This window comes from Paenibacillus sp. 01T424 (assembly GCF_056398745.1).
In genome coordinates this window covers 1-115,343 of the sequence record NZ_JBFTPZ010000009.1, presented here as the reverse complement: position 1 = coordinate 115,343, position 115,343 = coordinate 1, and the positions used below count along the sequence as shown (strand labels likewise).

Here is a 115,343-nt window from a genome sequence, read left to right as displayed (position 1 = left end):
ATAAGTTGGAATCGCACCTACACTTAATGCCAAAATTAGATTGACCGTGCTTGCGCCAAATGCCGCAATAATCGCAATGGCAAGCAGAATGCCAGGAATCGCATAGAGGATATCTAATATCCTCATAATAATATTGTCCGTATGCCGCCCATAATAGCCAGAGACTGCACCTAGAACGCCCCCAATCAAGACGGGGATGAGCGTTGACAACAAGCCAACTGCCAAAGAGATTCGTGCGCCGAAGACGATACGCGAGAACAGGTCTCTTCCGAAGTTATCCGTTCCTAGCGGGTAAGCCAGCTCAGGAGATTGAAGAATTAAGCTGTAGTTGTTCTCAACCGCAAGGCCGTAATCAAAGGTCAGGTAACTAGTTATAGATAACGTGAGCAGGAACAGGATAAAGAGCAGTCCCAGCATGGAAGTCGAGCTTCTCGACAGACGCTCCACAACTTCTCCAAGCTTAGAGCCGGACGAATACCCCTTGTCCCGCAGCTTCGCAATCAATAATAACCCTAGAAATAATGCGAACAAGTTGCCGGATACCGAAGTTAAAATAAGGATCCCAGCAACGATTCCCATCCAGCGCGGCATCGCTGCTTGATCTGCATATTTAGCGACCAGCAGCAATGCTGCGAGCTGCAGGAGCGCGGCAACGATCAATAGAAACATACCGATCATAAACCCGTTAGCCACATAAGGCTTAAACAAGTTAAGGGCTGATACTGCAAATACGAGCAGAGTCGTAAGGAGCGAATAAACAGCCAACGTATACGCCGCGCTTTTTTTCTGCTTGATGAGCTGGAACGCCGTGGTTGCCACGAATACATTCGCGGTTAGAAGGCTTAACAGCAGTACATAACCAAGCATCCTTGTGGAACGTCTGATCGCGCCAAAACGGATAAGATCGCTTCGAATGAGCGCCCATACCGCCAGCTCGAGCAGAGCGAAGGCAAAATATGCAATGCTTGCAATGAGTACTGCAGGCTTAAATGACCCGTCACCGGGAACATAACTGTTTAGCAGAAGAACAAGACCAAGCGCCAGGGATACGATGCCAGCGAAGCTTGCCTGACTGTATTCTTGGCTCGATTTCAGCCTGAACTTGACTTCTTGCTTGCTGATAGTAGGATTCGTCAAGAGTAGCACCTGCTTTAGTATTGTTTCATTTTCGAGCGGATTCTAGGATCAAAAAACGCATACATCAAATCGACGATAACATTCACGATCGAGATGGTAATGGCTGTATAGACGACCCCGCCCATCACGCTAGGAATGTCGGGAATGAACTGCTTATCAACGATATAACTGCCGATACCGCTAATATTGAATACTTTCTCTGTAACCGCCGCTCCCCCGAGCATACCGCCGAACTGTAAGCCAATGACAGTAATAATTGGGATAAGCGCATTGCCAACGGCATGCTTCCAAATAACACTTTTGCGGGCAAGCCCTTTGGCCCTTGCGGTCGTAATGTAATCCTCATGAATAACTTCAAGCGTCGATGAGCGGGTCATTCGGGCTACGGCAGCCGTTAGCCCTGTTCCTAGAACGACAATCGGCATAATCGCAGACAGCCAGTTCTCAGGGTTATACGTTGCAGGCAGCCATGGAAGCTTAATTGAGAAATTCAAAATAAAAATAAGCGCCTGCCAGAAGTTCGGAATCGACAATCCGAGCAAAGCAATGAACATAAAGGTATAATCAAAAAAGGAATTCGGTCTCGTAGCCGAAATAATGCCGATTGGCAAAGCGATCAATACAGCGATCAGCGTCGAGATAACCGTTAACGTGAGCGTCACCGGAAATTTATTCGCGATAGCTGCCGTAACATTCTCGTTGCCTGCAAATGACTTGCCGAGATCGAATGTAAATATACCTCTAATTGTGTCCCATAACTGGACAAGATAAGGTTGATCCAATCCGTACAGATGGTTGAAGGCTGCAATCTGCTCGGCAGTCGCTGTCTCTCCTAATAAGTTAGCCGCTGGATTCATCGGCGATATATACAGGATTGTAAAAACGAGAAAAGCGACGCCCAAAATAACGAATACTGACATCACGATTCGTTCCGCAACGTATTTCAAGTAAGGCATCGAGTAAATGGCCATCAACACATACATTGGAAAACCGATAATGAGTGATAAGATGAAGAAAGCCGGATTTAAGGCTAACGCATGATACGTATCGCCAAATGAAAACTTCAGCCCGTTCTCGCTGGCAAGCCGTTTGTCCAGCTCATGGTTGAACGATTCATTAAATTTGATCTCAGCCAACCGGTTCGCTTCCAGCTCGGTTTGCTCTGCGCTGACGGTTTGCCCGAAGAAACGATGCTTGCGGACAAGCTGTTCCTTAGCCTCGATAAGCAGCTTATCCCGGCGCCCCGTTGCAAGCAGCTTGCTCCTTGTCTCCTCGGCGATTGCTTTGTAGCCGTACTTCGTTTTACGATATTGATGAACGCCATACACGATGGCAGATACAGGAGCTCCTAACAGCAATATAAGCAGACTGTAGGCTGGATGTAATAACATTTTGCGGTAGATGGCGGCGATATGATCAACAAAGCCATTACCCGTAGCAGTTGCGTGCCCTTTCAAGCTAGTCCGCTTCCTTTCCATCTAGTAATTTTAAATTGCATTATTCCGATCAATATAGTAGATTTTATTTTATGGACTGGAATATGTCAATAACTTATAACTTTGTTACTTACTTTTTTTCATTATACATGATATAAGGAATATCAGGTATAAATAAGAATCTCTCTTTAAATTACCCTATTCTCAATTGGAAAACCACAGAATTGCAGGTGCTTATATGGATACATTATTACAAGTTAACGATTTATCGGTTTCTTTTTTCGCCCGTAACAAAGAAATAGAAGCGGTACGTCACGTCAGCTTTGAGGTCCGTAAAGGCGAAACGCTCGGCATTGTAGGCGAATCCGGCAGCGGAAAGAGCGTTACCGCGCGTACAATTATGAGGCTGCTGCCCTCTCCCCCTTCCATGGTGAAGAATGGTGAGGTGCTTTTTCAAGGACAAAATCTAGCCTTTAAAACCGATAAAGAAATGGAAGCCATACGCGGAAGAGATATCGGGATGATCTTTCAAGATCCCATGTCATCGCTCAATCCGACCATGCGGATCGGCAACCAAATTGAAGAAAGCTTGATCAAGCATCAAAAGCTGGACAAGAAGCAAGCCCGTACTGAAGCGATCGAGATGTTGAAGCTCGTAGGCATTCCGAACAGCGAAGCCCGCTATCATCAGTACCCTCATGAATTCTCTGGCGGGATGCGTCAGCGGGTCATGATCGCCATTGCGCTGGCATGCCGTCCTTCGCTGCTAATCGCAGATGAGCCGACAACCTCGCTTGACGTTACCATACAGGCACAGATCCTTAACCAGATGAAGGATATACAGAAGCAGCTAGGAACCTCCATTATTTTAATTACGCATGACCTAGGTGTCGTAGCCGGCATGTGTGATCGCGTCGTCGTCATGAAGGACGGAGAAATCGTCGAGACAGGAACAACGGAGCAAATCTTTGCCAATCCGCAGCATCCTTACACTGTTAAGCTTCTCCATGCATTGCCTCGTTTAGACGAGAAGAAAAAACCGAAGCCCATCCCTGCGATTATTCAGCGGGAAGAAGGCGTGCCTTTGCTGCAGGTCCGTTCATTGAAGCAATATTTTGATATGGGCAAAGGGCAGATTGTTAAGGCCGTTAATGATATCAGCTTCGATATACAGGCAGGTGAAACTCTCGGAGTTGTCGGTGAATCGGGCAGCGGAAAGTCAACGACCGGCCGCACAATTCTTCGCTTAAATGAGGCGACGGGCGGCGAAGTACTTTTCAAAGGGATACCGCTTCAGCAATTAAATCGCTCGGAGATGAAGACGATGAGACGTCATATGGGCATGATCTTCCAAGACCCGTACGCCTCCCTGAATCCAAGACTTCGCATCATTGATATTATCGGCGAGGCGCTTGACGTTCACGAATTAACAACCAGCAAGAAAGATCGGCAGAAACGTGTCGAGGAGCTGCTTGAGATGGTTGGGCTAGATCCTTCTCATGCTATGCGCTACCCGCATGAGTTTTCCGGCGGCCAACGGCAGCGGATCGGCATTGCGCGGACGCTCGCTGTAGAGCCTGAATTTATCGTCTGCGACGAGCCATTGTCCGCACTTGACGTTTCCATTCAAGCACAGATTGTGAAGCTGCTCGAGGAGCTTCAGCAAAGGCTTGGTCTGACATACCTGTTCATCGCCCATGATTTATCGATGGTGAAGCATATTAGCGACCGCGTCGCGGTCATGTATAAAGGGAAGATCGTTGAGCTTGCCGAAAGCGAGGAGCTTTACGCGAATCCGATCCATGCTTATACGAAGTCACTTTTGGCGGCAATCCCAGTACCCGATCCGAAGGTTGAATCACAGAAGAAGCTGGTGGTGCATGAGGAAGCTGCCAAAGCTGATCCCTACGAGCTCGAACACTCCGAATTCGTGGAAGTGAAAAAAGGCCACTGGGTGGCCGTTGCAACCAGCTAAGCTGGCGATATTAAAGAACCGAAACCCGTTAGATGAACGGGTTTCGGTTCTTTTTATTTGGGCTATTGATACGTTGGACTTCCTTCAAGTGCAACCTAACGACGGATATACATCCCTATCGTTTACCCTTGTTTATCCGTCCATAATGTCCGCCGCCACACGGAAACCACAGTTGCCGGTAGAGCTGTCCGGTGTGTTTCCGCTTCTGGCTGCGACGCGGTAACGGTTGCAGTAGGAACGGTGGCATAGATAAGAGCCGCCGCGCATGGCACGTATTCCGGTCGGTTCCATGAACCTCGGATTTCTCTCGGATGTCACTTGGTGGTATTCAGGGCTGAACCAGTCAGAGCACCACTCCCATACATTACCGGACAAATTGAACAGTCCATACCCATTAGGCTCATAAGCATCAACGGGCGCGGTGCTTACATAACCGTCGCTGGCATTATTCTTCACGGGGAATTTGCCTTGCCAAATGTTGCACATGTGCTTTCCTTCTGGTTTCAGCAAATCCCCCCAAGGGTAGGTTCTGCCTGCGAGTCCGCCTCTAGCGGCGTATTCCCATTCGGATTCCGTCGGCAAACGAGTCCCGGCCCAGGCGCAATATGCCATCGCATCGTGCCAAGTGATATGAACAACCGGGTGGTCAAGCCTTTCGTCAATAGTTGAATCCGGCCCCTCCGGCTTCGCCCAAAAGGCACCATCCACAGCAAGCCACCATGGCGCTTGCTGTGGGACCTGTCTGACCCGCTCTCGTGTCGGCTCGGAGGCCAGCAAATGGAACACAAATGACCAACCAAACCGTTCGGCTTCTGTAACGTAGCCCGTCTCTTCAACAAAGGAGCGAAATTTACCGTTTGTTACGGCATACGGAGAGATAAGGAAGGAATCGACATGCACATCACGAGCCGGTCCCTCTCCGTCCGACGCGACCCCGCCCGCTTCACTCGTCCCCATCCTGAAAGTGCCCCCATCAATTCTTACCAACTGACTGATTCCTCGTGCGTGAGTGGATCGTGTGGGAAGCAATGGATAATCTATTCGTTTTATTTTGGCGGCTGCTACCTGTTCTCTGCCTGCCGTACAACAAGATTTTCCTCGTATCATATCATTATTTGCCCCTCTTCCAGCCTATTAAGCATAGAATGCTGCCCCGCTAATCCCCGAGAATAAGAGAATCGTAAATGGATGCAATCGTAAACGAAATAACATGTATAAACATGCAGCTACAATAAGGAAAGCAGGCAGCAGCTCGTTGATAGACAAGCTAGCGGATAAATGGACCACGCAGAGTTGATAAGCGGCAAAAAGTATAAGAGCTGTAACAACAGGCTGCACGCCATACATGCAGCGCCCCAGATAATTTTTATGATCACGGGTAATGAAGTAAATCATTCCTGCAGTCATCAGTATGGAAGGCAGAAGTAAGCCTAGCACACCAGCAATGGCGCCAATCACCCCATAGGCTTGATAGCCGACAAGCAAACCCAAATTAACGGCGATGGGACCAGGAGACATTCCTGCGACTGCGATAACGTCTACAAGCATATCGCTGCTCATCCAGGCTTGGCGTTCCGTCTCCCTCTCAATTAATGGGATCAAAGCATACCCTCCGCCAAACGACACGAATCCCATTTGCAGAAAAAACCAAAATAACTGCGCCATGACTTCAGCTCCCAGATGAATGACTTAAATAAAATACATATATGAATTGTCGGCACCATCCTTGAATTGGCGTGCCTGCGAGCTTTCTGCACTCCGACCGCCATGTGTTGCAACGACACTGGCAGCAGCACCTCCGGTTATAAGCCAAATCGGATGTGTCTCCAAAAAAAGAAGTACAAGGCTTATAATCGCAATTGCTAACGAAAGTGTATCCTTAATTGATATCCTCCCCAGCCTAAAAACGGTATAGAGGATCATTGCAACAATTCCCCAGCCGATTCCTCTTAACGCTCCAATTACCTTCAAGCTGTCACTGAACTTGTAATAGAGTAGAAAAAGGCCGATAACGATGAGACAGGTCGGTAAGATGGCACCAATTGCTGCTGCGACCGCCCCCTTCACCCCGTCTAGACGATACCCGATCAATAAAGAAGCATTGATTGCCACGCCTCCTGGGGCCGCTGCCGCAAGCGAAAGYGTTTCTTGTAATTCCTCTTCATTCATCCATTTCCTGCTCGCAACAATCTCCCGTTCCAACGCAGGAAAAGTGGCGTATCCACCGCCAAAAGAAATAGGCGCAAGTTTTAGAAAGCTCCAAAATAGGGATGTTAATCGAGGAGAACTCGATTCAGAACGATTCACTTCGCAACACTACCTTCCTAATAATTAACCTTCTATTCGCAGCTTTGTTTATTCCAATCTGAAATAAGCATAAACTAAATCCGAAATGAGAGAGTGATTTCAAAGCATCTCTCACGCTTTAATCTTACACCTTAATCCCAATATGATAAAAACAATCCTTTCTATCCACCTCACAAAATAACAAATAGTAAGGACACATTAGAGCATCCTTCTTATTACCATTATTGTCTATAATGAAAAGCAGAAAGGAGATGAATCTATGAAAAAGACAAATATTCTATTGATTACGAGCGACCAGCAGCATTGGAATACGATAGGCGCATTTAACAATGAAGTGCATACTCCCAATCTGGATCGGCTAGTTCGTGAAGGTACAACCTTCAGCCGAGCTTATTGTCCCAATCCTACTTGTACACCTAGCCGTGCATCCATTATTACTGGCATGTATCCAAGCCAACACGGAGCTTGGACGCTTGGCACGAAGCTGCTCGAAGATCGTCATACGATTGGCGAGGACTTCCAACAGGCAGGTTATAAAACTGCGCTGGTCGGTAAGGCACATTTTCAACCTTTGCGTTCAACAGAACAATATCCATCACTCGAATCGTATCCCATACTGCAGGATTTGGATTACTGGAGAACAAACAAGGACTCTTTTTACGGTTTCTCTCATGTTGAGCTAGCACGAAACCATACCAATGAAGCGCATGTTGGGCAGCACTATGCAGCATGGCTGGAGGATAAAGGATGCACCAATTGGCGAGATTATTTTTTGCCGCCGACAGGCACCATGGATCCTAACCAGACTTACACCTGGCCAATTCCTGAGAAGTACCACTATAATACCTGGATCGCCGAACGAACGAATCTGTTATTGGAACAATATAAACAAAATGATGACAGCTTTTTCTTGTGGTCCAGCTTTTTTGACCCGCACCCTGAATACTTGGTTCCTGAGCCATGGGACAGAATGTATGATCCCGATAAGCTAACCATTCCTGCCATGGTACCAGGTGAACACGATAATAATCCGCCGCATTTTCGAATGACTCAAGAAGAGGCGCCAGACTTCTCTTTCTTGCGAGAGAGCGAATTCGACATTCACGGTTACCGCTCCCATCACTATTATGAGTACGGCAGCAAATTCAGGCTGACGGAAAAAGACAAGAAAAAGCTGGTCGCTGTGTATTATGGCATGGTCAGTATGATGGATAAATATATTGGCGCTATTCTTGATAAATTAGACCAACTCGGATTAGCTGATAATACTCTAGTCGTATTCACAAGCGACCATGGCCATTTCTTTGGACAGCACGGCTTGCAAGCTAAGGGCGGCTTCCATTATGAGGATTTGATAAAGCTGCCGTTCATCGTGAGGTACCCAGGGCACGTTGCAGCTGGCAAAACCTCTACTGCATTTCAATCACTTGTTGATCTAGCCCCTACCTTCCTTTCGTTCTCAAATCTGCCTATCCCTCATGCAATGACAGGAGTAGACCAGAAGGAAGTGTGGCTTGGCAGGTCCGATCGAGCAAGAGACCATGCTATTTGTGAATTCCGGCACGAGGCAACTACCATCCATCAGAAAACATTCGTAAATGAACGATATAAAATTACGGTTTATTATAACCAGATATATGGTGAAATTTTTGACCTGCAAGAGGATCCCAACGAACTTCGCAACTTGTGGGATAACCCTAATTACTCCAGCTTAAAGACAGAGCTCCTGCTGAAATATGTATGGGCTGAGCTTGGTAAAGAACCTATGCCGATGCCTAGAATTTGTCACGCTTAACCTGTCCATCACGAAGCCTCAAATCTGCAGCCAAGCGGGTACTATTTGCATCATCGTACTTGGCCGCAGGCAGACTTGAGGCCCTTCTCATGAATGACGGTTACTATCCACCTATGTCCGACGATGTTAAAATGATAGTGACTTTCATCAACTTTAACTTCGGAAGAGGTCGTCTGCATGATAGAGTTCACCCATGAATATGCGGAACATTTGTACCACACCCCCAATGCCTTGGAGAAGTATAACGGAGTTATACCCATCCGTATTGGCTATAACGAGGCAAAGCCAAATTATCATATAGGACCGCGCTTTATTGCTTACTATAGCTTGCATTTCGTTCTTGCAGGCCAGGTTACACTGTGCATGAATCAGGAAGAGACAACACTTACGCGAGGCGATCTTTTTGTTCTATTCCCTCACAGCATTCATGAATATTACATTACTTCCTGTGAAGAACCCGCTCTAAAGATGTTTTGGGTTGCTGCCGAAGGTAAACAAATGCCTCTGGTCACCCGCCGCCTTGGGCTTACGCTCAAACACCCCTATATTAAAAATTTTTTCAACCAGGATCTTGAGCGATCCTTTTTTCAATTCGCCTCCGAATGGAAGCATCTCGTGAGACAGGATGACCTCTCGTTAACGCAAGGGTTCTACTCTTTACTGAATCAGATCATTCAATTATCCAAACCGATGAAAGCAGCCTCACCCACCGATGACTGGGTAGCAACAAGCATCGACTACATTCATTTGTATTATAAGGAAGGGATAACCGTTGCAGACATTGCTGAACATGTCGGGATCCATCGCTCGCATTTTTCGAATGTCTTTCACCAGAAAGTCGGCATCCGGCCGCATCGGTACCTGACGAATCTAATCATGACGGAAGCTATGAAAATAGTGCAAACGACGGCACTGCCGATTTCTCATATCGCCCTATCCCTCGGGTATTCAGACGTGTACTCCTTTACACATTCTTTTAAAAGATACCACGGACACTCGCCAAGCTCTTACCGGAAATCATAATAACCTAACTTACAGCCTAAAAAGAGAAACCCGATGTCCTCCATAAGACTCGGGTTTCTCGACAATCTAACTGACTGCAGCAAATATTCATTGGTTTATATATTAATGAAAGAAATATTTGATAATGACTGAGCTTTATAGGTTCATTCAGGCTAAATTAATAGCTTTAATTGTATCCAAAGGTATTTTCGGCTTTCGATCCTCAGTCAGAAGCCCGTTAATCTCCTGCTGAACGTCGGCAAGCTGCGTATAGCAGTAACCACTAATATACTTAACGTCCTTAATCGCTTGGGTAATGCCGCGGAAACGCTTAACGAATTCCTCCTCCGACACCACTTGATCGCCGTAGCCCCAGCCTTTGTCCGACTGGAACGCGATTCCTCCGAATTCGCTGATGATGATCGGCTGACCTTGATATTCGTATCCTTCGGCTAACGCGTACTTCCATTGATTGCAAGTCGTTTCATTGGCCAAAATCGCATCCTTGTCCGCATAACGCTTCAGGAAACCATCACCTGTAGCTACATAGTCATGCAGCGTTAAAATGTCGGATACCGTATGCTCCCAGCCGTCGTTCGTGATGACTGGACGGTAAGGATCAATGGATTTAGTCAAATGATAGATGCCCTCGGTAAACTTCTGCTGCCGTTTATCTCGCAGAATAGCAGAGATGCCCCATGATTCATTAAATGGCACCCAAGTAATAATACTTGGATGATTATATTGCTGCCTCACAATCTCCAGCCATTCCTTTGTAAACGCATCGACCGCCCGGTCATGAAACTCGAAAGTAGCCGCCATCTCCGACCACACAAGCAAACCTTTCACATCGCACCAATAGAGAAAGCGGGCATCCTCGATCTTCATATGCTTGCGCACGCCGTTGTAGCCCATTGCTAGAATGTGATCGATATCTTCAATTAAGGCTTCCTCGCTTGGTGGAGTCAGATGGCTTTCTGTCCAATAGCCCTGATCCAGAATCATTCTCTGGTAGATGGGAACATTGTTCAGCAGCACCTTGCCGTTCTTAATAGAGACTTTTCGCATGCCAAAATAGGAGAACACCTTGTCTACAGCCTGATCCTTCGCATACAGCACAAATTCCACGTCGTATAAGTTCGGATGCTGAGGAGACCAGAAGCTTCTTTTCCAAGGCCCGTTTGCCTCATGCAGCAGATCAACCTCAACAGTTAGGCAAGGGCGGTCGATCGCTAGACTAACCCGTTTCACAAGCTTGCCTTTGAACGTAACGATAGCTTCCAGCCTTAAATCGCCGGCTCCCGCTTCCTCCACCCCATGCACCTCATAATCGAAACGGACGATGGAACGGTCGAAATCCGGCGTGATTTTGACGGCGTCAAGTCTCTGTTCCTCCACGTATTCCATCCATACCGTCTGCCATATCCCGGTCGTCTGGACATAGAAGCATTCGAAATTGTCTTTGGTCCAGCGCTGTTTGCCTCGAGGCTGATAGCAGCTATTGCTGTCTACCACCTTCACTGTAATTAGATTATCAGCTCCGAATGCGAGATAATCAGTAATATCGAACGAGAAAGCCGCGTAGCCGCCTATGTGCYGGCCTGCTAACGTTCCATTCACCCACACCTTAGCTTCGTAATCCACCGCTTGGAAATGAAGGATAACCCGTTTCCCTTCAGCTTCCATCGGGATGTGAACAGCTTTGTTGTACCATACTTGCGGATGGAATTCTTCGTCTCCAATCCCACTCGCTTTGGTTTCGTACGTGAAAGGCACGTTTATTTTGTGGGTCTCTTCGAATTTCTCGTGCCACTTTTCTTTCTCTCCCAAACCGCGGTCATCGAAGCGGAAGTTCCATTCGCCATTTAAGCTTAGCCAATTGTCGCGTACAAATTGTGGTCTGGGATAGTCTTTGATATATGCCTTTGTTGTCATGCCGTACCTCCTAATTCTTGTGCTTCGCCAAAATTTCCAGTACATAAACAGATGTAGGGCGCAGCGGATAGCCGAGCTTCCATTCTTCGGCAGGGACGACTCTTTTCTTGCCTGTAATCCGTTCCGGCTCAAACACGGAATTGATATCGTCGTAGGAATCTCCCGTAATTTCATATAAAATCGTTTCTTCCGAAGCCTCGAAGTTTTGCAGTTCAAGCGTCGCTTTCACCTCATTTAAGCTGCGGTTTACGATAAACACGGTGACGGAGGTGCGACCGCTGTTCGTGCCTGCCACAACATCGAGATCAGGCAGCGACTCCAGAGAGATAGGCGTCTCCCTGAGTGACGGAACAGCAAAATTTCCGCACTCGGCTGTGGCGTGAACAAGATGCCGAACATCACGATTTGCGTACAGCTTCATCACTTCATACGTTGGCGTTCCGTATACGGTAAGGGGCAAGCCGCTCCAGCCGGGTTCCTTGCCGCAATATTGATCGGCATAATAATCGCCAACGCGAATACATCCGCCGAGCCAGCCGTTTACCAGATCGGAGAAGCTGCCGATATGAACCATATCGCTGCAGCGTATCATTTCGTTCAGGTTAGCAGCATTGGCTACTGCCGCACCTAATGTATGCTCATTCGGCAGCCCTTTACGAATCGTGTTCGGGTAATACATCGTGTTGTATTCGGTAATTGCCAGCTTCACATGGCTATGCTTCGCATTCGCAAGAATATGCTCTGTCGTCTTTGTTATGTGGTGACGGGTAAACTCGGGATAAGCAGCAATCGCTTTATATCGATCCTCCGACGGCGTATTCTGGTTCATGCCGAATGGTCCATAGCCGTGATACAAATGTAAGGTAAGATAATCAAAATGTTCACCAGCGAGATCAAGGACGGTCTTGTTCCACTCCTGCTCGTAGTGTCCGCAAGCCAGCAGGACGATGGAGGGATCTGTGGCCTTCATAGCTTCGGCGAAGGAAACCGTACGCTTTGCAAACTGATCCGCAGAACACGTACCTACCTGCCACTGTCCCCATACCTCGTTGCCAATCTCCCAATAGCGGACATTGTAAGGCTCGGGGTTTCCGTTCGCCGCACGCCTCGCACCCATTGGCGTATCGACGCCGCCATTACAGTATTCAATCCACTGAGCGGCTTCCTCGGGCGTACCCGATCCGTCATTTACGCAGATGAGCGGCTCCACTTGAAGTTCCCGGCAAAACCGAATAAATTCGTCCGTGCCAAAATATTTACTGGTCCAGCCACCCCATGCTTCGTTGTACATGACTGGTCTTTCGAGAACAGGACCTATACCGTGCTCCCAATGGTAGGCACTGATGTAGTTGCCGGCAAGCCTCATCATCCCCGCGTTCAAATCACGCGTCATGTCGATGACTTCACGCTTCACCATGGCGATGCAATCTATCGGCAATACAGATACATGGTCAATCCAAAGCATACCGGTGGACACGTGATCGCACCATCTCTGGTGGTCATCCGGAATGTATACCCTGAGTTCGGCGTCGACGCATTCGCGAGCAATAGACAGCTGCGCTTCGTACTCACGCCAATTGTGACTTTCGAGCTCGATCCGGACTTGTCCAAGGAGCTCTTCCGAGCGCCGATCGACAGCTTCAATGATAATAGTCTTCAACTCGACGGAGGAACGGGCCACAAGCTTGACCGCATAATTGGCTGGCCCCTTAAGCGCCGTCTTTTGCGCGATTCCCGCATAGGCCTCATCATCGCTCAGAAGGCGAATGCGCTGGGCGCGCCCCGAATGCTTCGGTGCAGGCGCCTCCAACGCGTACTTGGTATTTCGTCCATTCGTATAGGCGTACCAGCTACCGGAAATCTCTTTCTTCGACACGGCCTCGCTCTCGAAGTCCATATCCTTAAGCGGGAATGCGAGCATCGCTTCCATGTGATCCCGAATGTCTTCAACGAAATGACCGAACAGGTAAGGGTTAACTGCATGCTCGCTCGCATGACTGCAATCAATCGTAATCTTTGCGTTAGTTTTCAAAATAAACCTCCAACTGATTTGTCATAATGGTTACGATGTTAACCTTTAAGCGATCCGATCATAACGCCCTTGACGAAATGCCGCTGCACGAATGGATACATGATCAATACCGGCAAAGTAGAGACGATAATGACCGCGAACTTAATGCTCTCGGCAAGCAGAATTTGATCCTCCAGCCCGACACTTCCGCCCTCGATGCCTGCGGATTGGCTGATCATGAGAATTTCACGCAGCACAAGCTGGAGCGGATGCAGAGCCTCGTCGCGGATATAGATCAGCGCGGCGAAGTACGAATTCCAATGACCCACCGCATAGAATAGAACCATAACAGCCAATATCGGTTTGGATAGAGGCAATATAATGCTAAACAGCAATCGCCAGTTGGAGCAGCCGTCCATGTGAGCTGCCTCCTGCAGCTCCCATGGAATGCTTGATTGAAAGTAAGTCCGCATAACGATTAGATTGTACGTGGCGATCGCCCCCGGGACGATCAGCGCCCACATGGTATTCACCATTCCCAGTTCCTTAACCAGCATATAGGTTGGAATCAATCCGCCGCCGAAAAACATAGTGAGCGTGATCAAGACCATAATTTTGCCGCGCCCGGGAAGATCTGGCCTGGACAATGGATACGCCGCCAATATCGTCATGATGATATTGATGAGCGTACCGACCACGGTATAAACGATCGTATTGCGGTACCCTGTCCAAATTTTATCGTTGTGCAAAATGCTCTTGTACGCTCCCAAGGTCACGCCCTTCGGAAGCAGCCATACATCTCCATTCAGCACCTTGGACGGATCGCTGAACGAAGCGCTGACAATAAAGAGCAGCGGATACAGCACAATAATAATGATGATTGCGGCGATCACGTATATAACGAAGTCGAACGCCCGTTCATCCGATGGTTTTCTTATGGCTTGTTGCTTCGACATGACTGGGTTCCCTCCTTTACCATAAGCTCGTCTCTGACGTCTTGCGCGCGAACCGGTTGACCATCAGCAGCAGGATGAGATTGATGACCGAGTTGAACAGTCCGATAGCCGCCGTGTAGCTGTATTCTCCCTTCAATATGCCTGTCGTATAGACAAACGTGGAGATGACGTCGCTTGATTCCAAATTCAAGTTGTTTTGCATGAGCAAAATTTTCTCAAAGCCGACGTTCATGAAATGGCCGATATCCAGAATGAGCAGGATCACGATGACCGGAGCTATGCCTGGAAGCGAGACATGCCATATGCGCCTCAGCCTCGATGCCCCGTCCATCTTGGCCGCTTCGTATAGCTGCGGATTCACTCCGCTGAGCGCCGCAATGTAGATAATCGATTGCCACCCCATGTTTTGCCATATGTTTGAGCTGATGAAGATCGTCTTGAACCAGCCGGCTGCCTCCATGAATCGGACTGAAGTGCCGCCGAATGCCTCGATCATCATATTGATCGGTCCTGTCGGTGATAGGAATACGTTCAATATGCCTACGATAACGACAACCGAAATGAAATGAGGGATATACGTAATATTTTGCAGCCATTTGCTAAAGGTTTTGCTTCGGATTTCGTTAACAATTAGAGCGAGCATAATCGGAACCGGGAATGCGATGAGCAGAGAGAACAAGTTGATGGACACCGTGTTCCATAACAGCCTCCAGAAATAATACGAGTCAAAAAACCGTTCGAAATGCCCAAAGCCTTCCCAAGGGCTTCCGAAAATGCCCTTTGCCGGATTGAAATTTTTGAATGCGATTTGCAGGCCGTACAGTGGACCGTAGTTAAAGATTAAGTACCAGGCTATCGGCAGAAGCAGCATAAGATACAGATCATACCGTTTGGCTATATTCCTGATCAGGCTGGATCCGCGCCTCGGCTGGATATGGGACAGAGCGGCTGCACCTTCTTGCGCGCTCTTCATGAGCATTCACTCCTTATTCATACGGTCTCGGTCTTATTTCTCCATCTTGTCGTAAGCTTCTTGATAGAGCTGTTCCAGCTCGTCGATCTTCATTTTTTTCAAAGTAGCCTGGAATTCCTCCCACTTATCGAAGCTGATCGCGCCAACGATAAACTTCGTGCTTTGCTCGTCGATATATTTGTCGATGTCGTTGCGCAGAATGTTAACTTTCTGAGCGTTCTCTTCATTGAACATCGGAGCAGCATAACGAATCTTCGGCATGTACGGCTCCAGCTTCGCGTATGCCTCTTGAACTTGCGGTGGATTGATGAAAGACGCTACCTTGTCGCTGATCAAGTGAGGCGCGCCGCCGCCTGCGTACGGTGTCATTTTTCCCTGCGCACCTGTTATTGCCAGAAAATCCTCTTTGTAATACGGCATGCCATCCTTCAGCTCGTAATGCTCGCCCTCTCTGCCAAAGCGTAGCAGGGTGGAGCCCTCGTCACTGTAGAAATAGTCGATCCAGCGTATAGTCGCTTCCGGATATTTGTTCACAGATGTAATAGCGAACGCTCCAAAGTCGCGTGGCACCGGCGCTACCGGGCTTTGCATCTGGTCGCCATGCGGACCAACTGGAGGAGCGGTGCCGACATATTGATCCTGGATCGGCAAGAAGTTGTTGTTCGTCTGGTCGAAGAAAAGACCCGTATTGCCTGAGCCTTGCTTAGCAAGATATTGTGCTTCCGTATGCGTGAAGATTTCCTGGTCCAGAAGCTTCTCCTTATACAACTTGTTCAAGTACATAAGCAACTCTTTGTGCTTCTCGTCGCTGCTCCAAATATTGATCTTGCCGTCTTCGATGTTGATGTTATAGCCGAGCTGCAAATCCAAGCCAAACGATCCTGCCATCATATTTACGATAGGTATCCCCGCTGCCGCCTTACGCGCAGTCATAGGAATTTCGTCCGATTTGCCGTCGCCGTTCGGATCTCCATCCCGGAAAGCAAGGAGCACTTTATATAGATCATCCGTCGTTTTGGGCTCTTCCAAGTTCAGCTTCTCGAGCCACGCTTTATTGATCCAGCGTTTGTCCGTACGCGCCGAGCCGGTCGTTACGATACCGGGAATCGAGTAAATGTGTCCTTCCGGAGTCGTAATGCCCGAGCGGATCTCTGGATATTGCTCCATTAGGCTTTTCAAATTTGGTGCATACTGCTCAATTAAATTCTCCAGCGGAATAAGCTGTCCGGCCGTCCCGTAGCGAATAGTCTCAAGCGGATTGAGTTCCGAACGGTACAATACATCGGGAAGCTCGTTGGAAGCGAACAATAGATTTTTTTTCTCCGCGAAGCCGTCTGTAGGAGCTTCGGTAAATGCTACCTGAATGTTGCTTAATTTCTCATAGTCTTGGAACACCGGCATATCTTTGAACGGCCCGTTAGCAGGCGCGATTCGTGTGAACATCTTGAGCTTGATCGGTTGCTCCACGATCGGGAATCCTTCCGCTTTAACAGCGCTTTCAGAAGCAGGCGAAGGCTGATTCTCTGTCTTTGAGCCTCCGTTGTTGTTGCTGCAGCCGGTCAGGATCAGACCGGAAACGATCATCGTAGTAAGTGCGTTTCTTCCCCAGTGTCTACGCATAAATCTGTGACCTCCAATGTTCTATTCACCGAATGGTGTAACCGTTTGCCAGCGGTGTCCACTCATTATAATTCACCCGTTTCGCCACAAAGTTATAATAATATGACTATTTACTCCACATATTTTACAACTTCGCTTCAGCTCCCCCGCCTCCCAAACCGTTCAAATACGTTTGGGGCGTCACGCCGGTCATTTCCTTAAACACTCTAAAAAAATAGTTGTAGGAAGAAAAGCCCGCTTGACTGCTGATTTGCTTGAGCGAGTATTGACCGTTCTCTAGCAGTTTGCGCGCAGCATCGATTCGGATCCGGTTTAAATATTCTGAGAACGTCGACTTCGTCTCTTCTTTGAATATTCTGCTTAAATACGATGGATTCAGGCTGATGGCGTCCGCTGCCAGCTCCAGGGTGACGCTGCCTGAATATCTTTCCAGAATGAATCCTATCGCTTGCGATACATGCCGTGAATACGGTCCCACTGAATGGGTCTCCTTGAGCAGGCTCAACAGGCTGGCATAGAAGGCTTGCAGCCATTGCTCCATCTCTCCGACGCTGTCTAATCTGCCCAGTTCGCTCCTTGCAGGAAGCTTGTCCATCGCAGAGCCATGCTGAGGCAGCCATTTCTTCAACACTTTATCCGCGATATGCAGAAGCTCGCTGATGATCATTTGCACGGAATGAGAGTGAATGGGCTGCCCCTTAATCGAATCGAATACGGATAAAATCAGCCGCTGCATGCCGTCCTTATCCAGCATCTCGATTGAGAGCAGCAGCTGTTTCTGCTCCTCGATGGTTAAAGAGACGCGCTGTCCGTATATGCCATTTCCCCCTCCATTCACTTGGCCAGTCAGTTCCTCATTGGGTGAAAAGTCAAGCAATCGCTCTGCGGAACCGTAACTCGTTCTAAGAAGTGACAGGCTGCTGCATAAATGTCCGACAGCATAGACGCACTTTAAATTCAGGAATAGCTCCAGCGCGTGGCGAAGCTTGCTCATCATTCGGTCAGCCTCGCTTGCGGCTGCATGCTCGCTTCGTTCCTTGAACGAAAAAACGACAACCATACGTCCGTTCTCAAGGTAGGCAGCTGTACGTTCTTGTATATCACCCAGACTCTGCTGCATGATCTCAACAGCCTGCTGGACGAGCCGATTGGTCTGTACGTCGCTGCAGGATTGCGTCAGCAGCAGGAAAGGGACAATCTGAAGAGACGCTGCAGCGTAGCTCACCGTTTGAGGATATAGCCCATTCTTCCGTGCAAAGACTTCAAGCTCCTGGGCGGACTGCGGTTTCCTTCTTACCAAATCGGCAATATAACCACGGATGAGCACGGGATTCATTCGTTCTGCCATCGCTTTCTGATCATTGCGGTCCTCCAACAGCCGATCCTCCTGCCGCAGTGCAAGAACCGCTTTGTTCAACATGTCAATCAGCGTTGCTCCGTCGAGACGATGCTTCAGCAAATAATCAATGGAGCCATTTTTCAAGCAATCACGCACATAATCGTAGTCGTCAAAGCTGCTAAGCATAATCGTCTTAATGGCAGGATATCTTTCTTTGATCGTTCGATTTAGCTCCACACCATTCATTTCAGGCATATTTACGTCTATAATGGCGATATGCGGCGGAGACTGCTCGATCAATGCCAGGGCCATGACTCCGTTGTGCGCTTCACCACATATTTCAAAGCCGTGTTTCCGGAAATTGATTAGCGTCGATAAGTTGTTGCGGACCAGCGGCTCGTCATCAACCAACAGCACTTGAAACATAACCTATATCACCTCATGATCTAATTTTTCCGTGTCCCGTAGAACGGGAAGTGTAATTACGACCTTCGTATATAGTCCCAGCTCGCTGTACAGCTTTACACCGTAAGGTTCTCCATTTATGCGAACAATTCGTTCATGCACATTACGCACTCCCATGCCACTGAAACGTGATGGAGCCTCTCCTTTGCTATGCTCGCCCAGCAGCAAACCCATCTGCTCCAGGGTCATACCTTTGCCATTGTCCGTCACTTCTATTTTTAGGTTGTGATTCTCTTCGCAAACGCGAATCATGACCGCTCCCCCTTCCTCCAGCGAGCCGATCCCATGAATGATGGCGTTCTCCACAATAGGCTGCAGCATAAGCTTGGGCACCCGGCATTCCAGCAGGGCTTCATCCTCAATCTCCTCATACACCGGAATTGGCTGCATGTATTTATATTTCACGATGGAGATATAACTTCTTACATAGTCCAGTTCCTCTCGAACCGTAAGATATTCATTGGAATTACCTAAAACCCCGCGCATCAGCTCGATTAAAGAGCCGGATACCTCCTCGATATTGGGCACACCGTTCAGCTTAGCCAAGTATTTGATTGTATTTAGGGAATTGTATAGGAAATGTGGACGTATCTGCGCCTGAAGAGCCGTCAACTCCGCTTCGCGCTTCTCCTTCTCACTGATTCGAATTCCTTCCAGCAGCCGTTTCAATTCCTCCACCATACCGATAAAGACGTGGTACAGCTGGCCTACCTCGTCTTTCGTTTTGATTTCCTTCATTGGAAATTCCAAATTCCCGTCCTTCACCCGCATCATCATGGACTTCAGACGCCGAATATTTATGGTGATCCGGGAGGACACCTGCAGTGAGCAGATTAACACGATGGCCAAAACAAATACCGATACTTCAGCCATCAGCTTGCGAAGATTCGCAGATTCACTAAGCAGTGAATCCATCGGTATTAGCGCCAGTGTAGTCCAGCCCGTATATTCCGATGAACGTCTAACAACGGTGTAGGTTCTTCCATCTATGATCATTTCCGCCGCATCGCCAGGGCCTTTGAATTCCTGCTTAATGCTTACAATCTTCTCAATAGGAGGAGCAAAAGACGGCGCCGATTCGGACTGATACACGAATCCGCCTTCTTTATCGAGCACATACAGCATGCTATCGGCGGTCGGCTTCACTCCATACGTTTTTTTAATGAAATCATAGTTTAAATCGACCATGACTACGCCGATTGTCTCGCGGTCATAACGGATTTCTCTGCCTACGGTAATGGCATCCGACACGCCGGTCTGCTTCAAATAGGCATGGCGCGATCCGTTTCCAAGCGTATAATCCATCATCTGTGACCCAAGGACCGTCCGGTCCAGCCAAGGACCACCGGAGAAAAAAACCTTTCCATTCAACCCAACAACGGCAATCCTAGAAATGTAAGGCTTATAATCGATCAGCACCGATAGAAATTCTTCAATCCGCTTCTGTTCTAAAAACCATTCGTAGCTGATCTCTTCCGATGGACTGAGCAGCGTATCGATCACCGTGTTTTTGTTAGTCACTACTACCGTGTTCAGCCGGTCGATCTCCTCCAGCATAATATTTAGGGATTCATCCGCCTGGCGAATACTATCCGATACCGAAGTAACTGCGTTATCCTTTATCGTCTCGCGCATATTCAAATAGACAATGCCAGATACGGATAATATGGAAAGCAGGGCGACTAGACTGAATGCGATGAATATCTTCCCTTGGATGCTTAAACGGGGCGAAATCCATCGTTGAAGGGTGGATAACTTCATATCGCGAAATCTCCTTTTTGAACATAAGGAAGTGTTTATCTTGTAATCGTTTTCAAATATATTGTACCTACTTGAGCTTATCCAAATGTCTTTCTCAGAGTTAAGGGGGATTCCTTAAAATAAGTCTTGAAAGCTCTGGTGAACGTATATAGATTCGGATACCCAAGGGATAGAGCAATCTCCGTTATCGTCGCGTCTGTATCCATTAGCAGCTGCCTCGCCTTGTCCATGCGGATCTTCTGCATGTACTTCATTGGCGGCATACCCGCTTGGCTTGTAAACACTTGGGTAAAGTAGGAACGATGAACACCCGCGAAATCTGCTACCTGTTGGACGGATATTCCCTCTGAGGCGTGCAGCTCTATGTATTTCATGCATTCATGAATCCAACCGGCAAGCTCGGCCTCTTGAGCAGGTACCGACTCCGGAATCAACCCGGCGAATAAGGCACAAATATGGCTTTGCAGCTCAAGCGCACCTGCCGGATTCCACCGCTGAGCCCCCTCAAGCGTATGAATGACTTGGTCTGCCGATGCTCTGACTCGTGAGGTCAGCGCCTTCTTGCGAAACGGATACTCATGCGTTAAGCCCGCAAGCTCTAGCAACGCCATTGCCCTATCGCCATCCACCGCCAACCAGCTCATTTGAAGCGGCCGATCAGAGGGAAGCATGTCGTAGAAATATTTACGATAAGGAAATAAACAAAACACGTCGCCCTTCTCCAGCTCCACCTGCTTGCCTTCGTACTGCAGCCGAACCATTCCCTCCTGCACGAAGTGAAGGCTGTAGCACTCGATCCTCTTGGGTCCCACTTTATAGTTAGGCTTGGCCAAACAGCGACCCGCTCGAACCGGCCATATACGACATTCCTTTTCCAGTTGCCCAGGCGTATAGTAAATGAAATCAGCAAACTCATACTCGTATTCCTGCATCGCAGCCATCACTCCCATCCCATAATCATTTCCACATACATATAACATAATGACAACTATATCATTTCTCACAATTCAAAATAAATCGTATTATTATAAGAATTATAATAATAGTAGTGATTGTTCTTGTCTAGTTCACCTAACATAATGCTAATTTTATTAGAAGTGAAAAAAAGCCACTGGGTGGCCGCTGCATCCCGCTAAGCTGGCGATATTAAAGAACCGAAACCCGTTGGATGAATGATCTTAATGGTTATGATTCTTTTTATTTTAGCTATTTTACTTTTAAGAAAGATACTCTGAAAATTGCCCCCCTCTTGTGGGTTTTCGTACTATAAAAAGAGTTTGGCTATAGAATTGGACTTATTCTATAAGATAATGGTTTAATATAAGCTGGTTAGGTAATATGAGGATGAACAATTCGAGGAGGAATGGCAAATGCCAACGGTTCAAGTAGAAGGAAGAAACGCCATTCAGGCAGTTGAAGGCACAAAGCTTGTGCTAATGTTAGAGGATAATGGAGTCGACGTCCTGCACCGATGCGGCGGGAACGTTAGGTGTACGACATGCGCTGTAGAAGTTCTCTCTGGAGATGCAGGCGAGATGAGCGAGGCAGAAGCGACAGTTCTTCGCAACAAAGGAATCGAGGATGCAGCTATTCGACTATCCTGCCAAATTCGGCTGCATAGCGACCTATCGGTCCGGCTTATTAAGACAGCGACTTCTACTGGCCTGGAGCCCGGCACTCGTCCCCAAGATTAATCATTTTCCCGTGTTATATGGTGATGGAAAAGCAAGCTTCGATCATAACAATAAGTGAGCTAGCTCCATCTGGGTCATATCTACGGCAATAAGGGCTTCTAGCCCTTTTTTTGTTTGTATAGATAGGAATAATGAATAGACCGTGCCACCCAAACAAGGAAATGAACACGGCCTTCTTGCTAACAGTACGGTTGTTATATCCAGTGAGTACACACATTTAGCTTATGTTTTTCTGCATTTCCACGACTGTTTTCTCTTACACTTTCTATTGACTTTAACACCTAACTCTACAGCCGTTATAGAAGTAATTTTAATATATGCTACGACACCTCTTACATTAAGAATGACGCTGCCATCTGAAATGCCCAAATAAACGCCTACATGCGATGTTCCATCAAAATGAATCCGAACATTAGGTGTTCCTACACCAATTCGCAAAAGAATTTTTAAAATATTGCTGTTGCTTCCACTGCTTTTACCGCAGCAGCATTTATGGCCTTCGCTTTTGTGACCTTCATTTTTGTGACCTTCATTTTTGTGGCCTTCGCTTTTATGTCCTTCGTTTTTGTGGCCTCCACTCTTGTGGCCTTCACTTTTATCGCCATGGCTCCTGTTCTTTGAGCATGTGCAACCTGAACTTCGGTCTCCTCCGCTCTTGCTTCCCCCTGTTCTCATCATTCCTATCATCTCCTTAATATTAGTAGAATTACTACTATCATATGGAGATTAATAGATTTTGGTGTGTATACGGCAGTTCAATGGGTTGGGAAGGCATACTCCTGATAGATAACCTGAAAATCTTGTGACATTCACAGACATGCTGAATAGTTTAAATTGGAAGGCATATAAACTGCTCATGAGGAGAATAAGACACGGGGAATAATATTAAGCTTTGGAAACCATCATTCAACAATAACACTAAGATAAACAACTCCAAACGTCTAATTGCCCCCAATCGGTTCGTTCCTCCCGGAGCACATATCGATACCCAAGCAAAGGCCAACAAGCTGCGTAGAGTTCCAAGGGATAGCAGAGAGTTTGCGAGGTTCGCCGTGTAAATCGCGAGTTCCCTCCATCCTATAACTCGCTTTTCGGTACTCATCGCTGTTCATGTGGGATCTCCTACGATCGCAAGCGCTTTTGGATCAGGTGTCAGGCGACACTTGTTCTCGATCCAATTTGATTCACAATTATCAAGTTCGTATTCTTAATCACAGAGGGATGTTCTAAGGCTTAGCGGCCGCCGCTCCAACATTCTCGACCTTCTGTACACTTGAAGCAATCAACAATTGAGCTGCGAAGTAAGTAGACATAATAAGGAGACCTGAATAAGGCACTTCTGCGACAAACTTATTCCAAGCCAGTATCGAGTCCGATGCAACGAATAGGATCGCACCAACAATCGCAAACGCATTGCGGCTCATAATTGCCGTAAAGCACATCGCTCCAATAACGGTAATGTAGACAACGACGGGAATCCATAACCCGCTTAAGCTTTCCTCCCCCGAAATATGCTCATAAAAGCGACTGCCCAGCAGCACCGAGTAAATGACGATAATCAAGCCCGCAAGCACACCGTACCAGCTCATAAGCGATTGCTGCTTAAACCAACGAGCAACCATTGCAGCCACATAAAACAAATGCCCCGTTAGAAACGCACCCAACCCGAACACAAACCACGGATCATCAGGAAGCAGTAGAAACGCATCTCCCAATAGGCTAAACAGCAGCCCTGTCAGAATCAGCTTCCTATAAACCGCTTGGCCGCGTCCATCTGGTACACTGCAAACAACGAGCGTAATAATGAGCGCAATTGGCAGAAGCTTGAATATCCAATGCAGCACCGTACTTTCCACTGATAACGTCGCAAGATGAATTACACCTGTACACACAATAAGTCCCAGCAGCCAACTTCTACGCATATGCGATCCCCCTTATTCCATCACTTTACCCGAACCTAGATGCGATGTAAACGCTGACATAAACATGAATATTTTTGCTTATTCAAAGTAGAACAAAGGAATGAAATAAACGAAAACAGAGAACGGTTAGTCTTTTTTCGTATCTTATCGCCACTCCTTAATTTAAAAAAGGGCTGTCCCAAAAGTAGAGTTACCTACGCTTGAAACAGACCCAGCTTTGTTTTTTGATGGAGCTTAGGCAGAAGGTGCCCTTCTCTTACCATTCCTATAGCTTACGAACCTTATAGGTCCTATTTAAGCCATAGGTAGTCGATTAAAATTGTAACGAACTCCAGAATCGTTAATTCGAGAAAAGCAGCTCATAACACCTAATAAAGCATGATATAACGTTATCCAGATTCGTTAAAATAAAATAGTTGTACTTTTCTACATAATAAGGGCAATACGGTTCGTTAGAAAAATGATTTTGGGATGGAAATTGGATCTTAGCAGTGAAAGCTGCATCCTCAATTACCGTGATTTGAGCTTCTACCTTCTATGCATATGAAGCTTTCATAATACCTATCAATGCGTTCGCCWTCGTCTTTACTCATTAGCTGCTGCACTTAATAAGATCTGCCCTTTCTCATATACAATATCCGATATAAAATCAGTTTTCTTCCTATCGAAATGGGCAAAATCTATTAGATTTGATATGTCTGCTCCATATAGAGATAGACTGCCGTCACCATGATTCACGAGGGTCATGTCCTTATTCATATTTGTGTAGGGTAAGATTACAATTTCTTTGGCAGACGGGTCAAAATAAGCCGCATGAGAGCGATGAAGGCCAGAACCCCATGAGTATGTAAAATACAATTCGGAATCCCCGTCATTATTCATATCGGCTAGAGTCATGCTGGTTACGCCTAGCCCGCCAAACCACTCGCCAAGCGGATAGACAACTCCCTTATATAACAAAAATGATGCGGCAGATTTGTCATATTTGAAAATACTATATTCAGAGTTTTCACTAATAGATTGTGGTGTGATGTTATAACACTTGTCTGTGTCGTAGCCTGAATTAAATTCCTTTTGCAAAGCTAAAAAAGCATTAACACCGTCTTGAGTTCCCACTATAGATTCCGATTCTACTATTTCCTCGTCTAGCTTCGAAATTTTGTAGATGCTCCAAATATATTCACTCTTTAAAGTATTGACGTTATCCTTATGTGTTTTTGCCAGCCATATCTCATCATCCAGCAGAAAAAGACGATATTCAGGATCAACGGCAGAATCGGTTAATACATACTCATATCTTTCTTTATAACCTAAAATATTAGGAACATTAATGCTAGGCATAAAGCTTTCATTAAACTTTTGCACATCTAAAGCTTTCCGTTCATAAACAGCCTTCATTTTCTGTTGATTGCCGGCTCCGTCGGTTATAATAAGCGAGTTTTTGGTAAATGTATAGTACTCCTTAAACCCATCGACAGCTACAAACGAGCTCAGTAAATTCATATACACCTGTTCCTCAAAGCGATAGCTGCCATACGGTTCTCCAGTCTCTTGCAGCGCCCCATTCACGATTGGATTCGTTGCACAGACGGCAACAGCAATTATACAAGCAGCTGCTGAGAATACAATCACCCGTTTTTTGGGCGCCTTAAAGCGTAATATATTTTTGACGCGCTCACGGATGCCTGTCTCTCCAAAGGCTAGCGGACTAGCAGACGGTAAGCGGCGGTTTGCCGCAAAGGAGAGCAATGATGTGCAATATTCCTTCGCGATTCCTGAACCCGTCTCCGATAGCACCTTTTCATCGCAGCTCATCTCCATGTCTTTGGCCATTAATATAAAAGCAAGCCAAGCAAGCGGATTAAACCAGTGAAAAGCAAGAACCACAAAGGCAAGCGGCTTGATTAGGTGATCTTTCCTCTTTAAATGGTAGGCTTCATGCTGCAGAATGTAAACTCGTTCTTGCTTCTGAAGCCCAAAGGGAATATAAATTCGCGGTTTGATAAAGCCAAGAATAAATGGCGACCGGATGCTGTCGGACTCGAATATATGTTTATCCAAACGGACTGCTGTAGCCATACGGCGTTTCAATCGGAAATAGGTCACCAAGCTGTAAACAAGCAGCGAAAGGGTACCTAAACACCATAGAACAGTACCGGCCTGTATCCATATTTGCAAAGGATTTACGCTAGCAGTCGGGTCTGCTGGAGGCAGCGTGTCGCTTATCATGACATTTACGGTCGGTATGCCTACCGTCATTCCCGGCTTCTCCATATAGCCGATGTCCGCTGGGACATAGCTCAGTGCCGCTTCGCCGCTCTTTTGTGCTGCAGTCATATCAAAGGGGGGAGCATTAAAGAGGCTGAGCTCGGAGGAAATAGACACCGGACAAACTAGGCGGAACAGTACAATCGCCCATAGCATATAGGAATATTTCTTTGGTGCCCGTTTCAACAGCAGACGGATGAGAAGCACGGCGATAATGACATAAGACGCCGTGAGGGACATATTGAGTATTTTTAGAAACAACGTTTCCATACTCATCCCTCCTTATGCTCATCAATTAGACGCTTTAGCTCATCAGCTTCCTTATTGGAGAGAGCTTTATTGCCGAAAAAAGAGACGAGAAACTGGGGCAGCGAGCCCTCAAAAGTCCGCTCAATAAAATGCTCGCTTTCGTACGCCTGGATCTGCTCTTTTGGAATAATGGAGCTTACCATTGTATCCTCATTTTTAAGAAGTCCTTTTTCACACATTTTCCGAAGCACGGTATAGGTGGTTGGCTTCTTCCAGCCGAGTTTCTCTGAACAAAGAGTTACCAGCCTTCCGGATGCCACCGGCTCGCTCTCCCACACAACTAGCATAAAGCGATAATCACTTTCACATAGCTTTAAGTTACTCATAATAACCTCCCCTATCTGGTTTATAATCATAAACCCATGTAACGAGTTTATAACTATAAACCAGATTAGTCAATGGAAATAGGAGACCAAGGCTAAACCACTTCTTCAACTGACACCAGATACAACAAGCTTCCTTCACTGAAAAGCACTCGATTCTCTCGAAAATCCTGTGTTAACGGGACAAGCGGCTCAGCTTTTTCATTCAGAAAATGGATCTTGCACCCTGCTGATAAGCTCCCCGGTTTTTCATTTTTCTTAAGAATATAAGTTCCGTGTTTTCCGTAACCACCATCGAACAGAAAGTGATAACCATCCGTACAAAACCCCGAAGAGCCGGAAATCTCAGGATTTATAAAGGTGACCTTGGGCTGCTCGATTCCGCCGGAAATACAGCCCAGCAAAAAGTCTGTATAATAATAAAACCAAACTTTCTCATCGTTAGCTGCATTCAACGCATAACAATCGGCGATATCCGACACTTGATCCTCATACAATTTATTGCCGTTCTCATCCCAAGCTAGAAGACCTTGCGCACCTACAGGTTTATCCCAACCGTTGTTTCCAAACACGCCTTCGTCGAAATAACTGGTCCAAATGATCCCTTTCTCCGTCACCTGAACACTTTGAATGCCGTCTCCAAGCAAAAATTCTCGGATCGTATTCCCTTTAAAATCACACACTTTAGCATTCAGATCATACTTGCCTTCGCCATAGTAAGAGCAGCGCGCTCCGACTAACAGTAGACGATTATGAAGCGGCTGAACATAATGATAATTGAAATGTTGATCCGCAAACACTACTTCATCAACATAATCTTTTTCTACGAGCAGCACCTTGTAGGTATATGGTTTCTTTAGAGTCGATGGGACGAACATACCTCGTTCCCGTATTGGGATCTGGTTAATGAGCAAAACATACATGCAGCCATCGGAGCCAATTTGTGCCGAGACAATCTTGAACCCCTCCGTATACGCAGAAATATCAGCAAAAGGTTGAAGCGCCACCGTTTTATTAAACATGCCCATTCCTCCTTAAAGACAGTTATAAAACAAACTAACTTCTGTACTTATTAACTGAATTATGTCTGAGCAGAACGCTCCTGAACATGGCGAAAGTATGGCAAAGGAAAATGTGTTAAATGAGGTCATGTAGACCTGCCTTCACAAAATTTATTTTTAGGCATCAAAAAATACAGCGCATATGAATCAATGATCCATTATGCACTGTATTTTCAGTGTCTGGCCTATGAAGTTTGTCAGCTCTTACTCTCATCGTGAAATTGTACAATCATTTTTCGGCATAGAAACGATGCTTCAAACCCAGATACGGCATCCAATTCGACGCGAATTTGATCGCCTTCATAGGCGAGACTCAGCTGCAAACAGATATTGCACTCCTCGGTTGGGCTCATTTTCTCATGCTGAATGTCTTCGAAATACAAAGCAATAGTTTGCTCCAGCCCGCCTGCGGATGTATGCCTGATCGTTACAGACAATTTTTTCTGATTGCCATGCAGTCCTGCATCTTCCATACGGACCTTCGTTATTTCATCGTAATGAAACGGGGGGAAGAAACCGAACTTATCAATAACATTTTGGGCTCCCTCTATAAAAGTGAGCGGTGAGAATAGGCGTTCAAACTTCCTTGTGTTCATTAGATTTGACTCATATTGGGGACTCGTATAAAGCAGGATGGAATCAGTACTGCAATCCACTACCGTTCCGATAAAAGCAGCCCAGTCAGGTTTACCTAAATCACCAACAGTCATTCGAACCTGATCCTGCGCACGTAGCTCTGCTGACAGATCCTTATTAACATATAGCCGATAGCCTTGCACCTGCACCTGCCAAGCAGTATTTGAGGCAAAGCAGATTTCTTCCCGTTCTACAGAGCGAACATTAACATTCCATTCCCATTCCTTCTTCATACGTCCACCTCCAAATGAGTGAAGTATCTACGACGATCTGATTCTTCTTGCTCCAAGATCATCACCAGCAGTTGATGCACCATTCCCACTCAAATACACCCTCTCATCATACAACCGTTGTACCAGGTGTCAACGCTATTTCCATTGAATGATTAAATGGACAACCGCTAGCGAAGGTCTTAGACACTTCGGTTGTTATAAACATTCAATCTAGTGTGGACATACAAAACAAAAAGCCGGGAAGCAACTCGCATGAGTTGACTACCGACTTTTTGTTGTCATATAAGCACTAGTATTTAGATACTGAATAATTGGTTAGAAATATAATAATAACTACAACGATTATAGTTCCGAAAGCAAGCTTCCATTTCAAGTTCTTCTTAAATTTCGGATTTGAAGAATCCTTAAACTCTTTTCTTAGCCTTATAAGCGATAGAATTACTGTTATAATACCCAAAGCCATCATTGAATATGGTACTATTAACTCTTTCATCTTATCACCGCATTCCTCTTATTGAGGTTCAATATTAAATACATAGACCCAAGTCATTCCAAAATAAATACCTGTGCTGTGGCTATTATTCGCATAAATCCGAGCAGATACTAATCCCCAGTATGCAGCGGCAATTCCAGGAGGTACTGCTGCAACTCCACCAAAAATGCCTGCTATAACCGCTGCACCTGCACTTATTGATGCTGCTCCTGCTAAGTCAGCAGCCAGTCCGTTTGCATTACAACTATCTAATAATCTACTGTATCCCCACCAATGATATTCTGTTGGCTTTGTTACTCCATCACATGAAGATTTATTAAGTTGGATATTTAAGTCTAGCTGATCTTTTATGTTGCTCTTAATAGTAAGGTCAGGAAAAGCAATAAGTTTATTTTCAGCTATTAGTTTATTCAACTCATTGAAATAATTTTGTTGGCCTTCTAATAACTCTTTTTGAATATTATCCCTCACAGCTAGAAGATAATCAAGTTCAAAAAATCCTTTTTTATTAACTGAGATATATTTTTCCAAACCCATAATGTCAGAAGTTGTGAATCCAATTTCCCGTTCAATAGAGATGCTTTCAACATCTTGGCCAAACACTGTTGGAACAGCAGAAAATAATAACATTAATGTAAGAATTATTATTGATATCTTTTTCACAAATATTACCCTCCATTTTTGGTTAATATTTACTATAAAAAACATACAAATCAATGAAATAAACCAAAAGAAAATAACCCTTTCTACAGCTAATTAAATTAAAAAACTATTGTCTTAACAAAAAGCTATATAGAATTTATGTTTATCCCCCCTTATAAACTTTCAATATCCTTTCCTTCATTTGAAATCTTCATCCCTTTCTCCCAATACAATCATTACACGTTTTTACATATTTTTCACCGAAAATATATTTAGTATATTCCGAAAAGCCGCATGCGGGACGCAAAAATGAGATTATCATTTACCATTTTTAAATCATATAACTAAAATTTTATTTATATAAAATTAAATATAGGAAAATAAATAAAGATTTATTATGTAAGTTGACTCCAATTAAATATTTTAAAAGTGGTTTATGATATTAAGTATTATCTCGGATCATAAAAAATACATCGCCCAAGGTATACAGCCTACATTGTAATGTAAACCCAATTCACATACTGTTATGCGACTACTTTCGGCACTTGCTTCACACCTATAGCAACCTGATTGCTATGTTCTGAACTCAAATCACTCCAGCTACTTATCCCCCCACCAACTGGACTGACTCCGAGGATATACAAACGCCCTTATGAAACGACCTCCCTTGACTACTTTTAGGGGCCAATCATGAGCAATAAGCCCGTAGACGAGGGGCTGATGGAATAATACGTTCAGACTAGCGACGATCTTAGGCACATCGAGTCGTATACAGACCATAATCGAGAGTTAAGAGCTTGCTTTCAACACGTTGTCCGTTCTGTCTTCATCAGTATTTTTTTCTGCTGACCATTGTAGACTGTCATTTTTGTTGGTATACTATTGAAAAATAATTCCATTTTGAGTAATTCAAGGGCTATGCTTTTCTGGCAATGCTAGAGACAACCCCGCTACCTGTAGCGGGGTTATTTTGTTTTCCAAATGAAATGGAGGATGTACAATGACTGGAAACGAAGAAACGAGAATGATTTTAACGAAAGAGGATTTAATTACACAATTTAAAAACTGCGGATTAATGGAAGGGCAAACCATATTCGTACATACTTCATTAAAAAGCTTGGGATTTGTTGTAGGCGGGGCTGAAACATTGATTAGGTCACTTCTTGAAATCGTAGGAGAAGAAGGAACATTGATGATGCCTTCTCAGACATGGAAAAACCTTGATCCCTCTACTGGAGTTCATTGGAATGAACCGAAGGAATGGTGGCCTATTATTCGTGAGAATTGGCCTGCATATGATAAAGAAATAACACCTGCCATCGGTATGGGTGTCGTGGCTGAAATGTTTAGACAGTGGCCAGGGGCAAAAAGGTCTGATCACCCGGCAAGGTCGATAGCAGCAGTAGGGAAACACGCGGAATATATAACAGAAAAACATGATTTAAGTAATATTTTTGGCAGCGGTTCCCCTGTAGATAAATTGTATAAATTAAATGGACATGTACTATTAATTGGTGTTGGCTATGAAAAAAATACATCTCTGCATTTAGCGGAAACGAGAGCGAATTTTTCTTCCAAAAGATTTGCAGATGAGAGCAGTGCAATCATGATTGATGACAAGAGAACGTGGGTTACTTATTCTACTCAAGCAGTCGACGACGAAGATTTTAGTAGATTAGGAAACGAATATGATCAACAAAAAAATATAAAAATTCATAAAGTAGGAAATGCTGATGTGCGATTTATGGAAGTAAGACCCCTGATCGACTGGACCGTTCCTTGGATGGAGAAGAATAGAGCGTGACGGCTCGCCCCCACTAATCACTCTAGCTACAAAAAGGTACCCCTACACTAAACATTCTTTTAAAAATGTCCACTGTATGGGTACCCTTTTATAAATGCCAGCTGAGCTTCTAGGGATATGCTTTCAGGGTTATGAATCAAAATAAAATAAGCCCAAATCAGCTTTTTTAATTCTTCGCATCAATCAAGGTAAACCAGTTGGGATCTCCATTATATGTTCCATTAACCTGATATACAGGCCGATAAATGTCTTTTGAATCATACATATAGGTTAGTTCTATTCCTTTTATTTCTAGATGGTCACCCTTTTTTATTTCAAGCTGATCCTTTGTTAATAATGCATTTCTTTGCAGCTGTTGAAATTCCCCATCCTCTATGCGTTTATATACTTCGGCTGGAGATAATAGATCCATCGTCCGCACAAATTGATTGTGCTTAATTCCGCTATTGATCGCGTAAATGCTGCCATCCTCTTTTAGGCCAATGGAGAAATCGCCTGTCCAGTAATCCTCGTTCATTCCAGGGATCTGCGATAGCGACCATGCATACTCACCGTCATCTACTCCTCGTAATTCAGCCTTCTCGGTAGGCAAGCCCAAATCATCCGCAATCGTTTTCGCCTTCTCTAACATAGAATTCGGATTAATTAGCGAGTCTTGCGCTGGGACGTAATCATTTTCAGTTAACGACCAGTTTCCCTCTTTGGATTGAAATAACGTGTAGTGTATTCCGCTATTGCTCGTTAACACACTTTCACGATCACTTCCCCACTTCTTGACGCTTAGCTCGGTCAATGCTAGTTTTTGCCGCAGCGGAGCTGCGATTTCATCATTATTTACGACTCTTTTGTATACCGCTGCAGCATTTGGTTCTGGGCTTAACGTGAGTGAAGCGCTAAGCTCAACGCCTTTCATATTCCATTTGTGATATGAATTAATGGCTAGTTGACCAAACTCCTGCTGATTGTAGACGATACTCATTGCACAAAACATCAAACCGATTGCTATGGGGATGGACAGATTGCCCAGCAGGCTCTTGATCTTAAGTTTTTTGTGCTCAATGATAGAAGCAGCAAGCCTGTATAACTGGTAGCCCATAATGCCGCCGAGTGTATTGTTAATAAGATCATCAACCTCAAATAGACCTGCGCCAGTAAGCGTCTGATACGTTTCGATAGCTAATGTTGCACATACAACAACAAGAAGAAGCGGTTTGAACGCTCTAAACTTGTAACTCAAACATGGCAGCAAAATCCCCAATGGCACAAACATTAAAATATTAAAAATGCCGTTTTGAAACTCTCTTAGCGAGTATTTTTGCCATGCTTCAATGTAGCCACCGAAAGGATATAAGTTCATTTCCAAGAAATGTGACGTACCTCGGCCGATAACGGTCAACTGGAGAACAAAAACAATATAACCGATGAAAAGCGCACCGAGAATAAGCTTGCTCATAGGCAGCCAGGGCTCTTCCTCTCGCCTTCTTTTGCGATAATAAAATGTATAATAACCTGCAATAAGAAGCAGCTCGATTCCAACTACAATGACCACTGGCAATCCCAGAAAGCGTAAGTAATTGAACATATCTGTAATGCTCACATTATTCCTCCTCATACCGAACACAAAATCGTACTGTCTTACTCTTGTGGTTTTTCATTATAACACGGCAATTTAAATCGTCTTTTTCTATTTCCTTAAAAAACCTTTAATAATATTTAAGGTTTATAATTTAAAAGATCTGTCCTCGACAGGGCTTTATTGAAAAATATAGCGATGAGCTTTCGAACGCAAAAATACATCGCCCAAGGAAAATACCTTATAGTTTAGTTTTGCAGGTGAAAATGAAGTAAATAAATGCAAACCTAGTAGGCTACCGATTACAAATTCCCCCTTCGATCAGCACATTGTTTGCGTTTGGGCCGAAGTATCTCCCGAGTACTTTCAAAGGCCGAGTAATCTTGGAGCATAAAAAAACATCACCCAAGGCACGCGGCCTACATGGTGATGTGTACAAATCATTCATACTTTTTTAGACTCTCAACAGCATTAACACTTCGTTTGAAAATTCGCTTTTCCTTCCAAGGTTGCTTGCAAAAATTTTTTCGACTTTTTTAATCGCTTCTGAATATCTTCAATTTCTTTAATTTTTTGTTCAACTACTTTTTTCTTTACCTCATATGATAAATTAAGTTCTTGATTTACTAGTAAACTCAACTCTTCTACCGAAAATCCTACGGATAAAAGTGCCTTTACATCTTCTAGAAATTCAACAATTTCCTCAGTATAAATACGGTAATTATTTGCATCTCTTTTAACAAATGTGTCCGGTATTAGGTTTTTACGTTCGTAGAATCTCAAGGTTGATATAGGCAGATCCGTTAATTTTGAAACATCATTTATTTTCATCTTATGGCCTCGCTTTATTCATTTGCTATAAACCTTGGTTTATAGTTCATAATGCAATTATGATAACGAACGACATACACAATGTCAAAAAGTCTTATGTTATCAAAAGGAGAGATTCTATGTTTAACCACATTCAAAATAACAATTTCACCAGTATAGTTACAGGAAGACGTTCTGTGCGTAATTATGATGAGAACATTAAAATATCAAAAGAAGAGATAAGTGAAATGATTTCGGAAGCCAGTCTGGCTCCGTCCTCTGCTAATATGCAGCCTTGGCGTGTAATTGTGGTTGATACTCCGGAAGGAAAAGAGAAACTAAGACCCCTTGTACGTTTCAATACATTACAAAACGATACTTCATCTGCCATGTTATTAATTTTTGGTGATACCCAAAGCTATTTATATGTTGAAGAAATTTATAATACTGCCGTGGAACAAGGTAAAATGCCAGCTGAAGTACGGGATAGTCAACTCGCAACCATTCTATCGATGTATCCAACTCTACCAAAGGAAATGAAAGTAGAAGTTGCAAAGGTCGATAGCAGCCTCTTTGCCATGCAGTTAATGTTAGTAGCTCGTGCACATGGGTATGATACGAATCCAATGGCAGGATTTGAAGTTGACCAAGTAGCTAGAGCATTTGATTTAGATGAAGAGCGCTTTGTTCCGGTCATGATTATTTCAATAGGAAAAGCAAAGGAAGCAGGACATGAATCCGTTCGATTAAGTTCTGACAAGATTACATTTTGGAGATAATCATTATTCAAAATAAAACTTAAAATAAGCAAAATCGCTTATAAACAGGAAGCAATAGTTAAGGGTTCACCTTAACATCTATAAAGCAAAATGAAGGACACCCTGATTGGGTGTCCTTCATTGTAGCGACAAAAACTAAACACGACATTTCTATTAAGCAAATCTCCCAATCAGGCTGTCTTAATACAGCAAACCCCACTGGAAATTAAGCCATCCCGAATACGGTTTACCACTTCATCACTCCCATGAATTGGCACAAGAAAACATATTCTCATAGACTAGTTCGTACTAGTAAAAAGCACTAGATCCATGTATCGGCTGCTATTAAGTCGGGCTCCATATCGCCAGTGTTTATAACGCTTTTAGGCTCCACCAGCATGATATGGCATTCCTTTTCGGCGGAAGGCTTCATCTCTATTCCCCTAGGGACAATAAACATTTCACCCTTGGAAATTATCACTTGACCATCACGAAAATCAAGGATCATCTCCCCTTCAAGTGCGATAAATACCTTATCGGTATCTTCATGAACGTGCCATTCATAATCCCCAGCAATCTTAATAAGCTTAAATTGATAGTCATTCATTTCACCAATGACTTTCAGAGACCAATAGTCATTGAATTTAGTTAGCTTATCATTCAGATTAATAGCTTGATAATGGATATTAACCCCTCCCTTTTTCAAATTTCCAATATACCCTTATAGTGAACAGACACTCGGATGTAATAAAGCGCTTATTTCCGTTTCCATTATTATAGTAAAGTCATATTTTGATTTGAATGGATGCTTATTGAAACTAGAATGGATTATTAATGAACTTTTCTCGATATCCAGTAGGAGCAATACCAAATTGCTTTTTGAACACTCTACTAAAATAAAAGGGGTCAGCAAATCCAACAGTTTCTGCAATTTGTTGTACAGGTGCATCACTTGTAAAAAGCATTTCTTGCGCCATGTTTATACGATATTGTAATAAATATTGTGCAGGCCCCATACCTGCATGCCTTCTAAACACGTAAGAAAGTCGATTGCGATTAACGTTATTCTGTTCTGCAAGCGATGCTATTGTAAGGCTTTGATAATAGTATTCTTGAATATAATTAGATACCCGTTCGAATAAAGTATGTGATTCACAGCTATTTTGCCTATTATCAACACATAATAAGGCTTCATTCAGCACATCGCGAAACAGCATCTCGGTCTGAAACTTTGATATGCCTCCACGCTGATTATAAACACGCCAAAGACGCATAATTAATTCAATTAGACGAGGGGACTGCCCTGTTAATAATTCAAAATGCTGATGCGAAAAGCTTGACTCTTCTAGTTCCGAGTTACATATCCGGTATAAAACTAAGATATATTCCCAGTCCGTTTCACCAAACACTTTTTGGCCTAGTTTCATTTTTGCAGCCCCATGTACAACTTTTCCTGGCGAAAAGATATAAGGCGTGTCATTAAATTGAAATTGTATTTTTCCTGTAAGAGGAAACACAAATCCAGGAAAAGAATCTGTATAGTCAGCGTGAGGCACGCCTGGGTTTCTCGCATATCGATATACTCCTTGTACTTGAAAAGGAGTGTGTGCCAGATGTTCTGCTAACCGATCAACGTCGATTTTCACTATGCTTACCTCATTTCAATGGTAATTGACCGTTAATCCTGACTGATCGTTGTATATCCAGTGTCCGTTGGAATATAGAAAGGTGAGCATGAGGGCTCTCATCTATTTCCACGTTATTGATAACAATTATCATCACCAATCTGCCGTTAGTCAAATTGCTGCTGACAGCCTAAGTAACCAGACATCATATTCTCTACTAAGAGTTTATAGTTTATGAGCATGTACTCTGTTAAGAGCATTTCATGAGCATATTCCAATTTTTTCGTTGGCTTTGTATTGATTCCAAGCACAAAAAAATACATAGCCTGAGCATTAAGCCCACATGGCCATGTATTTAAATCATTCATACTGTTATGCCTCTCAGCAATTACTCGTCGCTGGCTAGGCGCGCATATGTCAAAAAAGACACCCCAACAGTGCCTTTTCCTCCTTCTATTCGTATGCAAAGCCAACACTTGAAAGGCGATGCATATTCGCTGTATTAAGAATTAGTTCGTGGTTGAGGTTAGTTCCTTGTTCGACGTCCGGCCAAGCAGATTTAGAAATTCCCGCATAAATCCAGGGAGATCAGGCCATGCGTGACCCGATACTAAATTTCCGTCTACATGCAGTGTCTCGCTTGCATATTCTGCGCCGAGTGATTCGACTTCTAGCTTGCACGCATTGTATGCCGTTAACGTTCTGCCTTTGAAGTAGGAACGATCGGGCAGTGCCAAGAATACCTGAGCACCGTGACAAATCGCGCCTACAGGCTTGTCTGCATCCAGAAAGTGCTGGACAATTCGCGGAAGATCTTGATCGTTGCGGATGAACTCGGGAGCGCGTCCGCCTGGGATGATCAAGGCATCGTAGTCAGCAGGCTCCACGTCCGCAAAGGCTATATCAGACGGCAGCAGATGAGCTGGCTTCTCCGAATAAGTATCCCATCCCTCGATGAAGTCGTGGCATACCGTATTCAATGTCTTCTTTCTCGGCGAAGCGATCACAGCCTCGTAGCCCTCTTCCTTCAACCGATAGAATGGATAATAAACCTCCAGAACCTCTGCACCGTCGCCCGTTAGAATAAGCACGCGTTTGGACATTTTACCCTCTCCCAACTGTAAATTTATGTAACACCTTTTTCTATTATGGGGATAATCTGCAAGCGCCGTCAATGGTCCTTAAGAACGGGAGGAAGATGTCAAATTACGCAAAAACACGTCGTACCAGCAGGTAAGCTGCAGATACGACGTGTTTTTAATAGTTGAAACCTAATAGGATGAGTTAAGGCTTCACTACAGATACGAGAAACTCGTTTTTACCGGAAATAAGTGTAACTTCTGAAGACAAATCCAAATCCTTCACATAGACGGATTCACCGATATTCATACCGCTGATATCATATTCTATCACCGACGGCAAATGCCTTGGCAATGCTTCTACCTCAATAAACTCGGACTGAAGTTGTACAATCCCGCCCTGCTTCAATCCGATTGGCTTGCCTATGAATTTTACCGGAATCTTTGTGCATACGATTTCGTTATTCTGCACTTGCTGGAAATCAACATGAATCAAGTCACGCGTTACCGGATCTCGCTGGAGATCCTCAAGCAATACGGACACCGAATCTTTCCCGTCAAGCTGTATATCGATAAAACCAGATGCACCTTGCTTCAACCACTTATGAAATTCTATCGTTGAAATATGAACCATCTTATTTTCTACATTCCTACCAAACACAATACCAGGCAGACGACCTGATTTACGTAGATTACGAAGCCCTGATGTATTCAAATGTGTACGTTTCTCTGCTTGCATAAATGTTGTCATGCTTAACTCTCTCCTCTTTATTAAAAGATCTTTGCGCTCGTTCCTTAGTCGCTGAATCTTCCCCGATTGGGGATAAAGAGCGAAACATAGCATCACCACCTCCATGTTCTGCCGATTACGGCACAATACATTTAATGTAAAACCTCCGTAAATATACAGGAAGGCACCCCACTTCGGAAAGTGGAATGCCTATCTGTAAACCACACCATATCATACAAACGTCACGTTGTCTAATCAGGACGCTAGGCAATTACGGGCAAAGGTTCCGGTATCTTTGTGTATTTAGAATGAATAAGAGCGTACACTAGGCTTCTGAAAATAATTCATTTCATCATTCGAAATCCATTGGTTGACCTCGTGTTGAGTTCACGATATAAAAATACATCGCCGCAGCTTACGAGCTGCATGGCGATGGGGTTGTTAGAGAAACTAATCCAATCACTCCAGCTGTCGTATAACATTCGGGAGATACATCGAGGTTACGCTCCGATAATGCCAGTCCGAGACATCATTGTCATTATTTCGCCAAGTCCATTGGAACAGCGAGGCGGATGTAAGGAGATCTCCAACTTAGGAAATGTTCTCCTTTAAAACGTTACCTCGCTCCTGTATATGTGTGTATTATTTAGCCTTCATGAAATTATACACAGTGCCTCGTTCAAGGGATGCTAGACGGACCTCACCGTATCTCTTCCAATGATAGCTGCTGTGAAAATGATCAAAATGCACGCCACCAAATGGTATTTCACTCTTCATCGTAAACCCGGAGGCTTCTATATCTTGGATTACTTCCTTTAACACTCTTTCAAACAAGGACGGCTTATAATCACTGAGATCTTTAAACGCGAGGAATGAAAGAATACCACCCTGCTTCAAACATCGAACTACAGTTTCGAGCATTTCACTCCTTGGCGAATGGTGAATGACGTCGTACATCATTAGGAAGTCAATCTGGTTTTGCACTTCATCTGGTAAGCCTTGATGATTCGTATTCATCAATTCAACATTCTTTACACCCGCTTCGTCTAGTCGTCTCTCGGCATGCTTAATGATCTTCTTCAACTTCTCTATAGCGATTACGCTTCCATTTGTTCCAGCGGCAATCGCTGCCGGTATCGTATAGTGTACATACCCACACCCAATATCCATAACGGTCATTCCTGCCTCAAGCCCAGATTGACTTAAGAGCTTAACGGCTTCCGTCCTTTCCCACTGGCAAACTTCTTCGTAAGCGTTCAGATCAAGCACACCCTTCTAGTTACTTATTACATACACTCGGAATTGATCGCAAAAGCGCAATGGCTTCTCTTCTTTCCCAAATGTGTTCATCATGCTCATCCACTCTACCGATCACTATAACTCGCCTTCTTTTTTACAGGTATGTAGATGTCTATTTGACTATCGATATGCGCTTGGCAACGCTCATCATACAGCTCAAATTGCGGACCTTCGGTGATTTCATATTCGGATTGATGCAACCACACCTTAAATATATAATCCCAAGACTTGCTGATTGATGAGACAAAAACATCACGCGGAACTTGTGGCGTTGTAAAAATGGCGTATGTGGCGGAAGAAAATGTTTTGTAAACACTTCCGATCGGAGCATTATCGAAACTTGTGACCTCCATTCCCAAAAGATACTTGAAGCTCCCGTCCTCCTTCCAATTATGACATATCCCCAAATCGATCCATCTTGCAGGATCAATCCAGTTAGGAATTGTACTGGGCCAGTCATTACTAAGATACTTGTTCCAAAACTCAGGGATGGTTGTATTACTTTTTGATGTATCCAACTCATAACCAATAACTCTGAACTCGGGTTTTAATTTCATAGTAGGCTGCATCACTATATCTCCTTTGAATTCCATTGCCGTCATTTGATGCTCCCCCAATCTTTCCAGTATTTTTAAATGATCATACGTCTTTTTTACTCTGCATTCGCTGGGACTTAATCCAAAATTTCTCTTAAACGCTCTTGTGTACGCCTCGGGAGATTGATACTGAAGCTTAAAAGCAATATCAATAATGCTCTCATCCGTGTTCGCCAGCCAATTCACCGATAGGGACAACCGCCTCTTTCTGACATACTCCATGACGGCAATACCAGTAAGATAATGGAAAACTCTATGAAAGTGATAAGGAGAAAAGGAGAGTCTGGAAGAAATGAGTTCTAAGGAAATCTGTTCACACAGATTTTCTTCAATGAAATCGATGGTATCCCGAATATAAGTGTAATATCCCATAAATCACCTCTTGTTAAGAGTAATAGACTACTGTGGAGTTGTCCTGATTTTTCTTGCTAAATTCCTACTATTCACGATAATACCGAATCCACAAGAAAGCATCCCTAGTAGAGACGGTCTTAATGCTTTTGTTATTCACTTCGACTATGATAACAACCAACGTAAGTAGTGAAATTAAAAATAAACGTCACTCACGATAATATTGTTGATTTTTTGTTGAATTCATATTTTATATCTTTATTGAGTTGATTGGGTTAATGCGTCAAAATTAACTTATCAAAATAATGTTAGAAGTGATGTATAGGAGAGCATATGAGCGACACGCCCGGGTAATGGATTCCTGTAAGTATTTTCAAGGGGTACTCGTTGACTTCGTGTTGACTTCTGAGATCCCGAGCACAACACAAAGAAGTACATCGCCACATGAACGATGTACTTCGAATCTCACACTATTATTTCGATTAAGCCTTCTCTTCGTCACCCGTCGCTACCGGATTCTCCTCATAGCTAATCCAATCACTCCAACTTCCCGCATACAAGCGCACTTTCGTGAAGCCTGCTTCCTGCAGCGCAATGACGTTTGGCGTGGCTGTGACGCCTGATCCGCAATACACGATCAGCTCGCCGTTCTTGTCCAGATCATGGAACCGATCGGATTGAGCGGCGACATCCTTCCAACCGCCGGATTCCGTTAGACCCTCTTGCCAGAAACGATTAATCGCGCCTTGAATGTGGCCTGCGACGCGGTCGATCGGCTCGACCTCTCCGCGGTAGCGTGGAGCTTCGCGCGAGTCGATAAGCGTTACTCCCTCGCTGCCAAGCAGCTCCCTAACCTCATCCATTTCAACTAGCATATTGTGCTGCACCGTTGCAAGGTATGTCGCAGGTTGCACGACTTTGTTTTCGGTTGATACAGGCAACCCTTCATTGGCCCAAGCCGAGAAGCCGTTGTCCAGTACATAAACCTGCTCATGCCCCATATACTTCAGCAGCCACCACAGTCGGGAAGCCATCGCTCCGCCTTGATCGTCATAAGCAACCACAATTGAATCGTTGCTTATGCCCGTCCTGCCGAACGTCACTGTCATTGCAAAAATATCGGGAAGCGGATGGCGTCCGCCATATTCCTCGACCTCACCGGATAGATCCTTCTCCAGATCCATATAAACAGCCCCCGGAATATGGGACTCCTCGTACGCTCTGAGCCCCGCATCGGGATCGTCCAAACGAAAACGGCAATCCGCGATGACGAGTTTCGGCTCACCGAGTTTCTCTTTTAGCCATTCCAACGACACGATGTTATTCATTTTGACTCGCCTCTTTCGTTCATTTATGTAATCCATTATGGAACCTTTAGCCTTAGATCGCTCTATTAGCCTTCATATCTATAGTATATGGTGTGATTCCAATCTTCAATGGAGCTCTTCTGCCAATTATATAACAAAGACCGGGAGTCTCTCCACTTAGGAGGCTCCCGGTCTGCTATTCCAAATTCTAGATCACATCGTTATAATCGTGATTGTTTTCATCGTACCGCACCCGATCTTACATGGATGCAGCCGACAGTTGTTATTATTTAATCATCTGAAATACTTGCTCGACATCTTTGTCTCCGCGTCCGGAAAGGTTAATGATCAAGATCTGTTCTTGATCCATCGTTGGCGCCAGCTTCTTGGCATAGGCAACCGCGTGCGCGCTCTCCAAGGCAGGGATAATTCCTTCCGTACGAGAAAGTTCTTGGAATGCTTCCAGCACTTCCTCATTGGTAACCGTCGCATATTCGGCGCGTCCAGTCACCTTCAAATGGCTATGCTCCGGCCCGATACCCGGATAATCGAGCCCCGCGGCGATTGAATACGTCTTCCGCGGCTCTCCTTCCTCGTCCAGCAGTACCAAGCATTTGAAGCCGTGAATCATACCCGGAACGCCTTCCGTTAAAGTCGGTGCTTGATCGGGTTCAACGCCGATTAAGCGAACGCTCGGCTCGTCGATGTAATGAGCGAATGCGCCAATCGCATTGCTGCCGCCGCCCGCACAGGCTACTACCGCATCAGGCAAACGACCTTCCTTCTCCAAAATCTGCTGCTTCGACTCTTCACTGATGACCGCTTGAAAATGCTTGACCATCGTCGGAAACGGATGTGGACCAACCGCAGAACCGAGCAAGTAAAACGTATTTTTATAATTGCGAACCAGATCGCCCAATGCTTCGTCCACAGCGTCCTTCAGTCGACCCTGACCCTTATCAACCGGCACAACAGTAGCACCGAGCAGTTCCATCCGGAACACGTTGAGCGCCTGGCGGCGCATATCTTCAGCTCCCATATAGATGACGCATTCCATATTAAACATTGCGCAAGCCGTAGCTGTCGCAACTCCATGTTGACCAGCACCAGTCTCGGCGATAATCCGCTTGGCACCCATTCGCTTGGCGAGCAGAATCTGGCCAATGGCGTTGTTGATCTTATGCGCACCAGTATGGTTCAGATCTTCGCGCTTTAAGTAGATCTTGGGTCCTCCCCACGATTTGGACAGCCTCTCCGCATACGTGAGCGGGCTCTTGCGGCCAACATATTCACGCAGGTAATAGCTGAGCTCTTCCTGAAAGTCCGGATCTTCACTGAACTTGTAAAATTGCTCGCTCAAATAGTTTAGCACTTCCTGCAATTCCGGTGGAACGAAGCTTCCTCCGAATTCCCCGAAGTACCCCTCTTGCTGCAACTGTTGGTCCATAAGTAAGCGCCTCCATAAATTAAAATGGTAATCTATCAGAACTATATTACCATAATTTTCTGTAATATTTTATATACGTGTATTGTCAGCCGGTAGAATAATAACACTCTAGCTTGCAGTCATGCTCTGAAAATGACATCCAATCGTAAACTTGTCCTTAACCTATTACAGCCCTCTTCGCTAAAGCACGATACTGAGCTTATCCCTAATCAAAGCAACAAGCTTTTCCGCTTGTACGTCTGATAAGGCACCCGATGCGAGCTGACGAGCGGCGACTGGAACGTACCAAGGGAATATTTCATCTTCTGTCACGCCAGACAGCTTGCAATATTCATCGACGAATATACGGTATGCAGTCTCCCGCGAGGATTCAAAGAATGCGTTAACGTCAGGCGGCGTTTCTGGGGGCAACACAGCATACAGGATCGTCACGCATACTTCCGCGATATCCGCCGCCGGGTTGCCGATTACGGTATGCATCCAATCGATCATAACTGGTATACCTTCTCGCAAAATGAGATTATTGACGTTCGTGTCGCCGTGGCATAGCATTCGTTTATTAGGCAACTGATCCACATAAGCATGGAGGGCAGTTATTTCGTCTTCCGTCAGCAAGGAGGGTCTACCGATGATTACCTTCAAATGCTCCTTTTGCTCAGTAACAATCCCGCTGATGTCTCCATTATGAATGTTATACAGGACGCGAGCAAATTTCCTTAAATCGCTGTCTACATCGTCAAAATCAATTTCATGAAAAGCATGCAGTTGTTCAAAAAAACGATTCACGAATGTCGATCCGACTACTTTCTCGAAAACGATACCAAGGCGGTTATCCCACACGATTTGCTCGAACGGGCGCGCTGCCGGTAGTCCGCTGGACCAAGCAGCAGAACTGTTCCGATATTCGAGTTGAACAGCTTCCAATGGCGTGCCAGCATGAAACAACTTTACTACTTTTCCCTCTTCGCCCCACTCATGCACCTCACAACTGGAGCCAATGCCTATGCATTTGCCTAGCATAATAAATCGTTGCCCCCTTTATCTAATCTAATTTTGTAAAATAATTGAAACTAAACCTATTATTCGTTATAATACCACGCTTCCATTAACCTGAAAATATAAAAATAGAGACGATAGTATTCCATTCATTGCTGAGCATATTGACTACTTAAAAAGGGAATCTGCCTACCAAAATGCCATAGAGTTTTGCAGCTAGTTGAAAGCGAACAAATTTAGGAGGATAAAATATGTACTATATTCGTACTCAACACGAAGCTTAATCAAAGTATTTTCAGATACTCTCCGCCACTGGAATGCAATATATTATTTACATTTTGCAATGGACAAATTACAATATTTTCTAACCAATAACTAGAGACGGTCCCTCGTATGCTTGTTAACAACGATCGTGGACTGAGGGCGCGCTTCAGACGGTTGCAGCAAGACTTAACAAATGTCATTGGAGCGACTCGCCAGACAGAAGGGTTATCGAGAAAGGAGACTACTCCCCTTCGATTACGTTCGCTCTCAAATTTGCCGTAACTTACAAGGTTCCCGTTTAGGAAGTGTTTTATTTAAAGGAGGAGGAGAAGTAAGCTGTTGTCATGGATTATGCATTAGCCATTTATTTCGATTATATTGCTTCTCGAAGTGTCTGGTCTGAGTGGCAGCAATGGGTCACGCTCAAAGCTTATCCAAACTCATCCTCTGCTGGATGGCGGTCAGCTTTGCTTTATAGAGTACGGTGATGACGGTAAGTGCAGTATATGGTTTTGCTTATATGAAATGGATTTAAACCTATTAGGTGACAGATCAGCACAAATATTATCCAAAACTAATCGAATTTCTACCGAGGGGAGATCAAATTCCTATGAATATAGCCGCCAAGCTGATCCAAAAATTCAAAGACCGCGATACCCAGCATCAACTGCAAGTCTATCAGGACAAAGTGGAGCTCATTAGGAAACGGAATTTGGAAGCATGGGACGATGGGCAGCTTCAAGCGGAATCCCTCCTGCTAAGAGAGAAAGCAAAATCGGGTACGCCTTTGGATGAGCTGCTTATCGATGCTTATGCGTTAGTCTGTGAGACAGCGAAAAGAACACTCGGATTACAGCCTTACGATGTTCAGATCATCGCTGCCATCGCTCTTCACAAGAGTTTTTTGATTGAGCAGCATACCGGTGAAGGAAAAACACTCTCTGCTGTTATGCCTGCTTATCTAAATGCGCTGACCGGCGAAGGCGTTCATGTGCTGACTTTTAACGATTATTTGGCAAATCGAGATGCGGAGTGGATGGGCCCAATCTATCGTTTCCTAGGGCTAACTATAAACTCGGTTCAAGCGGGCATGAACCTGTCCGAGAAACGTGAAGCGTACGCGGCGGATATAACCTATGTTACAGCCAAGGAGGCGGGATTCGATTATTTGCGAGACACGATCGCACTGGGCGAAGCCGATACCGTACATCGTCCTTTTCACTACGTCATCGTCGACGAAGCGGATTCACTGCTTCTCGACGAAGCGCGGGTGCCGCTAGTCATCGCCGGCGAGTCGGGCTCTTCCAGCAACGACGGCATTCGTTTCGCAGAAGTAGCTCGGCACCTCGAGCAAGTAGAGCATTACGACTTCGACGAGTTCGAACGGAACGTATATTTAAATGAAGCAGGCTCTGCGAAAGCGGAGTCGCTGCTCGGATGCGGCAATTTGTACGATAGCCATAATAGTCATTTGTTAACGTCATTAAATTGCGCGCTGCATGTGGAATTGTTATTGAAAAAAGACGTCGATTATATCGTCCGGAACGGTAAAATCGAGCTGATCGACGAATATACCGGCCGCGTGGCGGAGAACAGGCATTTGCCGGACGGGCTGCAAGCTGCACTTGCGGCCAAAGAAGGGATGCAGTCGATATCCGGCGGGGAAATTCTCGGGACGATCACCCTTCAACACTTCCTTAGCCTATATCCGAAGATTTGCGGAATGACGGCTACCGCTTACGCCTCCGCAATGGAATTCGAAGATATTTATGCGCTGCATGTCGTACAAATTATGCCGAACCGGCCAAACATACGGATCGACCATCCCTACCGGATTTATACTCATAAAGAAGCCAAACTCAAGGCACTTGTAAAAGAAATCATATCCGTCCATGCGACGAGTCGTCCGATTCTCATTGGTACATCAAGCGTCGAGGAGTCTGACATGCTGGCGGAGGCGCTAGCGGTTGCCGGTGTACCTTGCCATGTTCTGAATGCGAAAAACGACGCCAAAGAAGCCGAGATCATAGCCAAAGCAGGAGAAATCGGGGCCGTGACGGTGTCTACGAATATGGCAGGGCGGGGCGTCGACATTCGGCTCGGCGGAGGCAACCCCATGCAAGCAGAAGCTGTCGCCAAGCTAGGTGGGTTGTACGTGATTGGCACACATGTGAACGAAAGCGTGCGGATCGACGACCAACTGCGCGGGCGTTCTGGCCGCCAAGGCGACCCGGGAGCTTCCGTAATTTTCGTAAGCTTGGAGGACGAGTTGCTGCTTCAGTTCGGCATCGATAAAGCGTTTCGCAATCTGAGGCAGGATGAGGCTCTCGAAAAGCCGGGGCTCCGCAGCAAAATCGCGCATATTCAGCGCGTTGCTATGGGGCAAAACTTTCATATCCGCCAGGAACTGAACTGTTATTCGGATATGGTGGAGGATCAGAGGCGGATTCTATACGAGGAGAGGCTCGAAATTTTGAAAGGCGAGAAGCCGATGAGCCCTTCGGAGCAGCGGGTAAGACTTTTTTATATCGACGAGTGCTGGGCTGACCATCTGGCATACGTTTCTTACATTCGCGAAGGCATCCACTTGGAGAGCCTTGCTAGCCGCAATCCGATCGACGAATTTCATGTGCAAATCGCCCAAGCCTACGAGCAAATTCCGGCTAAAATAAATAGTGAGTCGGAGAATATGCTTGTAAGACTCGAAGGTTCGAATGATCCTGCGAAGTGGGAAATGTTTGGTCTGAAGAGCCCTACTTCCACTCGGACTTATATTATCAACGATCAATACATCCAGAACAAGCGCAGTTCATGGACTCCAATGACAATAATGGCTTATTATATTCGCAAGCTTTTGAGGCCGGTATTTGGGTGGTCAAAAATTTGATATAGCGTAGCTTATTCAAAGGTGATTGCGTTGCCGCCCACTCACGATTACAACACTTGCTTAATTTTAATGAAGCTATTTGCTTGCTACCTTGCCCGCTTGGATTTTTAATAATAAATCAGAATAGTAAACCGATCATTGACGCCATCCCTTTGGCGTCAATGGCGGTCGAATTCTTGCTCCGCACGAAAAGTGGCGTCTGTTCGTGAAAGGACGGTAGCAAAAGCGACAAGCGTTCAACAACCTCCTAACCCGACTGCTAAACTTTGGCTGACTCCGAACCTTCTGCAACTACCCACTTCTCGCTTTGTTTGCAACCTATTGAACGGAAAGCCCAAAGAGGGCCGCAACAGGTCACCAACCGGTAACCTGTCACAGCCCCCATCCTGCTTATTGATTAAGCAATTATTTTGTTATTTTAACGGACTCATGTTTACGGAATCGTCGAGATGATGACTCGGCTCACGTTAGCTCCGCCCATGCCGCCGCTCACCCGAATAACGTTGCTGTTGCCTGTATTCAAATCGATGATGCGGCTGGCCCGACCGGTGTAGGTACTCCAGCCTCCCGTGCCAGGCAAAGTAAGCGAATTGCCGTTCCCCGACGGGTCGCCGCTGGCGTTCACTTTAAAGGTTGTTTGGGCGTCCGCTGAAGCATAAACCACGGTCAAAAGCTTCTGGCCGCCCATACCACCGCCAACCCCAGTCAGCTCGAAGTAGGAGCCCGGGATATGCATATTTTCAATGCTTCCACCCGACTTCGTCGCCCCTCCCCCTACGGACACGTTAGTTCCGCTCATTGGATATTCCGCTTCCTGCGTCGTTTGCGGGATCAAGGATACGATGACGCGCGATACGTTAACTCCTCCCATACCGCCGCTTAGCCGGATTTGATTGTTCGTGCCCGAATTCAAATCAATTAGACGGTTCGTTCGGCCGGTGTAATTGCCCCACCCTCCCGTGCCAGGCAGAGAAAGAAAATAACCGTCTCCGGCCGTGTCGCCGCTCGCATCTACCTTAAAGGCTGACCCACTGTCCCCGGAAGAATAGAGTACGGTTAGAAGCGCCTTTCCGCCTGCGCCGCCATTGATTCCATTCAACTGAATGTAGGAGCCTTGAGTATGCATATTTTCAACATTTGCACCGGATCGAGTCGCCCCTCCTCCTATGGATACGTTGCTCATATTCATGGCATACTCCGTTTTCTGTGTATATGCGTCAAAGCTTTCGTTAATCAAATCGTAGTACTTGACCTCGGTAGCGGTGGAGCGCGGTCCAACAGCCGGTACACCTTCGGACGTCTGTATGACCTTTTGGATTGTCCCGTCGGAATTGAAATACAACCGATCCACGGCGACGGAACGAAGCGTACCGTTCGAGGAAATTTTCGCATTATGATAAAACATATACCAGTTCCCCTTGTATTCCACAACGGACCCATGCGAAGTTTCACTGCCGAATACCGGATCCAGTATGACGCCGCGGTTGGTCCATGGTCCAAGAGGATTGCTGCTGGTTGCATACCGCATCCGGTTCGCGCCAGGATTATTATCGGAGTACATTAAATAATAAACGCTTCCCCGCTTAAACACCCAAGTAGCCTCGTGGAAATCCTCCAGCTCGGTGAACTGCTTGACGGGACCATCTATCGACACCATGTCGCCACCAAGCTTCATCCCGTAGCTGGTACCTCCTCCCCCGGCATACAGGTAATAGGTTCCGTTGTCGTCGCGGAATACGTTAGGATCGATCAAATTGCTGCCAGGAAGCCCCTGTATATACCCTTGAACCTCGAAATCCTCTGCAGGCTTGTCGCTTGTTGCCACGCCGATCTTCCAAGAGCTATTCCAATTCGTGTCGCTAGGATGCGGAAAATAGAAGTAGTAGGTTCCGTTCTTGTATGCGGCATCCGGAGCCCACATAAAGCCCCCTTCCGGCCGTCCCCACTGCACATCTTCCGCGCTCAGGATCTCTCCTTCGTCCACCCAGTCGACCATATTGTCCGACGAGAAGACGTGATATTTATCCATCAAATCGCTTCCTCTGGAAGGAAAGATATCGTGTGACGCGTACACGTAAATACGTCCGTCATTCCACACTCGAGCAGAAGGGTCGGCGGTGAAAATACTAGTGAAAATGGGATTTCCAGAACTGATGATTGGATCCGCTGCTGATGTAGAGGAATTGAAACCGATAAGGACGGACAGCAGCATCGTTGCTGACAAAAACAAACTTAAAAACCTTTTACGCATAATTGTTACCTCCCATTTCTTAGGTTCGGCTTATACCATTAGCTTGCTTGGCAACCAGACAGCGAAGAGGATTCCAACATCACCCCTAAGTATTCATAATGGAAGAACTGTAAATATAAGGACTACTACTAGCTTACCGTATGAGTAACCTAGTATGTAGTGAGACATTTTTAAACTTTTCCAGTCATTCTTAGCCTTTTGGAACCGTTTTCATGAAAATCGATGAGTGCTGTATCCCCCAAACAAACAGATTCCCCTCTACAGAACTCCAATCACTCCAGCTTCCTGAATATGTAATAACGTCTGATTATCATGACGCCTATGTTACACTAGGGTGATAGAGGGGGAGTCATAATTGAATAAACAAAAAATCGTGATTATTGGCGCAGGGATTGTCGGGGCGTCCATGGCCTATCATCTGGCTAAACGAAATCAAGATGTAACCGTAATAGAACGACACCCCGCCGCGGCGGGTGAAGTCACTGAAAAATCTTTTGCCTGGATACATACGACGCATAGGGTGGCTCCCGAATACTGGCATTTGTACGATGCAGCTTTAGAAGAATATCATACGCTTCAGCAAGAGGTGCCCGAACTGAACATTCATTGGAATGGAGCGCTGACTTGGGGCACTCCGCCCCTAAGGGAGCAACTCCACTTTCAAAAATTAAACCGAGAGCAGCTTGAGGCATTGGAGCCGAATCTGAAGGAATATCCGGATGAAGCAATCTTTGTTAGCGAAGAAGGTGCGCTGGACCCTATAGGGGTAACGAAGCTGCTGCTCAGCAAAGCGCGGGAGTACGGAGCAAAGATCCATTTCGGAACCAACGTTACACAGCTGCAGCAAGAAGATTCCCGCTTAGTCGGCATCCATACGTCCAAGGGTTTTCTGGAGTCGGATGTCGTGGTAATGGCCGCAGGTACAGCCATACCCGAACTTTGCGACCCCTTAGGTTGTCACGTGCCGGTAACGTCGTCGCCTTCCATTCTGATTCAGATGAAAACTACGAATAAACTGATACGCACATTAATCTCAAATGCACAATTTGAAGCGCGTCAACTGACAGATCATATACTGCTGGCTGCGGAAGATTATATCGACGAGTCGGAGGAAAACGGACCCGAGGCGGTCGGTAAGCGAGCGTTCGACACGCTGCGTCGCAGTCTGAAGGACGGAAATCAACTGGAACTGGAAAGCATAAAGGTCGGGATGAGACCCATGCCTGCAGACGGCTATCCGATCGTGGGCTTCCACGATCACATAATGGGACTTTATCTGACGGTGATGCATTCTGCGATTACGCTGGCGCCGTTGATTGCGCATCTGGCCGCAAGTGAAATAATCGATCGGGAATCTAGAAGTGAATTAGACCCCTGTCGACTCTCCCGATTTTAGGACTACTCGAGGGATATTCCCGTTGCTTCTCGCGCGTGAGGTGAGGGCCAGAACGTAGAATACAAAGCTTCCCAAATTCAACAATACCGTTTTGTAATCATTCACCCCATTCGTTGACTTCACGTTGAATTTTGATACTCCTGAGCACAACGCAAAAGAGTACATCGCCACATGAGCGATGTACTCCAAATTACATACTGTATATCTGCTTAAGCCTTCTACTCTTCCCCAGTCGCAATAGAATTCTCACTGTAAGAAATCTATCTGCCTAGCTCATCTGCCAGCTGTTGGCCGGCCTGATTTTGATGTCTATGACGACAACCTTTGCATCCTCTTCGACAAATTCATGCGCATGCATAGCGCCCGTGCCTTGAACCGCTCATGTAATAATGGCTACTCTTTCTACTAATTTTCCCATTTTGGAGCTTGCCACTTTGGTCATGCTAATCACTGCATGTTTAGAGCTATTATTGAGCTGTATATCCACCATCAACGGTTAAGCTATTTCCAGTCATAAATGATGAGTCATCGCATGTCATGAAAAGTACGGCTTTTGCCATTTCTTCCGCTTTACCGAGGCGCTTCATCGGAGTGAGTCCGGCTAATACTTGTTTACTTTCTTCGGGAATAATGGGTGTGTCAATGAAACCTGGGCATAATGAGTTAATGCGGATATTTTGTTCCGCATATTCAAGAGCAAGAGAGCGAGTCAAATTAATCACGCCGCCTTTTGCCGCATTATAGGCTGCCGAGCCGGGCGAACCAACCCAGCCGTACATAGACGCCGTATTTACTATCGTACCTCCGCCCATTTTTAACATTTCGCGGATGGCTTCACGTGCTACCAGGAAGACGCCATCCAAGTCGACATTTACTGTGTTGCGCCACTCGGAGTACTCCAAATCATGCGAAGGATGAACGCGCCCAATCCCTGCATTGTTGAATACAACATCCACTTTGCCGAAGGCTTCAACGGTTTGTTTGAAGATATTGGCGACTTCTTCTTCACTTGTAATATTTGCTTTAACAAATAGTGCTTCAGCATTAAGCGCCTTTAACTCGTTCTCGAACGCCTTTCCTTTTTCTTCATTTAAATCAACAAGAACCACTTTGGCTCCTTCTAAAACGAATAAACGTGCTGTAGCTGCACCGATTCCGGATGCTCCCCCAGTAATCACAGCTACCTTGTTTTGTAGTTTGCCCATCGATGAATCCTCCAGTACAATATTTTTAATAGTACTATTTGCGTTTTTATTAATTAACATTCATTAATAAATATTTGTACTATTTTGTTCGCATCTTAATTGTACTTTTTTGTTCACATTTAACAATCATTAAAGTATTAATATATGTCTAACTAGTAGACACTTACATCAAAATCGTCTTTTTGCGAGGAGATATTTTCATGAGTGATGAACAAAACGTGACATCTGAGCGAAGAAATCGAACAGAAGAACATCTAAAATCAGCCTTTATAAAACTAATAAAAGAGAAGGGTTACCATCTCGTTTCTGTAAAGGACATTGTAGATACAGCCTCCTATAACCGTAGTACTTTCTATGTACATTACCAAGATAAAATTAAATTAGCTGAAGATTTACTTACTTCTATGTTTCAAGGGTTGGAAGATTCCGTAGGAAAACCATATGTTCCTGGACACAAAGTATACACAGAAAGACTCAACGCACCGTCCTTTAATATCGTTTCCTACATTTATCAACACCGGGATTTTTTTGAGCTGATAAAATACGATGATACTTTACCAGGATTGCACACGGGATTCCCTCAAACCATTCTAAAGATCTATAAGGAACAATTTATTTTTGAAACGATTAATAACATCCCCGTCAACATGGATTATTTTAAGCGTTATACAGCCTATGGCTTTTACGGACTCATTCTGAATTGGATCAAGACTGATTTCAAGGAATCTCGGGAGGGATTTATCCAGGAAGTGATTGATTTAACGAAAACGCATATTTATTCGGTTAAGTATGTAGGAAAATAATCAAAAGGCACCCGACTTGGTGCCTTTGATACGGTTCACTGCACTATCTGTAATGGCAAGTTTTAAGGCCATCCTTTTGCGGGATGGCCCTTTCTTTGATCTCGATATGTTTTATCGTGGTCTGTTAGCGTAATATTTAGTTCTTTATCCAATCATTGAAATGATCTGCTACAAATCGAATCTCGCTCTCATAGTGAGCCAAGTGTCCCTCATCAACCATTTTTTTAAAGGCAAGATTCCCTTCGGCAGCGCCATTTCTCAACGTATCGCACATTGTAGTCAATCGTTGAATAATCCACTGACACAGTTCATTGGGGACGGGAGTTCCATACGATTCAAAAAACAAATGAATTCGTTTACGGCGCTCCGTAGCGTGTATATCCGATTGGTACTTCACCGTTTTTCCCGAAGAATGGTCAGGCTCGARGCTCGCAAGTGGAACCGATGTATAGAGGGAATAAGCAATGTCCCACAAACGTGGACCTGGACCAGCCATATCGAAATCAATCAGCCCCACAGGAATCCCCTTTTGAAAGACCACATTGTACAATGCAGCGTCATTATGGCATATCACTTCGTGCTCACGTTCATTGACATAACTAAGCTGCCATTTGCTCTTCGTCATGAGAGTTGATCCTGCAGTCGCATCATGAAACTGGCGTAAAAGACGCGCTAAACCTACAAGCGTTTCATCCGACCACATGTAAGGCTCAAGCTCAGGGTACTCATTCCCTGGAACTTCCCCTGAAATGAATGTTAGTATTTCACGATCAGAATCGTCGATTCCGAGAAAACTTGGTGCTCCCTCAAAGCCTTGCTTCTCTAGATGTTTAAGAAGCTCATGAACACACGGGCTCCAATAACCTGTGGGACGGAGAACAGTATTTTCCCTACGGACAATGTGATTAACATTTCCGCCTTTTAACACTTCTTCCTGAGTCACTATGCCTCACCTACTTATTTCTATGATATTTCTCTTTAATCCTAGTTCACCAAACCAGCTATAGAAATTTTTGGCACATATATCATATTCGTGACTTAAAACCCTGAACCCTTTTCGTGAACGTGAGTTGTGGTAGGGATGGTTGCTCCATGGTAGTCACTACGAAATAAGATAGTTAGCGTTTAAAAGGAGTATGAACGATCAAAAGTGGAACAAACCAGTCAGGGGAGAAACCTCGCTTGGCATCGAATTTGGATCCACACGAATTAAGGCTGTACTGATTGATTACAATTTTGAAACAATCGCTTCCAGCAGCTATGAGTGGGAAAATCAATTGATTGACTGTTATTGGACCTGCCATCTCAATGAAATGATTAATGGGTTGCAAGAAACCTATCACCAATTACAGCAAGAGGTTGAGAATACTTATGACGTAACACTGCAAAAAATCGTATTTTGGCGCATGGCGGATTGTTCAAAACGCCGCTAGTCGGTCAAAAAATATGTGCCGCAGCACTGAATGTTCCTGTTTCGGTTATGTCTACGGCTGGTGAGGGCGGCCCATGGGGGATGGCAATTTTGGCATCCTATATGGTTAATAAGGAGCAGCACGAGTGCTTGGCTGATTTCCTTGCCAATAAAGTGTTCCATCATGCAGAAGGACAAGAGGTTTATCCTGACAGCGCAGATGTGAATGGCTTTGCCTTGTTTATGGAGCGTTACACGGAAGGGCTGGCAATTGAGCAGGCAGCGATAAATCATTTGGTGGAAAATTGGAAAAAATGAGAAATGAGAAGCGTGTACCGATTTCACACGTATTGCGTATTATGCGCCGATCTGCAGGTTTAGCATGGATTCTTCAACCTATGCACTCATTGGGTACCTGAACGGCGAATCGCCGTATAGCCAAGCATATATAAGAGGTTGCCCACGATGGGCAACCTCCTTTTAATAGAAAAAAATCCGATAGAAATAGACATACAATTCAAAATTCTAAATATAGTTACTTCTGTTAATTGATGATATATTCATTGCGAGAGCTCTCTGCAAAGGTACATACCCATTTCGGCCGGAACGGGTAAGACGAACCTTAATAGGAGGAATGAATAATGAAGAAGTTATTTTCACTTGTTATGGTCATCGGTTTGCTGCTCGGGATCGCTTCCCAAGCGAGTGCGGCCAATGGGGTCTATGTGTTTAACCCGTATCCGAATAGCTACGGCGCGGTTCCGGATTATATCGGTATTACGAAGCCGACTGGAGGTTACCAGTACGAGTTCCGAATACAGGAGATAAACAACGGATCAAGGACCTACTATTCGGGTTTGCTCAACGTGCCGACCAGCGGATACGACATTCATCATACGTTAACAAATAGTACAAAGCTCGTGCTGGCAGGCGGAACTTACAATATTGATGCATCGGTTTATGACCGTTGGGGGACTCTCATCGGCAGGGATATCGTCAAGGTTAATTTTCTATAATTACGTAAGGGATGTAATCCCCCCGCAATCGCGATTTCTCGCAGACTGGCCCTTATTCGTTCGGGGCCAGTCTTTTCCCTTCCCTCACATCTCTGCTCCCCTGTCATTCCTACATGACAATTACCATGTTCGAAACCCATGCAATCCCGAATTGATATTTTCCCATCAAGATCATGTTTCATCGTTGAATTCGGACTCATTCACTTTAGCCATATTCTTGTAATCATTTCAATCAGAGGGTTGTAATTTAAAGCAACTTAATCAGCTCTTCTAGCTCATCAACCAATACTTTTGCAAGTTCAAAATTAGTATCTTTTAAAGCCAATTCTATTTTCATTTCAACTGATTTTTTATTTTGTTCAGCTTCTAGATAGCCTTTATCAAAATGACTAGCATAAATCATCTGTCTAAATTCTGGCATACTCATTTTTCTAATCGACATATCGTCAATGATTAAAACATAATCCATACCATTTACAACAGTATAGAAATCGTGAGAAATCATGAGAATCGCGCCTTTATAGTCTTCAATGGCTTTCTCCAGTGCGATTTGTGTATAGGTGTCTAAATGGCTTGTCGGTTCATCAAGAAGCAATACGTTTGCTTTACTGGCTGAAACTTTAGCTAATTGAAGCAAGTTTTTTTCTCCACCAGATAAAGCTTCTATCTTTTGATTAACGATTTCTCCTTCAAAACCATAGTTTGAAAGATACGATCTAACCTCATCATACGTTTTAAACCCAGCATCGATGAATTCTTCTAGTATGGTATTAGAATCCTTTAGCATTTCGCCTTGAATCTGACTTAAATAAGCCACTTTAACATCAGCATTTATTTCAATTGATTCATCATTATTTTTAAAGATATCTCGGAGTAAAGTCGTTTTCCCGGTACCGTTCGCACCAATAATGGCTACTTTATCTGTCGATTTTATCTCAAAGTTAACATTGTCTAAAAGCAACTCATCAAAGGCAACACTATAATGATTAACATTTACAACAATGGTGTCTTCCATTTCATTATCAATACCAAAACTAATATTCGGTTGCTTAATATCAACAAATGGCATTTTAATTCTACGCGTTTCCAATCTTTCTTGAAACCTAACTCTAGCTTTTAACGCTTTCCCTCTAGATGCATGTGAATTATACGTTGCGATAACTCTAAGATTAACGATTGTTTTATCGTTTCTCTTAATTTCTTCATCATCAGCGATTGCGAGTTCTTGCAACTCAACTTTAGTCTGAAGTAATGAGAAGTTATAATCAATATATCGCCCATCAAACTCTTGGATTTCCGTGTTTTCAAGGTGTATAATTTTGTTGAAACAATGATTCAATAGATATCGGTTGTGCGTAACAACTAGCAGTATTCCCTTGTGAGAATTAATAAGATTTTTAAGCGCATTTAGGTTTTCAAAGTCTAAAAATACATCTGGTTCGTCCATAATCATTAAGTCTGGACTATTAAGCATTTCCTTCATCACTTGAATAAGTTTGAATTCTCCACCACTCAGGTCAGATACCCTAATATCTTTTAGCTTCATGAGGTTTGCTTGATTTAGTTTCTTATTAATGTTGCTTTCAAAATCATCCCCACCGATTGCATCAAATGCGTCTAAAGCTAATTGATACTGTTCTAATAACGAATCAATATCCGATGATGTTTCCATTTCAGTACAAATAGATGTTATTTCATTTTGTATCTTAATAAATTTTTCCCCTATATATTCAAAAACTGTTGTTTCTTTCGTTTTGTCTAGTTGTGAGAATTGACTTACATGACCAATTTTACAAGTCGGGTCTATTTCTAACTTGCCCTCGAAAATATATCTTTCTGGATCCATCAGTATATCTATCAATGTACTTTTCCCACTGCCACTTGTTCCTATAAAAGCGCAATGTTGTGCCTCTTCTAACGTAAATGAAATGTTATTATATAGTTCTTTTTGCGGAAATGAGAAGGATAAGTTATCAACTTTTATCATAGTATTACCTTTCTTATAACTAAAATAGTGACTATTATTAGATTTATTGCAAAACATAGATTTTGAGTTTACCTTTGTTAGAGTAACACTGTTTACAATCAACTACAATTGATTTGTATTCCCATCCCTTGAGGGTCAAAGTTCCATGTTGTACAATCAAAACTTGCCGTTACTTATGATACGGTTCAGCTTAACGGACCTATCGGCGAACATTACTAAAGAAGCAGCCAAGGATGCTCCTCTTTAAATCACTTATTTATCACTTAGACTAGCTTTATCCCCGCTATTCAACCTGTTATATACATGAAAAGTTACCTTTGTCCCTATACCTAACGTACTTTTGATATGAAGTCCTGTTCCGAAGTGCCGTTTTAATCGCTGATCCGTATTTATCAATCCGACACCTGAACAACTATTTACTTTTCTTTCTAATATTCGTTGCAATTGAACTTCGTCCATTCCAACCCCATCGTCTTCAACGGTTATCTCTACATGCGTCTCATAGACAGAAGTCCGAATAAAAACCTTTCCCCCACGAATGCGCTTCATAACACCATGTATTATCGCATTTTCAACGAGAGGCTGGATCGTAATAAATGGGACTTTTATTTCCTCGCAGCCATCTATCTCCCAAATAACCTGTAACCTTTCTTCAAACCGAACCTTTTCAATATATAGATAAGAACGCACCAGACTTAGCTCCTCTTCGATCGGAACAAGCCCATCCATATTTTGAAATTTAAATTTATTCCTCAGATAATTGCTGAACTCATTGAGCAAATTGCGCATCTTATCCAAATTAATATCGCTTAGAGCTGTTACAGCATTCAACGCATTAAATAAAAAATGAGGCTGGATTTGCGCTTGCAGCCATGCAGCTTCTAATCGCAGTTGTTCCCGAACAGAATGTTTAATCGTAGTTAGCGCCTCGATTCGCGATTTTATTTCTATTGCTTCCACTGGCTTCGTCACATAATCGTTAGCCCCCGCAATAAAACCGCTCTGAATGTCTTTCGGTTGGCTTCTTGCGGTAAGGAGCAATACAGGGAGCTCCGTGAGTGTAAACCGCTCGCGGATCAAACGCGTCAGCTCATAACCGGACATCTGTGGCATCATGATATCGGAGATGACCAGATCCCATTCCTTTGTATCCAGTAAAGCCAACGCTTCTTTACCGCTCGTTGCCATCGTTACCTCATATTCGTCTGGCGGTAGTATGGATTCAAGCACTTGAAGATTGATAGGATCATCATCAACAATTAATAGGTGCGGACGATCGTGATCCATTTTTAATAAAGTTGGTTGTTTCGCAGCTTCCGGAATTCCCACTTTGTCCAAATCGACCGAGGAGGCAATTTCTTGAATCGCCATAGATTGTAATGTATACGGTTTGAATGAGTTGGATACATCATTTTCTTCTTCCGCTTTCAAGTCTGCTAGCTTTAATGAAAACGTAAATGTTGAGCCTTCTCCTAAAGCAGAGGACACATCTAACGCACCTCCATGAAGCTCAACCAGTTGCTTGCTTATACTTAAACCTAACCCAAAGCCACCTTCAATCATGGTCTCACTCGCGCTCGCTTGCTCGTATGGGCGGAATAGGCGCTTAAGCATGTCCTCGTCCATTCCGATTCCCGTATCGGTAATAACGATATAAGCTCGTCCATCCTTTGCAAAAGCTTGAATCGAAACAACCCCATCATTCGTATATTTCACAGCATTATGAAGTAAATTGAACACGATTTGGATCACCCTATTCTCATCCGCAATTACTGGAGGGAAATCTTCCGAAATTTGATTTGCAATTTGGACAGACTTTACTTCTGTATTAAATTGCAGCATATTCATTACTCCGGTCACGATTGACTGGATAAATACGGCTCTTTTCTGAAGACGCGGATTGCCTTCCCGTAAACTCATCACATCAATCAAATCGTTCAATATCAATGTCAACCGACGTCCTACGGATAATACCGTTTCAAGCTCCTTAATGCTCCGTTCCTGCAATAAATGCTGTTCCCTTTTTAAAACGGATTGTGACATGTTAAGCATGCTATGCAGCGGATTTTTAAATTCATGCGATGTGTTTGCCAGAAATTGATCCTTATGGTCATTCATTCTTTGCAAGGTTGCAGCAAGCTCTTTGGTGTTCGAATGCATGATAAAGTATCCCTTAAACCATTCAGAGGCTAAACAACCCATCGCAATAATCATATCGAACGGATAGTAGACAAGACTCAAACTGCTATCTATCAAGATAAACGACCAAAGAGAATGGTTCATCAACGCAAGTAAAGAGAAAAGCAGTAAAAGATTGCTCTTTAAACCTGTGATTACTTTTTTAAACATTGTAATCAACGTGATAACTGCAGCAATACCAATTAATAGATAATAAACCGGAAAGAGCATAATCACTTGAGATGGATCTAAAAACAAAGTGATGCCGACAGTCCCTAGATTCATTACTTTATAGACAGGGTACATCCTACGCCAATAAGGAAGCTCGCGATGATTCGTACACTGGAGCAAAGCATAGGCTGCCATAATGAGAGCAATGTTCGTTATCCGAAAATCCCAAACACTTCCAATATAAAATAACTGGTGGAACAACTTCTCATCAACACTAAATACACTCGTGATCGTTACACATATTGCAAGCAAACTGAAATAAAGCAGCTTCATTTCCTTATTTCCTAGTAAATACAAAATAAGTGCATAGACTGCATGCATAATGAATATAATCGCTGCCAAAAGCTGCATAGAAACGGAAGCTTTCATCTCTTTGGCAATGGCTTCTTCTGAACCAAATTTAATGGATCGGACAATGCCCCCGCTTCGACCATCCACATAATTTGCCGCCTGAATGACGAGTTCGATTACACCGTTTTCGTCTGCTGTAAAGGTTGTAGAATAAGGTAGGTCCTTCGAAATATAATCATCCTTTGTTGTCGCCACCTGTCCGGATTTAGTAAGCAATCGACCGTTTACATATAATTCTGATGCAGTGCGTACGCTGGGTACACGAATACTGTAATTAAGGTTCTTTGCCGGGTCTACATAAAGACGCAATCGATAAGAACCATACCCGTATGGAGATGGCTTGTCAGCATGCAAAGCTTCACTCCATCCTCCCGGTACCTGAATATGCATTGGCGCATTATCACCTAACAATTGTTTCCGACTACCCTCTATTAACCATTGCGAGGGATAGAACTCCCATTCCCCATCAAGTAAGAGAATACTACCATCTTCTGCATTCCAATTGCGCAAATCGAATTGCCCATTATAAATTGACGCCTGTTTGGAATTATGAAACGTTCCCATCCATAAAATGCGCAAACCGGTTAAAACAACTAATATCAACACTAGCAATAATATAATATAGCTCTTTTTCATTTGATATTTGGATGAGTGAGTTTCCAAGAAGTATTCTCCCCTAGTCATTTTCTTTTAAGACATTTAGTAAAGACCTTTCCATAACTTACCACAGTTAACATAGCAGAGAAACGGACGAGAGAGAGGTCTTTATGTCTATTATATAGCAATACCTACTTGGATAATTTTAGTTATTCAATTCGGATAAAAAAAAGAATGAACAAAGCATGTCATTCGACGATATTGATATTTCGCAGGCTGTTTTCGCCCTATTTGTGATACGGTTCACCGCAATTAATATTCAAATCTAAATGTTGAATTTTTGTTGAATTTCCCTTAACAACTTTCATTTGTTGATTCAATGTAACTCTTTGGTCGAGTATTTCAAAAAATTGTAATACTGCATAAATGAAGACAATCTACACGATGTAAATACTTTTTGAAGTTGGTAATTGACTTCGTGTTGACCTTCGAACCATTAAAAATACACCACCAAGGTATACAATCAACATAGTGATGTTCCTCATTCAGGAGATGAATAACGGATCTAGGACCTACTATTCGGGCATGCTCAACGTGCCGTCCAGCGGATACGACATTCATCATACGTTAACAAACAATACGAAGCTCGTGCTGGCAGGCGGAACTTACAATATTACCGCATTGGTTTATGACAATTGGGGGACTCTTATCGGCAGGGATGTAATCAAGGTTACTTTCCTATAATTACGTAAGTACTTTCAAGGCAGCTGTCAGTTCGGCGTTATTGACTTGAGGTTGAATTCGGATATATACAAAAAGCCGCCATGACCCTCGGGCTACATGGCGGCTTATTTGTCGTTAAGTTACTGTTATACCTTCCTTGGGTTTGCTTCGTCCCCCACCGCAAAAGGATTCCCCTCCACAGAACTCCAATCACTCCAGCTGTCAACTGTTGTATGAAAATGGTTTCAAGGAGAGAACGTTGGGCATGTACAGACAACGAGATTCTCCCAACGACGCAGCTTAGCATCGTCTGTCGCCACGGCAGCTTTCGATTCTGTTATGACCTGTCAGTTGGTCCTCATTTCACCTTTAGCAAATTCATAATCATTGTGATTGCTTCTGCTCTCGTAGCAGTTGCACTAGGCGCAAACACGTTATTTCCAATGCCCGCAACAATTCCCTCTTCTCTAACTGCTAGAATAGCTGGCTTTGCCCATGCCGGAATATCCTTATCATCTACAAAACCTGTAGAATCTACGGTTGCCAGTCTGGCTCCATATGCCCGAGCAATCATTACCGCCAGTTCCGAACGTGTGATGTTAGCGGTTGGACGGAATGTTCCATCGTTATAGCCGGCCACGATCCCTGCAGCTACAGACTGAGCTACCGCATGTTGTGCCCAAGCACCAATCTTGTCGTTATCACTAAAGTTGAGCGCTACGCCGCCTCCTGTCGATTTGAGGGCGTTCATTAACATGACTGTAAATTCAGCACGTGTAATCGCCCCATTCGGTTTGAATGTTTGATCTGAATAACCAGTTACGATCCCTTGGCGTGCAGCTTGCTGGATTCGCTCTTCGGCCCAGTGTCCAGCGATATCGGAAAACTTCAACTCATCAGTTGGAGTAACTGGAGGCATTGGCGATGGCGTTGATGTTGGTGATGATGTTGATATTGGTGTTGATGTTGGTGTTGGTGTTGGTGTTGGTGTTGGTGTTGGTGTTGGTGTTGGTGTTGGTGTTGGTGTTGGTGTTGGTGTTGGTGTCGGGCCGCCACCATTATTGGTCGGTTCAGCAGCACGAGTAACGATGATCGTGTATACCTTTGAATTTCCTTTTTGTGCGTTTACGGTAACGGTAACGGTATTTTCTCCTACCGCAAGATTGGAGTTACCTGCCACTTGAACGGCAGCATCAGGATCGGATGTCGTGTGCGTAATAGTTACTGATGTTTGAGCATATGGGATGCTTACAGGATAGGGACCGGTTTGTCCTGATGAAAAGTTTGTTACCGTTGTTCCATCCACTTGGAGATCAGTCAAGTTAGCATCATCTGGCGCGCTGTCATATATATCAATCGATAAGCTTTTCGATGCACTTGAGCCGAACAAAAAGGTCAAAGTTGCAGATGTGTCCTCTTCTAGCGTACTCAAATATTCCTTTTTAATTGTAACGGTTGAGCCGTCTAATGTGTACTCGCTGTCTTCTTCTAATAAGGTTGATCCATTCGTAATGCCTGTAAATGTATGACCATTCAATTGCATAGTTACCGTTATGTCTGCTTGCTCGGGTACATATTTATCAAACCATGCATAATTAGAGCTAATTCTACTGTCAATTGTAGAAAGCAAGAGCGAATGATCAGATCCAGCAGTTATTGTTGTAACCTTTCTTTGAAAATCAATTTTTTTCGGACTAAGCTCGTTAGCGGCAATGCCATGCCCTAATTGCCCCGCAGCCCCTGCACCAAAGGAATAAACATCACCGTCTGTCGTTAAGACGAGGGAAAAGGTTCCTCCGGCTGAGATCGCTGATACCTCCACATTGTCTAAAGCAGCAATTTTTTTGGGACTGAGCTCATTATTGGTATCGCCATGCCCCAATTGCCCATAGTTCCTGCCAAACGCAATAATGCCACCACCAAAGGAATAGACATCGCCATCCTCTGTTAAGATAAGGGAGTGAGACTCCCCGGCTGCAATCGCTGTTACTTTTACATTGTCTAATGCGTCTATTTTTTTAGGAAGGAACTCGATATCGGTATTGCCATGTCCTAATTGTCCAACGTTAGTACCGAGACCGCCAAAGGAATAGACCTCGCCATCCTCTGTTAAGATAAGGGAATGATATCCCCCAGCCGCGATCGCTGTCACCTTTATATTTTCTAATGCTTCAATTTTTTTAGGACTGAGCTCGCTCGTAGTATCGCCATGCCCTAATTGCCCAAAGCCCCCATCGCCAAAGGAATAGACCGCACCGGTAACTGTTAAGGCAAGAGAATGATACGTACCTGCTGAGATTGCTGAAATCTCCGGTAATCCTTCGATTTTTGTTGGAGTTGTCTTGGCCTCATTATTACCATGCCCTAATTGCCCGTAGCTGTAACCGCCACCACCGCCAAACGAATAGACATCGCCCGTAACCGTTAAGGCGAGGGAGTGATATTGCCCAGCTGCAACAGCTTTCACCTCAGGTAAATCTGTAATCTTTACCGGTCTGCTTCGGTCATTCAAATTACTGCCCAGCCCTAATTGCCCGCGATAGCCACCGCCAAAGGAATAAACCTCTCCTTGTTCGGTTAAGACGAGGGAGTGATAATATCCCGCTGCAATTCCTTTAATATCCGCTACTTCCTCGATCTCTTGAGGAGATGAAGTGTTGTTATAAGCCGCACGTCCTAATTTTCCATTACCAGAATTGCCAAAAGAATAGACACCTTGCACAGATGGCTCCGTATCGGCAGAAACGTACGATGGTGCAATCACCATTGGTTGAACGATACTGATCAGCAATGCGATGATGAGTAATTTTAAGAAAAGTCCCTTGCTAGATTTCTGTACTGCATGATTGTCGAAAATAGACATACTTCTTAGACCTCCTGTGTCGAATAATGCGAATTGTGAATCGTCCATAGTATATAAAAAAGGGGCATGAGAGAAATCAACCGAAAGTTGTAGACAGCCAATAAATGCTGAAAACACAAGCATAAACGGCTATCGCCGTCCCTGGCAGCGTAAGCTAACGTTTCGTGGATACACAAAAAAAGCCGCGGTGAGCGGCTGCTTTCGGAAGTTTATTCAGATTAGACCCAATTCTTTTGCTCGAGCAATTGCCTGACTTCGGCGTCTGACTTCCATCTTTCCATAGATGTTGACAATATGCGTCTTCACCGTGGCTTCGCTTATTCCTAGACGACCGCCGATTTCCTTGTTGGAGAGACCGTCAGCTATCACGATGAGCACATCCATTTCACGAGGCGTAAGCGGTTCGGCCAGCCCTCTTCTTCCCATCTCGCTTCGCGCAGAAGAGGGAGCCGCTTCCCATTCATTCGCCGTACTTTGATTCAGGAATGACATATAAACGGAGCGGCTGACCATCAATTCCAAAATAGTTAAACTTCTTTCCGAGAATACGCCACGCATTTGCGTATTTTCCAAATACAGCAATTGCGGGCGCTGATCCACACCTACATGAACGGGCATGCATAGGATCGCTTGAGGTGTATTCTTCCTGATGTACGCGTCTTTGGCATAAGAGCTTGATGCCGCATGGCCAACGCGGATGGTCTGGCCGGATTGGCACACATGCCGAACGATAGATTCCGCATAGAAGCCATCCCTGCCAGAACGATCGTCTGCTCCGAACGTTTCCGCGATCTGGAAGTCGTCCTCTTTGACATCTATGAGCATGCCACGATCAGCACCAACTTGCCGGCAGGCAGTCTCCAGAAAACTCCGAATGAGCTCCTTAGCATCTCCTTCGACTGTCCAAGTTGAAATCTGCTGAAGAATGATCTCCTCACTGTGCGAAACGGCTTGATCCGTTAGCGGGAGTCGACGTTTCTTGGTCTCAGATTCATTCCTCTCGATCGGCGATTGAGCTTGTATCCCATGCACACCGACTGTCATATGCCATAGTTCCGGTCGTTTTGTTTGGAGTTGATTGACCTTCGCAAGTATACCCCAATCCGAATACGTCATGCAGGCATTCATTAATGAGATAGCCGCGCCGATCGGGCTGCCGATCTCCTCGTATAAGGACGATAAGCGCTCGCTTGCTATCGCTTCCGACAACCCGTGGCCTTCCTCTTTGGCTTTCGAGATAGCTGCTTCATAGGCCAGTAGTGCGGCGCTGGTGCGACCGGTCAGCCGATTACATTCTGCCTGAATCAAGCCATGCATGGCGGAGCTTCTACCAAAAATGCCTGTCCACTTTTTCATTTTTCGAGAGAGTTGTTCCAGCTTGCGTACGATGACGCGCCTTTTCTTCGGAGCTGCTTCCATAGCTAGTCCGGCCAGCGCTAGCGCTTCATAGATGCGCAATTTGCGATTCTGTACCCAATCCAACGAAAATTTGAGATCTCTACCCCGATTGGCCCAAAACAGTGCTTCCTCATGTTTTCCCGCTAAATAAGCAGCTTCCAGCTTGCAAATACACCTATAGTTATCGTCATTCACTCGATCCAGGCGTTCAGGCACGCTCACGTAACGAAGAAGCAAGGATTCATCCTTTAATGCATCGGTATACAATTTGGCTGCTGAGTGAAGTGCCAACGTTTTATCGTCAGGAATCGTCAACGTCTCATCTTGGATGTAAGAAAGGAGTTCATCCAATTCCCGAATGCCCTCGTTATGCGTAATCATGCAAGTGATCATAGCTAAGTTGGCGGTGATTGCGTCCGAGCTTTCTACCGCTCTTCGCATCACCTTCCGTAAATCTTGTGCCGACTCTTTGGGATACTCCAATTGCTTGGACAGCCCTAAGAAAAAAAGGAGCCGATATTGCTGTACGGAACTGACGTCGCTAACCGAGTACAGCGGTTCCATTACTCTCGTTGGCAGCCAATCATACAGGTTAGGGATCGATCTTTGAATAATCATTTCATACATGCAAATCAGGCTGATCAAGGAATCGATCAACCCTTTATTCAAGCCATAACGAATAAACCTGGTCATCAGCCAGATAAACTGCGCGGGATTGTGAATAAGCCACGGAAGGCTCACACTCAATACGATTTCGGCAGTCGTCAAATATGCTTCGTCAGCTTGTCCGTCGGGTAATTGTTTCAGCTTGTTTCGAACGTTTCGCAGAGCGCGCTGCGTCCCGATGATCTCTTTCAGCAGACTAGCTTTAGAGACCGAGCGGGGAACCGTCCAGCCATAGCGAGTCAACGCTTCTAGGCCGCATTGCACCGCTTTCGCATTGTCGACAAGGGCGTTCATATTAATTTGAGAAATGGCAAGGAAAGATCGATCCTTGTCGTTTAACCGATGAGCAAAAGGCAATAGATTCAAATATTGCTCTCTCGATTGCTCAACTTCCGCGCAATAGTAAAGACACGCCGCGTATTGCAGCATCATCCGGCTAGTGAACTCGTCGGGCTCCTCTTCTCTTAAACCCTCCAGCTTCAAGCCCTGTTCATAAAATCGCTTTGCTTCTTGATACTTCTGCAATTGTACCGCTTTCTCGCCGGCACATTCATTTAGCTTTGCCAGTTCTCGCTTTTCCGGGTCTGTCATCCGATTCAAGCCCCGATTCAAATGATCAACCGCTGCGAGAAAAACGGTAGGCTCATCATTGGATAAGCGTTCGTGCATCGCTCTTCCAATCTTGAGATGCCACTTGCCTTGGTCTCCTTCGAGCGTCGTATAGAGAAACTGTTGAAAAGATGAATAAACAAAAGCGTATACGAAACCGCTATGTGCGATTAACGGCGATCCGTCGTCGCGACTTATGATGCCTTGGCTCTCGGCCAGCTTCAAGTGATGTTCCGCTTCCGCCTCGGAACAGTCGCAAATCCGCGCAAGAAGCGACGAATGAAACCGCATGCCCATCACCGATGCAACGGCGAGTATCAGCTTCGTTTGTTCCGAATACATTAGGTAACGAGCCTCGAATAGACGAATGACCTGTATGGATTCATCTGTCCGAACGATGATTTCTTCCTCCCACATCCATTGATGCCGTTTCGTATCATAGTACAGCTTTTTATCTAGATACCAACTCGTCAATAGCCCTTGGAGTCGTTCAGGATTACCCTCCGTCCTGTGATAGGCCGACCTTGCCAGTGTATGCACGCGAGGTGAATCATCGCTGACGATCGCTGAAATCAGTTGTAGAATATCATTATATTGCAAGTTATCCAGCACGATTCGTTCGGCAGGCGCGCCTTGATCGGAACGAGAAGCTGTTACAAGCATCATACCGTTTACGGTACGTTCCTTTGTAAGTCGGTCGACAAGCGCTAACGACCAGAGATCCAGCCATTCTGCATCATCCAAAAATAAAATAAGCGGCGATCCGTTCTGCGCAATGCAGCGCATCAATGTATGCAATATGTCTTCCGTTCGGTTTTCGGATTCTCCCAGGGATAGAGGGACGTTTGTTTCATCCTTCCACAATAGGTTCGCCTCTGGCAGCAGTCCCGCCAATAGGGAAATCTCATTCCCCAATTCACGCTGAAGCCAGCTTTTTATCGCTATAATCTCATTGGCCGGATAGTTCCATATTTGCTTGAACCATTCGGTTACTACGTGAAGAATAGGTTTAAAAGGGACGTTCTGTTGCCCCGTCTCGCATCGCGCTTGAATAAACACCCCGCCAAGCTCATCCACTCTCTGCCGAAAATACGCTGCCAGTGACGTTTTGCCCGTCCCTTTATCTCCCTTTATGGATAGCGAGACGTACTCGCCCTCAAGTGCTCTTCGAAAAGCCGCCTCCAGCTGTCCGAGTTCTGAAGCGCGTCCAAATAGGCTCGCCGGATACTGAAATCGACTGACGAGATCGTATTTTCCAATATCGAACGGGAGTGACGGTGCTTCATCGTTTATATAAGAAGCAAACTGCTTCAAATCCATGAGTAACCCGTAGGCTGTTTGATATCGATCATCAGGGTTCTTAGCTAGCAATTTCCATATCATTACTTCCAATACCGATTCCCGCAAATATGGAGCCGCTTCACGAAGCAAGACCGGTTTATACACGAGATGGACATAGTTCCAGTCTTCGTGCTGCAATGGTTCATAAGGTAAACGGCTCGTCAGCATTTCATAGAAGATCATGCCGAGAGAGTACAGATCGCTTCGTCGGTCCGGTTTGCGAACAATCAGATTTGATTGCTCCGGGGACCGATACGCCTTGTTTTGTGACACACTATCAGTGAGCTTTATCTTAAAAGGAGATGAATCCACGGTGATCGTGGAGGGATTCAAATTGCCGATCGTTTCGTTGTGCTGATGAATTTGATGAACTAATTCGGTCATTTCAATGGATAGTTTCATAAATTCTTCAATTTGCAAAGGGCCGCCCGATAAAATAGCACTTAATTTCCGTTCACTATGAGTCGTCATGTTTGATGTCTCCAACCGGCTGTATTTATATGGAACACAATAGGATTAGTATATTATATCTATTATATATGCGAACTGACAATGGTCCACAGTCTGTGAGTCTGAGATGTTTTTTACAAAGAAGAGTTCGTCACATTATGACAGATCAATCCGAGAACCCCCTTCTTGCTCTGACGCTGATTATCGGGCATAAAAATACATCGCCATGCTGGTCACAAGTACCATGGCGATGTATTCAGCATGTCCATGCTGCTATATTCAGGAACTGCTTGTTGACTCCTGGTTGACTTCGACGTTTCAGATCATAGCACAAAAAGTACATCGCCACATTCGCGATGTACTCCAAGTTACATACTATTATGCCGATTAAGCCTTCTCTTCGTCCCCCACCGCAACCGGATTCCCCTCCACAGAACTCCAATCGCTCCAACTCCCCGCATACAGCTTCACATTGCGGAATCCTGCGTCTTGCAATGCGAATACGTTCGGCGTAGCCGTCACGCCTGAGCCGCAGTACACGATAATCTCATCGTCCTGCGACAATCCGTTGAAGCGAAGCTTCTGCTCCTCTGGCGATTTCCAGCTGCCGTCGGCGCGTTTGCCTTCGTTCCAGAAGCGATTGATCGCGCCTGGAATATGTCCAGCCTTAGGATCAAGCGGTTCTACTTCGCCGCGATAGCGAGGGGCTTCACGGGAATCGATGACCACCGTTCCCGCTTTGCCGACTCGTGCCTTTACATCGGCTTGGCTAACCAGCATCTCATCGCGTACGTTTACAGTGAACTTAATTCCTTCTATTAAAGAAGGGACATCCGTTCTAACCGGATATCCCGCCGCTTGCCAGCCTGCGAATCCGCCTTCTATTAAATAGACTTGTCCATCATGCCCAAGCTATTGCAGCAGCCAGCGCAGACGGGATGCCATCGCGCCGCCTTGATCGTCATATGCGATAACTGTCGTATGATTGCCAATGCCAATCCGCCCAAGGAGATCTGCCAGCACCCGCGGCTCCGGCAATGGATGACGACCGCCTTCTCCATTCGGACGCTTGGGACTGGAGAGATCCTCGCTTAGATTTAAGTAATAAGCACCGGGAATATGAGCTTCTGCATACGCTCGCTTACCCGCTTCAGAATCGTTAAGCGCGTAGCGCGCATCCACAATAACCGTCCCATTCACACCAAGCTGCTCCAGCACCCAATCCGCTTTTTTAAAATAGGTCATCTCATCCATCCCCTCTACTATTTCTAAAATAGTGCTGCCGCTCGCATATCAATCATTTTTATCATCATCTAACGCTCTCTTTTCATCAAAACACTCCGCTCTATCACTCCGATGGCCGCTGCAGCAGCAGCGCAAAAAACGCTCCCGTTATTTCAATCGCCTTCTCCAAATCATCCGTCGTCCCTGCAAAAGGATGCACCGCTCCGAAAGTATGGTTCGCTCCTTCCAGCGGTGAAAAACGATGCTGCGGAGCAGCAGCTTGGAGAAGATAGTATCCTGTAAGCAATCGCCCAGCATCCCCCGTTCCTTGAATGAATAACACAGGCGTTCGAAGTGACGCCGCTTTAGCTGTGATAGCGAAGCGCATTCGATTCCGATCCAAATCCTCGAAAAACGCAGCGTTAATCGGCATTTCCTGCTTTGTCCTTGCATTCGTCACATAGCCTACCCCATCCCGCAATACCTGCTCGCGGAATTCTTCTCCAAACAGATTGGCCTTCGCTATTCCGTTCCATGTTACTACGCCGCGAATTTCCGGATGCTCGGCTGCGAATATTACGCTATTCCCTCCGCCGCGGCTATGCCCTACTATGAAAATTTGCTGCTTATCCATCAGTTCATCAAGCGGAAGCCTTCCCTCGAGCAAGGCTGCAAGCACAGCTGACAAATCCTTTTGCTCCTGCGAGTAGGTGTTCATCCCGAACTTATCTAGCTCGTCAAAATCATGCTCATTAACGCCGTTAAACGAAAAGTTGAACGTAATAACCGCAAAGTCCTGACCCGCGAATTGCTCGGCCGCATAAGGGAAGAACGCCCAATCCTTGAACCCTTTAAAACCATGCACAAAGAGGAGGACCGGCTTGCGTCCCCCATCTTCCTTCACTCTTATATCGCCTCTTACATACACTCCCGGGTCCAGTTCCAACATAAATGTCTGATGCAAAATACTCCCATTACTCAATAACAGCACCTTCCCCGTCAACATATTTCATTCTATAGCAGCTATTCACTCAGTTAATACCATATCTATCTACCCTGATCATATCACCAACGTGCATTATAGAGGCGGGATTACCTGTAAAATAGTACAAAAAAACTACACCCACGCATCGTTCGCATATCCACGCGCTTCCCAGTACCCTACATGCTCGCCTTTAATCAGCTCAATTCGGTTTAACCATTTTACGGACTTATAGGCATACATTTTCGGTACAATGAGACGAACCGGTCCGCCGAGATCACTCGGGATCGGCTTCCCATCATGCATGACCGCCACCATTACATCATCCATGTCGGCCTGCTCAAGTGTAAGGGTATCTGTATATACACCATCACCCGAGTAAAGCTTCACCGTCTCCGCACCGGGCTGCACACCCGCCATTTTCAGCAATTCTTTAAGTGGAATACCCTCCCACGTGTTTTTGTAAACGGACCAACCGGTCACACAGTGAAAATCACTGACCTGCACCGTTCGCTTCAGCGCCACAAACTGTTTCCAATCCCACTTAAATGTCTTATCGACTAACCCGTCTATCGTAAAGTTCCAATCCGCATTTGTAAAAGAGGGAATCGGCGTTACCGTGTATACACGGAACTGTCCAACAGCTCCTCCACCCGTTGGTGGGGCTGAAGCAGGCAGCGGCTGCGGGGCTGGCAGAAGCATATTGGCATCATTTTCGATCAGCTTATCGATGCTCTGGCTTCCGCCTACACTTCCAAGCGAGTTCCCGAGCCATTTCAGAAAAGAAGGCCCGATCGTGACAGCCAAGCCTATGCCAATTGCACCGCGAATGAATGCTTTGCGCGTATACACCGGCTGAGGCGCTCCCGCTGGATGGATGACGCCCTCTTCCTTCTGCTCGTTTTTGACGGTACGGCGATTCGGCTCCTTCAGCCATTTGACCCGCGTGATGGAATGATAAATGATATAAGGAAGACCAACCCATGTAAGGAGATCATGAATGACTAATGCCACATTAGACACGCTTGGCCCGACGGCTCTAAACTGCCACAGCAGCACGCCCGATCCGAACCAGCCCAGCAATAAGCCTAACACGACGAGTACGTTAAATCTTTGCCAAGGCTTTTGCTTCAACTGCTTCCAATGCTTGCCCGCCAGCGCCAGATAATAGACAACAGGCAGGATGGATGCTATACCGACAACGACATGCGCCCACTTTATCCAAACGCGAACCTCCCCAAGAACGCCGCGCCAGAAGCCGCCCACCAGTATAAGCCCGGTTAATGCCAAAATAACGACAATCCAGCCGTTCCAAGCATGCAGCGAAACGAGCTTTTTACCATAACCCTTGCGAAGACGCTCCAACAGTCCACTCATCGGCTAAGCCTCCTCTTCTCCTCTAAGTCTTTTTTTCGAAAAAAACTTATCCGTATCTTCTGCCGCCTCATACAACGTGAACCAAAATAAGCTCCCGTGATGACTAGGCTGCTGCACGCCTATTTCCCCTCCATATTGCTCTACTAATAGCTTAGCGATGGAAAGTCCAAGTCCCGCACCTCCGCTATCCCGGCTTCGTGAACGGTCTGATCGGTAAAACCGCTCGAAGATCCGCTCTCTATCGGCTTCCGCCACACCTTCCCCTTCGTCAATAACGGAAAAGCGGATAAGCTTCTCCTGCTGCCCGTACCATTCTTCTGCTTCTATTAAAATTAAACCGCCTTGCGGCGAATGCCTCACCGCATTTTCGAGCAAGTTTTGTAGTATGCGTTGCAAGTGACGCGGCTGCATCGTTAAACGAAGCGAAAGCTCCGGCAGCTTAACTCTAAGCTGCAACGATTTCTCATCCAAAGGCTTCGTAAACCGCGGCAACAGCTCGACAAGCACATCCTCCACATTCGCTGGTTCAAACACCGCAGGCTCATGCTTCTTCTCATCCAGCGTCGACAATTCGAACAAATCCTGAATTAATTCGCCAAGTCTTACCGTCTCGCTCCGTATCGTCCCCAAATAATACTTGAAAGATTCTTCATCTGAAATGACACCATCCTCTAACGCTTCTACATAGGACTGCACAGAAGCAAGTGGTGTACGCAGATCATGCGCCATGTTCGCAACGAGTTCCCGCTGCGCCGCCTCGACTGCTTTTATTTGCCGGAAGCTTTCCTCCAAGTGGATGCCCATATGATTGAATTGTTCCGCTAGCTGCTTAAACTCCCTCAGACCTGTATGCTTTACCCTAGCCTTCAAGTCTCCTGCCGCAATTAGCCCGGCCCCCTCACCGATCCTTCTAACAGAATCCTCAAGCGGCCTCACGAACAGAAAGTAAAGCATACACGAAACTATACCCGCTCCCACGGTCGCAAGCGTCAACAAAATGAACTGCTCCTTGGACAGTAACATAAACCGGTAGAACACCAGCTGCAAAATAATAATAAACACGATACTGATTGTATTAGCCAGCATGAGGTAAGAGCGAAGCTTCATACAAATGTTCCTTTGCCGTCCAGCTTATAGCCAATTCCCCATACGGTCTTAATCCAGCTTGGATCGGAAGGATTCTCCTCAATTTTCTCCCTCAAACGACGAATAAGCACCGTAACGGTCGTCGTATCGCCATGATAAGCGAAATCCCATATCTGGTTAAGCAGCTGGCTACGGGAGAATACCTTTCCTGGATAAAGTGCAAGCAGATGCAGCAAGTCAAATTCTTTGGCCGTGAGATCTGCCTCCGCTCCATTAACAACAACCCTTCTCTCCTGCGGAAAGATTGATAATCCGTCAAAAAAAAGTGACTGCCCTGACCCCCCGTCACCGCTGCCATTCGTCTCCGTCCCCTGCTTCTTTGCCACGCTGCCGGCCAAAGACCTTCTCAATATATTTTTAATGCGCAGGACCAGCTCCCTCGGACTGAACGGCTTCGTTATATAATCGTCCGCGCCCATCGTTAAGCCTAGCAACCGATCGGCCTCTTCTCCCCGCGCCGTAAGCATGATGATCGGAGTTTCCTCTTCCTGACGAACCCGATCGCATACCTCCAGACCTCCGAACTTTGGCATCATCAAATCGAGAACGAGCAGGTCCGGCCGATGCTCTCGCCATAGCCGCAAAGCCTCCTCGCCGTCTGCCGCTACCCAAACCGTCCATCCCTCACGTTCCAAATAACGCCTACACACATCTCTTATATTCCGTTCATCATCGGCTACTATTATTTTCGCGCTCAATGCGGGTTCACCCCTCTTTCCTAAAACTTATATCCTCTTCTTAAATTATAACGCCGATAGGACACGGATACGAGTATAGCTGTCTTTTATAGCAATAATTCCCCCGCCATGAGGCGGAGGAATTTTTAAAAAAAGCACAACACACCTTAAAGACCATCCAATAATGCTTGCTAGTTCTTATATAGCTTCATCCGTTGCAGTTTGTGCAACCGAATCACCACTCCTATAGCCGCCAAAATCGTACTAACCATTATTTTCATTGCATTTCTGCTATCTAACTTCCAAGTTCGGGTTTTATGTGAGCTTTGCCAAACAGATACTTTGCTGAATCATCTCCCTAGTTATTTCACCAATCCCCATTACATCTTTTCTTCAGTCTTCATCTCATCCGTTTTCATTTCATCTTTCTTCATATCGTCAGTTTTCATTTCATCCGATTTCATCTTGTCTGTCATCATTTCGTCGGACTTCATCTCATCTTTCTTCATATTGTCAGTCTTCATCTCATCAGTCATCATTTCTTCGGACTTCATTTCGTCGGATTTCATCTCATCAGACTTCATCTCGTCTTTCATTTCCGTTTGAGAGTTTTCTTTGCCCATGTTATCATTATTCGCGTTGCACGCGCTTAACACCAACATGCCCCCTAGTATTAGTGAAGCCAACATACTTTTTTTCAAAATAATCTCCTCCTTGGAATATCCTATTGTTCTTCTACGGACCAATCGTATCGAACATTGCTAACCATCCAAGAACAATACACTTTCGAAATCATTAGTAAACTATTACAAAAGTATTACATCTCCTCTATCCTGAGGGAAGATAAGTCATTTTCGATCTTTTCATTAAAATCTTGGAACCAGATCCATATGCTTCGCCCCATTGTCCTTTTTTAGATGTTCTACGTAGGCTTCCGGATAATAGCTGTCAGCTTCTATGGAATTAGGAATTTCTTCTAACCTTGAAAGCTCCAAAAATCATGCCAATCCACTGCATCTTTCAACTCCCTGTTGATTCAGAGCATAAAAAAAAACACCGCTCAAGGCATATTGCCTACTTAGCGGTGTATTCAAATCCTACATCGTATCTACACTGTTTCCATAATTTCCACTTAAATCGATCCCAAAATAAAATAAAGCAAGAAGAAAAATGCGATGACGTACATCGTTATCGATACTTCTTTCCTTCGGCCTGTGACCAGCTTCAGTATTGGGTAGGCAATGAAGCCAAACGCAATCCCATTCGCGATACTAAAGGATAGCGGCATAACTGCCATCATCAGATAAGCTGGAAAAGCTTCTGTAAAATCATTAAACGGAATCTCCTTAATGCTCTGAAACATAAGGCAGCCAACAATGATGAGTACAGGTGCAATTGCACTGTTTGGGATTATTTTGAAAAGAGGAATCATAAACAAAGCAGGAATAAACAAAATTCCCGTTGTAAATGAGGTTAGCCCCGTTCTCCCGCCTGATGCGATGCCTGTTGCAGACTCAGCTGCTGTCGTCATCGGACTACAACCCAGAAGTCCTGCACTAATTACCGATACAGAGTTAGCCTGAAAAGACCTGCGGAACTTCGCCTTGTCTGGAAGCATCCCCAGCTGAGCTCCCATATTTTGAAAAATAATGACCATCGATAACGAAAAAACGGCTGTCCAAAAATTAAGCGTGCCAATTCCACTAAAGTCCAAAGCAAAAAACAACTCTCCGTACCCATTAAAGGAAATACTAAAATCACGTAATGTTGAAAAATCGACGATACCGAGCAGTGCACCAATGCCTGTGCCTGCGATAATGGCAATCAAGAAGCTGCCTTTTACATTTCGCATGAAAAGCGGTATCGCAATCAATAAAGTCAATATCGTCGTTAGGGCATAAGGATCACTCAGCTTAGCCAAAGTAACGAAAGTTCCTTCGCTCGCAACGATGATCCCCCCATTTTTCAAGCCTAGAAAAGCAATAAAAAGACCAATACCGGCGGTCATGGCGTTAATCATCGACGTCGGGATCGAGCGCGATAGATAGTCGGCCCCTTTCGTTACCGCAGTTAACATAAATACAATGCCCGCCAAAAATACTGCTGCAAGTGCTTGCTGCCACGTAAGTCCTAACGAGAAAACCAAAGTAAAAACAAAAAATGCATTGTCTCCCATCCCAGGGACGAGAATTAACGGTGATTTTGCCCAAAGTGCCATCAGCATGCAACCGATAAAAGAGCAGATTACTGTAACAATCGTAGCTGCTTCATAAGGCATGCCGGCTAGCTGCAAGATGGCGCCATTGACCGCAATGATATAGGCAACCGTCATAAATGAAGTTGTTCCTGCAACTAACTCTGTACGTACCGTCGTGTTTTCTTTTTCAATATGGAACATTTTCTGCAATCGACTTCCCAAGTGTATAACCACCTTTTATCGTTTCCCAACATCATAGGGTTCCCCTAATGCTTTGGGTGAACGAGCTTTCCCTACTGCTCCAATTAATACGAGTAATGTTAAGACGTATGGAAACATATAGAAGAACTCATTTGGAATGCTAGCAGCAAAATCAAAGATTTGCAATTGGTCCTTTGCTGCTTGGGCTAAACCAAAAAATAGTGAAGCAAGCATCACGCCTATCGGATTCCATTTTCCAAAAATAACAGCCGCAAGCGCAATATAGCCTTGTCCAGAAATGGTATTAAAAGCAAAGTTGCCATTTGAGGTAAGTACAATCGTTGCTCCGCCAAGAGCTGCAAGTGATCCGCTTAAAATAACAGCGATGTAGCGCGTGCGATTTACTTTTATTCCAACCGTGTCTGCTGCGCTTGGATGTTCACCAACAGAACGAAGCCTTAGTCCACCTGAGGTCTTAAACAAATAAGAAAATAGGACGATGACTAATGCAATGGCAATATACGTAGTCGGATAGGCATTGAAGAACACATTGCCAATGAACGGAATGTCGCTTAAATAAGGAATCGTCACCTTATGAAATACAGTCGTTAGAAGCGGTGTTTCTGCTGAGCCGTCAAAAAGTAATTTCACGAAAAAGAACGTTGAGCTTGCTGCGAGAATATTGATAACAACCCCGCTCACAACCTGATTCGCCTTAAATGTAATCGAGGCGACTGCATGAATGCTAGAAAAAATAATGGTAAATAGGAAGGCTCCAAGCAAGCCTAACCAAGGGGAGAAACCGCCAAAGCCCGCTATTTCCGCATAATGAGTCGTTATTGCAGAGAAGAAGGCTCCCGATACCATAAACCCTTCCAGTCCAATATTAATGACTCCCGAGCGTTCGGAAATGAGTCCACCGAGTGCAGCAAAGATAAGGGCAGTTGAGAATACGAGCGTCCCATTTAGTAAATTGCCAATTACCTCCATCTGTCACACCTTCTTCTTTGATTTTAGTTTAATCGTCCGGAAAAGCAACTTAACGATGCCTGGTGCAGCTACAAAAAAGATAATAAATGCAATAATCATCCGAATAATTTCGCCTGGCACCTCTGCTCCAAAGCTCATGCCTTGTGAACCATAGGTAAGGCCCCCAATGAGGGACGCGGAGAGGAATACGCCAAGTGCGCTATTGCCGCCAAGCAAAGCTACTGCTATTCCATCAAAACCGAGGCCAGATGAAACCGAGTTGATAGCCACATAGTTGAACACGCCTAACACTTCAAAGGTACCAATCAAACCGCCAAATACGCCTGAAATAAACATGGTACGAACCATAACATTCGAAACCTTCATTCCTGCATATTTTGCAGCATCAGAATTAAGTCCAACTGCCCGCAGCTCATAGCCCCATGTGGTCTTGGTTAAATAGATGTGGTAAAAAATAACCGCAACAATCGCAATCACGAATCCCCAGTGGATACGTGCGCCATCCATCAGCTCAGAGAGCCAGCTAATTTGTATGCTGGCAGATTCATGGATCAAGGCGGATCGTTGCGTACCTGCTTGTGGGATGAACGTCCGAATAATATAATTCGCCAAATAAAGCGCAATAAAATTAAGCATGATGCTGGTAATCACTTCATTAATACCACGTTTTGCCTTAATATAACCCACAAGCGCTCCCCACATTCCGCCAAGCAAGGCGCCAACTAGGACAGCCAGCAGCGCATGCAGCACAGGTGGCAGACTAAACTGTGTGCCAACAATTAAGGCGCCGAGCGATCCCATAATAATCTGACCGTCTACGCCAATATTAAACATGCCGGAACGAAAAGCGATCGCTACGGCCAAGCCGCTCATCATAAGCGGTACAATCGTACGCATAGCTTCTCCAAAATCGTAACGGCTGCCGAATATTTTATCGATTAGCGATTTATAGGCCAGCACTGGGTCGTAGCCGCCAATCCACATAATAATGGCGCCTAACAGCAAACCCATAACAATGGCAACAAGAGGGATAAGTGCAGATTCCCGTTTGAAAATACTCATTATTTTATTCATGGATGCCTTCTCCTTCATGCTTGCCTGCCATCATCATTCCTAATTGCTGATCATTTGTTGTTTCTGGCGTGGTTTCTCCAACAATTTGTCCGCCGAATAGGACCAGAATACGGTCTGCTACATTGAGTATTTCATCCAGCTCAAACGAAATCAGCAAAACAGCCTTGCCTTGATCACGTTCTGCGATTAACTGCTGATGCACAAATTCAATCGCGCCTACGTCCAGCCCTCGCGTGGGCTGAGCCGCAATCAAGACCTGCGGATTTTTATCGATTTCGCGTGCGATAATGATTTTTTGTTGGTTTCCTCCTGACATCGAACGAACGAATGTATCAATGCCTGGTGTGCGTATATCGAACTCGTTCACTAACCGCGTTGCCATGTCATCCATCGTTTTCTTATTAATAAAACCATGCTTGCTTATTTCTGGTTGATAATACGTTTGCAAAATTGTATTTTCACTGACAGAAAAGTCCAGAACGAGTCCATGTTTATGCCGATCCTGCGGAATATGTGACATTCCCGCTTCAGAAATCGTACGCGGAGCAAGATTGGCGATGCTTTTGCCTTGCAGCCAAATTTCACCTGAACGTATGCTTTGCATACCTGTTAAAGCTTCAATTAGCTCTGACTGGCCATTGCCGTCTACACCAGCAATACCGACAATCTCGCCCGCTCGTACGGAGAAGCTTAGATCATTAACAGCGGCCTTGCCGTTACTGCCTGTAACCACTAAATTTTTCACTTCTAATAACGCTTTTTTCGGGTTAGCCGCTCTTTTGGCAGTTTTAAAATTAACTTCTTTACCGACCATTTTTTCCGCTAATTGCTGCGCATCGCTCGATGCTACTTCCACACTTTCAATTCGCTTACCGCGCCGAATAATGGTGCAAGTATCTGCTATTTCCATAATTTCCTTAAGCTTATGAGTAATGAGGATAATAGACTTGCCCTCAGCCACAAGACGCTTCATAATAGCCAGTAATTCTGTGATCTCTTGCGGAGTTAACACAGCAGTAGGCTCATCAAAGATTAGAATATCTGCTCCGCGGTATAGTGTTTTTAAAATTTCTACGCGCTGCTGCATCCCTACACTGATCGATTCGATGGTTGCCATTGGATCAACATCAAGCTTATAACGTTCAGATAGCTCTTTTACCTTTTTACTTGCTCCTTTAATATCAATCTTCATCCCCTTTTTGGGTTCCATTCCGAGAATGATATTTTCCGTTACTGTAAAAGGCTCTACCAATTTAAAATGCTGATGTACCATCCCAATTCCAAGCTCAATTGCCTTGTTTGGACTATCCATCAGCTCATGCTTCCCATTTACATGAATCTCGCCTTCGTCTGGCTGATATAATCCGAATACGATACTCATTAGGGTGGATTTCCCTGATCCATTTTCCCCGAGCAAAGCATGAATTTCTCCACGCTTTAGCTGCAAGCTAATCGAATCGTTAGCGACTACGCCGGGGAATCTTTTGGTTATCCCTTTCAGCTCTAACACGACATCTGTCTTAGTCATATAAGACCCTCCCCAAAATATTCGTCCCCTCACTCTATCTAGGACAATGATAGAAGAGGGGACGAAATCGCATTATTTTTCCGGTACGACGATCTCGCCATTAATGATTTTCGTGCGATATTCCTCGACCTTAGCAAGAACTTCCGGCGCTACATTAGTTTTCGAATTTGGAGCAATATCGACTCCGTTTTCTTTGAGGCCCATTAATGTCACTTTACCCGCCGGGAAATCGCCTTCAGCTAATTTTTTTGAAGCTTGGTAAACAGCCTCATCTACTTTTTTGATCATCGAAGTTAATGTAACATCATCTCCGAAGGTTAAAGATTGATCTTTATCCACGCCAATGACCCATACTTTTTCGCCCTTGCTGTTACGTTCCTTCGCTTCATTAAATACACCATTGCCTGTTAGTCCTGCTGCATGGAATATGATATCTGCACCATCGTTATAGATGGTAGAAGCTGCAGATTTCCCCATATCTACCCGGTTGAATAGCCCTGTATAGTTAACGATCAATTTTGCATCTGGATTTACAGCTTTTATCCCTTCGCGGAAGCCCGCTTCAAATCGTTTAATAACGGGAATATCCATGCCGCCGATAAAGCCGATTTTATTTGTTTTTGTCGTTAAACCTGCGATAACACCAACTAGGAACGAACCTTCTTGCTCTTTAAAAGAAATAGCGGCTACATTCGGGAGAACAAGGTCAGAATCGACAATTCCAAACATCTTATCTGGATTTTCTTTGGATAGCTGTGTTACTGCATCAGCTAAAGTGAAGGCAGTTGCCCATGTTAAATCATAGTTTGCTTTGACAAATTGATTTAAGTTAGGAACAACATCGCCATCTGTTTTTGGTTCCAGGTACTTCACTTCAAAACCAAAGTCCTTCTTTAATTTCTGCAACGCTTCCCAAGCACTTTGGTTAAAGGATTTATCATTCACACTGCCAAGGTCAGTAACCATTCCGACTTTCAGCTTTTTAAGCTCTTGTTTATTATCTGTACCTGCAGCCCCTGCGTTGCCCGTATCACTTTTTTGACCGCATGCAGTTATGACTAACGTAAAAATCAGTATTAAAGGCAATAATGCTTTCATTGTTTTTTTCATTGTAAATTCCCCCTAATGTTTTATTCCTCGTTATTGGTTTGTTTTACTAACAAATCCAAGAAGCTTTCCCCGATAGCTGGTTTAGTGACCATGAAATTTTCTGCAATCGTTGCAGCTAAATCAGCAAATGTGTTTCTTATGCCAATAGAAATGCTATCCTTTGCTAACGATGGGCTGTAGATCAAGATGGGTACATATTCACGGGTATGATCCGTTCCTAGCGCAGTTGGGTCGTTGCCGTGATCAGCCGTAATGATAAGTAAATCGTTGTCGCTCATTTGCTGCATAAGCTCTGGTACATATTGATCGAACTCTTCAAGGCACGCAGCGTATCCTTTAGGATCACGGCGATGGCCGTATAAAGAATCAAAATCAACTAAGTTTGTGAATAACAATCCGTGGAAAGGCCGATTCAGCAGCTTAATCGTTGCCTTGATGCCATCCAAATTGCTCTTTGTTGGATAGGATTCACTAATTCCTTGCCCTGTGAAAATATCGTTGATCTTCCCGACCGAAATAACATCGAGGCCTTCGTTCTTCAGATGATCAAGCACGGTTTCTCCAAAAGGCTTGAGTGCATAATCATGCCGATTAGGTGTGCGTTTATAAGCGCCCGGCTCACCGATGTAAGGCCTCGCTATGACTCGGCCAACTACATAAGGATCATTCAAGGTTAGCTCACGCGCAATTTCACATGCATGATATAGCTCATTTAATGGAATAACATCCTCATGAGCTGCGATTTGGAATACGCTGTCTCCGGAAGTATAAACAATCCACGCGCCCGTTCGGAGCTGCTCTTCTCCATACTCGTCCAAAATTTCAGTTCCAGAAGCCGGCTTGTTTCCAATCACCTTGCGACCGGTCATGGCTTCGAACTTCTCAATCAATTCCGCTGGAAATCCATCGGAATAAACGTGAAAGGGCACCTTTACTTCGAGTCCCATGAGTTCCCAATGACCCGTCATCGTATCTTTGCCTACCGATACCTCCGCCATCTTGCCATAACATGCTAGAGGTTTAACCGCTTTCAAGATGGTAGCGAGTGGTGCAATATTACCTAGACCCAAAGCTGTAAGATTTGGTAATTTCATGTCTGGTACTTGCTCGCAAATATGTCCTAAGGTATGGCTGCCTTCATCTCCGAAAGCTGCAGCGTCCGGTAATGCACCGATACCAACACTATCCAGCACAATTACGCTTATTCGCTCGAATTTCATAAATACACCTCATTTCTCAAAAAAAAGCTAAGGCCATGCATTGCTATTTTCCACCCAATCCATGCTACAATACGTTTCTAGCCGTTTCGCAATCTCTTACCTAAGAGTTGCTTAAATATTGAAATGCGAAAGGAAAATTCTTATGATCGACAACATCTCAGACATCTCGATTTTCTCGGACATTCCTAAGGATGAATTGCAAAAAATAACCCCATTGCTCAAAGAACGACGGTTCAAAAAGAACCATGTTCTAATGTTTGAAAATGACCAAAGTGACGAGGTTTATCTTATTCGCTCAGGTATGATCAAGATTTATCGCATGTACGAAGGAAAAGAAGTCGTTCTGAGTATTACTAGTGCCGGCGATATCATTGGAGAAGTAGAAGCCCTCTCCAGCGACAATCATCGGATCTCATCCATAGAAGCCTTAGAAGACGTCAACGTTTGGCTGCTGTCAAAACAGGATTTCCTGCAGCTTGTGGATCAATATCCTTCCATCCTGCGAAACGCTTACAAAATTCTTGTAGAGCGAACTCGGATGCTCAATCGCATGATTCGTTATTTGACCTTCCATGACGTACGTGGAAAAGTAGTTAATCTCATTATGGATCTCTATTACAACTATGGAGTCGCCAGTGATAACGCATACAAAATCGATTTAAAAATTAATCAATCCTTGTTCGCCAACATGCTCGGAGTCACGCGAGAATCCATCTCCAAAACGCTGGGTGAGTTTCAAGCCGAAGGACTGATCGACATTCGTGATAAGTACTTATACCTCCTTGATAAGGAAATGATAGAATCGATCTGTAATGAAACCGAAGAGCTTCCTGCAATGCGTAAGTGGCATAACATTTAACGATGCCGTGCACCTAATAATACAAATGACAGCGCTTTATTTCCGTAACTGCGCTAACAGTTATTTTGTGAACCAGTTCACAAAAGTTAAGTAATCCCTTTAACATAATGTGGATATCGAATCATGCTATGATTCTCGTGCATTCTTTTTTGTGATGCACGATAAGAAACATTGGAGGGAATTCACATGAGTTTTCATATTGAAGCAAAGATTGGCGAAATTGCAGAATCCGTCTTATTACCTGGAGATCCGCTGCGCGCAAAGTATATTGCGGAGACCTTCCTCGAAAATGTCGTCTGTTACAACAATGTACGTGGCATGTTAGGCTTTACAGGCACATATAAGGGCAACCGTGTATCGATTCAAGGTACAGGAATGGGTATGCCTTCTGCGTCCATATATATTCAAGAATTGATCAACGATTATGGTGCCAAAAATCTCGTTCGTATCGGAACATGCGGCGCTATTCAAAATGATGTGAATCTCCGCGATGTTCTTATTGCGCAAGCAGCGGCTACCGATTCAGCTATCATTCGCAACCAATTCCCTGGGTTTGACTTCCCTCAGATTGGAAACTTTGATCTAATTAAAACCGCTTATGAAATTGGAGAGGCTAAAGGCCTTAACCTGCGCGTAGGTAACGTGTTATCTTCTGATGTTTTCTACACGGAAGACAAAGATGCCGTGACCAAGCTAGGCCGCCATGGCGTATTGGCAGTAGAAATGGAAACAGCCGCACTTTATTATTTAACAGTTAAATTCGGCGTAAAAGGTCTCAGCCTCCTAACGGTAAGTGATCATATTCTTACTGGAGAACAAACGACTGCACAAGAGAGACAAACGACCTTCAACGATATGATTGAAGTCGCACTAGAAACCGTAGCTAAATAGATCTTTTACTAACAATTAGAAACCTGTCACAGCTCATCAACCTATATATTGAATTAAAAAAAGAGCTCGATTCCATTTTGGAATCGAGCTCTTTCTCTGCATAAAGCCTACATGGCGATGAATTCAATTCTTCCATACTACATTACGTCTCTTAGCTCTTACAGTCAGCTGACCAGACCAAAGACGGGGCATCCCCTTTACTAAAGTCCGTTTTAAGTTCTTTTAGATCTCTATATATTAGATAAATATGGTATTTTTTATATAGAGGGAGAGGCTAAATATGTGGAGGTTTGTTCGCAAAATTATGTTTTCCCTGCTCGTCATTCTTGTGGTGCTGGCAGGTCTCGGAGCCGCTTATCAATGGTACGGTTCCAAGCAGGACCGAAAAACATATAGACCTACCGGGAAACTGTATAATGTAGCAGGCAGCAAAATGCATCTCTATTCGGAAGGTATAGGCGATACAACAATCGTCTTTGCTTCAGGGTGGGGAACGACGAATCCCTACGCCGATTTTTATCCTTTGTATGAAGGACTGAAGCAGCATGTGAAGATTGCTGTCTATGACCGTTTCGGTTACGGATACAGTGATACGACAGACAGAAAGCGGGACATCAATATGATAACCGACGAGATTCATGAGCTGCTTCAGGTCTCTGGGCAGAAACCGCCTTATATTTTTGCCGCCCATTCAATGGGCTCTCTGGAAACCATCCGGTACGCGCAACGTTTTCCAGAAGAAGTGAAGGGTATTCTGCTTATAGAGGGCGGAAGCCCTGAATATTACAAGTCCAGCCCGGAGCTTACTCTTATTCCTTGGATTCAAAAAGGACTCCGGACATTTGGCATACTGCGGGCCTTGTATCATGTGGATGGCTTCGTAAAATGGCTATCCGATGAAAGCAACGGGGAGAAGCTATTGCCGGAGGAGCTGAAGGAATTAAACCGCAAAGCCTTGCTGCTAAGGACTGGAAACCGAAATATGACGGATGAAATGAGCCAAAGCCGAGAGAATGCCAAAATGGTGCTTGAGGGAGGAAAACCGCTGAAAATTCCCATTACCGTATTGACTGCAGACTATTTTGGCAAGCTGGACGATGATCCGTCATGGGCAGACAGTGAAGCAGCGCTTCCATCATGGTCTGTTTCTGGCAAGCAAACCATCGTGAAAGGCAGCTCCCACTCCCTTCATAGCTATCAGCCAGGCATTGTTGTTGATGAGCTGCTTCAATTGGCGGGTCATGCTGAAACATTAGAATAGATTAGCTATAACAAAAAAAACAGATCATCCTCCTAAGAGGAATGATCTGTTTTCTTAAACGGTCTTATTTAATGCCTTGCTCCGTAACATACGCTTGCCATTGTTTCGTGTATTCCGCTTGAATTTTCTCAAGGCCTGCTTGTTTTGCTTTTTCCATGAACGTTTTCACGCCATCTTCTACGTTTTTCACGAGACCTGCATTCAGCGGGAACAAGTATTGTTTCTCTACCTGCTCAAGTGCTGCTCTCTCAGCTTGGTAAGGTGTGTAATCTTCTGCGAAACCTGTGAATTTATCAGGTACTTGAATTTTATCAAGCTCATCGAAGATCGCTTTTACGCCATCATAGTTTTTGTCGAACAGCATGAACTCAGGGTTTCTCCATGCCCAACCATTCATGCCCTCACGAGGGAAGCCGTTGGAATTGGAATCGCCGATCATCGAGTAATAGCCGTCTTTTACTTCATAGTTTTTGCCTTCTACACCGTATTGCGTAAGCATGTTGTAGCGTTTGTCCGTAACCAGCTTCTCGTAGAACGCAAGCGCGCGCTCAGCGTTTTTGCTGCTAGCTGGAATAGCGAATCCGTTGTGGATCGGGTGAACTGGCGTTGCAATCCCATTTGTTTTTGGGAATGGGTGGTAGCCCAGCTTCCAATCCGGGTGAGTTGCTTGAATTTTGATAACCATATCATTATAGCGAGTCGGGTTGTCCCCAATAATTGCTGCAGCTTTGCCGCTTGTGATTTGATCCTGCAGCGTATCTTTAACAGCCAGCACGTTTTTCACCATGTAGCCGTTATCCTGCCAACGCTTCATTACCGTCAAATCTTGAACTTGCTCATCTGAACCCCAGTAGGAATGCACTTCATTAGGTGTTGCATAGTCGATGCCGATACCGTATGGCAGCGCACCAACTGGAGAGTGGGAAATACCAATGAAACGATCCATTAGGTTTGTTTTCACATCCGAGTTCATCGAAAGCGGTGTAACCGTCGGTTCATTTTTCTTGATTCCATCTAGGTATTGCTCGAACGTTGCAATATCTACAGGAGTAGGCAGATTGTATTTCTCGCGAAGATCTTCACGCCATACAAAACCATCCGTTACATACTCTTTGTACGTAGCTGGAACCGTGTAGATTTGACCGTCGATTTTTACAGCTTCCCACATATCTGCTGGCACGTAAGAGTTTAGCGTAGGCGCTGCTACGGGAAGAATCTTGTCGAGCGCTTGGAAAGCGCCTTTCTTCGCATACGATTGGTATTGCGTCCAATCCGCTGTGAAGATCAAGTCAACCTGTTGGCCTGATCCAAGCAATAACTTGTACTTTTGATCCCAATCTGTCCAAGACGTGTAGTTGAATTTAACGGTAGCATTCAAATCTTCCAATGCCATTTTGTTGACTTGCTCTTGAATAGAAGCGATATCTTTAGGAGCATCGCCTAACATATAAAATTGCAATTCCACTTTTTTCGACGTATCGATACCTGATTTTTCGCCGCCTTCATTCGTTGCGCCTTCGTTAGTTGTACCCTCTGTGTCTTTTGGAGCATCGGTAGCGCTACTGCCGCTGTTTCCATTGTTATTCGATCCGCAAGCTGCTAGTACTGTAATAAGCACGATGATGGATAGAAACATGGAGACCGCTTTTGCTGCTTTCTTAGTCATGTGAATCCTCCCTTTAATAAGTTCTTATCTATGTTAGCTAAACGTGGAATGATTGATCCCTTGTCTAGTTCTAACCTTTAACCGCACCAATCGTCAATCCTTTTACAAAATAACGCTGCACGAACGGATACAGGAACAGGATTGGTCCTGTAACGATAATGGACATTGCCATCTTCGTTGATTCTGTCGGCATGTCGGAGCCTAGCGAGACGCCAGTTCCCGAGCCCATTTGCGCAACGAAGCTCATCGCATTAATCACGTTGTACAAGTAATATTGCAGCTGGTACTTCGTCGTGTCGTTAATAAACAACGAGGAAGTAAACCAGTCATTCCAATAATGAAGCGCCAGGAACAAACCTACGGTTGCGATACCCGGCATCGACAGCTGAAGCACAATTCGGCTATAAATGGTGAAGTCGTTTGCGCCGTCAATTTTAGCCGATTCAATAACCTCATCCGGTACTGCGGAGCGGATAAAGTTTTTCATCAGAATAATAAGGAAAGGCGTCATAAGACCCGGCAATATCAACACTTCAAGCTTGTCAGTCAGCTTCAAATACTTGGTCATTAGGATGTACCAAGGAACCAGTCCGCCGCCAAACAGCGTCGTGAAATAAATCATAAAAGCGAAGAAATTGCGATATTTGAAATCCTTGCGCTGCAGGACGTATCCAGCCATCGTCATCAGGAACAATCCAAGCGTCGTCCCGATAACCGTGGTTAGCGTGGTGACGCCATAGGCTTGCAATACCTGCTTCGGAAAACGGAACACCGTCGCATAACCCTCAAATGAAAACACGGTTGGAATGAGATGGTAGCCATCTCTTATAATCGCTTCATTTTGCGTAAAAGAAGCAGATATAATGAGCAGGAACGGAAACAAGCAGGCTACAGTTGAAATGAGGATGACTATAAAAGCGATGAGTCTAAACCATTTCATATAATTGTCGTCTTTGATTTTCATGGGTACCTCCTACAGTTAGCTGATAGCAATTGCTTCAAATCGTTTAAAACAATGCGTACTCGTCGTTGATTTTCTTGATGATATAGTTGACGGTCATGATGAGAACAAAGCCGAATAGCGATTGGTATAAACCAGCGGCTGTCGACATGCCGATATCGAACGTCACTTTCAGTGAACGGTACACATACGTATCGAGAATATCTGTCGTATTGTAAAGCACGCCGTTGTTGCCGATCAGCTGGTAGAACAAGTCGAACTGGCCTTTCATAATACTTCCGAGTGCGAACAGCAGGAGCATAACGAATGTTGTCTTCAGCATCGGAACGGTAATGTACCAGATACGCTGGAAAATGTTCGCGCCGTCGATTTTGGCAGCCTCATAATACTCTTCGCTAATTCCAGTAATCGATGCCAGGTAGATAACCATGCTGTACCCTATATTTTTCCACAGGTAGAAGATGATAATAAGGAACACCCACACCCATGGCGTATTGTATACGTCCAATGATTCGTATCCGAATGACTTCAGCGTCGAATTCAGAAATCCGCTCTCATAGTTGAACACGTTGTAAACGATGACACTAAGAATAACGAAGGACACGAAATACGGTAGAAACATGATCGATTGCGTCAGCTTCTTAAACCATTGCAAGCGCAGCTCGCTTAATAGAATGGCAAGCGCGATGGCGAGCACGTTTCCGAGTAGAATAAATACGATGTTATAGCCGACCGTATTTAAGGTTAATCTTGCGAGAACCCCCGATTTCCATAAAAACTTGAAGTTGTCGAGTCCAACGAATTGGCTATTGAACAAGCTTGTGTTGAAGTCGAACCTTGTGAAAGCGTAGTAGATACCCACCATTGGAACATACGAGTTAATTAGGAAGAAGATAAGCGCCGGCAATAACATAAGGAAGAGTATACGATTCGTTACAAGCTCCCTAAGCACTCCATTTTTTTTCAACATGCAGATGATGTCTCCTCTCAAAGCGTTCTTTTCTATTTCGTGTTGTCTGCTGTTCTCACTGTACGCCGCCCCTGTTTTGGGAGAAAGAGTAAGATTGCAAAGTCAGTGAACGAATTAGCGAAATGAACAGTGAACGATTTAAACTTTTATGTATTAACAAGCCATTTCACACGGAATAGGCGTCAAAAAAACCACAAGATCGTCTGCTCGAAGTGTCATTCGAGACGAACGAAATCGTGGTTTTTAGAATCATTGCTTATGCTTTTTGCAAAATCATAACGCCATGCGGCTCTATTTCTACCGTTCCACTCACCTGACGATTAGTTAATAGGTCGAAATAGCTCACATTTTCGAGAGAAATCGTCGATTGATGGCTGTTATGGTTCAAAACAAACGTATATACTTGATCCCCTTTAACTCTCTGTGCGAGTTCTACACCTGCTGCCGCTGTGAACGGAGCAACAATCTGATGTTTTGCACACAACGTTTGGATCAGATCCGCTAACAGCTTTTGTTCCGGCGCTGTAGCTACGTAATAGGCTTCACCTGAACCAAATGCGTTTACCGTCAGCGCTGGCATGCCCGCGTAAAAATCTTTGCCATACGTCCCGATTGCTCTCGCACCCTCAAGATGAAGAAGATCACATAGCAAACCGCACTCATACGTTCCTGCTACATGGCCAAATGCCTCGCCAATTTCAACACTATTGCGCATCTCAGGCAGCAGGCTGTCAATCTCCTCCACCCATAGTCCCAGCAAATTGCGGAGCTTGCCCGGGTATCCGCCAAGCGTAACCAAGTCGTTCTCGTTGACGATGCCGCTAAAGAAGGTGGTGATGAAGGTGCCTCCATTTTGTACAAACGCTTCAATTCGCTCAGCAACACCTGGCTTTAACATATATAGCACGGGAGCAACAAGTATTTTGTATTTGGAGAAATCGCTCAGCGGACTGAGCACATCGATCGCCACATTCTGATCGTAAAATGCTTTGTAATACTTTTGCGCTTGATCCAAATAATTCAGGTCAACACTCGGTCCGCTCGTAATTTCTACCGCGTTCCATGTATCAATGTCGAACAATAACGCGACCTCGGCATGAACCTCTGAATCAAGCAAACGATCGCCAAGTTCATCAAGCTCACGCCCGAGCGCAGCACATTCACGAAATACTCGCGTATCCTCGTGACCAACATGCTCGATAACTGCACCATGATATTTCTCGCATGCCCCGAATGAGCGGCGAAGCTGGAAGAACATAACCGTGTCAGCGCCATGCGCAACGGCTTGATAGCTCCAAAGCCGCATCACGCCGGGACGCTTTAAGCTATTATAAGGCTGCCAGTTTTGCTGGCTCGGTGTTTGCTCCATCAGCATGAAGGGCTTGCCGTCCTTTAAGCCGCGCATATAGTCATGGCGCATCGCCACATTGCCCATAGGCTCATTCATTTGCGGATAGCTGTCCCAAGAGACAACATCCATCGCTTCGCCCCATTTTTTCAGATCAAGACCGTTAAATAAGCCCCAAATATTCGTCGTAATCGGAATATCCGGCGTAACCGCCTTCAGCTCCGCATATTCAATTTGGTAGCAGCCGAGAATAGAATCGGACATAAATCGCTTGTAATCAATCGCCATGGGCTGGAAATTACGGTTATCTCCGTTTAAATTGGATGGCGGTACGATTTCCTCCCATTCATAGACGGTGTGTCCCCAAAAGCTCATATTCCACTCAGCGTTCAGCCGCTCAATCGTCTCGTATTTCACCTTCAACCATTCGCGGAATTCCGCCGCACAGCTGCTGCAATAACAATGCGTGCCGTATTCGTTGTTAATATGCCAAATGAGCAGTGCCGGATGATCTTTGTATCGCTCGGCTAGTTTACGCGCCAGCTGACCCGATAATCTGCGATAGGTCTTGCTGTTTGGACAAAAGTTCGTACGTGCGCCATGCGTGCGCTTCCTTCCGTCCACATCAACAGGCAGCACATCCTCATATTTGCGCGACATCCATGCCGGCTGTGCAGCGGTTGATGTGGCGAGACAAGCATAAATCCCATTTTCCGCGATGAGGTTCAGCAGCTTGTCCAGCCAGCCAAAATCATACGTATCCTCCGATGGCTGCAGCTTCGCCCAGCTGAATACAGGAAGCGTTACTACATTAATTCCCGCTTCTTTAAACAGACGCATATCCTCATGCCATATCTCCTCCGGCCACTGATCCGGATTATAATCTCCTCCATACCAAATCTGCTTCAGCTTCGTATTAATCATATCTTCACGGTCCCTTCTGCCATTAGCGTCGAATTCCGTGACATTCTAACGGATAAAGCACCCCGTTGTCATCCAACTTCCAGCGTTTCGCCGATAAGTTCACTGTGGTTTATATTGTTCACTCCATAAAATCAAGTTCATTCACCTTCATTTATTTGGTTCATTGCACCAAGCTGCAAGTGAAGATTATAATGTTCCTTGTATCAGCGAGCTGACTAGTGAAATATTCAAACTAATTCCTAAAAGGCACACGATCAACGTTTGGCTATATAGGGAAGCGCTTACGCTAATACAGTTAACCATGTTAATTCCAAAATGTTCTACATATATAAAGGGGGAGCCAACATGCCAGCTGTTCAATTGAAAAACAACGGAAAACTATACAGTAAGCTGCTGTTCACGATCACTTTGTGCATCGTGCTTACTCTAATGGTATCCTCCTTGTTTAATTTCTTCACTTACATGCAGATTGACTTGAAGAAAGCCTACCAGTCAGACGTCAGCAATCTAACCCAAACGAGTAAAGAAGTCATCAGCATGACCGAGAGCGCACAGTCCCTCTCCTTCCAAATCTATCGAACCTTCAGTGTCTCTAAGCTAATGTTCTACAATGACCCTAACATCTATGATGTTACAGCAGCGATGAACGAATTGAACAACTATTTGAACTCTATGCCGTTCATTGAATCCATTTATGTGTACAATTCGGCCAATGGCTTGTTTTACACTGCCAGCCGTCAAGCCGAAGGGGGCACGTTCAATAAAGAGGAGCTTGCGGATAAAGGGATACTTGATATTCTCGATAACTACCAGGAGTATCGTCCGTTCACGCCTATTCCGAGAACGTATAAAACGGTTAACCTCACCGGTGAGCAGTTAACGAAGGCTTATACCTATTTAGGTTATGATGCTATCGGTCGAACGCAGACGATTAATTCTGCTGTTATTATTAATATTTCTTCCGCTTGGATCAACAAAGACATTGGCGTCAATAAGAGCGACAGCGAGGGTAAATCCTATATTCTCGACAATCAGAACCTTCTGTTATCCGGCGATACCCTTTTACCTAAAAAACTAAGCAACGAGGATAACCGCATCATTAATGAAAAGATTAAAAACAAAGAGTCCGGTTATGTTGTTGCCGACTTTGACGGAAAGAAGTCTCTTATCTCGTATACTTCTCCCGATTCCTTGGACTGGCAATACGTACGTGTGACACCATACAAGCATGTAACTAAAGCTATTTATTCCATCCGGAATACAACGATCATGATTGCTGTCATTATTTTGGTCATCGGCTTATTCATTTCATGGCTGCTCTCTCGTATGCTGTATCGTCCTATTCATCAAATTATGAATAAGATGAACATTCTCGAAACAGAAAAACGCAACAGTTCCTATACCATTAGGCAAAATATGCTGCGCAGCCTTATCCAAGGCTCGCAATCGCTGCAAACGAACGCACAGCTGCAGAAGCTGATGGTCAGCGGAATTACTTTCGACTTCCATGCGCGTTACCGCGTCGTCCTCTTAAAAATTGACGAGCTCGCGGCTCTGAAGCAAAATCGCGGCGACGATCTGCATGTCTATAAGTTTGCCATTATGAATATCGCTTCCGAGATTGCTCATAACGATTATCGCGTAGAAACCGTCGACATGGATGCCGATTATGTCATCATGCTTCTAGGCCGGCCCGACGAATCCGATGAGCTTGATGACGAGATGCTTCGAAACATGCTTGCCAAAATTCAGCGTTCCTCGTTGGACTTTTTGAAAATTGGTCTCTCGATTACGTATAGCCCTGAGGCCTTTCAGGCACAGCAGCTCTCTACCCATTACAAGCTGGTGAAGGAAGCATCGCAGCACCGTTTATTCTATGGTCTGGGCTCTTTAATTAACGGACAGGATATCATATCTCTGAAATCGAAGGAATATATCTTCCCTGCTGACAAAGAGCGGAAATTGACCGATGCCTTAATGACCTCAAAGACCGAGGAAGCCAAAAAACTGTTTGCAGAAATCGTGCAGGAAACGGCGCAATATCCGATCCATGTCGTTCAGCTCGCCATCTCGCATCTAACGATGACCGTCAACAATATTTTGTTCACGATCCAAAAAAACAACAGCTTGGACGTTGAAGCAAGCCTAAGCATCCATATTCCAACACCAGATCATTTTGAAACGATTAATGAGCTTAATGAAGTTTTCTTCTCCTTGTTCGATGACATTCAAATGAAGCTTTCAATGAAGCGCTCCACCAAACAAGGTGATCTAATTCGCAAGATTAACGATCTTATCCAAAAGGAATACGCGAATCCGAATTTGAGCCTGAACTGGATTGCTGATGAATTAGACATGTCATCCATCTATTTGAGCCGGGTATATAAGCAGCAGACGCTTGCTACTATTGTTGATGTCATTAATAATGTACGTATGGAACGTGCGAAGGAGCATTTGGAGAATACCGATTTGTCGATCGTAGATATCGCGGTAAAGAGCGGCTATACGAGCAGCTCCTACTTCCACCGAATGTTTAAGAAAAGCTTTGGCGTAACGCCTTCCGATTATCGTAAAACGAAGCTGGGTTAACACTTTCTGCTCTCTGCGAATAATCGCAGCACAGTTAGATTACTTATATTGTACCCCTTTCCTTTGCTTTATGTAGAGCAGAAAGGGGTATTTTATTATATTTGGCTAGTAATGCGTGATCTCAACAAAGAGCAGTAGTGTAAAGCCAGGTTTATTGATAAATGAGTAAAGTTCAGTTAGCATGTTGGTGAAGGCTATTTTAGTATATGGGGGTACAATGGAATGAAACAAAATAAATATGATGATTCAACTTTCTTCTCACAATATAAGGAAATGGCTCGTTCCACCCATGGACTTGAAGCTGCGGGAGAGTGGCATGTATTCAAATCCTTACTGCCAGACTTAAGTGGTAAAAGCGTGCTTGATTTAGGCTGCGGCTTCGGATGGCATTGCCTCTATGCTCGTGAACAGCAAGCAAGCTCAGTCGTAGGTGTTGATATATCCGAGAACATGCTGCAAAAAGCTCGGGAGCAAACGAATGACACCGCCATTACCTACATACAAATGCCGATTGAAGATATCGCATTCTCAGATTCTCAATTTGATATCGTTATCAGCTCATTAGCTTTTCACTATATCGAATCCTTCGAGACCCTGTGCAAAAAGATACATGCTTGTCTAAAGCCGGGAGGCTCCTTCATTTTTTCAGTAGAGCACCCTATATTCACTTCCCGTGATGAACAAGATTGGCATTATGATGACCATGGAAACCGTCTGCACTGGCCAGTTGATCAATATCAGTCAGAAGGCTTACGCAAAACCTCCTTCCTAACCGATAATGTGATTAAATATCATCGCACCGTTTCAACCTATATGAACGACGTGATTAGCGCTGGCTTTGAGTTAAAAGCTATTAAGGAACCAATGCCTTCAGAGGAAATGATGAATAACCCGCTGATGTTTGATGAGAACCGCAGACCGATGTTCCTGATTATCTCAGCGCAAAAAGCTTCCAACTAGCATAGAAACTTCGCATCTATAATGCGACTCAATCGCCGATTGTTTCGATTCTTCGGTGTAATGGGCGCTTGAATTACGTTGGCTTCACCCTATCGAGCTCAGATGGTGTTGTATACACAATATTACGTTCAAACGTGTGGAAAATCGCCGCTGTATAAGCGGCACATTGTTGCTAACGAACTCAGACGGCGGAATTTGTGGCTTTTAAGACCAATTTCTTTTCTAACGAACTTAAACCACGTTATTTACACAAAATTACTTTCATCTGTGCGGAAAATCGCAAAATAAGCAGCGCTGAGTTCGTTAGATTGAAAAACAGGCAAATTTATCGCAAATAAGGTGTCTGGTGTTCGTTAGCCGATTGTAGAATTCAGAGTTCATCTTTGAATGATAATGGTTGGCTCTGAAGCATTCGTTTTGCAGATTGCGTCGTGTGGTTTGTGGTTTGCGGTTTGTGGTTTGTGGTTTGTGGTTTGTGGTTTGTGGTTTGTGGTTTGTGGTTTGTGGTTTGTGGTTTGCGGTTTGCGGAGGCAATTGTTCCATCGGCAACAAACCAATTAAAAGTAAAATGGCTGCCTAACGGCAGCCATTCGTATAATTAGGCCAACCAGAATCTTATGGTTGGCCTTTTTAATATAAAAGAGTGCAATTGCACACTTAGGCATTCGTTCATTTTCTATGCTAACCAGTGTGTTGGACGAGTAAGGGTCGGCGGAATTTTTGTATCTGCATTCCCTTTGGCAGCGTTAAGCTGAAACTGCGTGAGAAAGAGACTTTTTGAGAGGTTTGCACCACTGAGGTCAGCGTCTCGAAAATCAGCTCCGATAAGGTCAGCCGCTCTAAGATCGGAATCTCTGAGGTCCGCAGCAATCAGATAAGACCCTCTTAAATTTGCTCCGATAAGATCAGCACCTCTAAGCTTAGCTCCAATGAGGTCGGCGCCTCTTTCGTAGGTCTTCTTACGGCCTCGAGTGTTACTCTGCTTATTCGCACGAATGGCTTTCTCGCGTACAAGCTCACTTGCTTTAAGAAGCAGCTTGTTGATTTCCAAACGATGTGCTGACACATTCAATTCCACCAATGAATCCGGGCTCAGGCGAGTGAACCGTTCTGTTTCTTCGAGCATAAATCTAAGCTCATCGTGAATCGATTGTGTCGTTTCCAGTGCAAGCGCCTCGTTTAAATACCAAAGCAGCTCATGGATTTGCCGCATGACCCGGAATACCTCGAACATTTGCTCCGCGGTATCTGGTACCTGCCGCCAATCTTGTCCGTTATAGGTTACCTGTGAAACCTGTTGACCAGCTCCAAAACAATCGTAAACTGTACAACCTTTAAATCCCCGCTCCCTAAGACTTTGATGAATGCCACAGCGAAAGTTCGATTGCAAATTGCTGCAGGGCTGACCGGCGTCTTTATCGATCGCAAAATCTATAGAAGCTGTGAACGGCAATGAAACACAGCATAAACCAAAACAATTCTCGCAGTCAGCGTGCAGACTGCCTCTATCCCATTCAGGAATGGATTGTGAAAATTCGTGTATCACAGACAAAGCAAGACCTCCTAACCAATACTTGGTGCAGTTAAATGAACTTTTATCTATATAAACAGATTGTTTTTATCCCAGTTCTTATATCCTATTACTGTAAATTCCTTCAGTCAATACCGACAGCGGCGCATGTGCACGGAAAAAATCATTTAAACTAAACTTTACCAAATTATTTCAAGCTTCTTATCGAAAAGCTATATTCTCACATGAAAAAAGGATGCAGATCACGGTAACGTGTCTGCATCCCTTTCTATAAATCTATCCACTTATCATTTACCAGGCAAAAACTCCGTCGTAAATATCTCCTTGGCGTCGAACTTATTTTTGAGCAGCCCTAGATCAGCAAGCTGATTGATCAGCGTCGACCAACGTTCCTCTGTCATATAGCCAAATCCATGCTCAGCAGCATCCCCGCCATAAACAAACTCCTTCTGAGCTTGATCCTCAAAATCGATCGCATCAAGATCAATATTCGGATTAGCTGCATGAATAGCGGCATTCACTTCCTTAGAAGTATCCTTATATGACATCCAGCCCTCGGAGAAGGCAGCCACAAAATTTCCAACGGTCTCTTTATTTTTCTCCAAATACTCTTTTGTGACGAACAATACTACATTGTATGGATTATAACCAGATTCGGAAATAAGCAATGTTTTTGTTTTTACGCCTTCCTTCTCCATGAAGAACGGCTCTGAAGTTAGGAATGCTTGAGTGACCGATTCTGGATCAGCAAGAAAATTGACATGCTGGCCAGTGTAGGTCATTTCTTTTGCTCCGCTCAAATCATATTTGCTCTTCAAAAAGTCCCAATACGTAATGCCCGGCTGAATAAATACGGTTCTGCCATTGAGGTCCTCGAAGCTATTTACCTCTGTACTTTCTTGAAACATGAATGCTTGCGGACTGCCTTGAAGCGCCGCTGCTACGACAACCAAATCAATCCCCTGATTTTTAGCGATAACGATTTGATCCGCATGAGCAAGACCGAATTCCGCTTTTCCAGAAGCGACGATTTGCACAGCTGAAACCTGCGGGCCTCCCGGCTCTAACGTAACATCAAAACCATGCTTTTCAAAAATCCCCTGCTCCTTGGCCGCATATACACCGCCATGCTGTGCCTTCGGGAACCAGTTCAGAACAAGCTTTGCTTTCTTCGTTTCTACAGGAGCTTTGGGCGCTTCTGTAGCAGCCGTTTCTGCAGTTGGTGAATTCTCTGTTGTACTTGCCGGTGTGTTATTTCCAGACTTCCCTCCACATGCTGCGAACAAGACCATCATTAGCGTTAGCGATAAAGCAACTCCCCCGAATTTCATCCATTTTTTCATTTTGTCTCTCCTCCACTTTTTCTATTTATTTTCTTGTCTTCATCGCGGACTCATGCCATGAGCCCAGTACTCGCTTAGCGATCATGCTGACGATGAGATAGAAGCTGATGCCTAAAATAGCTGAAGCAATACCGCAAGCAAATAAAAAAGGTGTTTTCATCTGTACAGCAGCTATCGTAATGGCGTATCCGAGCCCGCCTTTGCCGCCCCCGATTCCTGCAACATACTCCCCTACAATGACTCCGACAATCGATAGGGTACACGATATTTTCAAACCAGCCATGATGTAAGGCATTGCAGCAGGAAGGCGAAGCTTCCACATTTTTTGCCACTTTGATGAATTGTAAAGCGTGAACAACTCATCCATATTGGAATCCACTGAATTTAATCCCATTAATGTATTGGAGACAACAGGGAAAAATCCGATTAAAAAGGAGATAACGACGATAGAATTGTAGCCGGCGCCAAACCAGATCACGACAAGCGGCGCTACAGCAACAACGGGAATGGTCTGAAGGATAATGGCGTATGGATAAATGCTTCGCTCCATAATGAGTGAACTGGCAAGTAAAATGGAGATGAAGATACCGATCACCGCGCTAAGCAAAAAGCCTACTACCGACTCCAAAACAGTAATGCGCACGGCTTCCCACAAAATAGACCAGTCCTCGATTGCTGCTTTCAACACATCCGTCGGTTTAGGGAAAATAAAAGGTTTCATGCCAAGCCAAGCAGGAATGAGCTGCCAGAGCGCCATTACAAGAACAAAGGCCACAATCGGTCCTAGATAATAATGTTTGAATGTATATCCAAAATTTCGGCTTGTTTTCTTCACAACAACTGGCGTCTCAAGCTTAGGCTGCAAGGTTTCAAATGATGAGATCGACATTAACCCAGCTCCTTCCGATGAGTGCCATGCTCCAAATAAGTTGAGGCCAGCTCAACATATTTACCGAAATCCCGCTCGGTTCGCATGCCAAGCGTCCTTGGATAAGGCAGCCGCACATTAATTAAAGCAGATAATTTCCCAGGACGTGCCGACATGACGGCAATCTTGGAGGATAGCAGAACCGCTTCAAACACATTGTGCGTCACGAACAAAACGGTCATTTTCTCACGTTCCCATATATCAAACAGCTCCATTTGGAGGGTTTGCCTTGTAATTTCATCAAGCGCTGCAAAGGGCTCATCCATGAGCAGAAGCTTTGGCTTCGCTGCTAAAGCGCGGGCAATGGAAACTCGCATTCTCATGCCGCCGGAAAGCTGCCTTGGATATGCTTTAAAATGGTCCTTTAAACCAACCATCTCCAGCACTTGTTTAGCCGCTTCTTTATTTTCTTTCATATTTCCACCTCTGAGCTCCAGAGGTAAAATGACATTGTCCAGCACAGTGCGCCACGGCAATAAATTAGCTTCTTGGAATACATAGGCAATATCGTTCGACTCACGGATCAGCTGCTTCGGTTCCTTGCCATTCACCAGCACACCACCAAAGGTTGCCTCCTCCAGCCCTGCTACCATTCGAAGCGCAGTAGACTTTCCACAACCAGACGGCCCTAGAAAGCTGATAAATTCTCCCTCTTTTATGGAGAAATGAACATCACTTAACGCGATGGTTCCAGTATTATATATTTTACTTACATGGTTAAAGGCTACGATTTCTTTCCCTGCCGCATCATTCACATCGTCTCCCCCTTTTTCGCTTAACAATCGTCAGATGATATTGGTTTTTATGTTAATTTATATGACATATTATCATTCGAAATACCTAGGAACAATAGCTAAGTTAGCTAAAATTGGGCGCACATTATTGTGCAATCCAAATAAAACTAACTTGAATGCGTTATATTCATGGTGATCATAAAGTCATTTATGTTAGAAAACCTAACTTAAACTGACCATTTTTATAAAATGCAAACAAAAAAAGTGATCATCCAAAAAAAATCAGATGATCACTTCTAAATAATTAGCAGCATGAACATGTTCACTATTTGCGTTGATTGTGGAGATGGACAAGCTTTCTTTTCCACTCCTCTTCCCGCTCGCGTTCCACAGAAAAGAGCTCTTTATTCATGACTGCTTTGGCATTATCATTGAATGTAAGTGGCGAACATTCAGCCAACGCACGAAAATAGGCAAACTAAAAAAGCCGAGCAGCAGTTAGATCCTGCACAGGCTCGACTTTTGATTGTGGTTAGTTAAAATTAATATCATTATTCCCAGCGGGTCAACACGATTGGACCTTCCTTCGTAATCGCCACGGTATGCTCAAATTGCGCCGCCCAGGCCCCATCTCTAGTCCGAGCCGTCCACCCATCCTGTGCTATATATACGTCAGCTCTTCCTGCTGTAAGTATCGGCTCTATCGTTATCACCATGCCTTCTTCAAGCAAAATCCCCTGACCAGGCAAGCCATGATGCATCACCTGAGGAAATTCATGCATGCTTCTGCCGATGCCATGACCAACAAAAGCTGTTACTACCTCAAAACCAGCTCTTTCCGCTCTTCTTTGAATCGCGTATCCGATGTCTCCCAGTCGATTGCCTAGCACTGCTTGCTTTATTCCATCTTTTAACGATTGCTCTGCTGCAAGGAGCAGCTTTTCTGTGGCCGTATTCGTCTTGCCAATCGCATAGGTCCATGCTGAATCAGCCTTCCATCCGTCCAATTCAGCCACCATATCAATCGTAACAATATCACCGGCTTCCAGCGGCTCAGAGTCTGGAAAGCCATGGCAAACAACCTCGTTAACGGAGGCACACGTAGCAAATGGATATCCTTTATAGCCTTTCTGCGCCGGAGTCGCCCCTCGATCCAGCATGAACCGCTCAACAAACCGGTCAATCTCCTGCGTGGTGACACCCGGCGCTATCCGTTTCGAGAGCGCTTTGTGACAGGCAGCGACAATACGGCCAGCTTTACGAATGCCCCGAATATGTTCCTTTGTCTTCAAATCCACTGCCATGTGTGTACGTACCTCCTTAAGGTTTTACGTAAGTAAAATCCACTTCGAAAGCATAGGCTCAGGTGTTACGATAGTAAAATCCACTTCGAAAGCATAAGCCTAGGTTTTACGATAGTAAAATCCACTTCGAAAGCATAGACCTAGGTTTTACGTTAGTAAAATCCACTTCGCAAACATATCCCGCCTATGACAACGAGTAGATTTGTCTATGTATAACTTATTCGAGAAAAGGGAGACACATGCCCATCAGATATGGCGAAATTATGATTTGAGGGGGGAAATATTCGTTGCACTATCGAGTGACCAAAAATAATCTGAGGTTAGTAGGATTGGTGGGAAATCCGCTTTTAGAAAAACCTAGCATCCTAAGTTTGTATGTCCTGTAAAAAAAAAAACAAAAAGACTTTGCATCCTGCCTATAGACAGTTTACAAAGCCGTATCCTTCATGATGAGTCTAGCTGACCGAGGAGTTGATTCTGCACAATTCATTTTCCACCAATGTCGTTAATTCATCTTCGTAGCCCCCGGTAATCCGGTACTTGCGAATATACTCTTTAACAAATTTACGCGGGTCCTTGGGTTGAAAAATTCTCGTGAGTTCTTTCAGGCTTTCCTTGACTTCATTCTGGCTATGCTTCGCCATGAAATCTCCTCCCCTTTACGTTGGATGGTCGTCCTAAACAGCATTATACGAGACCGCATGCGGCGATTACACCGCAAGAACCCCCACTCGGTGCAGGCAACTCCATGGCCAATGAGTCACAATGTTCGCATTTTTCTTACTATTATAACATTTAGGTTCAGAATATGAAAGTTAACAATTATTAATCTCTTGGCGCGGCTTTTTTGGATTTGGGCGGCTTCTTATGCTCAGAATCCCTTGCGGTTGTTATGCTAATTACGTTTGGAGGCGAGACATCAGCTGACTGGTGAGACGTAGATGAAAGCCGATCTTTACGAAACATTCTTAAATATGCGATCACGCCAATAATGGCGACCAAAATTCCGAATGCTAAAACCAATGTCGTTACCCAGCCCTGAACCATGTCCTCGCCTCCTTCCCATATTACTTTTATCGGTATATTACGCTTAATTATTAGCTCTGTTCCACTCGAACTATTTTTCCATAATTAGGTATTATTATATCGTACCAGAAGCAAGCAATCAACTTACGAAAATGTGAACTAAATGATCCGATACGCACCAATCCCGCAAACGAGCAGCTTGCCTGCGTCATCCTTTACCTGCGCTTGCAGCGTCAGTGTACGTTCCGTTCGGTGAACCAGCTCTGCTTCGCAAAGCAGCACGCCGCCCTTGGCGCTGGCGAGAAATTGTGTGTTCAAATTTGCTGTTACCGCGCTTTTCTCAGGTGCTGCTAGCATAACCACAAGCCCCATCGCATTATCCATCAGAGACATCAGCACTCCGCCGTGAACGATGTTTAGCAGATTAAGATGCCGCTCAGTTGCATCCAGGCAAATGGCCGCTTTACTTGCGTTTGCCTGCACGATTTCACAGCCAAGCAATCCCCAAAAGGTGGCTTGCGCACGTTCTGCGAGCCTTGTCAGATGACCGGCTTGATCTGCCTGTTGAACAAACCAATCCTCATCCATACCGCTCACTCTCCCTTCTTCTCCGCCTTTCTCGCCTTTTCAGCCTCCGCCTCCTCCTCCTGCAGTTTTCGACGAAGCACTTTTCCGACCATCGTTTTTGGAAGCGTTTCCCTAAAGGAATAGTGGTGTGGCACCTTATAGGAAGCGAGCCGCTCTCTGCACCAACGGTCAAGCTGACTGCTTGATACTTGCCAGCCCTCCTTAAACACAATAAAAGCTTTTACCGTTTCGCCTCTGTACTCATCCTTCACACCAATCACTGCCGCTTCCCTTACGGCCGGATGCTCGAACAGTACCTCCTCCACTTCACGAGGATAAATATTAAAGCCGCCAGCGATAATAACATCCTTAATTCGATCCATAATCGTAAAATAACCATCTTCATCCATCGTAGCAAGGTCGCCAGTATGGAGCCAACCATCCCGCAATACCTGATCCGTTTCAGCAGGCTTATTCCAATATCCTCGCATGACCTGCGGACCGCGAACAATTAATTCCCCAAGCTCGCCGATAGGCAGTCTCTCACCGCTCTCAGGATCAATCACTGCCGCATCCGTATCCGGAAAAGGAATGCCGATCGTGCCGATTTTGCGTTTCTCCCATACCGGATTGGCATGTGTGACGGGAGAAGATTCCGACAAGCCATAACCTTCAACAAGCCTTCCGCCAGTTAAAGCTTCGAACTTCTCCTGCACCTCTAGCGGCAATGCCGCTGATCCGCTTACACACACATTAATAGAAGAAAAATCAATTTTTGCCGCGGACTTATGATGGATGAGTGCGACATACATCGTTGGCGCGCCTGGAAAAATGGTAGGTTTCTGCTGATTAATCGTTTGCAGTACCGTCTCCACTTCAAAGCGCGGAAGTAATATAAGCGTTCCCGCACGCAGTACCGACATATTCATTAATACCGTTAATCCAAACACATGAAACAGTGGCAGTGCCGCTAAAAATCTCTCTTTAGCATCCTCCGCTTTATAGCACCAAGTAGATATTTGTATCGTATTGGCAACGAGATTGCGATGAGTCAGCATCACACCTTTTGGCGTTCCTGTTGTGCCGCCTGTATATTGTAGAGCCGCAAGATCAGATCCTTTTGCCGAATCAGGCAGGCTCATATCCGTATGCTTTGCTGCAAGCAGCTTCTTATAAGAAACGACACCAAAGCTGCCATATGGAATATCTGCACGAAAGCCCTCTTTTCGCTGCTTAAGAGGATAAAGTAAGTTTTTCGGAAACGGCRGCCCATCCTTAATCGATGTGATGATCGCATGCTTCAGCTGCGGCAGCGGGCCCGACTCCGGCTGCTTGCCTCGAACCCGAGACAAGCGTGCATAAAGCAGATCAACCGTAATGACAGCAACAGCTCCGCTATCTGCCAGCTGATGCTCAAGCTCCCGCTCCACATAAAGCGGATTCGTCTGAACGACGACGCCGCCTGCAAGCAGCACGCCATAAAAAGCAGCCACTGCCTGCGGGCAATTCGGCAGCATGATTGCCACCCGGTCTCCTTTGGCTATGCCAAGGGAAAGGAGACCATAAGCGAGATTAACCGCATTCTCATGCAGCTCGCGGTATGTTAATATTTTGCCAAGGAAATGCACGGCTGGATGATTTGGATGATGATTAGCCGCATTAATTAAAAACTGGACGATACTCTGATCGGGATAGTGCAGTGAAGGAGAAACCTCTTTCGGGTAATGTTGAAGCCATGGGCGCGCTTGCTCTTCAGATTGAGTGGACGGTTGCTCGGGCAAAGACGGATCTTCCGGTCTGAGCGAATCCATTCATGCTCTCCCCCTTCACACGACATAATGCTCACTGTTAATGACACGAGCGGCAATTGTTCGCTTCAAAGCAACCGTATCAGAGATAGGCGCGCGCATCAGCTTTTTGAGGACGGACAGCTGCATCTGCAGCCCGTCTCCCGTCTCTAGCGCAGCAAGTGCCAGCTTAGCTAGTGACTCAACCCGCTCCATCGCCTCCTGCACAAAAACTGTCGTCATCGCTAAAACATTTTCCGTCTTTTCCGAAGCGACTCCGCGGCTAGCCTTCCATATTTTTTGTGAGCGCAGCAGTGCGCTTTCCATGGCAAAGATGTTGATCATAAGATCAGCAAGAGAACACAGCACCTCTTGTTCCTGCTCCAGCCGCAGTCCCAGCTTCTGAACAGCAAGCCCGCCGATGGCGAGGAAGATTTTTTTCGCTTGACCTACGCGGAACGCTTCTTTGCTAAGCGGCTTTTCAAGAGGCGGAATCGGCATCGGCTGTAGCAGCTCTGCTTGCAATGAACGAGCTTTACGGAGCAGCGGGAGCTCGCCCTTTAACGCTTTTTTCATCAGCGTGCCAGGAATGAGCATCCGATTAATTTCATTCGTGCCTTCAAAAATCCGATTAATTCGCGAATCCCGATAAATTCTTTCCACCTTATACTCGCGAATATAGCCGTAGCCGCCGTGAATCTGCACCCCTTCATCCGCTACAAAATCAAGCGCCTCAGATGCAAAAACCTTTATAATCGAGCATTCAATGGCATATTCTCCGATTGCCTTAGCGACCGTCATGCCTTCAACTGCCGCCCCACCTTCTTCTGTCGTCCGCAGCATCGAATCGATCCAGCCCGCAGTTCGGTAAACCATGCTCTCAAGCACATAAGTACGAATGTTCATATCAGCCAGCTTGGCGCCTATTAACGGATAGGAGGAAATTGCCTTCCCAAATTGCTTCCGCGTATTGGCATAGGCCGATGCAAGCTCAATGGTCTCCTTCGACGAACCGAGGCAAGCTGCTCCAAGCTTAAAGCGTCCTATGTTCAAAATGTTAAATGCGATTTGATGCCCTTTTCCAACCTCCCCAAGCACGTTTTCAACCGGTACCGCCACATCTTCAAAAAATAAAGGGCGTGTTGAAGAACCCTTGATGCCCATCTTATGCTCCTCCGGTCCAATACTGAACCCCGGCATGCCTTTCTCTACAATAAATGCTGTAAAATACTCACCGTCTACCTTCGCATAAACGATAAATAAGTCAGCAAAACCTGCGTTTGTAATATAGAGCTTTGATCCATTAAGAACGTAGTACTTCCCATTTGGCGATAATCTTGCCGTCGTTTTCGCCCCTAGAGCGYCCGAGCCCGATGCTGGTTCAGTTAAGCAATAAGCAGCGATGCGCTCCCCCGTTGCAAGTGCCGGGAGATACGTTTCTTTTTGCTTTGGTGTTCCGAAAAAAACGATCGGCAGCGTGCCGATTCCCGTATGAGCGCCTACCGAAAGCGCAAACGAGGAGGATCTTGCCAACGTTTCTGCGAGCAGCGTCGTGCTTACCTTGTCGAGCCCCAGCCCGCCGTAAGCCTCCGGCACATCTGCGCCCAGCAGGCCAAGCTCGCCTGCTTTGCGCATCAGCTCTACGGTCAGATCATAATTTAAAGCTTCCAGCTCCGCATCGCGCGGCGTTATTTCCGCATCCATGAACTGCTGCGCCGCATCCGCCATCATTCGTTGCTCTTCCGTAAAATCCTCGGGCGTCACGACCGATTCCGGCACACTGTCTTCCACGACAAACCGACCGCCAAAACGTATCGTCTCCGTCATGCGCAGTTCTCCTTTCAGCCAACCGAATATTTTATTTCAGGATGCTGCCAAACTCCCTTATCCGCCTGCCGACCTTATTGGTCTGAGTTATACACTTCAATTACGCCTGCTGCTCCCATGCCTCCGCCAATACACATCGTGACAACGCCAATACCGCCGCCTCTGCGACCAARCTCATGAATAAGTGACACCGACAGCTTTGTTCCTGTACAACCAAGCGGATGTCCGAGTGCAATAGCCCCGCCGTTCACATTGACGATTTCAGGATTAATGCCAAGCTCCTTAATGATAGGGACGCACTGCGCCGCAAACGCTTCATTTAGCTCAAACAGATCGACCTGTTCAAGCGTAATTCCCGCTTTCTTAAGCGCTTTAGGCACGGCTTCAATGGGACCGATGCCCATAACCTCAGGAGCAACGCCAGCTACACTGAAACCGCGGAATACGGCGAGCGGACGATAGCCCAGCTCCTCCGCACGTGCCCTGCTCATCACAATTACCGCAGCTGCTCCATCGCTCATTTGGGAAGTATTGCCCGCTGTAACCGTACCTTCTCTTGCAAAAGAGGGCTTGAGCGGCGCCAACGTCTGAACCGTCGTCTCCGGCCGGACGCCTTCATCTGTATCGAAAGTGATCACTTTCGACCATGGACGGCCAGCATCGTTCACGCCGGAGCGGCTGGTCGTTATCGGCACGATCTCGGCTTGGAAGCGTCCTGCTTCAATAGCTGCTGCCGCCTTGCGATGGCTGGATGCTGCAAACGCATCCTGCTCCTCACGCGTCACCCCATACCGGCGGGCAACCTCTTCAGCCGTATGGCCCATCCCCATATAAACCTCTGGCATCGTATCGACAATCGCAGGATGCGGCGACAGCCTGAAGCCGGTCATCGGCACATGGCTCATGCTCTCCACTCCGCCAGCAGCAATAACGTCCGCATCGCCAAGCCTAATTCGCTCCGCTGCATAAGCGATTGCTTGAAGGCCTGATGCACAAAAGCGGTTAATCGTTACTGCTGGCGTCGTCACCGGCAATCCCGAATAAAGTGAGATCGTGCGCGCCATATTCAAGCCTTGTTCTCCTTCGGGCATTGCGCAGCCAATGATGACATCCTCTATAAGCTCGGGCAACAAGCCGGGCAGACTCTCAAGCGCACCTTGCAGCACAGCTCGCCCAAGATCCTCTGCCCTCGTCTCAGCAAGGCTCCCCTTTGATGCTTTGCCGACCGCCGTCCTCACCGCAGCAACGATAACGGCATCACGAGCGTGATCTTCAAACGGTGATGAAGCTGACATTTCACTCTCCCCCTTCGTTTTAGGCTAGTTGCGCAGCGGCTTGCCTGTCGCGAGCATATGGCTCATACGCTCCTGTGTCTTGCGCTCGCCGCATAGGCTGAGGAATGCTTCGCATTCCAAATCGAGCAAATATTGCTCGCTCACTTCAGCGCCTGGCTGAATGTCCCCGCCCGCGAGTACAGAACCAAGCTTGCCAGCGATAAGCGCGTCATGCTCACTAATATGGCCGCTAAGCTGCATCGCTTGCACCGCTACCTTAAGCACCGCTCTGCCTTCTCGTCCGGCAACGCGAATACGCTCCTCCGCTGGCGGCGAGTAGCCCGCCCGGTCCAGCTCCAGCACCGCCCGCTTCGCCTCGGCTATCCGTGCCTCCTGCCGCATAATGACCTTATCCTGCGGCCGCATCAATCCCAAACGGCGCACCTCGTAGCCGCTGGTTGATGATTTGGCCAGCGCAATCGTCTCAAACAGCGCATTCAAATGCGGCTGCAGGTCTCCGCCTGGCTTGCCGCCATTCGCAATAAAGGCCCGTTCAGCTGCCATCGCAGCCGCTTCCTTGCAGCCCCCGCCCGCAGGAATAAGGCCAACTCCCGTTTCCACCAATCCAAAGTATGTCTCTGGCGAATAAATAATGCGATCAGCAGGCAAGCATGCTTCTACTCCGCCGCCCAGCGTCATTCGGTGCGGAGCAGCTACGACAGGACGGTCAAGCCGCTTAAGCCCAAGCATACTGCTCTGGAAGAAACGAATAATATCCTCCACTTCATCCCATTCGCCGCTTTGCGCCTCCATTAATAGCAGCATCAGGTTTGCTCCTACACAGAAGTTTTTCCCCTCATTCGCTATCACAAGCCCGCGCCAATTTTGTGACACCTCCTCTGTGCTTTGCCGAATCGCCGATAAAATATCACCCCCGATGGCATTGTTAGGCGAATGGAATTCCAGCAGTACAACGTCATCGCCAATATCGATTAGACTAGCGCCTGAGGTGGACAATACCGTTTTTCCGGCAGCCTTTAATGCCGTTAAGGAAACCGAATCTGCTTCCTCTACCTCTCTCTTGTATGCTCCGCTTGCAGCATAAACCCGCTCTGTTCCCTCCACCTTATAGAAGCTTTCATGTCCGGCTTCCAGCCAAGCTGACACCCACTCTGGGATTGCATCGCCCTCCTTCTGCATTTGCTGCACCGATTTGCGAAGCCCTATCGCATCCCACAGCTCGAACGGTCCAAGCTCCCAGTTAAAGCCCCAGCGCATTGCGCGGTCGATATCCGAGATTGAATCCGCAATGACACCGATTTGTGCCGCTGCATAAAGCAGCGTTTTTTTGATAGTGGACCATGCAAATTTAGCGTAGCGGTTCTGCGGGTCTGTGCGAAGCAGCGCCTTCACTTTTGCCGCCGCACCCTTCGCAGCCTTAGACGCATCAATAACAGTTGAGTTGACTGACCGCTTAGGCCCATACTCGAGTGTATCCAGCTTAAGCGATTCAATCTCACTGCCCCCTTTCCCCTTCACCTTTCGGTAAAAGCCCGCACCCGTTTTCTCACCTAGCCGTCCCGATGCTGCAAGCTTCTCTAGCAGGGGCGGCCTCGCAAAAACCTTTTGCTCCGCTGGATCGCTGCTCCGCTCCCGCACATTATCCACGACATGCAGCAGCGTATCTAACCCAACCAAATCGAGCATACGCAGTGTCGCCGTCTTCGGCCTTCCCATCGCCGGACCGGTCAAGGCATCCGCTTCCTCTACCGTCAGCCCAAATGCCAGCGTATCCTCAAGCGTAACGAGCATGCCGTAAGTGCCAATTCGGTTCGCAATGAAGTTAGGCGTATCCTTCGCCAGTACGACCCCCTTGCCAAGCCGCTTCTCGCACACCTCCGTCAACAGCTGAATAACCTCGATAGTGGTGTCTTCTGTAGGCACGATCTCAACTAGCTTCATATACCGCGGCGGGTTGAAAAAATGGGTTACCGCAAAATGCTGCCGAAACTCCTTGCTTCTCCCCTCTGCCATGGACGCCGCCGATAATCCCGACGTATTCGTAGAAACGATGCTGCCTGGGCGGCGTGCGGATTCAACCTTTGCAAGCACATCACATTTAATGTCGAGCCGCTCCACAACCGCTTCTACAATCCAGTCTGCCTCGCCCAGCAGCTCTAGATGATCGGTCAAATTACCCGGCGTAATGCGTGATGACCAAGCTGGATCGTAGAGCTGCGCGGGTTGTGACTTGCCCATTTTTGCTATCGCCGCATTTGCGAGTCGATTGCGCACCTTGGCATCAGAGAGCGTAAGCCCCTGTCGTTCTTCCTCTGCCGTCAGCGAATGCGGAACAATGTCCAGCAGCGTCACTCGCATCCCCGCATTGGCCAAATGTGCAGCGATGCCGGCCCCCATTACGCCGGAGCCGATCACTGCGGCTCTGCGAATCGTGCTTGAGTTATTTTGCGATGCTTGTGTCGTCATAGCCTCCTCCTCCTTTTTGACAAACAGCGGCTTATTCGCCAAAAACACTTTCGGCAAGCAACTCCGCCACATCACGTGCGATTACCTTCTCATCCGCACCCAGCGCCTTTAAACCATCCTCCATCATCGTTAGGCAATAGGGGCAGGCAGAGCTGATGACYGATGGTTTCACTTCAAGTGCTTGAGCGGTTCGAGCATGGTTGATGCGAGTTCCAGAATGCTCCTCCATCCACATGAGACCGCCCCCCGCCCCGCAGCACATGCCGTTTGAGCCCGAGCGCTCCATCTCTTCAATCGATATGCCTGGAATGGAGCGAAGCAGGCTGCGCGGCGCTTCATACGTATCGTTGTAACGGCCGAGGTAACAAGAATCATGCACGGTTACTCGCTCCTCAATCTTATGCTCCGGCTTCAATAAACCTTCCTCAAGCAGGCGAGAGAGCATTTCGGTATGATGCTCCACGATGATGCTAGGGCTAAGACCGAAGTCAGGATATTCATTTTTGAACGTGTTATACGTATGTGGGCAAGCGGTCACGATCTGTGTTACGCCATATTTGTTAAGCGTTTCTATATTCTCGCGGCATAGCTCTTGGAAAAGCAGTTCATTGCCGATTCGTCTAGCTGTATCGCCAGAGCTTTTTTCCTCCAATCCCAGCGTAGCGAAGTTGATACCCGCATGATCCAGCAGCCTAACCACATCGTACAAAACACGGCGGCTCCGCATGTCATACGCGCCCATCGATCCCGCCCATAGCAGCACATCTGCTTTTTTGCCCTGCTTCTTGAGCTCCTGCATCGTCGGCACTTGAATGCCGGTTCTGCTCTCGCAATCGTTAATCCAAGCCGCCCGCTCGGCACGCGGCAAGCCCCATGGATTGCTTTGCCGCTCGATGTTTTGCAGCGCGCGCTGCCCATCAGACGGCAGCCTCCCTTCCATCAGCACCAAGTAACGGCGCATATCGATAATTTTGTCGACATGCTCATTGCCAACCGGGCATTGCTCCTCGCAATTCCGGCAGGTCGTACATGCCCACAGCTCCTCTTCGGTCAACACCTCGCCGATCAGCTCTACCTCCTCTGGCTTAGCACTCTCTTTTATATTCCATGCCCCAGCCTGCGCAGCCATGGTTGGCGCTATGTTTGTGCCCCATTCGGATTCAGCTTCCCAAGCAGGAAGCACCGCTCCCATCACATGGGCATGAGGCTCACGCGATTTCGAATGCAGCAGGCTGGCTGGAAGCCATGGTGACTTGGACGTTATGGCAGCGCCTTTTTCGGTCAAATGATCCCTCAGCTTCACAATAAGATGCATCGGCGAGAGCAGCTTGCCGGTGCTCGATGCCGGACAAACATTCGTACAGCGGCCGCATTCCACGCATGCATACAAATCTAGCATCTGTTTTTGCGAGAAATGCTCAACCTTCCCTGCACCAAAGGACTCCGCTTCCTCATCCTCTAGGTTAAGCGGCACAAGTCGGCCGGGAGGCGTGCTGCGTCTGAACCAAAGATTCACAGGCGCTGTCAATAAATGAAAATGCTTTGATTGCGGCACGTACACAAGAAAGCTAAGCAGAACCAGAAGATGCAGCCACCAAAACAATTCAAACCCTGCATGGGCTGCGGTGCTTTGCGGCTGTATACCTGCACTCTCAAGCATAGTGGCCAAGGGAGCGCTCACTGGTGCGAACTTCGCCTCAACGATGGCTTCAGTGGACCCATGCACCAAAGCATTCTGGCCCATGCGCTCTTCCGCAGCCAATCGCTCGAATGCTAATGAGAATAAAACAGTCAGCATCAACGAGCCAATAAACCACATAACGAGCGAAGGTTTCCACCCCCGCTTAAGCCGCGGGAGCCGTTCCCCATAACGCCGGAAAGCACCGTACAGCACAGCTGCAAAAACGAGCGTAACGGTCATCTCCTGCGTCAGCGAGAACCAATTATAATAGGGCAGCGGCAGCGGTACACCTTGGTTCAGCCCTTTCCAAACCAAGTCCGCCGCACCAAACTGAAGCACAATAAAGCCATAAAAATAAACCAAATGCATCACGCCGCTTCTCACATCGTTCAGCAGCTTACGATGGCCTAGCACTTGTGAGGCAAAGCCGGATTTACTGCCTGACTTGCGTCGATACCGCGAAAAAACCGCCGGCACCCCAAGCCTCATATACAAGATGCGCCGCTGTACAACCATTGCGAACATGGTAATAGCAAACAGCACAACCGCCGCGAATAATGCCCATCTTCCCCCTATCAACCATTGATCGACATTCCTAAGTGCCAAAAAAGATGGCATACGCCCCGCCTCCCTTATATGCCGGCTATAAAACCGAGCACCTACGCGCGCAGTAGTCGGACAAGTATTGAAGCGCTTACAAAAATAGCCGCGGTGCTCCATGTATATGAGCTTTAGGCCTTGAACATGCCGCACAGCGGGCAATTGCAGGGCGGTCTATTCAATTCCAAGACAGCATATCCTAGCACTGATGGACAGTGTCAACAAATTAGCGGTACAAGTGAGGGAGCTTCTATGCTGAAAATAGTTGTGCTTCTCAAGCAAACGTTCGATACCGAGGAAAAAATCATTGTAACACCTGCTGGCGTTGACGAAAGTGACGCCAAATTTGTAATCAATCCCTACGATGAATACGCACTCGAGGAAGCCATTCGCCAGCGGGAGCAGCTCGGCGGCGAGGTCATCGTGATCACCTGCGGTGCCGAACGCTCGCAAGAGGCGCTCCGAACCGCTTTGGCTATCGGAGCAGATGAAGCTATTCGGCTTGATAGCGCAGATTTGTCCGATGACAACTCAGCCGTCGCTGCTGCTCTTGCTGCCGTAATTAGGCCGCTCTCTCCTGACTTGCTGCTAGCCGGCTTGTTTGCAGTAGACAGCGGCGCTGGAAGCGTAGCTCTGCAAATTGCCGAGCTGCTGCACTTGCCTCATGCAGCTTCAGCTGTGAAGGTCACCATCTTAACTGCTGGGGAGCTTGGCTCCCTGCCTGCCGATGGACTTCTCAGCTCACCTACTGCTGGGAGCGCTGAGCGTTACGCATTAGTTGAGCGCGATGTTGAAGGAGATACCGAAACGGTATCGATTCCACTTCCTGCGCTCATTACCGCTCAGCAAGGACTAAACGAGCCGCGTTATCCGTCGCTGCCAGGCATTATGAAAGCGAAGCGCAAGCCGCTTCGCACAATAACGGCTGCTGAGCTGATCGCCAGTGGCGAGCTTTCACTTGAAAGCGTTTCGCCTCGCACGGCGCGCACGCAGCTGCTCCCGCCGCCTCCGCGCGCAGCGGGCAAACGGCTCCCCGGCGACCCGGCCGAGCAAGCCGCAGCTCTTGTGTCTCTGCTGCGAAAGGAAGCGAAGCTTCTTTGAGTTCGCGACTATTTTATAGTTGGGAGCTGTAAGGGGTAGTGGAGTTGGGCTGGGGGATGTTGGGATTGGAGCTGAGCTGATCGCTAGTGGTGAGATTTCACTTGAAAGTGTTGCGCCGCGAACCGTGCGCACGCAGATGCCCCCGCCGCCTCTTTGCGCTGCTGGAAAATGGCTCCCCGGGCGAGCCGGCAGAGCAAGCAGCGCAAGCAGAGCAAGCAGAGCAAGCAGAGCAAGCAGAGCAAGCAGAGCAAGCAGAGCAAGCAGAGCAAGCAGAGCAAGCAGAGCAAGCAGAGCAAGCAGAGCAAGCAGAGCAAGCAGAGCAAGCAGCAGCAATTGTCTCGCCACTGCGGGAGGAAGGGAAGCTTCTTTAGGACGTGACTTTTTATTATAGTTGGGACTGTTCAGGGGTAGTCGAGTTTGGCTGGGGGAGGTTGGGATTGGAGCTAAGCTGATCGCCAGTGGCGAGCTTTCACTAGAAGGCGAGTTTCGCCACGTACTGCGTGCACGCAGCTCCCCCCCCTCCACCTCCGTGCACTGCAGGCAAATGGCTTACCCGGCGAGCCAGCCCAGCAAGCAGCACTTGTCTCGCCCCTGCAGGAGCAAAGAAAGCTTCTATAGGAACATGACTTATTCAGTGTAGTTGGACTGTTCAGGGGTAGTGGAGATTGGCTGGGGGATTTAGCTAGTGGAGTAGGTAGTAAATTTGTGTTGAGGCATGTTGGTATTGGGCAGGTAGTAAATTTGTGTTAAGGCATGTTGGTATTGGGCAGGTAGTGGATTTGTGCTGAGGCATGTTGGTATTGGGCAGGTAGTGGATTTGTGCTGAGGCATGTTGGTATTGGGCAGGTAGTGGATTTGTGCTGAGGCATGTTGGTATTAGAGCAGAAATGATGCAGAGACATTTGACAAGAACTGAATAGTTACTGGTTACTAGACAATTTAGTTAGTTCTCTTGTTGATAGAGTGGCTCAAATCAAAAGCAGTGTTTGACCAACATTGGACTTTGGTAATTAATCAAACCTTCCCAATTAACGGACATCAGATGCCTTATTTGCTGTAAAACCTTCTATTTCTCGATCTAACGGACATAGGTTCCCTTATTTCATAAAATATCGAGCGTTTGGGTGCCATTTAGGGCAAATAACGGATCTCATGTCCGTTAAATTGTAATTTAGCCCTTAAATACAGAAATAACGGATCTCATGTCCGTTAGATAATAATTTATGCCCCTAAATTCAGAAATAACGGATCTCATGTCCGTTAGATAATAATTTATGCCCCTAAATTCAGAAATAACGGATCTCATGTCCGTTAGAAAAGTAACTTCACCCTAAAACCCAGAAGTAGCGGCTCTCATGTCCGTTAGAAAAGTAACTTCGCCCTAAAACCCAGAAATAACAGCTCTCATGTCCGTTAAGACGATACCTAAACAGGGCAATCACTGATTATAGAGTTGAACGTGTAAGAGCTAAGCTTATTCGTAAAAGCTGTGGAAGAGGAGCTGTATCCTATGTCCAAAACCATTCTCGTATTTGCAGAAAGCCGGAATGGCGCGCTGCGCCGAGGGCGGCGATGTACGCCTCGGGCGCAAAGGCGCGAAGGGCCGGATCGTCGGCGATATGCACGACGTCCGCGCCCCGCGCGATCAGTGCGGCGGCTTCATCCGCCGCACCGCCGAAGCAGGCAAGGACGGCGTGGACATG

At 45.6% G+C, this 115,343-nt stretch carries 88 protein-coding genes and 2 pseudogenes (1 of these 90 running past the window's edge); 20 read left to right on the top strand and 70 right to left on the bottom strand.

Features of this window, described 5'->3' with window-relative positions:
* A protein-coding gene (locus tag AC1DPK_RS10110) for an ABC transporter permease (RefSeq protein WP_339206601.1) crosses the window boundary here: on the bottom strand, window positions 1-1,137 show its 5' portion. The gene continues 372 nt to the left of window position 1, outside the view; 1,137 of the gene's 1,509 nt are visible here — the first part of the coding sequence; it begins with the start codon at window positions 1,135-1,137; its stop codon lies off the left edge, out of view.
* A gap of 14 nt (window positions 1,138-1,151) precedes the next feature.
* A complete protein-coding gene (locus tag AC1DPK_RS10105) occupies window positions 1,152-2,594 on the bottom strand; it encodes an ABC transporter permease (RefSeq protein ID WP_441878821.1) in 1,443 nt (480 codons plus the stop codon).
* Window positions 2,595-2,811: 217 nt separating this feature from the next.
* Here AC1DPK_RS10105 and AC1DPK_RS10100 point away from each other — a divergent pair, with 217 nt between their 5' ends.
* Window positions 2,812-4,548: an ABC transporter ATP-binding protein gene (locus AC1DPK_RS10100; RefSeq protein ID WP_477510197.1), complete on the top strand. Its 1,737-nt coding sequence runs from the start codon at window positions 2,812-2,814 to the stop codon at window positions 4,546-4,548.
* A gap of 132 nt (window positions 4,549-4,680) precedes the next feature.
* Here the strand turns inward: AC1DPK_RS10100 and AC1DPK_RS10095 are convergent, their stop codons facing one another.
* From AC1DPK_RS10095 to AC1DPK_RS10085, 3 genes are read right to left on the bottom strand one after another with little or no spacing between them, the layout of a single operon-like run.
* Complete coding sequence (locus AC1DPK_RS10095; protein WP_477510196.1) at window positions 4,681-5,655, bottom strand: formylglycine-generating enzyme family protein; 975 nt, start codon at window positions 5,653-5,655, stop codon at window positions 4,681-4,683.
* Between the two features lie 27 nt (window positions 5,656-5,682).
* Window positions 5,683-6,213, bottom strand: coding sequence for a chromate transporter (locus AC1DPK_RS10090; protein WP_475446017.1), 531 nt, complete (start codon window positions 6,211-6,213; stop codon window positions 5,683-5,685).
* 24 nt (window positions 6,214-6,237) lie between these two features.
* Complete coding sequence (locus tag AC1DPK_RS10085) at window positions 6,238-6,855, bottom strand: chromate transporter (protein WP_477510195.1); 618 nt, start codon at window positions 6,853-6,855, stop codon at window positions 6,238-6,240.
* A 259-nt stretch (window positions 6,856-7,114) separates the two neighbouring features.
* Between AC1DPK_RS10085 and AC1DPK_RS10080 the strand changes: the two genes are divergently transcribed.
* Window positions 7,115-8,650, top strand: a complete 1,536-nt coding sequence (locus AC1DPK_RS10080) for a sulfatase family protein (protein ID WP_477510194.1) — start codon at window positions 7,115-7,117, stop codon at window positions 8,648-8,650.
* A gap of 177 nt (window positions 8,651-8,827) precedes the next feature.
* Entirely contained in the window at window positions 8,828-9,673 is an 846-nt protein-coding gene (locus AC1DPK_RS10075) for a helix-turn-helix transcriptional regulator (protein WP_477510193.1), read from the top strand.
* A gap of 147 nt (window positions 9,674-9,820) precedes the next feature.
* On the opposite strand, the gene AC1DPK_RS10070 is transcribed toward AC1DPK_RS10075, so the two are convergent.
* From AC1DPK_RS10070 to AC1DPK_RS10035, 8 genes are all read right to left on the bottom strand, one after another.
* Window positions 9,821-11,587, bottom strand: a complete 1,767-nt coding sequence (locus AC1DPK_RS10070) for a glycoside hydrolase family 2 protein (RefSeq protein WP_477510192.1) — start codon at window positions 11,585-11,587, stop codon at window positions 9,821-9,823.
* 10 nt (window positions 11,588-11,597) lie between these two features.
* Window positions 11,598-13,619 (bottom strand): alpha-L-arabinofuranosidase C-terminal domain-containing protein, encoded by a 2,022-nt coding sequence (locus AC1DPK_RS10065; protein ID WP_477510191.1) that lies wholly within the window; start codon window positions 13,617-13,619, stop codon window positions 11,598-11,600.
* Window positions 13,620-13,657: 38 nt separating this feature from the next.
* Window positions 13,658-14,554 carry a carbohydrate ABC transporter permease gene (locus AC1DPK_RS10060; protein WP_477510190.1) on the bottom strand — a complete coding sequence of 299 codons (897 nt, stop codon included), beginning with the start codon at window positions 14,552-14,554 and terminating at the stop codon, window positions 13,658-13,660.
* A 16-nt stretch (window positions 14,555-14,570) separates the two neighbouring features.
* Window positions 14,571-15,527, bottom strand: a complete 957-nt coding sequence (locus AC1DPK_RS10055; protein WP_441878841.1) for an ABC transporter permease — start codon at window positions 15,525-15,527, stop codon at window positions 14,571-14,573.
* 33 nt (window positions 15,528-15,560) lie between these two features.
* Window positions 15,561-17,147 (bottom strand): extracellular solute-binding protein, encoded by a 1,587-nt coding sequence (locus tag AC1DPK_RS10050; protein ID WP_477510189.1) that lies wholly within the window; start codon window positions 17,145-17,147, stop codon window positions 15,561-15,563.
* A gap of 124 nt (window positions 17,148-17,271) precedes the next feature.
* Window positions 17,272-18,912 carry a response regulator gene (locus tag AC1DPK_RS10045; RefSeq protein ID WP_477510188.1) on the bottom strand — a complete coding sequence of 547 codons (1,641 nt, stop codon included), beginning with the start codon at window positions 18,910-18,912 and terminating at the stop codon, window positions 17,272-17,274.
* A gap of 3 nt (window positions 18,913-18,915) precedes the next feature.
* Window positions 18,916-20,712 carry a sensor histidine kinase gene (locus tag AC1DPK_RS10040; protein ID WP_477510187.1) on the bottom strand — a complete coding sequence of 599 codons (1,797 nt, stop codon included), beginning with the start codon at window positions 20,710-20,712 and terminating at the stop codon, window positions 18,916-18,918.
* Between the two features lie 77 nt (window positions 20,713-20,789).
* Window positions 20,790-21,653: an AraC family transcriptional regulator gene (locus AC1DPK_RS10035; protein WP_477510186.1), complete on the bottom strand. Its 864-nt coding sequence runs from the start codon at window positions 21,651-21,653 to the stop codon at window positions 20,790-20,792.
* Between the two features lie 429 nt (window positions 21,654-22,082).
* On the opposite strand from AC1DPK_RS10035, the gene AC1DPK_RS10030 reads away from it, so the two are divergent.
* Complete coding sequence (locus AC1DPK_RS10030; protein WP_477510185.1) at window positions 22,083-22,406, top strand: 2Fe-2S iron-sulfur cluster-binding protein; 324 nt, start codon at window positions 22,083-22,085, stop codon at window positions 22,404-22,406.
* Between the two features lie 222 nt (window positions 22,407-22,628).
* Here the strand turns inward: AC1DPK_RS10030 and AC1DPK_RS10025 are convergent, their stop codons facing one another.
* From AC1DPK_RS10025 to AC1DPK_RS09995, 7 genes are all read right to left on the bottom strand, one after another.
* Window positions 22,629-23,084: a hypothetical protein gene (locus AC1DPK_RS10025; RefSeq protein WP_477510183.1), complete on the bottom strand. Its 456-nt coding sequence runs from the start codon at window positions 23,082-23,084 to the stop codon at window positions 22,629-22,631.
* A gap of 548 nt (window positions 23,085-23,632) precedes the next feature.
* A complete protein-coding gene (locus tag AC1DPK_RS10020) occupies window positions 23,633-24,328 on the bottom strand; it encodes a lysoplasmalogenase (RefSeq protein ID WP_477510182.1) in 696 nt (231 codons plus the stop codon).
* A gap of 585 nt (window positions 24,329-24,913) precedes the next feature.
* Window positions 24,914-26,866: a M56 family metallopeptidase gene (locus AC1DPK_RS10015; protein WP_477510181.1), complete on the bottom strand. Its 1,953-nt coding sequence runs from the start codon at window positions 26,864-26,866 to the stop codon at window positions 24,914-24,916.
* A 2-nt stretch (window positions 26,867-26,868) separates the two neighbouring features.
* Complete coding sequence (locus AC1DPK_RS10010) at window positions 26,869-27,231, bottom strand: BlaI/MecI/CopY family transcriptional regulator (protein ID WP_076268671.1); 363 nt, start codon at window positions 27,229-27,231, stop codon at window positions 26,869-26,871.
* A 92-nt stretch (window positions 27,232-27,323) separates the two neighbouring features.
* Window positions 27,324-28,250: a hypothetical protein gene (locus tag AC1DPK_RS10005; RefSeq protein WP_477510180.1), complete on the bottom strand. Its 927-nt coding sequence runs from the start codon at window positions 28,248-28,250 to the stop codon at window positions 27,324-27,326.
* A gap of 236 nt (window positions 28,251-28,486) precedes the next feature.
* Window positions 28,487-29,158, bottom strand: a complete 672-nt coding sequence (locus AC1DPK_RS10000) for a hypothetical protein (RefSeq protein ID WP_477510179.1) — start codon at window positions 29,156-29,158, stop codon at window positions 28,487-28,489.
* A 511-nt stretch (window positions 29,159-29,669) separates the two neighbouring features.
* Window positions 29,670-30,314, bottom strand: coding sequence for a hypothetical protein (locus tag AC1DPK_RS09995; RefSeq protein ID WP_477510178.1), 645 nt, complete (start codon window positions 30,312-30,314; stop codon window positions 29,670-29,672).
* A gap of 979 nt (window positions 30,315-31,293) precedes the next feature.
* Here AC1DPK_RS09995 and AC1DPK_RS09990 point away from each other — a divergent pair.
* A complete protein-coding gene (locus AC1DPK_RS09990; RefSeq protein ID WP_477510177.1) occupies window positions 31,294-32,097 on the top strand; it encodes an AAC(3) family N-acetyltransferase in 804 nt (267 codons plus the stop codon).
* Between the two features lie 166 nt (window positions 32,098-32,263).
* Here AC1DPK_RS09990 and AC1DPK_RS09985 read toward each other — a convergent pair whose 3' ends face one another.
* Together AC1DPK_RS09985 and AC1DPK_RS09980 are read right to left on the bottom strand one after the other, a co-directional pair.
* The gene (locus tag AC1DPK_RS09985) at window positions 32,264-33,694 is read right to left on the bottom strand and encodes a VanZ family protein (RefSeq protein ID WP_477510176.1); all 1,431 of its coding nucleotides are present in this window, start codon (window positions 33,692-33,694) and stop codon (window positions 32,264-32,266) included.
* 447 nt (window positions 33,695-34,141) lie between these two features.
* Window positions 34,142-34,501 carry a MerR family transcriptional regulator gene (locus tag AC1DPK_RS09980; protein ID WP_477510175.1) on the bottom strand — a complete coding sequence of 120 codons (360 nt, stop codon included), beginning with the start codon at window positions 34,499-34,501 and terminating at the stop codon, window positions 34,142-34,144.
* 119 nt (window positions 34,502-34,620) lie between these two features.
* On the opposite strand from AC1DPK_RS09980, the gene AC1DPK_RS09975 reads away from it, so the two are divergent.
* Window positions 34,621-35,259 carry a nitroreductase family protein gene (locus AC1DPK_RS09975; protein WP_441878004.1) on the top strand — a complete coding sequence of 213 codons (639 nt, stop codon included), beginning with the start codon at window positions 34,621-34,623 and terminating at the stop codon, window positions 35,257-35,259.
* A gap of 301 nt (window positions 35,260-35,560) precedes the next feature.
* Here AC1DPK_RS09975 and AC1DPK_RS09970 read toward each other — a convergent pair whose 3' ends face one another.
* The 10 genes from AC1DPK_RS09970 to AC1DPK_RS09925 all read right to left on the bottom strand — a co-directional run bounded on the left by AC1DPK_RS09970 (window position 35,561) and on the right by AC1DPK_RS09925 (window position 44,692).
* On the bottom strand, window positions 35,561-35,923 hold the full coding sequence (locus AC1DPK_RS09970) for a cupin domain-containing protein (protein ID WP_441878039.1): 363 nt from the start codon (window positions 35,921-35,923) through the stop codon (window positions 35,561-35,563).
* Window positions 35,924-36,056: 133 nt separating this feature from the next.
* Complete coding sequence (locus AC1DPK_RS09965) at window positions 36,057-36,884, bottom strand: helix-turn-helix transcriptional regulator (RefSeq protein ID WP_477510174.1); 828 nt, start codon at window positions 36,882-36,884, stop codon at window positions 36,057-36,059.
* Between the two features lie 146 nt (window positions 36,885-37,030).
* Entirely contained in the window at window positions 37,031-37,231 is a 201-nt protein-coding gene (locus AC1DPK_RS09960) for a hypothetical protein (RefSeq protein WP_477510173.1), read from the bottom strand.
* A gap of 141 nt (window positions 37,232-37,372) precedes the next feature.
* Window positions 37,373-37,966 carry a DJ-1/PfpI family protein gene (locus AC1DPK_RS09955; RefSeq protein ID WP_339206579.1) on the bottom strand — a complete coding sequence of 198 codons (594 nt, stop codon included), beginning with the start codon at window positions 37,964-37,966 and terminating at the stop codon, window positions 37,373-37,375.
* A 181-nt stretch (window positions 37,967-38,147) separates the two neighbouring features.
* Complete coding sequence (locus tag AC1DPK_RS09950; protein WP_076268662.1) at window positions 38,148-38,693, bottom strand: 50S ribosomal protein L25; 546 nt, start codon at window positions 38,691-38,693, stop codon at window positions 38,148-38,150.
* Window positions 38,694-39,314: 621 nt separating this feature from the next.
* A complete protein-coding gene (locus AC1DPK_RS09945; protein ID WP_441877999.1) occupies window positions 39,315-39,941 on the bottom strand; it encodes a class I SAM-dependent methyltransferase in 627 nt (208 codons plus the stop codon).
* 95 nt (window positions 39,942-40,036) lie between these two features.
* Entirely contained in the window at window positions 40,037-40,939 is a 903-nt protein-coding gene (locus tag AC1DPK_RS09940; protein ID WP_441877997.1) for an AraC family transcriptional regulator, read from the bottom strand.
* A gap of 461 nt (window positions 40,940-41,400) precedes the next feature.
* Window positions 41,401-42,246, bottom strand: coding sequence for a sulfurtransferase (locus AC1DPK_RS09935; RefSeq protein WP_477510172.1), 846 nt, complete (start codon window positions 42,244-42,246; stop codon window positions 41,401-41,403).
* Window positions 42,247-42,511: 265 nt separating this feature from the next.
* On the bottom strand, window positions 42,512-43,672 hold the full coding sequence (gene trpB, locus AC1DPK_RS09930) for a tryptophan synthase subunit beta (RefSeq protein WP_441877993.1): 1,161 nt from the start codon (window positions 43,670-43,672) through the stop codon (window positions 42,512-42,514).
* A 180-nt stretch (window positions 43,673-43,852) separates the two neighbouring features.
* A complete protein-coding gene (locus AC1DPK_RS09925) occupies window positions 43,853-44,692 on the bottom strand; it encodes an aminoglycoside phosphotransferase family protein (protein ID WP_441877991.1) in 840 nt (279 codons plus the stop codon).
* Between the two features lie 850 nt (window positions 44,693-45,542).
* On the opposite strand from AC1DPK_RS09925, the gene AC1DPK_RS09920 reads away from it, so the two are divergent.
* Window positions 45,543-47,819, top strand: coding sequence for a preprotein translocase subunit SecA (locus AC1DPK_RS09920; RefSeq protein WP_477510171.1), 2,277 nt, complete (start codon window positions 45,543-45,545; stop codon window positions 47,817-47,819).
* Between the two features lie 433 nt (window positions 47,820-48,252).
* Here AC1DPK_RS09920 and AC1DPK_RS09915 read toward each other — a convergent pair whose 3' ends face one another.
* Window positions 48,253-50,070, bottom strand: a complete 1,818-nt coding sequence (locus AC1DPK_RS09915; RefSeq protein ID WP_477510170.1) for a family 43 glycosylhydrolase — start codon at window positions 50,068-50,070, stop codon at window positions 48,253-48,255.
* 355 nt (window positions 50,071-50,425) lie between these two features.
* On the opposite strand from AC1DPK_RS09915, the gene AC1DPK_RS09910 reads away from it, so the two are divergent.
* Window positions 50,426-51,466: an NAD(P)/FAD-dependent oxidoreductase gene (locus AC1DPK_RS09910; protein WP_477510169.1), complete on the top strand. Its 1,041-nt coding sequence runs from the start codon at window positions 50,426-50,428 to the stop codon at window positions 51,464-51,466.
* Between the two features lie 467 nt (window positions 51,467-51,933).
* On the opposite strand, the gene AC1DPK_RS09905 is transcribed toward AC1DPK_RS09910, so the two are convergent.
* Entirely contained in the window at window positions 51,934-52,671 is a 738-nt protein-coding gene (locus tag AC1DPK_RS09905) for an SDR family NAD(P)-dependent oxidoreductase (RefSeq protein ID WP_477510168.1), read from the bottom strand.
* A gap of 200 nt (window positions 52,672-52,871) precedes the next feature.
* Here AC1DPK_RS09905 and AC1DPK_RS09900 point away from each other — a divergent pair, with 200 nt between their 5' ends.
* On the top strand, window positions 52,872-53,474 hold the full coding sequence (locus tag AC1DPK_RS09900; protein ID WP_339206568.1) for a TetR/AcrR family transcriptional regulator: 603 nt from the start codon (window positions 52,872-52,874) through the stop codon (window positions 53,472-53,474).
* 136 nt (window positions 53,475-53,610) lie between these two features.
* Here the strand turns inward: AC1DPK_RS09900 and AC1DPK_RS09895 are convergent, their stop codons facing one another.
* Window positions 53,611-54,417, bottom strand: a complete 807-nt coding sequence (locus AC1DPK_RS09895) for an aminoglycoside phosphotransferase family protein (RefSeq protein WP_477510167.1) — start codon at window positions 54,415-54,417, stop codon at window positions 53,611-53,613.
* Between the two features lie 193 nt (window positions 54,418-54,610).
* On the opposite strand from AC1DPK_RS09895, the gene AC1DPK_RS09890 reads away from it, so the two are divergent.
* The 3 genes and pseudogenes from AC1DPK_RS09890 (at window position 54,611) to AC1DPK_RS09880 (ending at window position 55,901) form a co-directional block, all read left to right on the top strand.
* A complete protein-coding gene (locus AC1DPK_RS09890; RefSeq protein WP_477510166.1) occupies window positions 54,611-54,907 on the top strand; it encodes a hypothetical protein in 297 nt (98 codons plus the stop codon).
* Window positions 54,853-55,203 (top strand): annotated as a pseudogene (locus AC1DPK_RS09885) (FGGY-family carbohydrate kinase); the annotation flags it as partial. The gene AC1DPK_RS09890 and the pseudogene AC1DPK_RS09885, both read left to right, overlap by 55 nt.
* A gap of 323 nt (window positions 55,204-55,526) precedes the next feature.
* Window positions 55,527-55,901: a hypothetical protein gene (locus AC1DPK_RS09880; RefSeq protein WP_477510165.1), complete on the top strand. Its 375-nt coding sequence runs from the start codon at window positions 55,527-55,529 to the stop codon at window positions 55,899-55,901.
* A 247-nt stretch (window positions 55,902-56,148) separates the two neighbouring features.
* Here AC1DPK_RS09880 and AC1DPK_RS09875 read toward each other — a convergent pair whose 3' ends face one another.
* A complete protein-coding gene (locus AC1DPK_RS09875; protein WP_477510164.1) occupies window positions 56,149-57,888 on the bottom strand; it encodes an ABC-F family ATP-binding cassette domain-containing protein in 1,740 nt (579 codons plus the stop codon).
* 252 nt (window positions 57,889-58,140) lie between these two features.
* Window positions 58,141-61,284: a hybrid sensor histidine kinase/response regulator gene (locus AC1DPK_RS09870; RefSeq protein WP_477510229.1), complete on the bottom strand. Its 3,144-nt coding sequence runs from the start codon at window positions 61,282-61,284 to the stop codon at window positions 58,141-58,143.
* 546 nt (window positions 61,285-61,830) lie between these two features.
* On the opposite strand from AC1DPK_RS09870, the gene AC1DPK_RS09865 reads away from it, so the two are divergent.
* The gene (locus tag AC1DPK_RS09865; protein WP_441877967.1) at window positions 61,831-61,989 is read left to right on the top strand and encodes a hypothetical protein; all 159 of its coding nucleotides are present in this window, start codon (window positions 61,831-61,833) and stop codon (window positions 61,987-61,989) included.
* 337 nt (window positions 61,990-62,326) lie between these two features.
* Here the strand turns inward: AC1DPK_RS09865 and AC1DPK_RS09860 are convergent, their stop codons facing one another.
* From AC1DPK_RS09860 to deoB, 15 genes are all read right to left on the bottom strand, one after another.
* Complete coding sequence (locus tag AC1DPK_RS09860; protein ID WP_477510163.1) at window positions 62,327-64,831, bottom strand: RCC1 domain-containing protein; 2,505 nt, start codon at window positions 64,829-64,831, stop codon at window positions 62,327-62,329.
* Window positions 64,832-65,044: 213 nt separating this feature from the next.
* Window positions 65,045-69,316, bottom strand: a complete 4,272-nt coding sequence (locus AC1DPK_RS09855; protein WP_441877963.1) for an AAA family ATPase — start codon at window positions 69,314-69,316, stop codon at window positions 65,045-65,047.
* Window positions 69,317-69,682: 366 nt separating this feature from the next.
* Complete coding sequence (locus AC1DPK_RS09850) at window positions 69,683-70,075, bottom strand: sulfurtransferase (RefSeq protein WP_441877961.1); 393 nt, start codon at window positions 70,073-70,075, stop codon at window positions 69,683-69,685.
* Between the two features lie 132 nt (window positions 70,076-70,207).
* A complete protein-coding gene (locus AC1DPK_RS09845) occupies window positions 70,208-70,540 on the bottom strand; it encodes a sulfurtransferase (RefSeq protein ID WP_441877959.1) in 333 nt (110 codons plus the stop codon).
* 103 nt (window positions 70,541-70,643) lie between these two features.
* Entirely contained in the window at window positions 70,644-71,501 is an 858-nt protein-coding gene (locus AC1DPK_RS09840; protein ID WP_441877957.1) for an alpha/beta hydrolase family protein, read from the bottom strand.
* Window positions 71,502-71,636: 135 nt separating this feature from the next.
* Window positions 71,637-72,878: a molybdopterin-dependent oxidoreductase gene (locus tag AC1DPK_RS09835; RefSeq protein ID WP_441877955.1), complete on the bottom strand. Its 1,242-nt coding sequence runs from the start codon at window positions 72,876-72,878 to the stop codon at window positions 71,637-71,639.
* Between the two features lie 3 nt (window positions 72,879-72,881).
* A complete protein-coding gene (locus AC1DPK_RS09830) occupies window positions 72,882-73,985 on the bottom strand; it encodes a sensor histidine kinase (RefSeq protein ID WP_477510162.1) in 1,104 nt (367 codons plus the stop codon).
* Window positions 73,982-74,722: a response regulator transcription factor gene (locus AC1DPK_RS09825; protein WP_441877951.1), complete on the bottom strand. Its 741-nt coding sequence runs from the start codon at window positions 74,720-74,722 to the stop codon at window positions 73,982-73,984. Before AC1DPK_RS09825 ends, AC1DPK_RS09830 begins: the two co-directional genes overlap by 4 nt.
* A gap of 359 nt (window positions 74,723-75,081) precedes the next feature.
* Window positions 75,082-75,402: a hypothetical protein gene (locus AC1DPK_RS09820; RefSeq protein WP_477510161.1), complete on the bottom strand. Its 321-nt coding sequence runs from the start codon at window positions 75,400-75,402 to the stop codon at window positions 75,082-75,084.
* Window positions 75,403-75,833: 431 nt separating this feature from the next.
* Window positions 75,834-77,099 (bottom strand): NCS2 family permease, encoded by a 1,266-nt coding sequence (locus tag AC1DPK_RS09815; protein ID WP_477510228.1) that lies wholly within the window; start codon window positions 77,097-77,099, stop codon window positions 75,834-75,836.
* 36 nt (window positions 77,100-77,135) lie between these two features.
* Window positions 77,136-78,089, bottom strand: a complete 954-nt coding sequence (locus AC1DPK_RS09810) for an ABC transporter permease (protein ID WP_076271622.1) — start codon at window positions 78,087-78,089, stop codon at window positions 77,136-77,138.
* A gap of 3 nt (window positions 78,090-78,092) precedes the next feature.
* The gene (locus AC1DPK_RS09805; protein WP_477510160.1) at window positions 78,093-79,163 is read right to left on the bottom strand and encodes an ABC transporter permease; all 1,071 of its coding nucleotides are present in this window, start codon (window positions 79,161-79,163) and stop codon (window positions 78,093-78,095) included.
* Entirely contained in the window at window positions 79,156-80,691 is a 1,536-nt protein-coding gene (locus AC1DPK_RS09800; protein ID WP_441877941.1) for an ABC transporter ATP-binding protein, read from the bottom strand. The genes AC1DPK_RS09805 and AC1DPK_RS09800 overlap by 8 nt, the downstream gene beginning before the upstream one ends.
* A 72-nt stretch (window positions 80,692-80,763) precedes the next feature.
* A complete protein-coding gene (locus AC1DPK_RS09795; protein ID WP_076271625.1) occupies window positions 80,764-81,801 on the bottom strand; it encodes a BMP family lipoprotein in 1,038 nt (345 codons plus the stop codon).
* Between the two features lie 20 nt (window positions 81,802-81,821).
* Window positions 81,822-83,021, bottom strand: coding sequence for a phosphopentomutase (gene deoB, locus AC1DPK_RS09790; RefSeq protein WP_477510159.1), 1,200 nt, complete (start codon window positions 83,019-83,021; stop codon window positions 81,822-81,824).
* Window positions 83,022-83,163: 142 nt separating this feature from the next.
* Between deoB and AC1DPK_RS09785 the strand changes: the two genes are divergently transcribed.
* The 3 genes from AC1DPK_RS09785 (at window position 83,164) to AC1DPK_RS09775 (ending at window position 86,032) form a co-directional block, all read left to right on the top strand.
* Window positions 83,164-83,880, top strand: a complete 717-nt coding sequence (locus tag AC1DPK_RS09785) for a Crp/Fnr family transcriptional regulator (RefSeq protein ID WP_477510158.1) — start codon at window positions 83,164-83,166, stop codon at window positions 83,878-83,880.
* A 186-nt stretch (window positions 83,881-84,066) separates the two neighbouring features.
* Window positions 84,067-84,771: a purine-nucleoside phosphorylase gene (gene deoD, locus AC1DPK_RS09780; RefSeq protein ID WP_076271628.1), complete on the top strand. Its 705-nt coding sequence runs from the start codon at window positions 84,067-84,069 to the stop codon at window positions 84,769-84,771.
* Between the two features lie 280 nt (window positions 84,772-85,051).
* Window positions 85,052-86,032 (top strand): alpha/beta hydrolase, encoded by a 981-nt coding sequence (locus AC1DPK_RS09775; protein ID WP_477510157.1) that lies wholly within the window; start codon window positions 85,052-85,054, stop codon window positions 86,030-86,032.
* A gap of 64 nt (window positions 86,033-86,096) precedes the next feature.
* On the opposite strand, the gene AC1DPK_RS09770 is transcribed toward AC1DPK_RS09775, so the two are convergent.
* The 4 genes from AC1DPK_RS09770 to AC1DPK_RS09755 all read right to left on the bottom strand — a co-directional run bounded on the left by AC1DPK_RS09770 (window position 86,097) and on the right by AC1DPK_RS09755 (window position 91,901).
* Window positions 86,097-87,704, bottom strand: coding sequence for an extracellular solute-binding protein (locus tag AC1DPK_RS09770; protein WP_179089946.1), 1,608 nt, complete (start codon window positions 87,702-87,704; stop codon window positions 86,097-86,099).
* Between the two features lie 64 nt (window positions 87,705-87,768).
* Window positions 87,769-88,662 (bottom strand): carbohydrate ABC transporter permease, encoded by an 894-nt coding sequence (locus AC1DPK_RS09765; RefSeq protein WP_339206543.1) that lies wholly within the window; start codon window positions 88,660-88,662, stop codon window positions 87,769-87,771.
* A 43-nt stretch (window positions 88,663-88,705) separates the two neighbouring features.
* Complete coding sequence (locus AC1DPK_RS09760) at window positions 88,706-89,629, bottom strand: ABC transporter permease (protein ID WP_083682713.1); 924 nt, start codon at window positions 89,627-89,629, stop codon at window positions 88,706-88,708.
* Window positions 89,630-89,885: 256 nt separating this feature from the next.
* Window positions 89,886-91,901, bottom strand: coding sequence for a beta-galactosidase (locus AC1DPK_RS09755; RefSeq protein WP_477510156.1), 2,016 nt, complete (start codon window positions 91,899-91,901; stop codon window positions 89,886-89,888).
* A 345-nt stretch (window positions 91,902-92,246) separates the two neighbouring features.
* On the opposite strand from AC1DPK_RS09755, the gene AC1DPK_RS09750 reads away from it, so the two are divergent.
* Together AC1DPK_RS09750 and AC1DPK_RS09745 are read left to right on the top strand one after the other, a co-directional pair.
* The gene (locus AC1DPK_RS09750; RefSeq protein ID WP_477510155.1) at window positions 92,247-94,490 is read left to right on the top strand and encodes an AraC family transcriptional regulator; all 2,244 of its coding nucleotides are present in this window, start codon (window positions 92,247-92,249) and stop codon (window positions 94,488-94,490) included.
* Window positions 94,491-94,712: 222 nt separating this feature from the next.
* On the top strand, window positions 94,713-95,450 hold the full coding sequence (locus AC1DPK_RS09745) for a class I SAM-dependent methyltransferase (RefSeq protein WP_477510154.1): 738 nt from the start codon (window positions 94,713-94,715) through the stop codon (window positions 95,448-95,450).
* Window positions 95,451-96,126: 676 nt separating this feature from the next.
* Here the strand turns inward: AC1DPK_RS09745 and AC1DPK_RS09740 are convergent.
* The 13 genes from AC1DPK_RS09740 to AC1DPK_RS09680 all read right to left on the bottom strand — a co-directional run bounded on the left by AC1DPK_RS09740 (window position 96,127) and on the right by AC1DPK_RS09680 (window position 112,557).
* Complete coding sequence (locus AC1DPK_RS09740; RefSeq protein ID WP_477510153.1) at window positions 96,127-97,002, bottom strand: pentapeptide repeat-containing protein; 876 nt, start codon at window positions 97,000-97,002, stop codon at window positions 96,127-96,129.
* A 266-nt stretch (window positions 97,003-97,268) separates the two neighbouring features.
* On the bottom strand, window positions 97,269-98,324 hold the full coding sequence (locus AC1DPK_RS09735; protein WP_477510152.1) for an ABC transporter substrate-binding protein: 1,056 nt from the start codon (window positions 98,322-98,324) through the stop codon (window positions 97,269-97,271).
* A gap of 25 nt (window positions 98,325-98,349) precedes the next feature.
* Window positions 98,350-99,213 (bottom strand): ABC transporter permease, encoded by an 864-nt coding sequence (locus AC1DPK_RS09730; protein ID WP_076268378.1) that lies wholly within the window; start codon window positions 99,211-99,213, stop codon window positions 98,350-98,352.
* Window positions 99,213-100,007, bottom strand: coding sequence for an ABC transporter ATP-binding protein (locus AC1DPK_RS09725; RefSeq protein WP_477510151.1), 795 nt, complete (start codon window positions 100,005-100,007; stop codon window positions 99,213-99,215). Before AC1DPK_RS09725 ends, AC1DPK_RS09730 begins: the two co-directional genes overlap by 1 nt.
* A 530-nt stretch (window positions 100,008-100,537) precedes the next feature.
* Complete coding sequence (gene map, locus AC1DPK_RS09720; protein WP_477510150.1) at window positions 100,538-101,290, bottom strand: type I methionyl aminopeptidase; 753 nt, start codon at window positions 101,288-101,290, stop codon at window positions 100,538-100,540.
* A 455-nt stretch (window positions 101,291-101,745) separates the two neighbouring features.
* Window positions 101,746-101,934 carry a hypothetical protein gene (locus AC1DPK_RS09715; RefSeq protein ID WP_076268380.1) on the bottom strand — a complete coding sequence of 63 codons (189 nt, stop codon included), beginning with the start codon at window positions 101,932-101,934 and terminating at the stop codon, window positions 101,746-101,748.
* 181 nt (window positions 101,935-102,115) lie between these two features.
* Complete coding sequence (locus AC1DPK_RS09710; protein ID WP_076268381.1) at window positions 102,116-102,337, bottom strand: hypothetical protein; 222 nt, start codon at window positions 102,335-102,337, stop codon at window positions 102,116-102,118.
* A 138-nt stretch (window positions 102,338-102,475) separates the two neighbouring features.
* Window positions 102,476-102,904 carry a PaaI family thioesterase gene (locus tag AC1DPK_RS09705; protein ID WP_076268382.1) on the bottom strand — a complete coding sequence of 143 codons (429 nt, stop codon included), beginning with the start codon at window positions 102,902-102,904 and terminating at the stop codon, window positions 102,476-102,478.
* Between the two features lie 5 nt (window positions 102,905-102,909).
* On the bottom strand, window positions 102,910-104,694 hold the full coding sequence (locus tag AC1DPK_RS09700) for a long-chain-fatty-acid--CoA ligase (protein ID WP_477510149.1): 1,785 nt from the start codon (window positions 104,692-104,694) through the stop codon (window positions 102,910-102,912).
* Window positions 104,695-104,709: 15 nt separating this feature from the next.
* Entirely contained in the window at window positions 104,710-106,497 is a 1,788-nt protein-coding gene (locus AC1DPK_RS09695) for an acyl-CoA dehydrogenase family protein (protein ID WP_477510148.1), read from the bottom strand.
* 74 nt (window positions 106,498-106,571) lie between these two features.
* A complete protein-coding gene (locus AC1DPK_RS09690) occupies window positions 106,572-107,792 on the bottom strand; it encodes an acetyl-CoA C-acyltransferase (protein ID WP_477510147.1) in 1,221 nt (406 codons plus the stop codon).
* Between the two features lie 24 nt (window positions 107,793-107,816).
* Window positions 107,817-110,258 (bottom strand): 3-hydroxyacyl-CoA dehydrogenase/enoyl-CoA hydratase family protein, encoded by a 2,442-nt coding sequence (locus tag AC1DPK_RS09685; RefSeq protein ID WP_477510146.1) that lies wholly within the window; start codon window positions 110,256-110,258, stop codon window positions 107,817-107,819.
* A gap of 31 nt (window positions 110,259-110,289) precedes the next feature.
* Window positions 110,290-112,557: a (Fe-S)-binding protein gene (locus tag AC1DPK_RS09680; protein ID WP_477510145.1), complete on the bottom strand. Its 2,268-nt coding sequence runs from the start codon at window positions 112,555-112,557 to the stop codon at window positions 110,290-110,292.
* Between the two features lie 237 nt (window positions 112,558-112,794).
* Here AC1DPK_RS09680 and AC1DPK_RS09675 point away from each other — a divergent pair, with 237 nt between their 5' ends.
* The gene (locus AC1DPK_RS09675; protein ID WP_477510227.1) at window positions 112,795-113,640 is read left to right on the top strand and encodes an electron transfer flavoprotein subunit beta/FixA family protein; all 846 of its coding nucleotides are present in this window, start codon (window positions 112,795-112,797) and stop codon (window positions 113,638-113,640) included.
* A gap of 101 nt (window positions 113,641-113,741) precedes the next feature.
* On the top strand, window positions 113,742-114,011 hold the full coding sequence (locus AC1DPK_RS09670) for a hypothetical protein (protein WP_477510144.1): 270 nt from the start codon (window positions 113,742-113,744) through the stop codon (window positions 114,009-114,011).
* Window positions 114,012-115,148: 1,137 nt separating this feature from the next.
* On the opposite strand, the pseudogene AC1DPK_RS09665 reads toward AC1DPK_RS09670, so the two are convergent.
* Window positions 115,149-115,343 (bottom strand): annotated as a pseudogene (locus AC1DPK_RS09665) (hypothetical protein); the annotation flags it as partial.

Bases quoted from the DNA above. Each gene is read 5' to 3' on its own strand.
- AC1DPK_RS09950 (WP_076268662.1), bottom strand. From the start codon at position 38,693: ATGACAACATTTATGCAAGCAGAGAAACGTACACATTTGAATACATCA.
- AC1DPK_RS09830 (WP_477510162.1), bottom strand. From the start codon at position 73,985: ATGAAGCTTCGCTCTTACCTCATGCTGGCTAATACAATCAGTATCGTG.
- AC1DPK_RS09940 (WP_441877997.1), bottom strand. From the start codon at position 40,939: ATGGGATATTACACTTATATTCGGGATACCATCGATTTCATTGAAGAA.
- AC1DPK_RS09705 (WP_076268382.1), bottom strand. From the start codon at position 102,904: ATGGATGAGGATTGGTTTGTTCAACAGGCAGATCAAGCCGGTCATCTG.
- AC1DPK_RS09765 (WP_339206543.1), bottom strand. From the start codon at position 88,662: ATGAAAATCAAAGACGACAATTATATGAAATGGTTTAGACTCATCGCT.
- AC1DPK_RS09915 (WP_477510170.1), bottom strand. From the start codon at position 50,070: ATGCGTAAAAGGTTTTTAAGTTTGTTTTTGTCAGCAACGATGCTGCTG.
- AC1DPK_RS09835 (WP_441877955.1), bottom strand. From the start codon at position 72,878: ATGAGTGGACTGTTGGAGCGTCTTCGCAAGGGTTATGGTAAAAAGCTC.
- AC1DPK_RS09710 (WP_076268381.1), bottom strand. From the start codon at position 102,337: ATGGTTCAGGGCTGGGTAACGACATTGGTTTTAGCATTCGGAATTTTG.
- AC1DPK_RS10035 (WP_477510186.1), bottom strand. From the start codon at position 21,653: ATGGCTGCGATGCAGGAATACGAGTATGAGTTTGCTGATTTCATTTAC.
- map (WP_477510150.1), bottom strand. From the start codon at position 101,290: ATGGCAGTGGATTTGAAGACAAAGGAACATATTCGGGGCATTCGTAAA.
- AC1DPK_RS10005 (WP_477510180.1), bottom strand. From the start codon at position 28,250: ATGTTTAATAAAACGGTGGCGCTTCAACCTTTTGCTGATATTTCTGCG.
- AC1DPK_RS09845 (WP_441877959.1), bottom strand. From the start codon at position 70,540: ATGACCTATTTTAAAAAAGCGGATTGGGTGCTGGAGCAGCTTGGTGTG.
- AC1DPK_RS09815 (WP_477510228.1), bottom strand. From the start codon at position 77,099: ATGTTCCATATTGAAAAAGAAAACACGACGGTACGTACAGAGTTAGTT.
- AC1DPK_RS09735 (WP_477510152.1), bottom strand. From the start codon at position 98,324: ATGAAAAAATGGATGAAATTCGGGGGAGTTGCTTTATCGCTAACGCTA.
- AC1DPK_RS09900 (WP_339206568.1), top strand. From the start codon at position 52,872: ATGAGTGATGAACAAAACGTGACATCTGAGCGAAGAAATCGAACAGAA.
- AC1DPK_RS09755 (WP_477510156.1), bottom strand. From the start codon at position 91,901: ATGATTAATACGAAGCTGAAGCAGATTTGGTATGGAGGAGATTATAAT.
- AC1DPK_RS10040 (WP_477510187.1), bottom strand. From the start codon at position 20,712: ATGAAGTTATCCACCCTTCAACGATGGATTTCGCCCCGTTTAAGCATC.
- deoD (WP_076271628.1), top strand. From the start codon at position 84,067: ATGAGTTTTCATATTGAAGCAAAGATTGGCGAAATTGCAGAATCCGTC.
- AC1DPK_RS09795 (WP_076271625.1), bottom strand. From the start codon at position 81,801: ATGAAAAAAACAATGAAAGCATTATTGCCTTTAATACTGATTTTTACG.
- AC1DPK_RS09855 (WP_441877963.1), bottom strand. From the start codon at position 69,316: ATGACGACTCATAGTGAACGGAAATTAAGTGCTATTTTATCGGGCGGC.
- AC1DPK_RS09805 (WP_477510160.1), bottom strand. From the start codon at position 79,163: ATGAATAAAATAATGAGTATTTTCAAACGGGAATCTGCACTTATCCCT.
- AC1DPK_RS09875 (WP_477510164.1), bottom strand. From the start codon at position 57,888: ATGATAAAAGTTGATAACTTATCCTTCTCATTTCCGCAAAAAGAACTA.
- AC1DPK_RS09785 (WP_477510158.1), top strand. From the start codon at position 83,164: ATGATCGACAACATCTCAGACATCTCGATTTTCTCGGACATTCCTAAG.
- AC1DPK_RS09810 (WP_076271622.1), bottom strand. From the start codon at position 78,089: ATGGAGGTAATTGGCAATTTACTAAATGGGACGCTCGTATTCTCAACT.
- AC1DPK_RS09850 (WP_441877961.1), bottom strand. From the start codon at position 70,075: ATGCTGGTTAGCCAAGCCGATGTAAAGGCACGAGTCGGCAAAGCGGGA.
- AC1DPK_RS09880 (WP_477510165.1), top strand. From the start codon at position 55,527: ATGAAGAAGTTATTTTCACTTGTTATGGTCATCGGTTTGCTGCTCGGG.
- AC1DPK_RS09960 (WP_477510173.1), bottom strand. From the start codon at position 37,231: ATGAATGATTTAAATACATGGCCATGTGGGCTTAATGCTCAGGCTATG.
- AC1DPK_RS09975 (WP_441878004.1), top strand. From the start codon at position 34,621: ATGTTTAACCACATTCAAAATAACAATTTCACCAGTATAGTTACAGGA.
- trpB (WP_441877993.1), bottom strand. From the start codon at position 43,672: ATGGACCAACAGTTGCAGCAAGAGGGGTACTTCGGGGAATTCGGAGGA.
- AC1DPK_RS09800 (WP_441877941.1), bottom strand. From the start codon at position 80,691: ATGACTAAGACAGATGTCGTGTTAGAGCTGAAAGGGATAACCAAAAGA.
- AC1DPK_RS10090 (WP_475446017.1), bottom strand. From the start codon at position 6,213: ATGGCGCAGTTATTTTGGTTTTTTCTGCAAATGGGATTCGTGTCGTTT.
- AC1DPK_RS09745 (WP_477510154.1), top strand. From the start codon at position 94,713: ATGAAACAAAATAAATATGATGATTCAACTTTCTTCTCACAATATAAG.
- AC1DPK_RS09860 (WP_477510163.1), bottom strand. From the start codon at position 64,831: ATGTCTATTTTCGACAATCATGCAGTACAGAAATCTAGCAAGGGACTT.
- AC1DPK_RS09925 (WP_441877991.1), bottom strand. From the start codon at position 44,692: ATGCTAGGCAAATGCATAGGCATTGGCTCCAGTTGTGAGGTGCATGAG.
- AC1DPK_RS09980 (WP_477510175.1), bottom strand. From the start codon at position 34,501: ATGAAAATAAATGATGTTTCAAAATTAACGGATCTGCCTATATCAACC.
- AC1DPK_RS09715 (WP_076268380.1), bottom strand. From the start codon at position 101,934: ATGGCGAAGCATAGCCAGAATGAAGTCAAGGAAAGCCTGAAAGAACTC.
- AC1DPK_RS09955 (WP_339206579.1), bottom strand. From the start codon at position 37,966: ATGTCCAAACGCGTGCTTATTCTAACGGGCGACGGTGCAGAGGTTCTG.
- AC1DPK_RS10000 (WP_477510179.1), bottom strand. From the start codon at position 29,158: ATGAAGAAGGAATGGGAATGGAATGTTAATGTTCGCTCTGTAGAACGG.
- AC1DPK_RS10045 (WP_477510188.1), bottom strand. From the start codon at position 18,912: ATGTTTCAAGTGCTGTTGGTTGATGACGAGCCGCTGGTCCGCAACAAC.
- AC1DPK_RS10100 (WP_477510197.1), top strand. From the start codon at position 2,812: ATGGATACATTATTACAAGTTAACGATTTATCGGTTTCTTTTTTCGCC.
- AC1DPK_RS09730 (WP_076268378.1), bottom strand. From the start codon at position 99,213: ATGTCGATCTCATCATTTGAAACCTTGCAGCCTAAGCTTGAGACGCCA.
- AC1DPK_RS10020 (WP_477510182.1), bottom strand. From the start codon at position 24,328: ATGCGTAGAAGTTGGCTGCTGGGACTTATTGTGTGTACAGGTGTAATT.
- AC1DPK_RS10055 (WP_441878841.1), bottom strand. From the start codon at position 15,527: ATGAAGAGCGCGCAAGAAGGTGCAGCCGCTCTGTCCCATATCCAGCCG.
- AC1DPK_RS09760 (WP_083682713.1), bottom strand. From the start codon at position 89,629: ATGTTGAAAAAAAATGGAGTGCTTAGGGAGCTTGTAACGAATCGTATA.
- AC1DPK_RS10080 (WP_477510194.1), top strand. From the start codon at position 7,115: ATGAAAAAGACAAATATTCTATTGATTACGAGCGACCAGCAGCATTGG.
- AC1DPK_RS10030 (WP_477510185.1), top strand. From the start codon at position 22,083: ATGCCAACGGTTCAAGTAGAAGGAAGAAACGCCATTCAGGCAGTTGAA.
- AC1DPK_RS09775 (WP_477510157.1), top strand. From the start codon at position 85,052: ATGTGGAGGTTTGTTCGCAAAATTATGTTTTCCCTGCTCGTCATTCTT.
- AC1DPK_RS09990 (WP_477510177.1), top strand. From the start codon at position 31,294: ATGACTGGAAACGAAGAAACGAGAATGATTTTAACGAAAGAGGATTTA.
- AC1DPK_RS09905 (WP_477510168.1), bottom strand. From the start codon at position 52,671: ATGGGCAAACTACAAAACAAGGTAGCTGTGATTACTGGGGGAGCATCC.
- AC1DPK_RS10010 (WP_076268671.1), bottom strand. From the start codon at position 27,231: ATGAGTAACTTAAAGCTATGTGAAAGTGATTATCGCTTTATGCTAGTT.
- AC1DPK_RS10050 (WP_477510189.1), bottom strand. From the start codon at position 17,147: ATGCGTAGACACTGGGGAAGAAACGCACTTACTACGATGATCGTTTCC.
- AC1DPK_RS09685 (WP_477510146.1), bottom strand. From the start codon at position 110,258: ATGACGACACAAGCATCGCAAAATAACTCAAGCACGATTCGCAGAGCC.
- AC1DPK_RS10025 (WP_477510183.1), bottom strand. From the start codon at position 23,084: ATGATGAGAACAGGGGGAAGCAAGAGCGGAGGAGACCGAAGTTCAGGT.
- AC1DPK_RS09870 (WP_477510229.1), bottom strand. From the start codon at position 61,284: ATGAAAAAGAGCTATATTATATTATTGCTAGTGTTGATATTAGTTGTT.
- AC1DPK_RS10060 (WP_477510190.1), bottom strand. From the start codon at position 14,554: ATGTCGAAGCAACAAGCCATAAGAAAACCATCGGATGAACGGGCGTTC.
- AC1DPK_RS10015 (WP_477510181.1), bottom strand. From the start codon at position 26,866: ATGGAAACGTTGTTTCTAAAAATACTCAATATGTCCCTCACGGCGTCT.
- AC1DPK_RS09920 (WP_477510171.1), top strand. From the start codon at position 45,543: ATGAATATAGCCGCCAAGCTGATCCAAAAATTCAAAGACCGCGATACC.
- deoB (WP_477510159.1), bottom strand. From the start codon at position 83,021: ATGAAATTCGAGCGAATAAGCGTAATTGTGCTGGATAGTGTTGGTATC.
- AC1DPK_RS10095 (WP_477510196.1), bottom strand. From the start codon at position 5,655: ATGATACGAGGAAAATCTTGTTGTACGGCAGGCAGAGAACAGGTAGCA.
- AC1DPK_RS09935 (WP_477510172.1), bottom strand. From the start codon at position 42,246: ATGAATAACATCGTGTCGTTGGAATGGCTAAAAGAGAAACTCGGTGAG.
- AC1DPK_RS09890 (WP_477510166.1), top strand. From the start codon at position 54,611: ATGAACGATCAAAAGTGGAACAAACCAGTCAGGGGAGAAACCTCGCTT.
- AC1DPK_RS10075 (WP_477510193.1), top strand. From the start codon at position 8,828: ATGATAGAGTTCACCCATGAATATGCGGAACATTTGTACCACACCCCC.
- AC1DPK_RS09865 (WP_441877967.1), top strand. From the start codon at position 61,831: ATGCTCAACGTGCCGTCCAGCGGATACGACATTCATCATACGTTAACA.
- AC1DPK_RS09750 (WP_477510155.1), top strand. From the start codon at position 92,247: ATGCCAGCTGTTCAATTGAAAAACAACGGAAAACTATACAGTAAGCTG.